The following is a 109,198-nucleotide window of genomic DNA, read 5'->3' on the forward strand; positions in this document are numbered from 1 at the left end:
CCATCATCAAGAGTAATAAAATCAAAAAACTCCATTACACGGGCATCACTAAGCGAACGGAGTTCGGTATTAGGAAAACCACCTCCCATACTCACCTTTGCATCAGGAAATATTTTTTTGATGTACTGCGCACTCCTGAAAGCCGAGTACAAATTACCCGGGAAAGGCACCGAAAAACCAACCAACATAGGGTTAGTTTCCCGCATACGCTCGTGCAGTAAATCTATAAGCAGTTCGTCAATGTAGGTGTAAGGCTGTTGCAGGCTCTCGTAAAGTTCATCAAACGAATTAGCCGAACGCCCCAGTCGTTCTGCATAACGGCTAAACCCAAAATGAGGATCTACACAATCTACAATCAGGTCAGATATATCTTCAAGATAAAGCGTTGCAAGGTGCTTAGCCTTATCCTGAGTCCCCATACTACCAAAAGCCCAATCAAGCTCCTCAAGCTGTGCAAAGCGCGATGCCTCGGGCAGAAAATCTTCCTGACATATAAGATGGGAAAGTGTAGGGTTTTTACCCTGCAAAAAAAGCATTACGGCATCAATGGTTTTAAGGTATTCATCCTTAAGCGCAATAATACGTTCTGAATTGGCCGATGGTTGCAGGCTTCCTGCTTCCAACCCCTCCTCTATACGGGTAAAAAGATTTGCCAGTCCCTGTTTTGAGAAAAGTTTTAATATCACTTCAATACCTAAATCGGCCTGAACACAGCTAATACCTTTAGTATTAAGGAATCCCTTAAGGTATGCCGTAGCCGGATAAGGCGTATTAAGCTGGGTAAAAGGCGGTGTTATTAATAATACTTTAGTACTCAAAACAGTAATGGTTTAGCCTGCAAAAGTAGGAGATATTTTTGGTTTTTTATTTTTATTACACTCTCTAATTTAAGTATATTTACTCAAACCAACCGCAAATCAAAACCATGTTATTACAATCCAGACTCAAAATACAGTCGTTGCTTATCCTTTTGGCATTAAGCCTGTCGTTTATCTCCTGTAAAGTTCAGCTCATTGCTCCTTATGATGACGGAATGGTACAGCAAATTGAAACCACCGCAAAAGAGATAGACCGCTTTTACCTGATTATGCTTGAAGTTACACCGGAAGAAGAAAACGGAAGGGCTTACGCAACATTCCAGGAACAGTACATTAACTTTGAAGTTGAGCTGAATTCATTACTCACCAAAAACAAAGTGAAGCCCGTTAACGAACATTCTACCAGGATATGCGAAATCACTTTGCAGCTTTGGAGGAAATACAAAGCCGAACACAAGGAGCAGGACTATTTAAGTGATGGCGAAATTAAACTGAACCGTAAAACTTTTGACGACTTGTTCTTCGCCATGCTCTCGGCAGAAAAAGGAAAACAAATAGCAAACAATCCACCCGAATAAAAATGACAAACTTACAAACCAACGACCCTATATTTGACATCAACGAAGTATTGGCTCAAATGCTGGGCACCGTGAAAGATACGGTAACAGACAACTGGGAAGAAGTAAAATCAGTAGCTAATGAGTTTTTAAACCGACGCAAGGAAAGGTTGGAGCTTTTAGCAGAACTTACCCTTACAGGCGACCTTCCTATAGAAAAGCTTAAATCAAGACTGGAAGATGAAAAGCTTGTTTTTGAAGCCGAACTGCATGCTATAGCCATAATATCTAAAGCCATAGCACAAAAAGCGGCTAATGCTGCACTTGATGTTCTTTTTAATGCCATTAAAAAAATATTTGAGATTAAATTGTAATTACTATATTAATTAGCTTAATTGAATATTCAGTATTAACTATAAAAATTTAGTTAGTTACATATTTATTTATAAAATTTTAACATTTAAAGAACAATATTTATTTTTTTCACATAGACCAACTTACCCTTATGAAATTTTTTTTTTACACAGCAGTAGCAATAGTCTGCCTTGCATCATGTAATAACAAAACACAGGACAAAACTTTAGCAAAAGCTGATATCACAACAGAAAAAGACACGCTGATTTTATCTAAAAAATTCAACGATAATATTGTTGTTGGCGATTTTGACGGAGACACACAAAAAGACTCAGCCTTTTTAATGCTTAATACTCAGAATAATCTTCATGCCATAAAAATAAAATACCATAGCGGCAATACAGATATTCTTGGAGGAGGTAATAGTATAGTTGGGAATAAAAAATTTACAGATGCTGGATTAGGAATATTTAAAATAGCGCCTAAAGATCACATATACTTTAATAATGTTGGTGTTGATGGCGATATTTTACGTGAAGAAGACGTAAAAGATGAGGACAAAATCAAACTTCCTAATGACGGAATATTTCTTCACTATAAAGAAAGTTGTGGCGGCGGAATTATATATAATGAAAACGGGACATACAAGTGGATAATCCAGGAGTAGATTTTAATAAGTGAATCTGGGAATTTTGCCATAATTCATAATAAAGTTTGCATTCATTTTTTCCCTAACTTTACAGGAAAATAAATTACTACAATGCCGTCAGACTGTATTAGCTTTCAAAGTTCAGGATATTTTACCCCGCTTATTACCGATTACCTTAACCAAAAAGAAAACCTGAAGCCGTTATACAACCGCTTCCCTACCCTGCAAAACTTTAAGCAGCAAATACAGGAAAAACAGCAAAACTACAGTAGTGATTCTCGCAGTGTTTTGGTCAATGCTTTAGAAAAGCAATATGCAGGCTTCAATGCTACCGAAGCCACAAAACACAACCTTGATTTACTAAAACAGGAAAATACCTTTACAATAACCACAGGGCATCAGCTAAACCTGTTTACGGGTCCGCTTTACTTTCTATACAAAATTGTAAGCACCATAAACCTTAGCAAACAGCTTAGCGAAACCTACCCTGAGTACAACTTTGTACCGGTATACTGGATGGCTACCGAGGATCATGACTTTGACGAAATAAACTACTTTAACTTTAAAGACAAAAAAATAAGCTGGAACAGGGAAAGCACAGGTCCGGTAGGGAGATTATCTACCTTGGGACTTGAAGCTGTTTTAGAGGTTTTTGAAAAAGAACTTGGTCCGGGCAACAATGCTGCATGGCTAAAAGAACTTTTTAGGGAGGCCTATATAAAACACAGCAACCTTGCCGATGCTACCCGATACCTGGCAAATGAAATATTCGGTAAAAACGGACTCGTAATCATTGACGGTGACAACACTAACCTGAAAAAGCTGTTTGTTCCTCATGTTAAGGAAGAGCTTTTAAACCAAACATCGCACACTAAAGTAGCCGAAACAGCCGATAACCTTAAAGATTATAACATACAGGTAAACCCAAGGGAAATAAACCTGTTTTATATAGAAGATAATATAAGAGAACGCATCATTTTACAGGATGGCGTTTACTATGTAAACAATACCGAGATTCAATTTAGCGAAGCACAAATACTGGCTTTACTGGAAACTAACCCCGAAAAGTTTAGCCCTAATGTAATTATGCGTCCGCTTTATGAAGAGGTAATACTTCCTAACCTTTGCTACATAGGCGGAGGCGGCGAACTGGCTTACTGGCTGGAACTTAAATCCTACTTTGAATCGGCTGGAGTTACTTTCCCTATACTGTTATTGCGTAACTCGGTACTGATTGCTACCGAAAAGCAAGCCGAAAAACTGGACAAGCTTAACCTTAACTGGACCGATGTGTTTATGAAACAGGACAAGCTTGTGAATAAAAAAACGGTTGAGTTTTCAGAACTAAGTCTTGACTTTAGTGAGCAAAGAGAATTTTTACAACAGCAGTTTGCCAAACTGCACGCTATGGCTACCAAAACAGATACTACTTTTGGCGGAGCTGTAAAAGCACAGGAAACAAAACAGCTAAAAGGACTGGATAATTTAGAGAAAAAACTACGCAGGGCAGAGAAACACAATCATGCCGATAAACTGGAGCGTATAACCGAAATACAAAATGAGTTGTTCCCCGGCAGGAGCCTGCAGGAACGAAAAGCCAACTTCTCTCAGTTTTACCTGGAGTACGACGGTAAACTTATTGACAAACTGTTTAGTAGCCTTAAACCATTGGAACACGACTTTAATATCGTTGTGCTGTAAAAAAGTAAAAAACATTAATAATTTATTAAAGTTATTAATGTAAAAACTACTACTTTTGCACAAAATTTAAAAAGACTATGGCAACTAACAGGACATTTACAATGATTAAGCCGGATGCTGTTGAAAACGGACACATCGGTGGTATTTTATCTATGATAACTGAAGCTGGTTTCAGAATCGTTTCTCTGAAATTAACTCAACTTACTTTAGCTGATGCTCAGGCATTTTATGCAGTACACAAAGAAAGACCTTTCTTTGGTGAACTTGTTGAGTTCATGACAAGAGGACCAATCGTAGCTGCTATCCTTGAGAAAGATAATGCTGTTGAAGATTTCAGAGCATTAATTGGTGCTACAAACCCTGCTGACGCTGCAGAAGGTACAATCCGTAAAAAATATGCTACTTCTGTAGGTGAAAACGCAGTTCACGGTTCAGACAGCGATGAGAATGCTGCTATCGAGAGCAACTTCCACTTTGCAGGAAGAGAGCAGTTCTAATAAATATCCTGAACTGACAACATATAAAAAAAGCCGCTTATAAAGCGGCTTTTTTATTTATCTCAATATAACTTCTTTAATTACTTCCCTTCCCATTTCCTCATTAATCATCTTAACGATTTTCTCCTTACCATAGCTAAGCTCTTCCCTCAACACTGCCGATGTAAGCTCTACATAAAGTGTAGTACCCTTTAGCATTATCTCACGGGTATAGTTATTCACACCATTACCCATAAGGTTTTTCCATGCATCCCTAACATCTATTTTATCGATACCTTTTTGCAGGTTGTTAGACTCTACAAACTGTTTGAGCACATCGCTTACCGAACTGTAATCGTTTAATCGTTTTGCCATTATTTCTTATTACTAAAAGGTTCTTCTCTTTTATAATGATATTCTATATCCTGCTCATTTTTAACAACAAGCTTCTCCTCGTTTACCTCAAGTATCTGCTCCTTCCATTCAGCATGGTCGGTTTTGTAACTAATATAAGTTTTATTTTCTTCTTTTGTAATAGTCATTTTTTCGCGCAGTCCATTAGTTCTGTACCCTCCCTCAAGTAATGGCATTACTTTTTGACGAAAACCTTCCTCGCCGCTTAACATAAAAAAGTCAATAGTTGAATTTACTTTATACTCCTTCTTCTCCCCGTCGGGCATTACAACTTCTTCAATCTCCCAATAACCGTTTAATTTTTTTAAATCGGCCTTATCAATTTTTTGCGAACATGATACAGCAGCAATCGCTACAAACAAAAAAAGGTATAATTTTTTCATGATTAGTTTTTAGTTATGAACAAGCAAATTTAAGCATTTAAAAATCTCTGCAAATTTAAAACTTGAGTTTAACGATAACAAGTATTTAATATCTTTAACATCAGTTACTATAACCGTATGAAAAAATTACCACTTATAGCATTAAGTTCCTTTTTGGTTTTCGCCTGTAGCTCATCAGACGACAATACAACCGAATCGGGAGGAACAACCAACCCTACTGCAGAGGAAGCCATGTACTTCCCTGATAACGGAACTGACACCTGGGAAACCAAGTTACCCGCCACACTGGAGTGGAACGAAAGTAATATTCCGTCACTACTGGAATACTTAGAAACCAAAAACACCAAATCCTTTATGATACTGGTTAACGGGCGTATTGTAATGGAAAACTATTTTAACGGACACACAGCAACTACTCCGTGGTACTGGGCCAGTGCGGGTAAAACCCTTACAGCAACACTAACAGGTATTGCCGAACAGGAAGGTTTTATCAATACCAACAATAAAGTTTCTGATTACTTAGCTACAGGATGGACCAGTGAACCGTTAGAAAAAGAAAACCTTATTACCTGCAAACATTTACTAACCATGACATCAGGATTAGATGACTCTTTAGGTGATGATGTTTCTCCCGCCAATCTTCAATACATTGCAGATGCCGATAGCCGCTGGGCATACCATAATGTATATGTAAAACTACAGGATGTTGTAGCACAGGCTACCGGACAATCGTGGAGCACTTACTTTAACAGCAAACTTAGAGATCCAATAGGAATGACAGGTGCATGGCTGGAAAGCGGAGAAGACCTTAGTGTATATTGGAGTACTACACGCAGTATGGCACGCTTTGGCCTACTGGCACTTAATAATGGTAAATGGAAAGAAACCCAAATTATAAACAGCAGCTATTTTAACAACGCCATAAACACTTCTCAGGACATCAACAAAGCCTACGGATATCTATGGTGGTTAAACGGAAAGGAAAACTATCACCTGCCACAAACTCAGTTTGAGTTTAACGGATCGGTTATACCATCGGGGTCTGCCGATATGTATATGGCACTTGGAAAAAATGACCAGAAAATATATGTAATCCCGTCCAAAAAAATGGTAGTTATACGAATGGGTAATGCTGCCGATAGCGAAAACTTTGCACTATCGGGATTTGATAACGAGCTTTGGCAAAAAATAAACGATGTCATTGAATAAAAAAAGAGCCGCTTACTGAGCGGCTCTTTTTTATAAAAATGTATATTTAAAATTCATTCCTAATTTACTAAACTTGTAGTTACTATTATAATCTACAACCTCTCTAGGAGTATCGTATCTTACTTCTACCCCCATTTTATCTGAAAGAGCATAACCAAATCCAACACTTAGGTAAAAATTATGCGCCAGGTCATACGTTTTAGTTGATCCTACATAATATTCTCCTGTTCCATACTGAGTGGTAACTAACTCACCGGAAGCAAAACCCATCCCAAAACCTGCATCAAGATAAAAGCCTTTTTTATTTAAGCCTTCATTAAAATAATAGCGCGGTCCAACAAGAACACTAAAACAACTAACATCCAACTTTGACTCTTCTTCAAGCCTACTGGTCTTAGCATCAGGGGTTATTGTTTTCAACTCAGATGACTTTGTATAATCAAGCCTTAAAAAACCTCCTAAATTACTTGATTGCATTACAATGGCAGCCTCGGCACCTATAGTAAAACCTAAAGCATTATCATTAGCACTCCCTCCTACTGTTTTTGTAGCTAACATATTTAATGTAGCCCCGGCATAAGCACTCAAAGAAAATTCAATTTTTGTAGCCCCCTTATTTTCATATACTGCATAATCACTACCCTTACATTTATTATAAGCCACAAATACTTTTTTAAGAGCATTTTCTGTATAACTAAGAGAACCGAAGTTAATGCCAGAATCGTCACATTTAATATTATTAGACAAATCCTGTTTGTATGTATTATTTTCTTTAATATCACTATTATTAAAAACATACTTTTTAAACACTAATTGATTTAATTTTATTTGTTTTGAATCTACCTGATAAAAGAATTTATTTTCTCCGTTATAAACACATGAGTATAAAGAAGCGTCACCATCTACCACTACATTAAGAAACAGTGTTTCTTTTTCCCAATCAGGATCTTTAAAATTAGAATAATATTTCACTGATGAAGATTTTGATTTATCAACCAGAACTTTTTTCTTAATCATTCTATATTGATTATCAACTCCATATTCCTTTATTGCTTGTAGCTCTAATTTTTCAAAAGTGTCCGAATTATCTTTTTTAAATTCAAGATCAGTTGGATTAGAAAAATTATCAGACTTAAAGTAGCCGTTAATTCTCACATCGCCATTAGTAACATAATAGCCTTTGTTTTCTTGAGCATAAGAAGTTATGGTAGCAAAGAAAAATGCCACCAAAAGAACGTAAAATTTCATTTGTTTGTAAGGTGCTTAATTAATTATTGATTGATTTATTTAAAGAAAGAATCTACAAATTCATATTTATTAAATACCTGTAAATCCTCTATCCCTTCACCAACACCAATATATTTTACAGGTATTTGGAACTGGTCTGATATACCAATTACCACACCTCCCTTAGCAGTACCGTCAAGTTTAGTAACCGCAAGCGAAGTAACCTCTGTAGCAGCCGTAAACTGCTTAGCCTGTTCAAAGGCATTTTGTCCGGTAGAACCATCCAGTACAAGCAACACATCATGCGGAGCATCGCCCACTACCTTTTGCATTACTCTTTTCACTTTAGAAAGTTCGTTCATCAGGTTTACTTTATTATGTAACCTTCCGGCAGTATCTATAATCACAACATCGGCATTTTGAGTAACAGCCGACTGTAACGTATCAAAAGCAACAGAAGCAGGATCACTACCCATTTGTTGTTTTACAATAGGAACACCTACCCTGTCTGCCCAAACCTGTAACTGATCAATAGCAGCAGCTCTAAAGGTATCGGCAGCACCAAGTACTACATTGTGTCCGGCTTTTTTAAACTGATATGCCAGCTTACCTATTGTTGTGGTTTTACCCACACCGTTTACTCCTACCACCATAAGCACATAAGGCTTTTTATTAGCAGGAATTTCAAAATCGGTACCTTCGCCAGTATTGGTTTCAGATAATAATCCGGCAATCTCCTCTCTTAATATCTGGTTAAGCTCATCTGTACCCAGGTACTTATCTTTGGACACACGCTCTTCAATACGCTCTATTATTTTTAGGGTAGTATTTACACCAACGTCAGACGATACAAGTATTTCCTCAAGATTATCAAGTACCTCATCATCAACTTTAGATTTACCTGCAACAGCTTTTGACAGCTTAGAGAAGAAAGAAGTTTTTGTTTTCTCAAGCCCTTTATCTAAAGTCTCCTTCTTTTCAGAAGAAAATATTTTTTTAAAGAAGTTCATATGCTTTTAAGTCTCGTTTTTCCGATGGTAAATATAGAAAATAAAAAAGCTACTCCCGTTACTGAAAGTAGCTTTTCTATATATGTATTGGATAATTATTTCTTCTTTAGAAATTCATCCACAAGTTCTGGTGCCATAACAGCCTCAACAAATGTATAAGCTCCTGATTTTGGAGACTTTACCATTTTTATAGCTTTAGTAAGCCTTTTTGAAGATGTTTGTAACGTTGCTACGGTTTTCTTTGCCATGACGTATAATTATTTGATTTCTTTATGTACAGTTACTCTCTTAAGGACAGGGTTGAATTTTTTAATCTCTAGTCTGTCTGGAGTATTCTTTTTATTTTTAGTAGTAATATACCTAGAAGTTCCCGGTACACCTGAAGCTTTATGCTCAGTACACTCTAAAATTACCTGTATTCTGTTACCTTTCTTTGCCATCTTGCTATATATTTATTAGGTAAGGATATTATTTAATAAATCCATTAGCTTTAGCATCTTTAAGAACTGCAGCTAAACCTTTTTTATTAATCGTCTTGATAGTAGAAGCAGCCACCCTAAGAGTAATCCATCTGTCCTCTTCAGGAAGATAAAAACGCTTCTTCACTAAGTTTACACTAAACTTTCTTTTAGTCTTGTTCATCGCGTGGGAAACGTTATTTCCTACCATCGCTTTTTTACCAGTAAGGGCACAAACTCTTGACATTATTTATCGCTTTTATATCGTTATTCAAAATCAGGGTGCAAAGTAACAAAAAATAAAACTATTACACAAACATAATTAATCAGTTTTTTAAAATTTCCTGATAAATAATTTCTAAAGCTTTGTTTGCCGCACGTTCAATGACCTTTTCACGTGGTTGACCAAAGTCAAACTTCTCACTATAAACTCCTTTTGGAGTAGCTACACCTATAAAAACAGTACCTACTTCGGCATCAGAGTCACCTTTTGTCGGGCCGGCATTTCCGGTAGTGGCAACAGCATAATCAGTACCGAAAATTTTCTTTGCCTGAGACGCCATAGCTTCGGCTACCTTAGCGCTAACCACACTAAATATATCTATGAGTTGCTGATCTATCTTCAGCATATTCACTTTGGCTTCGGTTGCATAAGCCACCGCACTACCCTTAAAATAAGCCGACGACCCCGGCTGTGCTGTTAGCATTTGCGCTATCCTTCCGCCGGTACAGCTTTCGGCTGCCGATATGGTAAACTTCTTTTCGGTTAAAAGTTTGGCTAAAACCACCTCAAGGGTCTCATCTTCATCATAACCAACAATAATATCATCTATAATTGCTTTCAGCTTTTCGGCTTCCTCTAAAATACTTTTGCGTAAAAAATCTTCATCTATACCTCTTGCCGTTAGGCGCAGCCTTACCCTCCCCGGACTTGGCAAATAAGCCAACTTAATAAACTCCGGAAGATTGTCTTCCCACTCCTCTATACGCTCGGCAATAAGACTTTCCCCCTGCCCGTATGTAAGTATGGTTTTATGAACTATAAAAGGACGTTTGAATTTTGAAATAAGCCTCAGGATAACTTCATTATCCATTAGGTATTTCATTTCATAAGGCACTCCCGGAAGCGATACAAAAACCGTATTTTGGTTTTCCATCCATATACCCGGTGCGGTACCTACTCTGTTAAACAGCACCGTACCTCTTGAAGGTACCAGCGCCTGATCTTTATTCATTTGTGAAGCCGGGCGTTTCATTACCTTTTCAATAAGCTCTGTTACATGTTCCAGCACATCCTCATTTACCACCAGCTCGTCATTAAAATACTCGCAAAGTGTTTTTTTGGTAATATCATCTTTTGTAGGCCCAAGTCCCCCTGTCATAATAACGAGATCAACTCGATTTTGGAGTGAAGCAAGTGTTTCCAGTATATGCTCGCGGTCATCACTTATAGAAAGCATCTCTATTACTCCTATCCCTATTTTATCTAACGATTTTGCTATAAAGGCCGAGTTAGTATCTACTATCTGCCCTATTAAAATCTCATCGCCTACGGTAACAACTGCTGCTTTCATACTTTATTAAAGGCTGTAATCTTTTTTTATCTCTTTAAGCGCGTGTTCTATTTTATCTTTAAGGCTTTTATAAACCTCTTTAATTTCTTTTTTTCGGCCCTCGCTCCTACTCCATGTCTCAATAGAGAGCACATCTTCATAAGCCAGGTCCATACCCAGCATATCAAGCGTTGGCTTTATTTTATGAGCCGCATGGTATACCATTTCATAATCTTTCTCTTTTAGTCCGCGCCTTATGTTTTTCACCTCCGGCGGAACCTCTTCCGTAAAAAGTACCATTATTTGTTTTGCAAATTCCACATCGTTATCAGAAATCGCATAAACCTTAGATAAATTATAGTGTAATGCCATTATTTTACCTGTATCCTGAATATTTTTTTTCCTTCAATCGAACCTTCCAGCACATCGTCCGGGTTTACTTTACCTACTCCTTCGGGCGTACCTGTAAAAATAATATCTCCTTTTTTAAGCGTAAAGTATTGTGAAACATAAGCAATAAGCTCATCTATTTTCCATAGCATGTTTTGCGTATTGCCTTTTTGCACTACTTCACCGTTTTTAACAAGCTCAAAGTTAATATCATCTACCGAGGCAAACTCCGACTTATTAATAAACTCTTCCCCTATTACTGCCGAGCCGTCAAACCCTTTAGCCTTTTCCCAAGGCAATCCCTTTTCCTTTAGTTTGGACTGCAAATCGCGGGCGGTAAAATCTATACCAAGCCCTATCTCGCTGTAATACTTGTGGGCAAATTTAGCATCTATATACTTACCTACCTTATTAATTTTTACAAGTATTTCCACCTCATAATGCACATCATTGCTAAACTCTGGGATAACAAAAGGAAACTTTCTTAAAACAGGAGCTGTATCCGGCTTTAAAAAAATAACCGGCTCTTCCGGCCTTTCGTTTGCAAGCTCCTCTATATGGCGGGCATAATTCCTGCCAATGCAGATTATTTTCATTCTTGTAACGTTATATAAACGGGGATTATTTTATACTAATTTATTGTTTAATTTTCTCAATTTAATAGCCGTAAGCACTTTTTTTGTGTACAACGGGAAATCGGCATTTTGTATCCACCCGAAATAACCCGGTTCTTTTTCCAGTATCTCGTCTACTTTTGCCCCCTTGTGCTTACCAAAGGTAAATATTTCGTTTCCGTCGTCATCCAGCGCTATAAAACCGGCAAAATCGACCGCTTTTTTGCGTGTGGTAAATTCCGAAAGCAATTTCATATCATTCTCTAAATCGTCATACCTGTCCAGTTGTGATTTAAGTATCTCGTACGTAGCATTCACATCGGCTTCGGCACTATGGGCATTTTCAAGTATCTGTCCGCAATAAAATTTAAATGCCGCGCTAAGAGTACGTTCCTCTTTTTTATGAAAAATGGTTTGTACATCTACCGTTACCCTGTTTTTCATATCAAAGTCTACATCGGCTCTAAGCAATTCTTCTGCCAGTAACGGAATATCAAATCGGTCTGAATTGTATCCTGCCAAATCAGAATCCTTAATCATATTATATACCTGATGCGATAAATCTTTAAACGTAGGCTCATTTGCCACCTTTGCATCATCAATACCATGAAAAGCGGTAGACTGTGGCGGAATGGGTCTTTCCGGGTTTACCAGCCAGGTTTTACTTTCTTTGTTCCCGTTTGGGAATACCTTTAATATTGATATTTCAACTATTCTGTCTTTGGTTATATCTGTCCCTGTTGTTTCCAGATCAAAAAAACAGATAGGCCTGTTCAGTTTTAGTTCCATTTCTTTTATTTATTGTTGTGTTTTGTCGTCGCATTCCCACCTAAAGTCGGAAGTCTCATATCGTTTCTTTCTGTAATCAAAATGCCACCATTCATTATCATAGGGAGTAAACCCCGCTTCCTTCATAATATCGCGCAGCTGTTTGCGGTTATTTTGGGCTTTCGCCGATATCTTATCGGAAATATAATGAGAAAGACTCGAAAAATCATCAAACTCATTCCCCATATCCAGTAAATTCCCCTCATTATCTGCCAGAGACAAATCTACGGCAGCACCCCTGTTATGGTTTGAACCTTTACCCGGAGGCGCCACATATTTTGGATTGTTTACAATTTCAAACATTTTTTGCTGATACCCGTAAGGACGGTAGCAGTCAAAAATAACCAATTTAAGATTTTTTTGGTTAGCCAGTGTGTTAGCTTTTTCTAAAGCTTCGGCTACTTCCGGCCTAAGGAAACATTTGGCACAGGGATAAATTTTCTGCCCCATAAAGTTAGCCGTATCGGCATAAGCCATTTTATTGACCATACCTTTAGCATCCATATTTATTTCCTGCCAGTCGCTGCTGTCTTTCATAACCAATTCCTGATGAAAACTATTTGTACGCTTTTGATCTGTAACCGTACTTGTACCAAGCACCAACAGCACCAAAACACCTAATATAGTCAAAATAGTTTTCACCGGTTTTTTGTTTTATATCACAAAGATAGGGAATTGAATTAATGACCAAAGACAAATAAAAAAGGGAGACAGAAAAAAACTGTCTCCCTTTGCACCACATTGTTTAATCTTCCCGACTTCCGTCGTCGGCCATTCGTACCATTTTCGGGGTAAACTTAGCCACAACATCCACCAGGTCTTTTTGAGAGGCCATCACTGTATTGATGTCTTTATAAGCCATAGGCGCTTCATCTTTTCCGGCCCCAATAAGGGTCACACCATGATCTTTAAGCACCTGCCTCATATCATCTCTTGTAACATTCTTAATAGCCTGTGTTCGGCTCATTAACCTTCCGGCACCGTGTGAGGCCGAATTAATCGCGTTTTCCTCACCTTTACCTCTAACAAGGAATCCGGGCGCGGTCATACTCCCCGGTATAATACCCATAACACCTTTCCCCGCCGGAGTTGCTCCTTTACGGTGTACAATTACCTCTTCACCGTTTAAAATTTCCTTCCAGGCAAAATTATGACGGTTCTCTACCTTAGCCAGTACTTTACCTCCCACAGCCCTCGTCATTTTATCGTGTATAACCTGATGACAGGCCGACGCATAATCTCCGGCAAGGTTCATGGCTATCCAATATTCCATACCTTCCTGCGAGTTCATATCAAGGTAAGCAAGGTTCTCTGCCTCTCTTGGCAGTTTACAAATACTTTTTGCCAACTTGGTATAATATCCTGCAACAATACCTCCCAATCCTCGCGAACCCGAATGGGTTAACAGGGCGAGGTATCTACCCTTATCAATATTAAGCACCTCATCCCTTTGTTCAAATTCTATAATACCGAACTCCACAAAGTGGTTACCTCCACCCGATGTACCTAGTTGCGACCAGGCTTTATCCTTTAAGTTTTTTAATAACGGATTTATATTGAACTCATCTCGGTCAAGCACATCGTGGTTTGCTTTTTCCTTTCCCTTAAATCCCTGTCCGGCACCAAATTTAGACTGGGCAATTAACTCCCTTTTAAATTTTGCCTGATTTTCCATAAAGAAACTTTCAGGGATATCATATATGGACAAAGCCATTCTACACCCAATATCTACACCTACTCCATAAGGGATAATGGCATTTTTTGCAGCCAGCACACCACCAATCGGCAGTCCGTAACCCTGATGAGCATCGGGCATTAATGAACCTGCTACTGTTACCGGAAGCTTCATAGCCACCTTCATCTGGTCTTTTGCTCCTTCTTCAATATTCTGCTCTCCGTATATGGTATATCCGTTAGCGTTTTCAACCAGCGGAATCACTTCATCTTTCGGCTTGTTAGCTTCATCAATTATAGCCTGAGCCAAGTTCCCTAACGCTTCATCTTCAAGAAAACTTTCGGGAGCATCATTCAGGTTTTTCAGTAAAACCAATACTTCTTCTTTATCCTGCGAAGCGTATTTTCTGTTCACAAGATCAAGTGTCATCCCTAAAACTGCATTTTCTTTAAAACCGATGTTTAACAAATCGGTTCCCGTAATTAATCGTTCCATAATTTTATTATGTGTGCAAATACATGCGTTTAAACTAAAATTTATTTTTTATATAAAAAGAGGCAATAAGCGTAAAGTGACTGAATTTTTGGAGAAACAAAGTAACACTTAACAACGGCACTCTTTTATTACCGGGGCTAAATCGTGAAGTGATTGGCAGGGTTTGACCGCGCCTTAATCAGTTGGACGAAGTAACACTTCACTACGGCACCCGACAGATTTTAAAAGAACAAAGAAGCAAAAAACGGCAAGAGAACGAGGCATGTCCTGCCGGAGTCGAACCGGATAACCTTGCCATATTAAAATGACTACGCTATTCCTCCCCAAAGTTGAGACGAAGTATCCCTTACCTACGGCATCCTTTTTTCTTAAAACAGGGTTATAAACGAAAAGAGACTATTTTTCTTGCTCTACCGGACTGAGCTACATTTTACAATGACAGGATTCGAACCTGTGACACAGAACTGGACGAAGTAACTCTTATCAACGACACCTGTTATATTATCAATATTTTATGAACTTTTATTAAGCTCCCGCAGCATCCCCGGCTGCGGGAGCAGTCTACAATTTGATTTGGCTTATCTTTTCCATAGCAATCGCTGTATCATCTACAGCATTAAGAACATCAAAGATCTTGTCAGACCAGCCTGCAATCAAATACACATCATTTCTTTTTATATCCAGAGGCATGCTACCATGTCCTGCAAGGTCAAATATATACAGCTTAGCTTTTGGCGCCAGTCGCTTGTACATTTTCCATGAATTTTCAAACGAATTGAATCCATGATTACTATACATCTGTACATCGGTAAACAGCATCACCTTATCTACAAGCTGTTTTCTTTTTATAAGGTCGTCTATAACAAGATAACCGTATGTAGAATAACCTACTTCACCCTCTCTCCTGTAATACTCCTGTACATTTGCCAGTACATTTCTACGTGGCATGTTTATTATTTTCCACCTGTCGCCAAACATACCGCTAACCACGTTTTTACATTGCGACTGCAGCAACATACCCAGCATAAGCCCCACATCATAAAGCATTACACTACTTCTTGCCGAAACAGGTTGCCGCATGGAACCCGAAACATCGCAGGCAATAACTACCGAAGTATCTGCATCAAAACCCTTTATATTACGCGCGCTGTGCATCACAGCATCTTCAAGAGCTTCCAGTACTACAGAGGTATATTTAGAGTCATGCTTTTTAACCTCCCTGTATGCTGCAAGAAACCTGAAAGGCAATTGTTTTGAATTTGCCACAGCCTGCTCGTTTGCTATATAATCGCAAACCATATATAAATGATTTGCCGAAACATTAGCATCAAGTATATTCCTTAGGTTACGCATAATTGCCATATAACCTACTTTTTTACTCTCTATAAGCTCTTCCCATTTTTGGGCTATCGCTAACTGCTTAACATGTTCGTTTTCAAATTTGGCTTTACCCAGTTCAGATAGCTCTGTTTCCCATGTATAAGGAGTAGCCAGAGTATCGGCAGCAATTTTATTGAATACTGCCTGTTGGCTCTCATCTTTTGCTTTTGGGTGTACCAGAAACAGGGCATCTTTTAGTTTTACTTCTGTTTTCCTGTTGTACTTCGCAAACTGATACTCATCAAACCTGTTAAATGATGTTGCAAGTCCTTTTTGCACCTGCTTAGAAAGCCTGTTCAGCTTTTTTACACCATTACGCTGGTTTGCTATTTGATAGTAAGCCAAAAGCTCGGCTATCTCATCTGCACGCTGTACTACACCGTTTACAGCCTGACTCACTATTGATGTGCCCGATGCCTGTTTTGCAAGCTCTACCGAAAGCACCAGTGGTATACTCCTTAAGTACATTTGTGTTCTCACATAAACGGCTAACTTTGTAACAAACTCAGCATCACATTGAGTTATCAGGCTTTTAATCCTTTTAAGTCTGTCATCCCCCGATTCGTAAAATGTATTACTCAGCCCGGTTGTAACCACCGCTGTATACAGTTCTATTTCGGGAGTAACCTTATAAGCTTTTACCCCTTGGTAATTCACAGTCGTGTTTTTGGTTTTGGCTAAAAAATTGAATTTCATAATACAAATCTTTATGGTTAAACTTAAAATTAGTAAGGTGTGGTTTTAATGTCTCATCCTGACATTGCAAAGATGGCCACCTATATGCGCAATGAATATGCGCAGTAAAATATTTTTTGAAAATTTTTATTTAAACACATGATTTTAAACAAACTAAATCTTAAAATAATTTTTAAAAATTATCAAAAAATAAAATGTACGCAATTATACTGCGTAGTAAAATGAATTTTACCTACATTTGAAGTATCAATTTTTACCCAAAACCGACAAAACCATCAATATGGCTACAAATAAGCTTGCCCTTTTGCGATACAAAACCATTGATCAATGTCTTAAAAACAGGTTTAGAAAATGGACACTGGAAGATCTTATTGAAAAAGTATCAGATGCTTTGTACGAATATGAAGGCATCACCACGGGGGTAAGCAAACGTACTATTCAGTCAGACATACAAACCATGCGTAGTGACAAGCTGGGTTATAATGCCCCCATAATAGTTACCGATAAACGATTTTACACGTATGAGGATGCTGATTACAGCATTACCAATTCCCCTATCAATACTGCCGATATGGACAAGATGAAGGAGATTGTAAGTGTACTCAAACAGCTTAACGGGTTTAACTATTTTGACGAGATGAGTGACCTGATTGCAAAACTGGAGAACAACGTAAACAAATCGGCCGACAGTAATAAGAACTTCATACAGTTTGAAGATAATAAGGAGTTAAAAGGAAGGGAACACATAACTCCTTTGTATCAGGCTATATTTAATAAAACGCCATTGTTTTTAGAATACAAATCGTTCAAGGCATTAAAGCCAAGTAAGGAAATATATTATCCGTACCTTTTAAAGGAATACAGAAACCGTTGGTTTTTGGTTTGCCGACCTAAATCTAACCCAAACCTGCTAACACTGGCGCTCGACAGGATTATTGAGTTTCACCCGTTACCTAAAGAACTGTATGTAGAATATGAAGGGGTTAACTTTGACCGTTATTTTGACGATTTACTTGGTGTAACCAAATCACACAGGGACAGACCCAACAAAATAATACTACACGTAAACAAGTACAACGCACCTTATGTTATTACCAAGCCCATACATGCTTCCCAAAAACTTTTAAGTGAAAATGAAACAGGTATAACAATACGTATAGATGTAGTACATAATTTTGAATTGGAAAGAGAAATATTAGGATTTGGAGAAACTATAGAAGTACTATCTCCAAAAAAACTCAGGGATATAATTGCACGCCGTTTACATAAGGCTTCAAATAAATACAGGGACGACCAGTAAGCCTATTTTCTACTATTTATAGTATTGTCAACACTATTGTCAACACGATATTTATCACCATAAACAGCTGTAAAATAATTTTGTATGGCTTTGCCAGATAAAATGACAGGTATAACACTTTAAAGTACAATTTTTATCATTGATTCTATTGTAACTTTACACTACTTAATAATCATCATCAATCATCATCTAAAAACCAACAATTATGAAAAAAGTGTTCGTTTTTAAAACCTCTGTCCGTACCAGTAAACAAATACGTTTTGCCAGCAGTATACTTGCTGCTATCGATTCGGTTTTAAGAGTCGATTTTGACCCCGAAGACTGCGACCGCATTGTGAGAATTGAAAGCAATAAGGAAATCGCAACGAAGGTTATCAACCTCTTTAAGGCAAACGGACTAAACTGCGAGGAATTAGTTTAACCATTCAACAATCAATCAAAAAACAAACAGTATGATTACCAAACCCGAAACAAACGAGTATCCGCCAAGATTAGAAATGTATATAGGCCTAACTAAAGAAAACGGACTTATACAGCTTATGAGACAGGATCGTAAACAGACGTACAACTTTTTTAAAAACATTAGCCCCGATATGGCAAACTACAGCTATGCCGAAGGCAAATGGACTATTAAGCAGGTATTAATGCATATAAATTATGTAGAAAGAATAATGCAGTACCGTGCCCTGGCAGCTTCCAGAGGAGATAACCAAACTCCGTTTGGATTCACTAACCATGAAGCTTACATAAAAAACGCTGAAGTAGAACGCCATGATATTGACGAGCTACTGGAAGAGTTTAATGTAATTCGTAACTACAGTATAGAGTTCTTTTCGGGACTTACCGAAAAGCAACTGCAATTATGCTTAGGAAGCGGAGAAGATGCTGTTTCTGCAAGAGCTGTGGGTTATGCGCTTATTGGGCATGTACGCCACCACATGAATATTATTAACGAACGTTACCTTAACACTGTAGCAGAATACAAAGCAGTATAAAGAAGCATTGCTATGAATAAGAAACAAAAAAGCCTCCTTAATAAGGAGGCTTTTTTTATGAGTTTAGAGATTATATATCTCTGTTTGGATCAAATGCTTCAAGGTATTCAGCAACTCGCTTAACGAATGAACCTCCCAGTGCTCCGTCTACCACACGGTGGTCATAACTGTGTGAAAGGAACATTTTCTGACGGATACCGATAAAGTCACCATCAGGAGTTTCGATAACTGCAGGTACTTTCCTTATCGCTCCAAGAGCAAGGATACCTACCTGAGGCTGGTTGATGATTGGTGTACCAAACACACTACCAAATGTACCTACGTTAGTTACTGTATAAGTACCTCCCTGAGTATCGTCCGGCTTAAGTTTACCAGCCTTAGCACGGTTACCTAAATCGTTAACCGCTTTTGCCATACCTACAAGGTTAAGCTGATCTGCATTTTTAATTACCGGAACGATAAGGTTACCGTTTGGTAATGCAGCCGCCATACCAAGGTTAATATTTTTCTTCTTGATGATGTATTCACCATCAACAGATATATTCATTAATGGGAAATCTTTAAGTGCTTTTGCCACAGCCTCCATAAATATAGGAGTAAATGTAAGCTTCTCACCTTCTCTCTTCTCAAACGCACCTTTTACCTTATCTCTCCATTTTACAATGTTGGTAACGTCTACTTCGATGAACGACTGTACGTGTGCCGAAGTTTGTACCGACTGTACCATGTAACCTGAGATAAGTTTTCTCATCCTGTCCATCTCCACGATCTCATCCTGACCGTTTACAGATACAGGAGCAGCTTTAGCAGCCTGAGCCGGTTGTGCTGCAGGAGCAGCCTTAGCAACAGGAGCAGCAGTTTGAGCCGGTTGTGCAGCTGGCTGAGAACCTCTGTTCTTAATATAATCTAAGATATCATTTTTGGTTACCCTTCCGTCTTTACCTGTACCGTTAATGGCTTCAAGTTCAGCTAGAGATACACCTTCTTCTTTTGCAATGTTTTTTACTAACGGAGAGAAAAACTTGTCAGACTCAGAGAAGTCTACCTGAGCAGTAGCTGCAGTTTCCTGAGCCACCTCAACCGTTTTGGTTACAGCCTCTGCAGCAGCAGGAGCGGCTTCGGTTGCTTTTGGAGCTTCGGTTGCAGCACCGCCTTCAGTTTCGATATAAGCGATAGTTTGCCCCACCTGAACCACATCATCCACCTGGAATAAAATCTCGGTAAGTACTCCCGAAACTTCCGAAGGAACTTCTGAGTCCACTTTATCTGTGGCAATTTCTAAAACCGCTTCATCAGCTTCAATGCGGTCTCCCACATTTTTTAACCAATTTGTAATCGTTGCCTCAGCAACACTTTCACCCATTTTGGGTAATGTTAATTCAAATTTTGCCATATCGTTAACCTAAAGGTAAAATTAATCTTTCCGCTTGCGAAATTACTAAAAAAAATCAGTTTTTGCCCGTTTTACAATAGGTTTGTGAGCACTTTTACAATTATTTAAGCTTTAATTGTAATTACCTGCCCCCTGTCGTTACTATCGTTACTACCAATAATAAAACGGCTGCCTTCCGGCCTGATCTTAAAGGTAAGCCCTGATTGACTGAATTTTTCCATAAATTTAATTATCTCAAAAAAATCAACCGAATTATTATCAAAAATTACCTCAACCTGTCCGTATCCGGAAAACGATTGCGAATTTAATAATTTTTCATCAGGTTTAGCATAACGCGTTACTTTTTTTTCAAGACTGTCTTCCAATGCAATACGCAAAGTCTCATCACCTGAGAAAAGCACATACTCTTGAGGAACAACAACCTCTCCTTTCCTACTGCGCTTTACTACAGCAAAAAACAAAGTACCCGCACGCATAAACAAATCAAAAACAGGAGAACTCCTAAAGTGTTTTTTATAAAAAAACTGCATCGCTTCCCTAAAGCGTTTCATATAAGTACCGTCTTTAACCGTACTCTCACCTTTATAATGTATAACCGTAGTTTCGTGAAAGTAATAGTTAACCTTACCCATTTGCTGTATGGTATACGACAAATCGATATCATCACTATACATAAAACACCCTTCATCAAAACCACCTGCCTGCAAGTACAGTTCACGTTTCATAACCATAAAGGCACCCACCAGTATATCTACCACACCCGTTTCATTTTGAGTAATGTGCTGGGCATAATATTTATTAAACCCTGATGATTTAGGGAAAAACTTATACAGTCCGGCTATTTTGGTAAAAGCCACCCAGGGAGTAGGCACCCCCCTTTTACTTTCAGGCAAAAAATTACCGCGACCGTCTACCAGCTTAACTCCGGCAATCCCCATATTAGGTTTCCCTTCGGCAAACTGTAATACTTTTTTAAAAGTATCTTCTGCCACCACGGTATCCGGGTTCAGTATACATACATACTCACCTTTAGCCGCAGCTACACCTATATTATTACCTTTTGGAAACCCCGAATTCTCTTTACTTTCAATAAGGGTAATATCAGGAAAGCGCTGTTTCATCATTGCACAGCTATCATCCGGAGAATTATTATCTACCACAATTATCTCTCCGTCAATATCTTTAAGAGCCTTTTGTACACTTAGCACGCATTGCTCCAAAAAATAGCGGACATTGTAATTGAGAATAATAACCGATAACTGCATAGCGCAAATATAATTATTATGTTGAATTGGTTATTTACCTAATGTACTAAAATAAAAAAGCGTCCTTAATCAGGACGCTTTTCAAACCAACTAACTCAAATCATTATGAAATACTAATCACTCTTTTTTCTTTTGGAAGTGCTTCCTCTTTTTTCGGAAGCATTATTTTTAAGATTCCGCCTTCATATTGAGCATCAATCCCTTCCTGATTTACTGTTTCAGGTAAAGTGAACGATCTTTTGAAAGATGAGTAACTAAACTCCTTACGGGTAAACTTACCTTCTTCCCCTTCTGTCTTTTCCGTTTTCACTTCATTAGAAATAGTAAGAATATCGCTATCTAACTCAATATTGAAATCTTCTTTTTTGAATCCCGGAGCCATAAGCTCTACTAGGAAATTACTTTCTGTCTCTTTTATATTAACAGGCGCTGTTTTGTTTACATACTGTGTACCACCCATTAAATCTTTAAATAATTCGTCCATTACAAATGGAAAGCTGTTTGTGTTGTTACGTTTTACTAAGTTCATATCTTTTAATTTTTTAGTTTCAAACATTTGCTTAGTAATAGTCAACTTCTGTTCCAATACAAAAAACAGTGTCATTTCGTCAGTTTACATGACTTTTTGTCTGTTTTGCGTACAAAAAAAGCGTTCACATTTGAACGCTTCTGCCAAAACACCAGCAATACTACTGGATTAAGCTTTACTATTACACCCTTTTAAAACATTAATAACCCTTTTTTGCGCTTCTTCTATGGAAATACCATTATAATACTCCTCAACAAAAGGGTGAGAATAATCTCCATGCGGTATAACCTCAGGCCTATTACTTCCACCTTTATACATCACATCTACAGGAATACTTAAAGTATCACTACCCCCTTCTAAATCATTAGATATCCATCCAAAATAGCATGCCTCATAATCTTCAACATCATAATGAGCCTTATAATCTAAAAAACTCTTTTCACTAAGTGAAACCCATAATCCGTAATGTAAATCTTCACAGCTAGCAACCACCTTTTGAAATAGTACTACACGAATAAACCTATCAATTTGATCAGAATGTTCAATAACACAAAAATCACGATCCAAAGAAGCTATCCTTTCCTTATCTTCAGCAGACAATTGCGAATAATAAACAGGAGCATTATAAACCAATGCAGGCCAGTTATCATGATATTCACCACATTCTGCACATTTATATCCAGTATTCTTCCCTTTATTAAAGAACATATTTTTTAACCTGTTAAGCATATCATATAAATTTAGACACGTAAAATGTAAAGATAGTAGTGAAAACAAGTTTAAAAGCAAAACATGACACAAAAAGACTATTTTTGCACAAAATCATACAGCAGTGAACTATCTTTCAGTAGAAAACATATCTAAATCGTTTGGCGAACGCACCCTTTTTGATAATTTATCTTTCGGAATCAACAAAGACCAGAAAATTGCCTTTGTTGCCAAAAACGGAACCGGAAAAACAAGCATACTTAAAATAATTACCGGAGAAGATACTCCCGACAGCGGACAGGTAGTAATACGCAAGGAAATAAAAATGGCTTTCCTTTCACAGGAACCTAACCTTGACCCCGAGCTTACTATTGAAGAAAGCATATTTGCATCAGACAACGATACACTGAAAGTAATTGAGCAGTACGAAAAAGCACTGGAAAACCCCGAAGATGAAGAGGCTTACCAAAAGGCTTTTGAGCGCATGGACGCTAATAATGCATGGGATTTTGAAACACAGTACAAACAGATTCTCTTCAAGCTAAAGCTGGAAGACCTGAAACTGAAGGTTAAAAACCTTTCGGGAGGACAAAAAAAGCGTTTGGCACTGGCTATCATCCTTATTAACAAGCCCGACCTGCTAATACTGGACGAACCTACCAACCACCTTGACCTTGAAATGATTGAGTGGCTGGAAAATTATTTCGCCAAAGAAAACATGACGCTGTTTATGGTTACTCACGACCGTTTTTTCCTGGAACGTGTATGTAACGAAATAATAGAACTTGAAAACGGAAACCTATACCAATACAAAGGCAACTACTCTTACTACCTTAATAAGAAGGAAGAACGTATAGCTGCCGAAAACGCAAGCATAGACAAAGCAAAAAACCTTTATGTAAAAGAATTGGACTGGATGCGCCGTCAGCCAAAGGCACGTACCACCAAGTCAAAGTCCCGTCAGGATGACTTTTATGTAATTAAAGAAAAGGCACACAGTCGCCGCAAGGAACACCAAGTTGAGCTCGAAATAAACATGGAGCGCATGGGTAGTAAAGTAGTTGAACTACACAATGTGTCTAAAAAATTTAAAGATAAAACCATACTGGATAACTTCAGTTACAACTTTAAGCGTGGTGAACGTATAGGTATTATAGGTAAAAACGGAACCGGAAAATCTACCTTCCTTAATATACTTACCCAAAGTATGCAGCCCGATAATGGTAAGGTTGTTATTGGCGAAACCATAAAACTGGGCTACTATACCCAGTCGGGCATTAACCCGAAACCCGAACAAAAGGTTATTGATATTATTAAGGAGTTTGGCGAATACATTCCGCTTACAAAAGGCAGAACCATCTCGGCAGCACAACTGTTGGAGCGTTTTTTATTCGACCGTAAAAAGCAGTACGACTTTGTTGAAAAACTAAGCGGTGGCGAATTAAAACGTCTTTACCTGTGTACTGTACTGATACAAAACCCTAACTTCCTTATACTGGATGAACCTACAAACGATCTTGATATTGTTACATTAAATGTACTGGAGGCTTTCCTATTGGATTACCCGGGATGTTTGCTTGTAGTATCGCACGACCGTTACTTTATGGATAAAATTGTAGACCACCTGTTTGTTTTCCGTGGTGAGGGTATTATTGAAGACTTCCCAGGCAACTACAGTGATTTCCGTGTTTATGAAGACAGCGCCGAACCGGTTAAGGAAGAAACCAAACCTGCTGCCGATAAGAAGGCATGGAAACAAAATCAGGTAAAAGCCGGACTTACCTTTAACGAACAGAAGGAATACCAGAAAATAGAAAAGGAAATTAAAGATCTGGAAAAAAAGAAGGAAGACATCGAACAGCTTTTCTCTGACGGTAAGGTGGCCGACGATGCCATTGCTGCTAAAGCCGACGAACTACAACAGATACTGGATAAAATAGACGAAAAAACAGAGCGCTGGTTTGAGTTAAGCGCTAAAATGGAAGAATAACCCTAACACACTTTTGAGACTATGTCATACCTAACGTTTCTTTTAAAATCAAGCAATGCACACGGCATACATTCGCCTTTTGTATATGAGTTGGTAACCGAAGGATTTTATTCCGGAAAGAAAATATCAGGCAATGGTAAAAACGGTCTCAGCAGCAAGGTACTTACCATTTTATTTAAAACCATTAACCACTGCAAGTCGTTCAAACTGGTAGTATATGGAGAAAACTCAAACGAGGTTACCGAAACCATTCGTGAAGTAGGCGAAAGAACCAAAACCAAACTATGGTTCTTTTCCCCTATGGCACCCGTACCGGGCGGACTGGACCTTGGTTTTATTTGCGGAAGCAATACCCAAAGCATCATGAAAGCCTTTGAACAGCTTCATAAAGATGTAACCGACCAAAACCTGTTTGTACTCCCTAACATCCACAAAACCCCAGAGATGGAAAAAGCTTGGGAAACCATAAAAAAAGACCCAAATGTTACCGTCACTATAGACACGTATCATTTAGGCCTTATTTTTTTCCGTAAAGGGCAGGCAAAACAAGATTTTATTATCCGACCTTACCGCTCCTTTTTGCTAGATGCTGTTTTAGGCATCCGTAACCTGTGGGGATTACTCGCTTAATTATGTCGCAAAGCATAAGCCAGTTGCGCTTTGGTCATTTTGCTTCGCCCTTCAATACCCACTTTTTTAGCTTCATCATACAGGCTTTGTTTGGTGCGGTCTTCATACTTTTTAGCCTTACCACCTCTATACCCTGCACCTTCACTATTAGCGATACGTGCCGATTTTTCTTTACTGTAACCCTTGTCTCTTAGCGCCTCATACTGCTCTTCATTTTTTATTTGAGGTCTTGTATCTTTTCCTTTAGGCATAACATATTTTTTAATTGGTTTTACCACATAAAGTTACCAAACCAGTAAGTAACAACACGTTAACCACTGGTTAAAACAAACCCAATAAAATTAAAAAAGCCGGCATATAGCCGACTTTTTTTCCACAAACACAAATTTATATAAAACCTTATACTTACTCTGTCGCTTCTTCTTTAGCTTCCTGGTTTTCTTCACCTTTAGCTGTCATACGCTCCCATTTAAATTTAGGGGCAAACTCTAATTTAAGAGCCGCAATTTTACGGTTATCTTCTGATGACAAACCTTCTTTCTCTACTGTGTTTTTTCTGGCATCAAGTGCCTCATACCAAGCTTTGATTTTATCAAAATCCTGTCTTGAATAGCTATCTTTATTTTTATTAAAGGTATCTACAAAGTTTTGGTACACACTAAGAATGTTATCCTTGTTTACCCAGTTAAAGTTTAGGTCATCACCAACCATGTTATCCGGACCAAAGTATGAAACCACAAGTGCATCAGCAGCTGTTTCTTTAGCTTCCTTCTCTGTTTCAGTTTTTACGTTCTCATACTTGGTTTTCGTATCGTTAATACGAGTTTCTGCATTTTGGCTTTCTTTAGCCTCACTTAGTGCTGCTTCAGCTTCTGCAAGTCTTGCCTGATATTCAGCCTCAATCTGAGCCCAGTTAGCCGACCTTTCGGTAGCATCAAGGTTTCCAATTGAGTCTACATACGACTCATAACGATCAATATTCTGTTCTGCCATTTGCTCGGTATCAGTCTTACAAGACGTTACACCCGCTGCTACTAACACTGCTCCTAATAATAAATTTAATCTTTTCATAGTCATTTAATTATTTGATTTGTTACTTGTAATTATTTCGTTACTTGATAGATCAAAGGTAACATCACAATCACGACATTTCAAAGTTTTGGTTAAATTATTAAGAATAGTTTAATACATTTAAAGAATATATTAAGATTTTTAAGAAATACTTAACGGATTTAAAAACAGATATTGAAGGCTAGAAAGTCATAAAGCACAAAAATCCTATTACCCATAAGGACCTGAGTACTTTAAAACTTAAGAAAGATTATTTACCTGCTTAGGTACATGGTTTCAGCAAGATCATTGTGTGTTTTTACATCCCTGCCGTAAAAGTCAATTTGAGAAACATTAGTCCCAAGGGCATTACAGTGTAAAAACATACGTTCCAGTTCCATTTCCTTACCGTTAATGTTTACGGTAACCACAGGCTTGCCCGATTGCATGGCAAGAGTAAGTGTTTTTTCAGGATAGGCAGCAAGGGTAAACTCAAACTTGTTTTCCCCTACTTTATTAAAGGTAACCCCGTAAGCCATTTTACGCTGTAATCCGGTAAGTTCTTCACGGGTTCCGTCCTTTTTATAGTCTATTTGGTACACATCAATAGGATCAGTATCCTTTATATTGGTATTGCTAATAATATTAGCATCATAAACATAGGTGTTGTGATTTTTACTGTGCTGAATATAAAAAAGGCGTTTGTGGCTATCGGGAGGTTCAGGATAACCATGTTGTGCCAGGCATGCAGGCATGCTGATAATAAAAAGTATGAGTAGGAAATGATTTTTCATATACTGACTATCAACATTATAAATATAGTAAAAAAAATGTTCGAAAGCAGTTTTATGTAAAGAAATTGTAAAGCTTTAATATTCTTATAGCAATTTATCTTTAAGGTTTTTCATTAAATCTTCATATATCTTTTTAAACTCATTAATATCCTCCAAACTTAATTTACCGCAAATACTCTCTATAAAATTAATACTATTAAGAAATATAAGTTCATTTGAATTAGTTTCATAATTTACCAGTTCATCAAGACTATCTAAAGGACGAAAAATACTATTCAAGGAATCCATTTTATGACAACCTCTAAAATCTCCTCTTATACATAAATTTTCAATATTAAAATCCGTAAAACCACAGGCTCGAAAATCAATCTCTAGCATACTTTTATTTCCTCTAAACAAACAATTTTTAAAACTCGAACCGAAAAAACTAACTTTAAGTAAATCAACTTCAATAAAATTCATCTCCTCAAAATAAGACAACAAAAATTCTGTCTTATATATCTCCATACAACTTAGACTAGAATTAGATAACTTACAATGAATCAAATGCGAGGAGTTAAGATCGGCATTTTTAAAATTAGAATCAGATATTTCAACAAACATAAAATTAGAGTTATAGAATTTTGAACTTTCAAAATTAACCCCTTTAATTACTGAACTTTGAAAAACAGTATAACTTAAATCCGCTTCTGATAAATCAACATTTTGAATTTCCATAGGAAATATACAATGTTTAAGATTGAATTTACTCAAATCAATACCATTAATATCGATATATTTAAAATTTGTATAGCTTAAATTACCAAACAACCCCTCATAAGGAGATTTATCCTTGTCCTTAAACACATAATTAATAATTGTCTGTATAATGGTAATATTTCTGTCTTCCGAATTTAATTTTACTGTTGCAATAGACCTTACATAGCTCAATAAAATATTTAATACAACTTCACTATAATCCTTTGAATTTTCCTTTGCTATTTGATGTAGTTCTGCGACACCCCCTAATATAATCGGCTCTTTTTCAGAACCTAGATGTTCAATGGCATTTTTAAATCTTTCATCAATCTGAGATTTCCTCGACAATTCCAATTGCTCACTTTGCTTATTTATAGCTTTCCCTTGCAAGTCAATACCTTTCTCTGTAGTAACAGCTCTTCTATATGACAAATGTAAGCTATACAACACCCCTAACCCTCCAATTACAGTTAGTATAATTTTAAATAACTCAGCATTTCTATCTTTATTTAAGGGATATAGCCATAAAGCAAAATTTTCAAATTTTTGAAGGAAAAATTCTGAAGAAGAAGCTAAATAAAATAGAATGAGCAAACAAATTAGAATTAATAAAAGTTTAAAAACTGTCCTCATTTCGAAATCTTTAATTTTGTTAAAGATAAAAAATAGAATCTCTAATTTACAACTAGTAGTTTTAATACTTTCCAACAAAAATTCCTTACTTTTAAGCCTCAAAATAAAAGTATGGCACAACCAATTATCGATATAAAAGGCATAACCAGAAACTTTCCGCTGGGCAATGAGGTGGTAAAAGTTTTAAAAGGCATAGACCTAACCATAAACAAAGGCGAATATGTGGCATTAATGGGCCCGTCGGGATCCGGCAAATCCACTCTTATGAACCTGTTAGGCTGCCTGGATACCCCTACCGGAGGTACTTACATTCTTAACGGAAAGGACGTGAGCAAAATGAGCGATAATGAGTTGGCCGAAATACGTAACAAAGAAATAGGTTTCGTTTTCCAAACCTTTAACCTACTACCGCGCACCACCGCACTGGATAATGTAGCATTGCCTATGGTATATGCAGGCCACAAAAAACCCGAGCGTAACGAGCGTGCCTCACAGGTACTAACACAGGTAGGACTGGAAGACCGCATGGACCACAAACCCAACCAGCTTTCGGGAGGACAGCGCCAAAGGGTTGCCGTAGCCCGCGCATTGGTTAACCACCCTTCTATCATCCTTGCCGATGAGCCTACAGGTAACCTGGACAGTAAAACATCGGTAGAAATTATGAACCTTTTCAATGAGATACACGCAAACGGTAATACCGTTATACTGGTAACCCACGAGGAAGACATTGCCGCTTATGCCCATAGGGTTATCCGCCTTAGGGACGGTGTTATAGAAAGCGACAACATTAACCCTAATCCGCACAGGTAGTAATTAGTAAAAACACTGCCATTCTGAACGAAATGCAAATGGAGTGAAGAGTCTAAATCAGTAAAAGAGATCCTTCCTGCGTCAGGATGACAACCTTCTATATTTTTAATCATTAAATTTTAAATCTTTCAATAGCATAACAAAATGAAAGTATATACTAAAACAGGAGACAAAGGTACTACTGCCCTTTTTGGCGGAACACGTGTACCAAAACACCATATACGCATAGAAAGCTACGGTACAGTAGACGAACTTAACTCACACATTGGTCTTATCCGTGATCAGGATATGAACCCGCATTACAAAAAAGTACTGGAGCATATTCAGGACCGCCTGTTTACTTTAGGTGCCATATTGGCAACCGATCCCGAAAAACTAATCCTGAAAAACGGAAAAGAAAGACTTAACATCCCTAAAATTTCTGATGAAAATATTCAATATCTTGAAAATGAGATTGACGCTATGGATTCTGAATTACCCCCAATGACACATTTTGTGCTTCCGGGAGGTCATACAACCGTGTCATATTGTCACATAGCACGTTGTGTTTGCCGTCGTGCAGAGCGTTTATCGGTACATTTACACGAGCTTGAACCTACAGATGAGAGGGTTTTGACATACTTAAACCGACTTTCTGACTACCTTTTTGTGTTGGCACGAAAGTTGTCCCATGATTTGAACGCTGACGAAGTGAAGTGGATACCTGAAAAGTATTAGTTAGCAAACCCTTACGGTTATCAGTAAAATTGGGGAATCTAAGCAGTTTTAAACTGCCCGTGAATACCGCAAATGGGACACCGAAAAAACGTTCTTAACTTTTTATTGAAAATAAACAAAAATTTACTTGACTATTTCAGTATAAAATTTATTTTTGCATAAAATTAAATCGTTTATAAGATGTATTGGACATTAGAACTAGCATCCTATTTGAGTGATGCCCCATGGCCGGCTACAAAAGATGAGCTGATTGACTATGCCATCAGAACAGGAGCACCACTTGAGGTAGTAGAAAACCTACAATCTATTGAGGATGAAGGAGAAATCTACGAATCAATGGAAGAAATATGGCCTGACTATCCTACAGACGAAGACTATCTTTGGAACGAGGATGAATATTAGGAAAAATAAAATCAACTGAAAAGTCTCTTCAATGAGGCTTTTTTTTTGGTTAAATTTGTACCTAACAGAGAAAAACAAACAAAAGTAATTATATAATAATGAGTTTAATAAACAGCATTCTAAAAGCTTTTGTAGGTGATAAATCGCAAAAGGATATAAAGGCAATCCAGCCTTTAATCAATAAGGTTAAAACCTATGAGGAAGCTTTAGCGCAACTTTCTAACGATGAGCTTAGAGCTAAAACTATCTACTTTAAGGAGAAGATACGTGATGCCCGTGCTGATAAAGATGCTAAAATCGCGTCTTACCAGCAGGAAGTTGAACAAACAGAAGACATTGATGCAAGAGAAGATATTTATGCATCTATCGATGCTCTTGAAAAAGAAGCATATGAGATAAGTGAGAAAGTATTAATGGATATACTACCGGAAGCATTTGCCGTAGTGAAGGAAACAGCCCGCCGATTTAAAGAGAACAGCTCTGTCACGGTTAAGGCTACTCCAAAAGACATCGAACTTTCTGCAACTAAACCATACATTACCATTGAGGGCGATAACGCCTCGTGGGCTAACACGTGGAATGCCGCAGGTAAGGAAATTACCTGGGACATGATTCACTATGATGTTCAGCTTATTGGTGGTATAGTACTTCACCAGGGTAAAATTGCCGAGATGCAAACGGGTGAAGGTAAAACCCTTGTGGCTACCCTTCCGCTTTACCTTAACGCGCTTACAGGAAACGGTGTTCACCTTGTAACGGTGAACGACTACCTTGCACGAAGGGATAGCACATGGAAAGCTCCTTTATTTGAGTTCCACGGTATGACGGTTGACTGTATTGATAACCACCAACCTAACTCTGACGCCAGAAGAAAAGCGTATGCTGCAGATATTACTTATGGTACAAACAACGAATTTGGTTTTGATTACCTAAGGGATAACATGGCTCACGCTCCTAGCGACCTTGTACAGAAAAAGCACAATTATGCTATTGTCGATGAGGTTGACTCGGTATTGATTGACGACGCCCGTACGCCGCTTATCATATCAGGTCCTATTCCGCAGGGAGACCGTCATGAGTTCAACGAACTTAAGCCAAAAGTAGACAACCTTTACAACATGCAGAGAACACTTATCAATGGTGTACTTGCAGAGGCTAAAAAACTTATCAAAGAAGGTAATACTAAAGAAGGTGGTTTCCTTTTATTAAGAGCACACCGTGGTTTACCTAAAAATAAAGCACTTATCAAATTTTTAAGTGAAGAAGGTGTGAAGCAACTGCTTCAAAAAACCGAAAATCACTACATGCAGGACAACAACCGTGAAATGCATAAAATTGATGAGGCTCTTTACTTTGTAATCGAAGAAAAAAACAATCAGGTAGAACTTACTGATAACGGTATTCAGTTCCTTTCTCAGGATACCGACAATGACTTCTTTGTACTTCCGGACATTGGTACTGAGATTGCCAACATTGAAAAGAAAAACTTAAACAAAGAAGAAGAGGCAGAACAGAAAGAAGTTTTATTTAAAGACTTCTCTATTAAGAGTGAGCGTATCCATACCCTTACTCAGCTTTTAAAAGCCTATACCCTGTTTGAAAAAGACGTTGAGTATGTAATCATGGACAACAAGATCATGATTGTAGACGAGCAAACCGGTCGTATTATGGACGGTAGACGTTATTCAGACGGTTTACACCAGGCGATTGAGGCAAAAGAGAACGTTAAGATTGAAGCTGCTACCCAAACTTTTGCTACCATTACCCTGCAAAACTACTTCAGGATGTACAACAAACTGGGTGGTATGACAGGTACAGCTGTTACAGAAGCTGGTGAGTTTTGGGAAATTTATAAATTGGATGTTGTTGAAATTCCAACTAACAGACCAATTGCACGTAAAGACAAACACGATCTTATATACCGCACAATGCGTGAGAAATTCAACGCTGTTATTGAAGATGTAACAGAACTTTCTCAGGCAGGAAGACCAGTGCTTATTGGTACAACATCGGTAGATATTTCTGAGTTATTAAGCCGTATGCTTAAAATGAGAAATGTACCGCACAACGTACTGAATGCGAAACTTCACAAAAAAGAGGCAGAAATTGTTGCCGAAGCAGGTAAACCGGGTATTGTGACCATTGCTACAAACATGGCAGGTCGTGGTACCGATATTAAGCTTACTCCGGAAGTTAAAGCCGCAGGAGGTTTAGCAATTATTGGTACAGAACGTCACGATTCAAGACGTGTGGACAGACAGCTTCGTGGTCGTGCCGGTCGTCAGGGAGACCCGGGAAGTTCTCAGTTCTATGTATCTCTTGAAGATAACCTGATGCGTTTATTCGGTTCTGAAAGAGTTGCTAAGATAATGGACAGAATGGGACTTAAAGAGGGTGAGGTTATCCAGCACTCTATGATGACTAAGTCTATTGAGCGTGCACAGAAAAAAGTGGAAGAAAACAACTTTGGTGTACGTAAGCGTCTTCTTGAATATGATGACGTAATGAACGCACAGCGTGAGGTAGTATACAAACGTAGAAAGCACGCATTATTCGGGGAGCGTCTTAAAGTAGATATCGCTAACATGATGTATGATACTGCTGAGGTTATTGCCGAAAACAACAAAGCCACAAACGACTTTAAAAACTTTGAGTTTGAGCTTATCCGTAACTTTGCTATAAGTTCTCCTATTAGCGAAGCCGAATTTGGTAAACTAAACCCTATAGAAATTGCAGGTAAAGTTTACAAAGTTGTAAGCCAGGCTTATCATGATAAAACAGAGCGCACTGCTGCCGAAGCGTTTATCGTAATCAAAAACGTTTACGAAAACAATCAGGGACAGTATGAGCGTATTGTAGTACCGTTTACCGATGGTGTGAAATCACTTAATGTGGTTACTAACCTTGAAAAAGCTTACCAAAGTGAAGGTAAATCACTTATCACTGATTTTGAGAAGAACATCACCCTTGCTATTGTTGATGAAGCATGGAAGAAACACCTTCGCAAAATGGATGAGCTAAAACAATCGGTACAGCTTGCAGTACACGAACAAAAAGATCCGCTGCTTATCTATAAGTTTGAAGCATTCGAACTGTTTAAAAAGACAGTAGACAGTATTAATAAAGATGTAATCTCATTCCTGTTTAAAGGAGAGCTTCCGGCTCAAAATGCTCAGCAAATTCAGGATGCAGAACAGCAGGTTCAGCAAAAAGAAGAGTACACTGAAAGCAAGGAAGAAGTTTTAAACACTGAGGAAATGGCCGAAAAAGCACGTCAGGTGTCACAACAAAGCCAAAGCCGCCCTCAGGTTACTGAAACCATTGTAAGGGATGCTCCAAAAATTAACCGTAATGACAACGTTACTATTAAACATGTTATGAGCGGTAAAACCGAAACCATGAAATTCAAAAAGGCAGAAAGCCTTATTTCAACCGGTGAATGGGTTGTAGTAAACGAGTAATTATATTAGCTCTATAAATAAAAATCCCGCCCGTTAAGGCGGGATTTTTTATACCTACTATTTAAAACAAACCTTTTATCTTTATGAAAAACCAAACAACTATGAAAAAATATCTTATCGCCTTTGTTTTATTATTCACAGCTATTTCAGGATTTTCTCAGGATGTAAAAGCACTAAAAACTACAGCCGAAGAAATGTATAAACACAGTGTAAACAAAGATTTTGAAGCTGTAACCGAATTTATTTACCCTAAGTTTTTTGAAATACTTCCAAAAGAACAAATGGTTGAAGGGATGAAGCAAATGCTTGAAGGTAATGATGATTTTAAAATGGAAATAACCAACACCCCTTTAGACATAGAGGTTGGAGACATCAAAACAATAAACAACGGACATTACACTACACTTAAACAAAACTACGCCCTTAAAATGATCTTTAAAGATGTAATACCTAAAGATAATTCAGAAATGTTTATTGATATGTATAAAAAGATGTTGAATACCGAAGATGTCACCTTTAATGCAAAAGACAACTCCTTAAATATTATCAAGCGAATAGATTATATAGCCATTGCTAACAATCTAACCAATAACAAATGGAGGTTTATTGGCGCAGCACAACCCGAGCTTATGAATCAGATTCTGGATCCCGAAGTAATAAAAGAACTGGGGTTATAAAACCTATTAAAAGTTTAACACAAAAGCCCTTTAATTAAAGGGCTTTTGTGCTTTAAAAGAATAGGTAAATCCTTTGGTTTTCTGTATTTTTGGGAAACCCGCATTTATTACTCATATACCTTTAAACACCTATGGAATTATACTATTCTCTCTCTGTACTGATAGTATTAGCATCTTTTTTTGCCTATTTTAATGTACGTTTCCTTAAACTACCCTCCACTATTGGGATCATGGTTATTGCAATGGCTGTGTCTATATTTCTGGTAGTGTTCGGCCATGTAGTTCCCGATACGTTACACAGAATATCAACACTTATCTCCCAGTTTGATTTTACCGAACTCCTAATGGGTGCCATGCTTAACTTCATGCTTTTTGCAGGAGCTATTCATATTAATTTAAAAGACCTTAGGGAACAGCGACTCCCTATAATTATATTCTCTACCGTTAGTGTTGTAATCTCAACGTTTGCCGTAGGAACATTCCTGTATTACCTCACGCCCTTTTTACATCTTGAAATACCTTATATGTACTGCCTGCTTTTTGGTGCGCTTATATCCCCTACAGACCCTGTAGCAGTACTTAGTATATTAAAAGAGGTAAAAGTGCGTAAATCACTGGAAACAAAAATTGCAGGAGAATCCCTTTTTAACGACGGTATGGCAATTGTTGCCTTTGCCGTTATACTAAATATCGCTCAGGATAACGAATATACCCCTACCGTTTTTAATGTGGTTTGGCTGTTTTTAAGAGAAGCAGGTGGTGGTTTTTTACTGGGTGTACTACTAGGAGCCGGTGCAGCAGCAGCCATCCGTAAAATTGACGATTACAAAGTAACCGTACTAATAACACTAGCTGTTGTTATGGGCGGATACTTAATTGCTTCGGCAATGCATATATCAGGTCCGCTTACCATGGTATTTGCCGGTTTGATTATAGGTAACTTTAAAAAGAAGTCGGCCATGTCGGCAGAAACAAAAGACTACCTTGAAAAGTTTTGGGAACTTAACGACGAAATACTAAATGCCGTGCTATTCCTTTTTATCGGTTTCAACCTGCTTATGGTAAACAACATCAATAGCTACTGGTTACCGGGACTTACCTGTGTTGTAGTAGTATTACTGGCACGCTATGTGTCTATATGGTTGCCAACCCTTATTGTACCCTTTAAAAAGAAATTCAGCTCCAGCACCATAAAAATACTGGTATGGGGCGGACTAAGAGGTGGTGTATCCATAGCGCTTGCCTTATCAATAGATGATGTACCCTATAAAAATGATATAATTGCCATTACTTACTTTGTAGTGGTATTCTCCATTTTAGTACAGGGACTATCTATCGCTAAAATTGCCGGAAAACTGATGGCTAAAAAGTAATTAGCCTAAATTATCAGGAAGTACCTTACCCGGATTCAGTACGTTATTCGGGTCAAATATCTTTTTAATGCTTTTCATTAACTGAAGCTGGGTATCGTTAAAAGCGATATCCATATAATTTTTTTGTACATAGCCAATACCATGCTCACCCGAAAGCGTTCCCTTTAACGATACTGTTAGTTCAAAAATTTCACGTATCCCTTTAGGTACTTCGGTTTTCCAGTTCTCATCGGTCATATCACCTTTTATGATATTTACGTGCAGGTTACCGTCTCCGGCATGACCGTAGCATACCGAATGAAAACCATACTTTTTGCCTATTGTTTTTATTCCTTCTAAAAGTGTAGGAAGTTCATATCTGGGCACCACTGTATCTTCCTCTTTATAAACCGAGTTTGACTTTACAGCTTCACCTACAGCCCTGCGGAGTTTCCATAACGCGTTTTTCTGATCTTCGTTATCGGCAAATAAAATCTCGTCAATATCAAACTGTTCCAGCACTTGGGTTATCTTTTCGGCTTCGGCAAAAAGCATATCAGGATAATTACCGTCTACCTCAATAAGCAAATGTGCTTCAACCTCATCTTTTATATCAAGGCTCACACCCTCTACATATTTAAGCGTCCAGTCTATCGCATCACGTTCCATAAACTCCAGTGCACTGGGTACTACTCCAGCCCTGAATATTTGTGCCACAGCTTCACAGGCTTGTCCTGCCTTAAAGAAAGGCACTAACATTAATATATTATGAGAATTATCAGGCAGCAGCTTCATTACAATTTTAGTAATGATACCAAGTGTACCTTCACTACCCACCATAAGTTGGGTTAAATTATATCCGGTAGAGTTTTTAAGTGTATTGGCACCTGTCCATATAATTTCGCCATTAGGCAGTACCACTTCAAGGTTAAGCACATAGTCTTTAGTAACACCATATTTAACGGCACGGGCACCTCCTGCATTCTCGGCTACATTCCCCCCTATGGTACAACTACCCTGGCTACTTGGATCTGGCGGATAAAAAAGCCCTTTCTCCTTAGCTGCTTCCCTAAAAACCTGAGTGATTACAGCAGGCTCTACAATTGCCTGAAGATTTTTTTCATCAATCTCAATCTTATTAAAGCGTTCCATGGAAAGACCGATACCCTCATAAATACTAAGCGCACCGCCACTAAGCCCTGTACGCCCGCCAATAGGCACTACAGGAATACCATACTCGTTTGCCAGTTTCATAATAGCAGCCACCTCTTCGGTACTACCCGGCTTAAGTACAACCGAGGGCGGAAAAACATAATCCTCGGTTTCATCATGTCCGTAATGGTTTCTGGTATCTGTATCTAAAAAAAGAAATGACTGCCCTACTATAGTTTCAAGTGAGGCAATCATTTCTTGTGTTAGCGGCTTAGTCATCATAGTATTAATGTAAGTTTACATCAAAAGTACTACAAAAAACCAGCCTGAAAAATATAAAAGTACTAATAAAACATCTTCCTTTTCTTCCTGCATATCAAATGGTCTAACGAATATTTCCCGCTACCCGTAATAAGCAACAGTACGTAAACCATTAAATATATGCTTCCCAGCTCCTGTCGTTCAAAACCATCAGAACCATGAATCATAAACACTGCCACTACCATTGTTATTATTAGCGGTAGTACTGCCAGCCTGGTAGCCAAACCAACAATTAACAGTGCAGAACACACCACCTCTGCAAATACCGTTAGCATAAGAGAAGCTGTTGCTCCTATACCAAAGGGATCGGCAAACTGTACGGGTTCATCACTAAGCAGTAAGTCTATTTTTTTAAGCCCGTGCGTAAGCATAAAAAGGGCTATTGTAATCCTGATTAAAAAAAGAACGAAATTGTATAATCTTTTATCTCTTGTAGTATCAAAAATCCACATAATGAAAAATTCCTTTAAATGTTAAGTGGGGAGTTACTTTATACATTGTGGGGGAAACTTTTTATGCGCTACAGGTATAGGCACCATAGCAGGTGTTTTTTTGGGGAGATACTTACTGCCGATAATTTCAAAAATTACCAGCCTTGCAGCCCTTAATACCTTAAGTACAGGGCCTGCTGTTAACTTTAATGCAGACATATTATTTTGAGTTTAGATGGATTTCATAAACTTAGTTAAAATACTACAAAAAAGAACAAAAAGCCGATAATAAAACAATATTACCGGCTCCTGTTAAAATTATAACTGATTTTATTTATTTCTTTTTCAGATTTGGAAGGAAATAAGCGATAACACCTATTAATGGCAAAAAGGCACAAATGTTATACACATGTTCAATACTTGTTTTATCGGCCAGATAACCCAGTAAGGCAGAACCCAGTCCGCCCATACCAAAGGCAAAACCATAGAAAAGCCCCGATACCATTCCCAGTTTTTTAGGAAGCAGTTCCTGTGCATATACTAATATTGCCGGGAAAGCCGATGATATTATAACACCTATAATCACGATAAGTATGGCTGTCCAAAACAAATTAGCAAATGGCAACATCAATGTAAACGGTGCCGCCCCCAGTACCGAGAACCATATTACATATTTACGTCCAAACTTATCTCCCAATGGTCCACCAAGTAATGTACCCGCAGCTACCGAGATAAGGAACATAAACAGGTAAAACTGTGCATCCTGTACCGAAAGGTAAAACTTATCCATTAGGAAAAAGGTAAAGTAACTGGAAATACTCGCCACATAAAAGTACTTAGAAAATATAAGTACCAACAATATAACTACCGAAACCACCACCTGAGTTTTTGTTAAATCAGGCAGTTGTTCTATTTTTTTCTTACGGGCAGTAAGGTTTAAATGTTCCTGGTACCACCTTCCAATATGGCTTAATACCATAATAGCCAGTATAGCTACAATGGCAAACCAAACGATGTAACGCTGTCCGTTTGGCACCACTACCCATGCTATTAATAACGGACCAATTGCCGTACCTGTATTACCCCCTATCTGGAAAATGGATTGTGCCAGTCCCCTTTTACCTCCTGATGCCAGATAAGCCACCCTCGATGCTTCAGGATGGAATATAGACGAACCAATACCAACCATTATTACCGAAAGCAATATAACCGGGAAAGACCCTGCATAAGAAAGCGTAATGATACCCGAAAGGGTAAACAGCATACCTATAACCTTAGAGAACGGCTTCGGGTTTTTATCGGTAAAGAAACCTACAAAAGGCTGTAGTATAGATGCGGCTACCTGATAGGAAAAGGTAATAAGCCCTACCTGAGTAAAGTTAAGATTGTAATTTTCTTTAAGTATAGGATAAGATGCCGGAATAACCGATTGTAGTAAATCGTTTAACAAATGGGCAAAACTTATGGAAAAGAGAATCGAATAAACGGTTTTAGAAGCAATTTCTTTTTGCTTCTCTGTAAGAACATTATCCATAAAAAAACAACGGACTAGAAAATTAGTAATTCAGTATTAACCAATACCAAAAGTCCAGTGTTATAAAAGAAACTGGGATTCCTACCCCTATCATCATACCGGCAAGTTTAGGCTTTAAACCATATGCCGATGCTAACACTGCCGCGGTTACCATGGGGCCCATGGAAGCCTCTATTAAAGAGACATTGGTTTCAAGGCCTTTACCCCCAAGTATTACCTTGTAAAGGGTAAATATTATAGCCGGCATCAAAATTAGTTTAAAAAACAATCCGATGTATAGTGAATTCCAATATTTGCTTTTTCTGTCAATTTTTAACTGCATTCCTACAGCAACCAATGCTACCGGTGCCGTAGTACGGCATATATTCATAATAACTTCCTGAATATCTTCCGTAAAATCAAATCCGCTAACATTCATTGTGGCAGCAATAAGGAAGGCGATAAACGGCGGAAATGTAAATACCCGTTTTAAAATCACGCTTGCTCCGCTGTCTTTCAAACTGGCAGAGTGTGTGGTTGCAACTAATATCCCCAGTGTAGCCATTACCACAAAGGTTCCTGCCTGATCCAGTACTATAGCCGTTTTAAGCCCCTGTTTACCAAAAAGTGCCTCCACCACAGGAAAACCGATAAATGCCGTATTACCCAGACCTCCCGTAAGGATAAGACAGCCTATTAGTTTTTTAGACCAGCCCAGCCATCTGCCTAATAAGGTAAAAAATACATAAGCAAGAATAAACCCTATCCACGAAGTACATAAGGGAAACAGCAGTTCACTACGCATTACTACCTTAGGTATAAAATAAAGTGATAATGCCGGCAGTGAGATATAAATTACAAACTGATTTAATGTTACATGTCCGTTTTTAGGGAATACTTTAATTTTTTGCAATACCACTCCCAACATCAGGCATATAAAAATCAATATAACATTACCCATTATAAACCTGTATTACTTAAATGAGAAATATTTATTTTTTGGGGAGGTATATTCCCGAAACACAATGTAGAAAGCAGTACAACCAAAAAGGAATATGTAAATCCTGACGACTGAAAAAACACATAATCTCCCGAGAAACTTACAGCCATGTAAAAACTAATAATTAAAATAATCTGTAAGGTGATATCCGGAAAACCAAAACGTAATCCAGACACAAAAAACGGGGCGATTCCTTGTATTCCTTTCATTCTTATAGGTGGTAGTGTTTTTAGAATATGCTAAAAGCAAATATAAACTTTAATTTTTTTTCACCTAATTTTTAAATAAAAACATTCAATTATGTTTATTTCAAATAATATCGTACATTTGTAACATATTTTATTACAGTATGATTTCAGGTAAGTTTGCCATAACATTACATATACTCACACTCCTTTCTAAATTTCCGGACGAATACCTTTCGTCAGAATTTTTGGCAGGCAGTATGAATATTAATCCCGTTTTGGTACGCAAGGAAATTGCTAACCTGAAAAAACATAATATGGTAGAAAGCCGTGAAGGAAAAAATGGCGGTACCCGTTTGGCAAAATCAGTTAAGAACATTACCCTTGACGATATTTTTAAAATGACCTTTCAAAAGGTAAGTCTTGGTTATGCCAAAAACGACCCTAACCCTGCCTGCCCCGTAGGAAAAAAAATAAATCAAAATCTGGATGCATTATATGATGATATAAACAATAAAATCAGCGCTCAGTTAAAAGACATCAGCCTTATGGAATTCACTGATAAGTTCTGATTTTTTTTACCCAAAACTGTAACAATTTTAATTACATATAAAATTATGAAAATAGCAATTATCGGAGCCACAGGATTTTTAGGCTCTAATCTGGTAAAAGAGTTCACTTCAAGAAATCACGAAGTAACTGCCATTGTACGTAACCCAAAAGAAGACATTGCCGGTGTTACCTGGAAAAAAACAGACATTTTTGATACTGAAGCTCTTGCCGAAGCATTAAAAGGAAGCGATGCTGTTGTAAATGCCTACAACCCGGGATGGACTAACCCAAACATTTATGACGATTTTATTAAAGGATCACAGTCTATACAGGAAGCCGTTAAGAAATCGGGTGTGAAAAGATTTATCACTATTGGTGGTGCAGGAAGCCTTTACATTGCTCCTAACCTACAACTTGTTGATACTCCTGAATTCCCTGAAGATTACAAAGCAGGTGCTACTGCTGCAAGAGACTACCTTAATATACTTAGAGATGAAAAAGAGCTTGACTGGGCTTTCTTTAGTCCTGCCATAGAAATGCATCAGGGTATTGATACAGGTCGTACAGGTAACTACCGCTTAGGATTGGAAAACCCTGTGTTTAATGATGATAAAAGAAGTATCCTTTCGGGAGAAGATGTTGCCGTTGTTATTGCCGATGAGGCCGAAAACCCAAAACATCACCAGCAACGTTTTACCGCAGCTTACTAATCCCCATATATCTACTATATATTAAAAAGGAATGCATGTGCATTCCTTTTTATGTTTAACCCAACAGCTATGGCGTTTTGCACAAAAAAACGTAATTTTACCCTACTAAGAAATTACACGTGAATAACCCGAAAGCCCATAAAACTGCCCTGCACGAAAAAGAAGGTGTTAACCAGCCGGAAAGCATCAGTAAATCTTCCATTGAGCATATTACCAATCTTAGGAGAAAACAGCCTTCTGCCAAAGAACTGTCTGACGGTATACTTAACGGAGATAAAATTGCGCTTAGCCGTGCCATTACACTTATAGAAAGTACTAACCCATCGCATCTTGAAAAAGCTAACGAGGTTATTGCTACCTGCCTTCCGCATGCAAATAAGTCGGTTAGAATAGGGATTACCGGTGTACCGGGTGTAGGGAAAAGTACATTTATTGAGGCTTTTGGTAAACACCTAACTTCACAGGGGCACAAGGTTGCCGTACTGGCTGTAGACCCCAGCAGTTCGTTATCACACGGTAGTATACTGGGCGATAAAACCCGTATGGAAGAACTGGTAAAAGACGAAAATGCCTATATACGTCCGTCAGCATCGGGTGATACACTGGGTGGTGTAGCCCGCAAAACCCGTGAAGCCATTATACTTTGTGAGGCATGTGGTTTTGATACTATTATAATAGAAACCGTAGGAGTTGGACAAAGTGAAACTGCCGTACACAGTATGGTTGATTTTTTCCTGCTGCTTAAAATTGCCGGAGCCGGAGACGAACTTCAGGGGATTAAACGCGGCATCATGGAAATGGCCGACCTGATTGTAATCAATAAAGCCGATGGTGATAATATTAAAAAGGCAAAACTTGCCAAAACCGAATTCAACAGGGCTTTACACCTGTTTCCTGCAAAAACATCAGGATGGCAACCCAAGGTAAGTACCTGTAGCGCCGTTACCCACGATGGCATAGATGATGTTTGGCAGATAATGAACGAATATTTTTCCCTTACGAAAGAGAACAGCTACTTTGAAAGCAGACGCAGCGAGCAGAACAGCCACTGGCTTACCGAAACTATAAACGAACAGCTTAAAAACCGTTTTTACAACAGACCCGATATTGCCGAACTGCTTAGCCAAAACAAAAAAGCGGTGCAAAACAATGAAATGTCACCGTTTGCAGCCGCTCATATATTGTTGGAAAAATATTTCGGTAAATAGGTTACCTACTCATTTTCGTAACGTTCCATTTCCCTGTCGTAAAAATTGTTAGCCATTTCAATAAGACCTTCCATTTCACTGTTCAGTTCGTTTTCGTCCAGATCTTCCGGTTCTTCCAGGAACTCTACTTCATCATCTTTCAAATTGATAATAAATCGAGGATAGTCAAGGTGAATAATGTAAATATCTTCCGGATGATCGGTATTATCTCCCAATAAAAATTTAGGTAGTTCCATAGTATAGTTTATAAAATATAAGTCTTACAATAAATCGTTTACGCTACTTTGGCTTTGCTAACGGGATTAGCAATAAGCCTTTTGGTAAGTACGTGAAAGCGAATATACAAAAATATTGCGGCAGCTGTTAATCCTGCCAGCAGTCCTATCCATATTCCGGTCGCTTTTAAAGGCGTATGTAACCCTAAATAATAAGATACAGGGAAACCAATAACCCAATAGGCTACAAAGGTAATATAGGTAGGTATCTTTACATCCTGCAGTCCGCGGAGTGCTCCAAGCACCACAACCTGAATACCATCGGTAATCTGGAAAACAGCAGCCACCAGTAATAAGGTAGAAGCAATATTTATAACCTCACTGTTTTCAAGCGCCAGTTCTGGGTTCTTCATATTAAGGAAGAACATTGGCAGATAGTCATGAAACAGTACAAAGAATAATGCAAACACTATTTCAAGTATAATAGCCAATAGGAATATGGAACGCGCCACCAGTTGCAGCTTTTTATAATCCTGAAGTCCTTTTTGGTTCCCTACCCTAATCATAGCCGTAACACTAAGCCCCATGGCAAACATAAATGTCATGGAAGCAAGGCTCAGCGCAATTTGGTTTGCTGCCTGACTGTTTGCCCCAATAGAGCCCGAAAGCCATACCGCACCCGTAAACAAGGCTACCTCAAACAACATTTGCATTGACGACGGCACGCCCAATGAAGTAATCTTTTTTAGTATAGGCTTTGTAATTTCCTTAAAAGTAAAACCTTTAAAATAGGTTTGCAGTTTAGAGTTTCTGTACAGACTTATATGCATATAAATAAGCATAAATATCCTTGAAACCACTGTACCCAGTGCCGCACCTATAATACCCATTTTAGGGAATATCCAAATACCATATATAAGCAGGTAGTTTACTACTACATTAATAACATTTGAGGCTATAACAGCATACATGGCATATTTGGTAAGCGAAAGTCCGTCGGCAAACTGTTTATATCCCTGAAATATAACCATAGGCAGTAACGAAAAAGCTACCCAGTCCACATAAGGCGCTGCAAGACTAACCACCTCATCAGGCTGTCCCATTAAGTGCATAAGCGGTTTGGCAAACCACACCACAGCAAACAGCATTATACCCAGCATGGTACATAAAAACAGTCCGTGATGGAAAACCGTCCTTACTTTAGCAGTATCTTTTTCGGCATCACCTTCAGCAATAATAGGTGTAATTGCTGTAGAGAAACCAATCCCTACAGACATAGCTACAAACACCATACTGTTACCCAGTGAGGCAGCAGCGAGTTCGGCAGCACCCAGCTGCCCTACCATTATGTTGTCTATAATACCCGTAATGGTATGACCCAACATACCCAGTATTACCGGATAGGCCAGCCTAATGTTATAAGAGAATTCTTTTGTGTATTGCGCTAAGTTCACCGCTTAAAATTTTCTGCAAAAATAAGAAGAACACCTAATACACTAAAAATCAACATAAAACCAATTTAACGTTAAAAAACTAAAAATAATAACAGTTTTTAACCTTATATTAAAAATATTTTTATATTTGAAAAGTTAATTTTACTTCATAATCATAACAAATTGATCTATGAAGTTGAAGAAACATTTTTTAATGGCTGTTATTCTGCTAATTACGGGAGCCAGCCATGCACAACAGGTAAGTGAGAACACAAATTACGACCAGGGATTCCGTTTAGGGTTTGGTCTTAACGCCGGGGCAGTAACCGGAGATTATTTCAATTTTGCCTTGGGAGGCGATGCAAGGTTACAGTATGACCTTTCTCAAAAAACCTCTCTAACCCTTACAACGGGTTACACACATCTTTTTGGAAAGGATGAAGTAAAAGATCTTGGATTTATTCCTGCTAAAGCCGGTTTTAAAGCCTTTGTTTGGGGTGACCGATTTTACGTACTGGGCGAAGCAGGTGCCGGATTTGCTGTAACAAACAATTACAATGAAACCACCTTTTTATGGTCGCCGGGTATAGGGTATGCCAACAGCTTTATTGACCTGAGCCTGCGATATGAAGGGATGAATAATTTTAATGCCGACCAGATTGCCTTTAGGGTAGCCTACGGGTTTAAACTGTGAAACACCAAAACAATTAAATAAATAACCTAAGTAGACCAAATTAAAGCCTGTAATGTAAAAGTTACAGGCTTTAATGTTTTTTTAAGGCTTTTCATTAAGTAACTGCACTCTGTATAAGGCAATATTATCCAGTACATCATCACTTACTTCGGGTTCCTTAAAGTCATATTTTTTAAGTTCGTTAAGTATTGTTTTAGCTACAAGCAGCCTCGCTGTTTCTTTATCATCCGCAGGAATGGCAAACCAAGGTGCATGAGGCTTACTGGTTTTACTTATTGCTTCCTCATAATAGGTTTGATAGGTATCCCACAATCCTCTTTCATTAAGATCTCCGGCAGAAAATTTCCACAGGTGGTCTTCCTTTTCCAGTCTGCGTAACAACCTTTGCCTTTGCTCCTCTTTCCCTAAGTGCAGGAAAAATTTAAGCACAATCGTTCCGTTTTCGGCTAAATGCTGTTCAAAGTTATTAATCTGTTCAAAACGGCTTTCCCAAAAAGCATCGGTTATATCTTCCTCTTTATCCACTCCGGGAAGGTTTTCGTTTAAAATATAGTTGGGATGCACACGGGTTACCAGTACGTTCTCATAATGCGAACGGTTAAAAACGGCAAACTTTCCCCTTTGTGGCAGGGCAATATAGTGCCTCCATAAATAATCATGCTTCAACTCGTTTGATGTTGGCGTTTTAAAGCTATGCACCACCACCCCTCTGGCATTAAAGTTTTTAAACACCTCGCGAATAAGACTGTCCTTCCCCGCTGTATCCATACCCTGCAGGCATATCAAAACACTATAGCGGTTATTGGCATACATCTTGTCCTGAAGCTTGCCCAGCTTTTTACTGGTTTTCTCAATTTTCTTTATTTTCTTTTTAGCTGTGAGTTCCAGTTCTATCTTTGTAGGCGCTTTGCTTATGGAAAAAGCTTCGGTTACTTTAAAATCGTCGGTATTGATATTCATGCGAAGAAATATTTATCTTTATAAATGTAAGAAATTAAACAACAACACGTTTACAACAAAAACACAAGTTTATGCAAAAATTTAAGCTGGAACTGCTGTTACACATCATGGGAATAGGCTCTGCATCAGGGTTGCTTTTTAACGACAATTCACTATTCCTTATTTCAGACAACAGCAATATGCTGTATGAATACAACATGACCGACAAGACCACCAGCAAGGTATCGCTTGCCGACAGTACTTATACGGGTCCGCTTGAAAACATCCCTAAAAAAGACAAGCAGGACTTTGAGGCTATCACTAAACTTGACAACAACTTATATATATTTGGTTCGGGGTCTGGACTAAAGGAAAACCGAAATAGCCTTGCTCATTACAACTTTAAAACCAAAACCACACAGGCACCTACCGATTTGACCGATCTTTATCTTGGTATGCAAAGCTTTGGAGAGATAAGCCCCGAAGACTTTAATATAGAAGCTGCGGTTAACGACGGAACATTATGGTACCTGTTTCAGCGTGGTAACGGACCTGCACAGCAAAACGGTCTGTTTACCTTAGATGGTGATATTAACGAAATTTATTTCCAGATTATATACAACCCTATTACTCTACCTAAAATAAACGGTGCTCAGGCCAGTTTTACCGATGCCGTTAAAGTAGGTGATAAACTGTACTTTATTGCTGCTGCCGAGAAATCAGACTCTACTTATCTTGATGGTGAAGTGGCAGGTTCTCTTATAGGCTGTATAGATATCGAGACTGTAGAGGTTGAGTTTACCCAAATAATATCTAACAAAAATAAGTTTGAGGGTATTACTCTATACAGGGACAATGGCAAATCACTGGAATTCCTTTTGTGTGAAGATACCGATAGTGATGCAACCGAATCTGACATATATAAACTTACTATTGATAAATAGTTTTGCGTTACGGGTTATTAGTTACGTGTTTAACTACAACATGAAACCTGAAACCTTAAACAAAAAATTACTCCCTCTCCCAACCTTTAACTGTTTTTTCTGCTCTATATAAACAAAGAGACATATTGTGATAGACGAAAAACTCATAACAGCATGCAGGAACATGCACCGAAATGCCCAAAGGCAGGTGTATGAACTTATGGCGCCCAAGCTATACCACACCTGCAAAAGGTATTTAAAGAGCGAAGAGGAAATAGAAGAGGCAGTGGCCGATGCCTTTTATACCATTTTCACAAAACTCAATCAGTTAAAAGAAGTCAAGGCTTTTGAGGCCTGGGCTAGGCGTATAGCCATAAACCAGTGTCTTTTAACTTTAAAAAGGAAGGTAAACTTTAATATTTATATTGAAGACATGAGCACATCGGCAGAGCCTTCGCAAAACGAACCGGCCAGTCTCGAAGAGGAAGACCTGCTTAAACTGCTTGACTACATTCCTGAAGGTTGCCGTACGGTATTTAACCTTTTTGCCATAGAAGGTTACTCTCACAAAGAAATAGCTGCAATGCTGAATATTACAGAAGGGACTTCGAAATCACAATTAAATGTCTCCCGCAGTAAATTAAAAGATTTAATAAACAGTGTTTATTATCAAAATGAAAACAGCTATGGAAAATCAAAATAAATTAGATAATCAGTTTAAAAACGCTGCCGGAAAAGTCGAGAACAAAGGCTTTGACCGAATGGAAGCGATATGGGACAGAGTTGAAGAAAAACTGGACCACAAAAAGAAACGAAGAGGCCTTATTTTTTGGAGGTATGGCGGTGTTGCTGCTCTGTTGCTAATATTATTAGCAATAGGTGGTCAGTTCTTTAAAAAGCACGCTAACCCTACAGAACCCGAAACACAGGTTACCACTATAGACCACAATAAAGTAGAGGAAACATTTAACCCAACAACAGTAAGGGATACTCAAAAAATTGAAGTGGTTGTAGGGGAAGAAGAAACTATAATTCGTAAAAATGATTCTGTCGTTAATATAAAGAACAGTGCTTTTATAAAAAGCAAAGAAACTCCTATTGACAGCAGTAAATATGTATTAATGGGGAATAAAAAAATATACCTGCAAGACATTTTTAAACATGCTCCCGGAGATACTATATATTTTAAAGACGAAGGAAAAATTGTTGTTTTAAATGATTCAAAATTAAAAGTATGGGATACCAGAACCGACAAAGGAGAATTTCGGGTAAAAGGAGAAATAACACCTAAAAAAGATGATAGTTCTTCTTCTGCCGTTACTTATAGTAACGTAGCTATTCAGGATACTGAAAACGAAAACCTGAATGAATTTATAGTTCCTTCAAAAGACAAGTACACTCATCTTAACAGCCTTTATTTTGGTAAAGACAGCTTACAGAACAAAGAAGCCATAACAGCAACTGTTACTGTAAATAATAATATGGTTACTGGCGTAGTAAGTGACTTTTCAGGAGCTTTACCCGGAGCTTATGTAACCATTAAAGGAACAAACAAAAGCGTTTCGACAGATATAGAAGGTAAATTCTCTATCGAAGCCAAAAAGGGGGATATTCTGGAAATTTCGTATATAGGCTATAATGAAAACAGTGTCGCTATTAATAATCCTAACATCCCCCACAATATACTACTGGAAGAAAGCACAAATAAACTGGAAGAAGTTGTTGTGGTTGCATACGGAACACAAAAAAGAAAAAAAGAAGAAAAACGTAGAAAGCAAATAAAACAAAAACAACAGGCTACTATCGCTTTTGCCAAACGTAATTACAGGGATGGCGACAAGCAGACTACTAGTTATGTAAGCGCGCCAAAAGGTGAACTTGATAAAGGTTTTCAAAACAATCAGGACTATTATCGTAAAAACATGTATAAAGAAGGTGCTACAGTAGTAACCTCCAGCGATATACAATATGACACCTTATCTAACGGAAGAATTCAGTTTCGTGAGATACCTGGACAAATTTCTGAGACAGATGAGCCTACATATATAGCCATTTTAAACACAGCTTATATAACCAACACAGCTCCACTGTATGTAGTAGACGGTGTAGCTGTTAACGAAGACACCTTCAGGAATTTAAACCAAAATGATATTGCTACAGTTAAAGTTCTTAAAGATCAGGATGCAATATCGGCTTACGGAGACAAAGGTGTTAACGGTGTAATTGTTATAACTACAGTAAAAGGCACAACTATAGAGATGAACACAGCCGCTTTAGACAATCAGTCGGATTCAGAGAAAAGGGCGTTATTACAGGGTGTTGTTACTACCCGCGGGAACAGTACTCCTCTTTACATTCTTGACGGCATGCCTGTAGATGAGGAAACCGTAAAGAATATGAATGTAAACGATGTGGCCAACATCAGGGTTTTAAAAGATGCCGGTGCTACATCGTTATACGGTATGAGAGGTAGTAACGGTGTTGTGGTTATCAAAACAAAACAGGGAGAATATGCCCGCGAAATTATTGAAGAAGACGAAGAGGAAAACGAACCTATAGATCCGTCTAAAATACAGGTAGACCGTGAAAGCTATAATATGTTTGAGGAAAATCAGTTTGAAAACCCAACCTCAAATCCGCTTTCCACTTTCTCTATTGATGTTGATAATGCTTCTTATACCAATATAAGACGCTTTTTAAACAACGGGCAAAAAGTACCTAAAGATGCGGTTCGTGTTGAAGAAATGATAAACTTCTTTAAGTATAATTACCCTCAGCCTAAAGGCAAAGAGCCATTCTCTATCAATACAGAGTATAGTGATGCCCCTTGGAATCCTGACCACAAACTCCTTAAAATAGGACTAAAAGGTAAAGAGATACCAATGGACAAATTGCCTGCTTCTAACTTTGTATTCCTGATAGATGTAAGCGGTTCTATGAGTGATGACAACAAACTACCGTTACTTAAACAGTCAATGAAGCTATTGGTTAACCAAATGCGCCCTGAAGATAAAATTGCAATTGTGGTATATGCAGGTGCTGCCGGACTGGTATTGCCTTCAACCAACGGAAGTGAAAAAACAAAAATAATTGATGCCCTTGATGAGCTATCGGCAGGTGGCAGTACTGCCGGTGGAGAGGGTATTGAACTGGCTTACAAAACGGCACAGGAAAACTTTATTAAAGGCGGAAACAACCGTGTAATACTGGCTACCGATGGTGACTTTAATGTAGGTGACTCTTCTGACAGGGATATGCAGACTCTAATTGAAGAAAAAAGGCAAAGTGGTGTGTTCCTTACCTGCCTTGGTTACGGAATGGGTAACTACAAGGATTCTAAAATGGAAATACTGGCAGACAAGGGCAACGGAAACTATGCCTATATAGACAACATGCAGGAAGCCGACCGTTTTCTTCAAAAAGAATTTAAAGGCTCTATGTATGCCATAGCCAAAGATGTTAAAATACAAATTGAATTTAACCCTAACCATGTACAGTCGTACAGGCTTATAGGTTATGAAAACCGTAAGTTAAGGGATGAAGATTTTGAAAACGACGCTATAGATGCAGGCGAACTGGGTAGCGGGCATACTGTAACGGCTTTATATGAAATAATCCCGGTTGGTGTGGAAAGTGATTACTTTACCCCAGATACAAAACTGAAGTATACCCAACAGGCAAAAGAGAAAAACAAATATAAAGACGAACTGGCAACAGTTAAGCTAAGACACAAAAAGCCGGATGGTAATAAGAGTACCGAAACAGAACTGGTTATAGAAAACAAACCAGTTGAACTTGATGAAGCTTCGTCCGACTTTAAGTTTGCTGCATCAGTAGCATGGTTTGGGCTTAAACTAAGGGACTCAAAACTTATACCAAGTAAATCGTCTAAAAAGATTAAGAAACTCGGCAAAGAAGGTATTAAAAACGATACCGATGGCTATAAAGCCGAGTTTATACGACTGGTAGACATGGTACAATAACAAAAAAGGCAGGATTTAATCCTGCCTTTTTTGTTTATCTTCCATGATACTTCATATCCGGTAATGGCTCGTTATTTTTAAGAAAACGGTCAAACCAGTTTAGTACCATTTTATTTACTTCATTTTTGTTTTCATTGATACCATGATCACTCCCTTCAAAAACTACAAGCCTGTAGGGTATTCTGTATTTTCCAAATTCAATAGCCAATTTCAGGCTCTGCTCACATTTTACACGCCAGTCGGCATTACCGTGAAGCATTAATAAAGGAACATTTGTTGGTAATTTATCTACCCATTCAATAGCCGATCTTTTTGTAAGTTCCGCTTCTTTATTATTTGCATAATTAGGAATAAGTTCGCTGTATACCTTTTCCATTTCAGGTCTTTCAAGTCCGGCTCTCATGTCAGAAAGTGCTCCTCCCACAACAGCCGCCTTTATCTTATTGGTTTCTGTAAGCGCCCTTAAAGTCATCATTCCGCCCCTACTCCAGCCATACATACCTATACGTGTTGTATCTGCCTCTTTAATTTCGGCAAGCACATCAATTAAGTTAACCACATCATCAACGTCACTGCCGCCAAATTCCTCGACTCCTTCGCTGCCACCGTTGCCACGATACTGGCTGGCTATTACCACATAACCTTCTTTTGCCAGTTGGCCCAAAAAGCGATATGCATAAGGAAGAATCAATTCTCCAAAATCCCTGTTGCCTCCCCTGTTAAATATAATTACTGGGTGTGGCCCCTGGGTTTTAGGCTGTACAAGATATCCGTTAACTTTTAAACTGTCACTGGTATAAGTTATACCATACACTTCAATACTGTCTTTATATGATATTTTTGCGGGAGTAGTTTGCAGCTCTTTTTTCAAAAGTAGCTTTTGCTGATTTTGGGCAAAGACAACAATCCCTAAAAACAATAATATTACAGTACTGAATGTTTTAACCATGGTTTACTTTTCTATTTCTCTCAGGTTTTCCATCTTTTTAAGTTCAAGGAAACCTTTAATATCTTCAAAGTGTTCTTTAACACGTTTGTTACCAAACTCAAATACTTTAGTCACCAGTCCGTCAAGGAAATCCCTGTCGTGCGATACTAATATCAATGTACCGTCAAAAGCTTTAAGAGCATCCTTTATAATATCCTTAGTACGCATATCAAGGTGGTTGGTAGGCTCATCGAGAATAAGTACATTAACCGGCTCAAGCAACAGCTTTATCATAGCCAAACGTGTTTTCTCTCCACCCGAAAGTACTTTTACTTTCTTAGTAGTATCATCCCCGCTAAACATAAATGCACCTAGCAGGTTTTTTATTTGTGTACGAATATCACCTTCGGCAATACGATCAATCGTTTCAAAAACAGTAAGGTTCTCATCTAAAAGCGATGCCTGGTTTTGTGCAAAGTATCCTATTTGTACGTTGTGTCCTACCTCAAGGCTACCTTCAAACTCAAGTTCTCCCATAATAGCTTTAATCATGGTCGATTTACCTTCACCGTTCTTACCTACAAACGCCAGTTTTTGTCCGCGTTCAATAACCATCGAAGCATCTTTAAACACTACGTGATCACCGTATGATTTTGAAAGCTCGTTAACCACCACAGGATACTGACCCGAGCGTGGTGATGGCGGAAACTTAAGCCTAAGTGCCGATGTATCTACTTCATCAACTTCTACAAGCTCCAGTTTTTCCAGCATTTTTACACGCGACTGTACCTGTAGGGTTTTAGAATAAGTACCTTTAAAACGCTCAATGAACTCCATGTTTTCGGCAATCATTTTCTGCTGCTCATCATACGCCTTTTGCTGTTGTGCACGGCGGTCTTTTCTAAGCTCAAGGTAATGTGAATATTTCGCTTTATAATCGTATATCCTTCCCATAGTAACCTCTATGGTACGGTTAGTAATATTATCAACAAAAGCCCTGTCGTGAGAAATTACGATAACTGCTTTAGCACTGTTTAAAAGAAAATCCTCCAGCCACTGTATACTCTCAATATCCATGTGGTTAGTAGGCTCATCCAGCAGGATAAGATCAGGTTTTTGAAGTAATATCTTGGCAAGCTCAATACGCATTCTCCATCCACCACTAAACTCTGATGTAGGTCTTGTAAAATCGGTACGGCTAAAACCCATACCAACAAGCACCTTCTCTACTTCTGCCTCATAATTCACCTCTTCTATGGAGTAGAATTTCTCACTAAGTTCAGATACCCTTTCGATAATCTTGTAGTACTCATCAGACTCATAATCGGTACGAACAGTAAGCTCCTCATTTAAGGCATCAATCTCTTCCTTCATCTTAAAGATAGTAGCAAAAGCCTTAGACGTCTCTTCAAAAACCGTAGCATTATCTTCGGTAAGTAAATGCTGAGGAAGATAAGCTATAACAGTCCCTTTTGGTGCCGATATAGCTCCGGTTGAAGGCTTGTTAACTCCTGCTATTATTTTTAGCAATGTCGATTTTCCTGCCCCGTTTTTACCCATAAGGGCAATCTTATCAGTCTCATTTATAGAAAAAGAAACATCACTGAATAATGTGGTACCGCCAAATTGTACCGAAAGCGCATCTACAGTTATCATAGAGGTATTTTTTTGAAGCCGCAAAGATAGGATAATTAGGCAATTACACAATCAACACGCATTTTGTTTAGATTAAGAAGTTTGTATATATTTGGGTTTTACTACAAATACACTTTACAATGAATAAAAAACTTATAGCAGGACTTATATTTTTTGTCTTTATGTTCTCAATATCCACATTTCTTTTCCCGATTATTGGCATAGGCGATGAAGTGCCATTACAAACCAGAGTTATTGTAGGTATACCGGTATGGATAGCTGCCAGCTTTTTTTGGGTAAAGTATTCGTTAAAAAAACAAAACACTAAAACTCCAAACCAATAACTTATGAAAAACTGGATAGTACAGGGCTTTACATGGGCATCAATAATGTGTCTTTTATTAGATGTAGTCTTCCCGTTAATGAGTGAAGAAACCCTTAAGCCTTTAAGAATTATAATAGGCTTTGTTATATGGTGTATTGTTGGCTTAGGTTTTAGCTATTACAACCACAGAAAAAATAAAGGCCCTCAAAAACAGATAGACGGATAAGCATGAAAAGCTGGATGAAATTTGGGATAGGCTGGGGGATATTTATGTTCTTTTTAATGAACATAGGTTTTCCGCTATATGACGGTGTAGAAATTGACATTAAAAAATGCATTTTCATGTTTCCCTTATGGATAATATTCGGGTTAGTGTTTGGTTATTTTTCAAGAAAAAAAGGACCTAAAAAACAAATAGATGAATAAATTAAAAAACTGGTTAACAGGAGTATTATGTCTGTTCGTTTGGATGGGGTTATGGAAATTTATTCTGTTGCCGTTTTTAGTAAAAGTATTTGAGCTTAATGACTCCCTTCCATTATATAATTTAACCGATTTGTTAGGATACCTTATAGGAGGATTTCTTTTTGCATTTATTTCGATAAGAGCCAAAAAGACTTCAGTAAACAAAAAAACTACCCTGTAAATTTACATTTAACTATTTCTTTTCCAGCCCATCATTGCTTAGTTGCAGGAATAATCGTATCTTACTTAGTAAATTAATCCTGCAAAATTAAGAAGTCATGAAAAGATGGTTAAGATCCGGACTTGTTTGGGGCGGAGTGCTTTATATTATCGCCATGATTATTTTCCCTATAATAGATGGCGAAACACTCTCCTATCACAAAATACTATTTGGTATTCCCTTTTGGATAGTAGTAGGCCTAATTATAGGCTACCTGTTTGAAAAAAGAAAAAAGCATCAAAAAACAAAACATTAGTTTGACAATATCTCGGCAAGCTTTGCTGTAAAAACTTTGTTATTGCCATTAATCAAATGGTCAGTTCCCTGTAATGTAGTTAGTTCTATTTTATCAGGAAAGGCTTCCTTAAGCTTTTCTGAATTGGAATAAGGTATAACCCTGTCCTTAGTACCGTGAAAAGTATATACAGGGCATTTAACATTCTCCAGAAACTTATAGGTTTCAAACTTATACTTCCTTAAAAAATCAGGCATAAAAGGCACCCTGCCATCTATTACATTATTAAGGCTGTAATAAGGTGCTTTTAATATAAGTAGCTTTGGGTTGTTAAGTGATGCCAGCATCGCGGCCGACCCTGTACCAATACTATAACCCATAATAATCACATTGTCCTCATCATACCTTTTAAGTAGTTCGGCATACGATTTTTTTACATCGCTAAAAAACTGATCTTCACTTTCAATGTAACCTTCACTTTTACCATACCCTCTGTAGTCCAGTATAAAAATATCGTAGCCCAAATTGGTATAGGTAGATGCAATATCACCCCATGAGTCAAGCGCACCTCCATTTCCATGCAAATAGAAAATAAGCCCTTTAGAATTTTCGGCTTTAAACAGTAACCCGTTAAGCTTTATATTGTCATTCATTGAAATATAAAGCTCCTCAAATTTACCATCAAATTTAAATTCATACTCCTGCAACAACCTCTCTGCAGGAAATATAATTTTCTCCTGATTAAAATACAGCAGTGTTACAGCCAGTAAATAAAGTAGAGTTAAAAAAGAAAATAGTGTAATCATTATCAGTTTAAGACTTTTCAGCATATGTATTTGGGTTTAGCATTTCATACCATACCTCTTCAACACCATCCAGATCAAAAGTTTCTATATGTTGTAAGCCCGCCTTTTCCAGCACCTTGCGCGAAGCAGTGTGTACAGCATCGGCGTAGGCATTTATTTTTTCCAGTTTCATAACAGTAAAACCATGCTCCACAAAGGCTTTAGCCGATTCGCTCGCATAACCTTTACCCCAGTGCTTTTTAAGAAAACGATAACCTAAATCGCAAAATATGCCACGGTCTTTTAAATTACGTTCTCTTTTAAATCCTGCCCAGCCTACAAACTCATTGGTTTCTTTAAGCACAACAGCCATGCGCCCCATACCAAAGGTTTTGTATTGCCATTGCAGGTTCTCTATAACGAATTTTACCTCATCAATATTTTTAACCGGATTGTTCCCTAAATACAAATGGACATCAGGATCAGAGTCCATTTCAAACATGGCTTCCGCATCTGTAAGTTCAAGTTCTCTAAATAATAAGCGTTGGGTTTCTTTTACCGGAAGCATTAAAAATTTTATTTAGTATAGTTTGTTATAAGTGTTTTGGCTTTATCGGCTTCATAAGCCTCTACATACAGTTCTATAGCCTGACCAAAAGTACCGAACCCTGCAAGGGTAGCCGACTGCACATTGTTTTTAACCACAGGGTTAATACCTGCCTCCTCTAATACTGCTTTTACCGGAGTTACCTCTATCTCACTACCGGAATATACTTTTACTAATGCCATAGCGTTACGTTTTTACTTAAAGATACGGTATTTTAAGCAATAAGCTTTTCTTCCTTCATTATTTTAACGGCATCCTCTACAGCTTCCTGCCCTCCCGAAATAGACCCCGGCAACATAACTATTCTTTTTTTCAGTTTACCTTTCTCATCTTCAAAATCAATCAAAAAACAGGCTCTAGTTAAAGCTGTTGCTTTTTTAAACGTAACTGCTTTTATTTTATTTCTTGGTATTACAGGAGTAGCCGAATTGTTAATGCTTTTAAGCAACACAAAAAACAATAATGCCGCAACAGCCAAATGAAGTATAGCCCTTACCATATCGCCAATAGCGTATAGCGTTACTACTTTATAAATAAGGTAAACTAAAAAAAGGGAATATATAATCATACTCCTTTTTATTGTATTACCAACAGCAATTTTTGATATTTCACCTAAAACTCCATCTCTTGTAAGCACTATATTGTCTGGAAGAATATGACAGTAACCTGTTTTGGTTTTAAACTTCTTTTCCATTTTTAAGTTAAATTATTATCTGTAAGGCTCCTTTTAAAATTAAGTACTGCATTATAATCTTCAAGCCCTAAAACCAGGGTAAGATTATCAAAATCAAACTTCCCTGCTTTATGATAAGCAATAAGCTGTTCTTTTATACTTCGTATTTCATAACGCTCACTCAAAGCAAAGTAATATGTCTCTTTATTTCCGTTTGCCAACAGCAACTCTACTACATTGTTATCACCCTTCGTAATATTACCTTTATCATTTCTACCATAATAATCATGAAATACAGGAATACGTATTTGTTGCAAATCGGCAAGAAGAATATCCCTGCCGGCTACTACTATTTTATCATTATGAAAAACGATTTCCCCAAGCAGACTCTTGTACTCTTTCCGCCTTAAAAAACCGAAAAGGCCCGAAGCCTTTTCTGTATATTCATAAATCTTAAATGTGTTCATCTTTACTGGTTCTCGTCAGCTTCCTCTTCCTGCTCATCATCAAATTCAAAGAAATAAGGCTCAATCATAATCCTGTCAGCAAGTATCTCTACCCTTTCGGTAATTACATCGGTAAAAAAGATACGTTGTACCTTAGCTATACTGTTAGAAATCCTGCTAATTTTCGGCTCCAGCCTGTTTTTAAGCAATATCTCAGTATCATCTACTATAAACATTTTAAGCTGGTTTACATCAAAGCCGGCACCGCCAAACATATCATTCAGTTTGTTTGGTGTACCAATAAGCACATCAATACCTACAGATATCTGGTTTTTATCCTCGTCTATATCACTCTTGTCATACACACCATAAACCCTTAAATTGGTATACTTGCCCAGCACCTCAAACATCTCCTGCATTTCCTGAACCTTTTCCTTATCCTGAACCACAATAAGGGCACGCGGAGACTGCTCAAATGCTTTTTGAAGCTTTTGAATTACATTAATAACAATAGTTGTGGTTTTACTTCCGCCATCAGGCATGGCAAGCACACAGTCAGCACCACTTTTAATAGTACCAAAGCTTTCTTTTTGCAGTTCGGTAGGCTCGGTAAAACCAGCCAGCTCCACTCCCTGCGCGAGTTTGTCGTATATCTTCTTTAAAAACATAATATCGTTGACCAACAGTTATGGTCCGTCATTTTTATTTACTTGCAAAAAGTTTTACATCATTTTCAGAGATCTCTCCTCCGCCTAAAATAATAAGGCGTTCTACCACATTACGCAGCTCACGGATGTTACCCGTCCAGTCGTACTCCTGTAACAACTTCACTGCTGAATCTGAGAACGATTTTGGAGCCGTACCCTGCTCTGCAGCAATTTTACCGGCAAAATGGTTTATAAGCTCAGGAATATCATCCCTCCTGTCGTTAAGCGCCGGAACCTTAATTAAAATTACAGCTAAACGGTGGTATAAATCCTCACGGAAACGACCTTCTTCAATCTCCTTTTTAAGATCTTTATTAGTAGCTGCTACTACACGTACATTTACTTTAATATCCTTTTCGGCACCTACCCTCTGTATCATATTTTCCTGAAGCGCACGCAGTACTTTTGCCTGCGCAGGAAGGCTCATATCCCCTATCTCATCCAGGAAGATAGTTCCTTTATCGGCAGCTTCAAACTTACCTGCTCTGTCTTTCACAGCACTGGTAAATGCTCCCTTAACATGACCGAAAAGTTCGCTTTCAATAAGTTCGCTTGGTATAGCTGCACAGTTTACCTCAATAAACGGAGAAGCACTACGCTCACTCTTTTCATGCAGCCAGTGTGCCACAAGCTCCTTACCGGTACCGTTTGGTCCTGTAATGAGTACTCGGGCATCTGTTGGAGCAACCTTCTCTATAATATCCTTAATAAGATTTATAGGCTCGCTGCTCCCTATCATTTCATAATTCTTACTTACTTTCTTTTTAAGCCTTTTGTTCTCTACTACCAGCGTTTTTCTGTCGAGCGCATTACGCACGGTATTAAGCAAACGGTTTAAATCGGGCGGTTTTGAAATGTAATCAAACGCTCCCAAACGCATGGTTTGAACAGCTGTTTCTAAATCACCGTGACCGGATATCATTACAAACGGAATTTCAGGCTTAATTTTTTTCACCTCTTCCAATACTTCAACCCCGTCCATTTTAGGCATTTTTATATCACAAAGCACCAGGTCAAAATCGTTTTCTTTAATTTTTTCTATTCCCTGTTGCCCGTCTTCGGCTTCTTCAATTTTATACGAATCGTTCTCCTCTGCCAGTATTTTTGACAATACCCTACGGATTGCTGCTTCGTCTTCTATTATAAGTATTTTAGACATACTCTTGTTGATTGTTTGATTTTAAAATTAATATTTAAGCCACTTAAATATTTCTTTATAGCTTGGTTTCTTACCATACATAAGTATACCGATGCGGTATATTTTTGAGGCGAACCATACCACTGCAAAAAAGGTTCCAAAAAGAATAAGCAGTGAAACTATTATTTGCCACATAGGTACTCCAAAAGGTATACGCATAAGCATCACAATAGGCGATGTTAACGGTATCATGGAGAATACGGTTGCCACAGTACCATGCGGATCGCTTATAACCGTAAATATACCCACATAAACCCCAAGCATTAACGGCATTATTATAGGCAGTAAAAACTGCTGTGAATCGGTTTCACTATCAACCGCTGCTCCAATTGCAGCATAAAAACTACTGTACAGGAAGTACCCCCCTATAAAATACAGTAAAAATGAAATAAATATGGTAGCCAGAGGGAGTTTTGCAAACTCCGAAAGATAAATTTGTATACTACTCATTGCCTCCTGTGTTGCTGCGGCAGCTTCAGGCTGAGATGATGCTGCTCCCATTTGCACTCCAAATACCATGTTAAGCACAAAAAACAGGGTAAGCCCAAGTATTGCCCATATTAAAAATTGTAATATCCCTGCAAGTGATGTACCTATAATTTTCCCCATCATTAGCTGGAACGGCTTAACCGATGATATTATGATTTCTATAATACGATTGGTTTTTTCTTCAATAACACTTCGCATTACCATGTTACCATATATAATTACGAACATCATGATAAGGTAGCCAGATAAACCTCCCAAAGCTATTTTAAGTATACTCCCTTCCTTAAATGTCTCCTCACCGCTAAACTTACTCAGGTGGATATTTGACTTGGTTTTAGCCTTGTCTATTTTATCTGAATCAAAACCAAGCTGCTCCAAATTGTATTTGGTAAGCTTACTGTTTACCACGCCTTCAATCTCAGAAACATACTCAAGGTTTGGTGTTTCGTTAGTAATATACTCCACCTTATTGACAAGTTGTGGCAGGCTGTCTACCTGAGGAACATAAATAAGTCCCAAATAACCTTCAGACGCTTTTTCTTTTGCTTTCTCCAGCGACATACCAGACAGGTCAGTATATACCGTATAATCTGTATTTTCAAAATCCGACTTCAGTAAACCGGCTTTATCATAAACAACAACCTTATTAACCTCGTCACCATTTACACTCGCCAGATAACCTACCAGGCACCCCATTACCACAACAAGCAACGGACTTAAAAAAGTCATTACTATAAACGACTTATTACGCACCTTGGCATTAAACTCTCTTTTTATAATAAGGGATAGGCTCATATTATTTCTGACTTACGGTTTGAATAAAAATATCGTTAACACTAGGTATCTTCTCTACAAAATAAGTTACCTCTCCATGCTGCATAAGGTACTGCATCAAATCGCGCGGAGAACCTCCCTGTGGCAGGGTAACAGCCAGTTTAAGTTCGTCGTCAAGCGTTTTAAAGTCGGCTTTCTCAGTTTTAAATTTCGTATTGATATCAGCCAGTAACTGCTGGAAGTTATAAGGAGCGATACCTACATCAAAAGTATTGGTTCTGTACTGCTTTTTAACATCGTGCAGTTTACCCTCAATAAGTTTGTTGGATTTATGGATAAGCGCAATATGATCACACATCTCCTCTACGCTTTCCATTCTGTGGGTAGAAAATATAACTGTTGCCCCCTTATCACGAAGCTCCAAAATCTCGTCTTTAATAAGATTGGCGTTAACAGGGTCAAATCCGCTAAACGGCTCATCAAATATTAACAGTTTCGGTTGGTGCAGTACCGTAACCACAAACTGAATTTTTTGTGCCATACCTTTAGAAAGCTCCTGTATTTTTTTATTCCACCAGCCTTTTATTTCCAGCTTTTCAAACCAGTAGTCCAGTTGTTTTTTTGCCTCCTGCTTGGAAATCCCTTTAAGCTGTGCCAGGTATAGCGCCTGCTCACCCACTTTCATGCTTTTATAAAGCCCTCTTTCTTCGGGCATATAACCTATATGAGCAACATGTTCGGGTTTAAGTTTTTCTCCGTCGAGTAAAACCTCACCGCTATCGGGCATGGTAATTTGGTTTATAATCCTTATAAGTGAAGTTTTCCCCGCACCGTTAGGACCTAAAAGTCCGTAAATACTGCCTTTGGGAACATCAAGAGAAACGCTGTTTAAAGCCGTATAATCACCATACTGCTTAACAACATTATTTACCTTTAAAATTGAATCCATCTGCTTTGATTGTGATGATGTAAAAGTAAAAATTATATAGCGGATACCGAAAAAAATAAAACAGATACCGAAAAAGCCTATTATTTAGCCTGTAAAAAGCATCAATAACACAGTAGTTATTATAAAAAAAAGCACTACAATAAGCGACATTTTCAAGTAACTATACTCAATTTTACTACGGTTTGCAATTCCGTTTTATATAAAATACCTTTGCAGCCAATTAGCTAATCTCTTGGAAAAAGACACCTACAAAACACTCGCAGCCCCATCGGAAGAAACACTTTTCAAAGAAAAGAACAGTAAGTTCTTCGGTTATGCATTTCCCGTAACCAGTGAAGACGAGGTTAAATCCATACTGGAAAACATTAAAAAGCAGCACCATTCGGCACGTCACTGGTGTTATGCCTTCCAACTGGGCACCGACGAGAAAAAGCTATACTACCGTGCTAACGACGACGGCGAACCAAACAATAGTGCCGGCATGCCTATATACGGACAAATACAATCGTTTGATGTTACTAATGTACTGGTTATATCGGTTAGGTATTTTGGCGGAGTAAAACTTGGAGTGGGCGGACTCATAACAGCTTATCGTACTTCGGCACAAATGGCTCTGGAAGCATCAGAGATAATAGAGAAAACAATTGATGTTCATTACCAAATTAAGTTTGGTTACCATAATATGAACAAGGTTATGCGCGTTATTAAAGAAAAGAACCTTGACATAGTCGCTCAAAAAATGGAGATGGACTGTGAAGTAACAATAAGTACCCGAATGAAAAATGCCCCAATGGTATTTGAGGCATTTAACAGTTTATACGAGATAGAAATCAAAGAAGTATAACTTCCGTTTTGTAGTTTTTATGTAATTTAACAATCTGTTAAATTTAGTTAATTTTTAACTAATTCCATTTTCGCTGCAACATAATCAGGAGGAGTAACAGGACGCCCTGTTTTCATATCTACAAACACCAAAACTGAGTTGCCGGTTGTTAATAACTCACCTGCCTCATTTAGGATTTCGTAGTCAAATTCTATCTTGACAGACTCCTGTTTTTTGAAGATGGTACGAACTGTTAATAAATCATCATATCGGGCTGGTTTTTTGTAATTCATTAACAAGGAGACAACTGGTAACATAACACCGTTTTGCTCCATAAACTTATACGTAAGACCCAGATTTCTAAGCCATTCCACTCTACCCATTTCAAAGTATTGGGCGTAGTTACCGTGATAAACAACGGCCATCTGGTCTGTTTCAGCATATCTGACTCTTACACTAAATTCATGAATTTTCATATTTTTTTACTGTTAATTTTGTTTTAATTTTTATTTAAATTCGCTTACAATATTTTTTTAGAAAAATCAATATGCAAACCATTTTTTTTTAAAAAAAAATGTTCACATATTTGTTCTCCCGTAGAGGAGTAAAATTCTCTGTTTTTTCTTTTGCAAAACAACCAATATTAAACATTTAATTTTCAGATATATGACTAAAACTGCGCAATCGGTATGGGAGAACTGTCTGGCATTCATAAAAGACAATATTCAGGAGCAGGCTTACAAAACCTGGTTTGAGCCGATTAGAGCAGTAGAACTGGCTGATAATTCTCTATACATACAGGTACCCAGTAAATTCTTTTACGAATGGCTGGAAGAACACTATGTAAAACTGCTTAAGGTTGCCCTTACAAAAGAACTTGGAAACGGTGCAAAGTTACTCTATAAAATTAAAATGGAGAACACTTATGGCAACAAACAACCGTTCACAGAACAGTTACCAAGTGCTAACCGTATTCCTGTAAAACCACAGGAAGTAGATGTACCGTTACAAAACAAAAACCCCGAACTTAAAAACCCATTTGTTATACCGGGAATACGAAATGTAAAAATCGAATCCCAGCTTAACTCTAACTACAGCTTTGACAACTTCCTTGAAGGTGACTCAAACAGGTTAGCGCGTTCTGCAGGTATGGCTGTGGCAAACAAACCGGGAGGAACTTCATTCAATCCGCTACTTATATTTGGTGGTGTAGGTTTAGGTAAAACCCACCTTGCACATGCTATTGGTGTGGAGATAAAAGAGAAATTCCCGGAGAAAACGGTTTTATACATTTCTGCAGAGATTTTCACTCAACAGTATATAGACTCTGTTAAACGAAATACAAGAAACGACTTTATCCACTTTTACCAGTTAATAGATGTACTTATTATAGATGACGTACAGTTCTTATCGGGTAAAACAGGAACACAGGATGTTTTCTTCCACATATTTAACCACCTGCACCAAAACGGAAAACAGGTTATCCTTACTTCAGATAAGGCTCCTGTAGACATGCAGGATATCGAGCAAAGGCTTTTATCCCGTTTCAAATGGGGACTATCTGCCGAGCTTCACCAACCGGATTATGAAACAAGGATCTCTATCCTTAAAAACATATTATACCGTGACGGTGTGGAGATGCCGGAAGAAATTGTGGAATATGTTGCTAAAAACATCAAATCAAACGTTCGTGAACTTGAAGGCGCTATTATATCATTAATAGCACAATCATCTTTCAATAAGCGCGAAGTAACCATCGACCTTGCAAAACAGGTAGTGGAAAAGTTTGTGAAGAATGTAAAACGAGAAATATCTATAGACTACATTCAAAAAGTAGTTTCAGATTATTTCCAGTTGGACATAGACACACTACAGTCAAAAACCAGAAAACGCCACGTAGTACAGGCACGTCAGTTAGCTATGTTCTTTGCTAAAAAGTTCACTAAGGCATCACTGGCAAACATCGGCTCTCAAATTGGAGACCGTGACCACGCCACAGTATTACACGCATGTAAAACGGTAGACAACCTGGTTTCTACAGACAAGCAATTCCGTAAATTTGTTGACGATATCAACAAAAAATTATCGATATAATGCCCGTTAAAGTTTTAATGGTGTGCTTGGGAAACATTTGCCGTTCTCCCCTGGCTGAAGGTATTTTACAATCTAAGCTGCCATCAGACAAATTTATGGTAGATTCTGCCGGAACTGGCGGATGGCATGCAGGCGAATTACCGGACAAGCGCTCTATAGCAACTGCCAGAGATCGCGGACTGGATATTACCCACCAAAGGGCACGTCAGTTTAAAGTAAACGACTTTACCGAGTTTGACCATATTTTTGTTATGGACACCTCTAACCTTAAAGACGTTTTAAAACTTGCCCCAAACGATAAGGCTAAAACCAAAGTAAGCCTTATGATGGATGCATTACATCCGGGAGAAAGTATTAATGTACCCGACCCATATTACGGAGGTCCTGAAGGTTTTGATAATGTATATGATATGCTGGACGAAGCCTGCCAGATTGTAGCCAACAAACTTATTAACGATAACGCCCGATGAAAACAATAGGAAAACTATACCTGTTACCCGTACCTCTTGGCCCAGACGCCAACCCAAAAGAAGTGCTTCCGGAAACGGTAGAGCGATCTGTTGAATTTATCGACCATTATATTGTGGAAAACGAAAAAACGGCACGCCGTTTTATCAAAGCCATACTACCTATTAAAAAACAACCCGAACTAAAGCTTTCACTACTCAACAAGCGCACCGAAGCTCATGAATATGACGACTTCCTAAAGCCTTGCTTTGAAGGTTTTAACGTAGGCTTAATGAGTGAAGCCGGATGCCCCGGTGTAGCCGATCCAGGCGCTGTTGTTGTTAAACTGGCACACGAAAAAGGAATACAGGTAGTACCGCTTGTTGGTCCGTCATCCATACTGCTTGCCATGATGGCATCGGGCATGAACGGGCAAAGCTTTGCTTTTAACGGTTACCTTCCTATTGATAAAGGGGAAAAGAAAAATGCTCTTAAAAACTACGAAAGACTTTCTAACGAGAAAAGTCAGTCTCAGCTTTTTATAGAAACACCTTACAGAAACAACAAACTTATTGAAGATATACTGCAAACCCTGCAACCATCTACTCATTTATGTATTGCCTGTGATATTACCCTACCTACAGAGTATATAAAAACCAAAACGGTAGCACAATGGAAAAAAGAAAAGCCAGACCTGCATAACAGACCGAGCATTTTTATAATCCATAAGTTTTAGACTAATAATCGTTTTCTTCCCTTCGTTTTTGTTCGGCAAGGATTAAATCCTCATCAACATCAAAAACATATTTATTTAGAACCGCAACTACATCTTCAAACGAGAAACAGATGCTTATTTCCTTTTGGATAATATCAGCGCCCTCATATTGGGTTATTATACCTTCATCATAATCTATACATCTTAAAACCTCTTCTTTAAGATCTTCAATATGATATTCACCCACATATTCCCAAACCGGCTCCACTTCAAAATCAGGATTGTATAAGGTATGCGCCACTACCCTGTTTACCAGTGTATCTTCAAAAAACTCTGACTTCAGGAAATAGCGCCACTTTTTACCATCCTTATCATACAATAGGGAATGATTATCCTTTATAAGAAGTTCTGTAGCCGGAGCTTTTTTTAAATTCTCCTCTTCAGGAATCAGGTCTACATGATTAGAGTCGTATATATCAACTAGCGGAAATTCGGGTTTCTCCATAAATAAGGTACTTTATCATAAAAATAAACTTATTTATCTAACGCAGAAACTCCAAAATATTTTTTCTTTATCCAAAAAGCCAAGTTAACTAATGCTATAAGAGCAGGTACTTCTACCAACGGACCTATAACACCCGCAAAAGCCTGACCGCTGTTTATTCCAAATACCCCAATCGCTACCGCTATAGCCAACTCAAAGTTATTACCCGCAGCAGTAAACGAAATAGCCGCCGACTGACTATAGTCTGCCCCTGTTTTTTTGGCCACAAAAAAACTAACCACAAACATTATCACAAAGTATATAGATAATGGTATTGCTATTCGCAGTACATCCATTGGTATTTCAACAATAAGTTTACCTTTAAGACTAAACATTACTACTATGGTAAACAATAAAGCTATAAGAGTAAACGGAGATATAAAAGGAATATACTTCTTGTTAAACCACTCTTCGCCCTTCAGCTTAATTAATATATAGCGTGATGCTATACCTGCCACAAACGGAATACCTAAATATATAGCCACACTTTCGGCTATATCACTCATCGTTACTGCAACCTCAAGCCCCGTTACACCAAACAACGGAGGCAGAAGCGTAATGAATACATAAGCATAAACACTATACAACAATACCTGAAAAATACTGTTTAAAGCTACAAGCCCGGCAGCATATTCCCTATTCCCCTCGGCAAGTTCGTTCCAAACCATTACCATAGCAATACAACGGGCAATACCTATTAAAATAAGTCCCGACATATATTCAGGATAGCCTTTTAAAAATAAAATTGCCAGCACAAACATCACTACAGGCCCAATTACCCAGTTAAGTAAAAGTGATGCACCAAGCACTTTGGTATTCCTGAAAACCTTACCTATATTTTCATATTTTACTTTAGCCAGCGGAGGATACATCATAACAATTAACCCCACCGCAAGCGGAATATTTGTTGTACCACTTGAAAACGAATTTATAAAACTCTCGGCATTAGGAGAAAAGTAACCTATAGCCACACCAAGAGCCATTGCAGTAAAAATCCAAAGTGTAAGGTAACGGTCTAAAAAGCCCAGCTTTTTCCTTTCGGCAGCCGGAGCACAATTATTAACACTCATATATAAAATATTACAGAGCAATATTTCCTGCCTCTACCTAATGCAAACCCTAAACGACACATAAAAAGTTTACCAGCAAAGGACAGAAAATATTACCCTTTATATTGCCATCATATTTATAAAATCTTCGCAGTAAGTTTTAATCATACCACGCACTCTCCTGAATTCGGCAGCTATTTCTTCCTCCGTTCCCTCATATTTTGACGGATCGGGGAAATTATAATGAAAACGCTGCGCTTTAGACGGGAAAAACGGACAGTTCTCCTTAGCATTATCACAAACCGTGATTATAAAATCAAAATCTACATCACTATATTCATTCACATTATTAGAAGTATGCCCTGAAATATCAATACCATCCTCCATCATAAAAGCAATAGCCTTTGGGTTTACACCGTGAGTTTCAACACCGGCACTGTAAACCTCAGCCCTACCCTCTGCAAAATATTTTAAATAACCATGAGCCATCTGGCTACGGCAGCTATTACCCGTACACAATACTAAAATTTTTGTCATCTTATTTTAATTAACAGCAACCTCCTCCCGGTGTACAGCAGGACTGCTCATTTTTAACTTCTGTCTCTTTTTTCATTTCGGTAATACCACAAGCGTCTTCAGCAAGGCATGCCGTATTTTTAATAGTAAGTACAAAGTCCTTTCCATCAAAATCAAGTCCGTACTTATTAATAGTCACTCCCTGATACTCCACCTCAATCACACTATCTTCCATACCCAGCACACGTTCAGACAATGCTATGATATTACGCAACTTTTTTGGTTTCAATCTATGTTCAAAATCGTTAGCATTCCATAGCTGGAAATTAGCCACAACCTCTTTCCTTACTGTTCCGCCACAGTCTATAAAATTGCGGGTTACTACACCCACTTCAGTTACATGAAAATGTTCAGGCACATAGCTCCCGTCCGGCAAACGGAAATTCACCGTTTCAACCGTTTCCAGTATTGTTTTGATTTCAGACAACTTCATATCCATTCCTTTTAATTAACAACAATCAAATTTCTTTTTGGAAAGCGACACTGTAACATGATCAAAAAATGATTTTATTTTCTCAAATCCTTCCTCATCTATACAGTAACAAATCGCTGTCCCTTCTATATTACCTTTTATAAGTCCGGCATTTTTAAGCTCTTTTAAATGCTGAGACACCGTAGGCTGTGCCAGTGGCAACACCCCTACTATATCCCCACATATACACGAATCAACCTTTAAAAGGTACTCTATAATAGCAATACGTGCCGGATGCCCTAAAGCTTTTGCCAAAGATGCCAGGTCATTTTGCTCCTTTGTAAACTGATCTGATTTAGTAGCTCCCATGTTATTTATTTATATATTGCAATATTACGATAAAAGAAATTACAAAACCAATTTCAACGTTAATTTTTGATTAAGAAAATCATCATTACTACCCCATAAAAAGGGTTTACAAAAAAAGCCCTATTTTTGCGCCTTTTAAAACCGCAGCCTGCGCTAATCTATTAAAATACAACACTTTTAAAATGAACAAAGTTTTTAACCTGTTTGATTTTTCCCAAAAAGTAAATTATAAAAACGAAATCCTTGCCGGGTTTACCGTTGCCATGACCATGATACCCGAATCGCTCATGTTTGCTATGCTGGCTGGCTTCCCCCCTCTTGTAGGTCTGTATGCCGCCTTTATAATGGGGTTGATCACAGCAATATTTGGCGGACGCCCCGGATTAATATCAGGTGGTGCAGGTGCAACAGTAGTAGTACTTACGGCGCTTATGCAGTTACACGGAATTGAATATGTTTTTGGAGCTGTTGCCCTTGCAGGCGTACTACAAATAACAGTTGGACTTTTTAAATTAGGGAAATTTATACGACTGGTTCCACAACCTGTTATGTATGGTTTTGTAAACGGACTTGCCGTAATTATATTTACCGCTCAATTAGACCGATTTAAAGAAACAACCGGCGACTGGTTTACAGGAACAGCACTATATATAATGCTGGGATTAGTAGCCTTAACCATAGCCATAGTAATCATATTCCCTAAAATAACAAAAGCGATACCAGCTTCTCTTGTAGCCATAATTATAGTATTTGCGCTAGTTTATTTCTTTAACATCCCAACCAAAACAGTTGAAGACATCGCATCAATTGAAGGAGGTTTCCCTCCTTTCCATATACCCAATATTCCCTTAAACCTAAAAACTCTTGAAATTATATTTCCCTACTCACTTATTATGGCTGCCGTAGGACTTACCGAAGGCTTACTTACCCTTAATCTGGTAGATGAGATTACTAAAACAAGAGGAAACAGCAACAGGGAATGTTTAGCTCAGGGAGCTGCCAATATAGCTAACGGATTCTTTTTCGGAATGGGAGGCTGCCCTATGATTGCACAAACACTGGTTAACCTTTCGGCAGGATCAAGAGCGCGACTATCGGGAATTATAGCTTCCTTAACCATATTAATCATTATAATGGTAGGAGCACCTGTTGTAGGAAAACTACCTATAGCCGCACTTACCGGAGTAATGATTATGGTAGCAATAGGCACTTTTGAATGGGCCAGCTTCAAAATTATAAACAAAATGCCTAAATCAGATATTATAACAGGTATACTGGTAGCTATTATAACTATCATAACCCACAACCTAGCCGAAGCCGTACTTATAGGGGTTATTATATCGGCATTGGTATTTGCATGGGAAAGTGCCAAGCGCATACGCGCAAGGCACTATATAGATGAAAATGGCATTAAACATTATGAAATTTACGGACCGCTTTTCTTTGGCTCAACAACCGTATTTGCCGAAAAGTTCGATATAGATACCGATCCGCAGGAAGTTATTATCGACTTTAAAGAAAGTCGTGTATCAGACATGTCGGCTATAGAAGCTCTTAACGGCATCACTAAAAAATATCATGAAGCAGGAAAAACCGTTCATTTAAGACACCTTAGCGAAGACTGTAAAAGACTATTAAAAAATGCCGAAGCTGTTATTGATGTTAATATTATAGAAGACCCTACTTATAAAGTAGTGACCGATAAACATAATTAAACAATACGTTTTTCAATATACTTAGAGTTCATTATGCGTACTATACCCATGTAGTCCATAGTGAACTCTACTAAATCTCCTACTTTATACCCTTTAGGGTTATCTCCTAAATCAAGCACTACCATATCAGATGTTGCACCGGCATATTTAATATCGGTATCAGTAGTATCAAGGTGCTTCATATCTATATCCAGAAGCCCTATATCAATAATAGCACGTATTGAGGTCTTACCCTGATTATTTTCGTCAAAATCAAAAGTATCTCCTTCAAGGTTGGTCCCCATTTCTCCACTTGGAATCATCGGTTTTTCATACAGCTCAATAACTTCGGCATAAAGCTTAAAGATATCATTCTCCATATTATCAAGCTTCTCGCCGTTGTACACATCTGTACCCATAAATAAGGTTTCCCCTACCCTAAAGTGATTTATACCTACCGGGATAAGCCCCTGCTTAACCAATGGTATTGTAACCGAAGATCCTCCCGAAATAAACGGAATGTTCACATTAAACTTAATATCTACCAATTGCTTGTAAAGACTTAACTGAATAAGTTTATCATTATTAGGAAGAACCCCATACAGGCAGGACAGGTTTGTACCAAGCCCTATGATCTCAATATTTTTCATTTGGAAAACCTGCGAATAGAAATCTACAAAATCTTCTCGCATTACTCCCTCACGCAGCTCTCCCAAATCAATCATTATAATAATTTTATGGGTAACGCCTTGCTTTTGAGCTTCTTTAGAGAGCATTTCAATAGTCCTAAAATCAGTATTCATACTGATATCGGCATACTTTATTACATCTTTAATCGCTCCTTTTGCAGGAGGCTTGATGTAAATAGTCTCTACATTCTTATCAATCGCCTTGATTGTTTTAAGATTGCTTATCCTGGAATCAGAATACTGACTGATTCCCATTTTAAGCAGTTCGGTAAGATAGTCTTTGTTACCACATAGTATTTTTGTAACAACAGACCAGTATATGTTGTTTTCTTTAAAAAACGAGTTTAAGTAGTTAAAGTTCTTTTTTAATTTTTTTGTATCGAGTGTTATAAAAGCCATTAGATTGTTTTTTTGTACCTCATTTCAAGATACTTATTTGTAAATCCAAGATTCTCATAAAGTCTTTTCGCAGGATTATCGGGTTCAACATGCAGTGCTACATCCCCTTTACTGGATTCAAGAGCCTCCTGCATTAGTTTCTTACCAATACCTTTACCTCTCTGGTTTGGATCTGTTGCGATGTATACCAAAATATTTTCGGGTATATAACCGCCCATTCCTGTTTCATTAATCACCACAGCACCTACTACAGCGTTGTTTTCTTCAAGCCTGGCTGTAAGCACAAGTCCACCTGTGGTTTTATCCTTCTCATTATTCTTATTTAAAGCATAATTAACTGCTTTATTAATATCATCCTCAGGGTCTCCATACTGTTCTAGGCTTTTGTACAAAAAGTTAACAACTTCTTTCTGCAATTCATTATTCATAGATTCATTTGGATGATATTTTTGAATTTTTATCATTCTTTTTTGTTTAAAATTAGAAAAAACGCAAGATAACCCTTTAAAAACCCAATTAAAAACTATTCCTGTTAAAATATGTTAATGTTGGTTTTTATAGTATAGAAATTATCTGCCAAAATTCAACGATTTTGTATTTTTGCAATATGGCAAAACTCATTAACCTAAAGACATTTAAAGAATTTTTTAATTCTTCATCAGGAGGAGGTATTATCCTCCTTATTTGTGTAGTAGTATCACTGGCAATCGCAAACAGTCCATTAGCATGGGGCTTTGAAAAATTCCTGCACGCAGTAGTAGGGTTTAAAACCGAAAGTATAGATTTAGAGTTCTCGGTTATCCATTGGATAAACGACGGACTTATGGCTATATTCTTCCTTTTGGTAGGACTTGAAATCAAAAGGGAAATTATAGAAGGAGAACTTTCTTCTATTCGCCATGCCTCGTTACCTGTTCTGGCTGCCATTGGCGGTGTAGTTGTACCAGCAACCATATATTCTTTATTTAACGGAGGTACTCCTGCCGTACACGGATGGGGTATCCCTATGGCTACCGATATTGCTTTTGCTTTAGGTATTGTTTCGTTACTTGGAGACAAAGTACCAAGCGGACTAAAAGTTTTCCTTGCTGCACTGGCTATTGTAGACGACCTTATGGCTATCCTGGTTATTGCTATTTTCTATACCTCTAACCTACATTTAGACTACCTTATATATGCTGCCGGTGTTTATGCTATTATGATAGGCTTTAACCGCATGCGACTAAACAATATATTTTTCTATATAATACCGGGTATGGTAATGTGGTATTTAATACACCATTCGGGCATCCATGCCACTATTGCAGGTGTTCTTACAGCGTTAACTCTACCTACTACTCCCGATGATAAGGAATCTCCACTTGAAAAACTGGAGCATGCACTAACTAAACCGGTAAACTTTTTAATCATGCCTATATTTGCCATCGCTAATACCAACATTACTTTTGTTGACGGAATGGTAGAGGGACTTACAGGGAATGTAGGTCTTGGTATTGTATTAGGACTGTTTTTAGGTAAGCCAATAGGTATTTTCCTTATGTCATTCCTATCGGTTAAGGCTAAGATTGCCGAACTCCCTGAAAAAACAACATGGACACATGTACTGGGACTTGGAATGCTGGGAGGTATTGGCTTCACCATGTCTATATTCATTGCCCTACTATCGTTTAAAGACAGTATACCATTACAAACCGAAGCTAAGTTTGCCGTACTGGTAGCATCTGTATGCTCTGGTATAATTGGATTTACATTACTTAACTTCTACAGTAAAAAGAAAAAGAAAGAGGCTATTCCTCAACAGGCATAAATAAAAAAAAGGAGAGTTTAAAACTCTCCTTTTTTATTTCTTTATTTTTTATTTCTTCCTGAATATCTCAACATTCTTAACCGATAATCGTTCGTTTAACCAGTTTCTGAGTTTTACTTTCTCCTCATCACTCAAATCTTCTTCAGGTGTTTCATACAATACAGCTGTAATCCCTACAACACTGTCTTTTGCAGTAGCCATATCATGATGCGAAACCGAGAACGACTTAATATTAGGAAACAGCGATTTAGCCTCTCTTAAAAATCTTTTGTTATCAAAGGTATTGGCCGCGAGTTGTTTCTCTAACTGAACAATTTTTAAATCCTTTTGGCTCACCTCATTCTCATTACTCTTAATCTGTTTAAGAATATCTCCTTTAATATCATTAAACCTATCGGTACTGTCCTGCCTTATAATAAGTTGTGTACCTTTTATATATTTATTATTATCTATTCTCTCCTGTAAGCCAGTTATTTCTTTCTTTTCAAATCTTTTATCTAAAAATGCTAATTCCAGTTTTTTTGGTGTCGTGCTAAATCGGGTTTTTTTATACACAACAGTATACCCTCTATCGGTAAATTCGTTTTCAATAAAATTATCGATACTCTTTTTAAACTGCTGCTCCATATATAAAGAGTAAGCCAGATAACTTGCCGGAAGAAGCATCACAAAAGTTAGTACAGATATAATCACCTTTACCCTTTTTTGCTGTTTTTCGTCAACCTGTTTCTTAGGCTGATACTTTAGGTATTTGATAATGGAAAAAGTAGCAATACCAATAAACACACAGTTAATACAATACAAATAGAAAGCCCCCAGAAAAAATGACCATTGAAAGGTAGCTATACCATAGCCCGCCGTACACAATGGCGGCATTAACGCTGTTGCAATTGCCACACCCGGTATCGGGTTACCTTTCTCTACCCTTGTTACCGCAATTACCCCTACCAAACCACCAAAAAAGGCAATTATAATATCGTAAATGGTAGGCGCTGTTCTTGCTAAAAGTTCCGACTGTCCGTCTTTAAAAGGAGTTATTAAAAAATATATAGCCGAGAATACCAAACCTACAGCAGTAGCATTTAATAAATTTCGTAGTGATTTTTTTAAAAGCGTAAAATCATAAACCCCCAGTGCAAAACCGGCACCTACTATAGGTCCCATTAGCGGAGATATTAACATCGCTCCGATTACCACAGCTGTAGAGTTTACATTTAATCCTACCGAAGCTATAATAATAGCACAGGCTAAAATCCAGAGATTTGCTCCCTTAAATTCGATATTCTTTTTAACGCTTTCAAGGATTTTATCCCTGTTATCTTCTCCCTCGTGGAGATTTAAAATAGCTGCTATTCTTCTCATTAATTATAGTTCATTTTTGCTAAAAGTAAAATAACCATTACTTATAGCATAGATAAATAATGGTTATTGCAATTTATTACTTTTATAGAACAAAAGCAGGCTATTTATGAAAAAAGGAGTCCTTTCGCCTTTTGCTTTATAGTTTTCATTATATCTACCGGATAGGATCTTTTACCCATAAAAACATCAGCCATTGACTCAAAGTAATGATATCCGTACTTTTTCATGAACAGGTTCCTTATAGTAGGCTGACTATATAAAAACTTAGCAAGAAGTAAACCTGTTTTCAGTTCGGGCACAAGTTTTTCATCAAGCTTCTCGTTATATATAGTACCTGCCAGTTCAACATCCATGTTACTTTCTATAATAGCATCGGCAGCCAGTAAACCACTGTATATAGAATTAGAAATCCCCTCGGCAGTAATAGGGTCTGCAAAACCTGCTGCATCTCCTACAAGGAAAACATTGTTCTTTACAAACCCATCTGTTCTTGGTGCTATAGGCACCTGAAAACCATGTTGCTGCTCACTGATTATAGTTTTTATACCTAAAGTTTCCAAATACTCCAGATAATACTTTTTAAGATTAATCTTACCTCTTTTTACTGCAGCCACACCTATAGATAAATGGTTCTTTTTAGGAAAATTCCAGGCATACCCACCTGGTATAGCATCAATATCAAACCGTACCGTTTTTGACAGCCTTTCAAAATCCTCTTCAGGAACTTCAATCTCATATTCAAGTGCCGGAACCAAATAACGTGTATCCTTATCCCATCCCGCCATTTTTGCTGTAGGACTAAGTGCACCATCGGCAGCAATAACAAATCGGGCAGTAATTTCTCCTCCTGTTGTAGAGAGTATGACTTTACCATCTTCATTTCGCAATCCGGTAAGTTTGCAATCATCTATTATTACCCCACCCTTTTCTTTTACTTTTTTCACTATTAGTTCATCAAAAGTATCACGCATTACCATACTTATAATAGGCTCTTCCCTACGTGTTATAAAATGATATCCCTCTCCAACTAAGGTATCAACCTGAAAAAATTCTCTTTCAATTACTTCACTAATATCAAAAGGTAATATTGTGCGTCCCCTATATACCAGTCCGCCACCGCAGGTTTTATATCGTGGTAATTTTTCCTTTTCAATAATAGCTACCGACAATCCACTTTCTGCAAGCTTAAATGCTGCTCCACCCCCTGAAGGCCCACTACCTATTACTACAACATCAAAATATTTCATCTATAAGAAGTTTATGTAAGTTTAATCTTAATTTTAGCGCAAAAATAATTACTTTTATTTTTTTCCAAAAATACCGACTATATTATAGAATAATGACATTATTTTAAAGAGTTATTTAGCTTTTTAAAAAAATATTTGAAATTTAAATATTAATTTTTTCTTAAAAAAAAATGTTTTACTATATTAGCCGTTGCTAACCAGTAAGTTATATGAACACCCCACTTGAAATAGTAGCAGGAGCTCTGCTCCTAATGATTTTCCTTATATACATCATAAATAAAATACCGATGTATAGAGAGGAAAGGCTTGAACTGCTCAATAAATACAGGAAAACCCAAAACACTTTTCTTAAAGTACAGGATTCCTTAAGCGATTACATACTTACGCATGACGCTATTGAAGAGCCAATACTTCCCGGCATTAGCTGTGGTGAGTACCTGCACCAAATGAAAAAAGAATATTCCCAAAATCTTTCAAAACCCTTATTACTTAAAATAAGAAGATGCAACAACAGGAGAGTGATAAACAAAATCAACTCCATGCTAAACGAACAGAGTAATAAGATTAAAAGAACTAACGATTTAATAAGTGAGTTGCAAAAAAAAAGCCCTGATAACTCAGAGCTTTGTGTGGTGTAATTTTACTTTTTAATCCAGTTTTACTTTAGGACTTGGATTTGCAATAATGTTTGAGGTATCATAACCTCCAAACTTTTTCATGTAGCTTCTTAACGAAGTTCCAAAACCATCTTTAAAACCTTGTGTACCGTTACTTCTAAGGTATTTTTTAACCGATCCTGCCCCTCCTAAGTGAGCTGCGGCAAGTAATCCTGATTCGGTAATTTTAACCCCGTTGATTACTTTTCCTTCGTAACGTTTAATCTCTTTTCTCAACTCCCATTTATTTTTAGAAAGCAATGCTTTAAAAGCTCGTTCCTGTAGTTGGGGGCTGTTCAAGAACTTTTTAGCGTCTTTTATTCCTACAGCTCTAAGGGCACTTTTACCAAACTGGTATTTTCCCATATAGCCGTAAGGATTTACTAATTTATAAAGCCCTTGCGACTCTTTAATGGCTATCGCCTGTTTAAAGCCAATGTACGACTTCCCTGTGAACGGAAAGTTATAACTTATTTTGGCCGTCTCATCAACCGTTGGCACGGTATAGTTAGTAATTTCATCTTCGGCAAGGTGAAAACCTTCTATTCTGCCAAATTGTTTTGCATCGTTAGTTTTGAATCCAGAACTTACTACTGCAATAAAAAGGGATAACCCTAAAAAATAACTCCATTTTTTTATCATAAATGTTGATTTCTCACAGCCTGTCACCCCGTGAAATTTCTCGCCGGCAAAGATAACAAAAATTATTAGATTGATTTACAATAATTTAACTCTTCGCTTTAAATTTAACACTAGATTAGCAGGTTTGATTAAGACAGAATTTTCTGTAACACCTGCAAACACTGGTGTTGCGGAAAAACCACACCAAACTGCTCTTAAGAGAATATTTTTTTGATTTTTTAATAATAATTAACCCCGAAAACGTTTTATTGCTTTCGGGGTTTTATGTTTTAAAATCGGTAAATGTATCGTTATTTAATACCCATTTTGTTTACCCATGCTACATATTTTTGTCGGTTTTTAGCATGTTGAGCCCCTGTAACGGCAAACTCATGATAACCAAAATTAGTTACGCTGGCGCAAAAATAAATGTAATTATGCTGCTCTGGGTTAAGTACCGCATCTATGGCAGATATATCGGGCATAGCAATAGGTCCCGGTGGTATACCGGCATACATATAGGTATTGTATGGTGAGTCGGTTTCAAGATGTTTAAAATATACACGCTTAATAACCTGCTCATAATCGCCTGATTCCCTTTTCACAGCATAGATAACCGTAGGATCAGCCTCAAGTTTCATTCCTTTTTTCAGTCTGTTAAGGTAAACTCCCGCCACTCTTGGTCTTTCATCTGCCTTTACAGTTTCCTTGTGTACTATGGAAGCCAGCGCCGAAACTTCCAGCGGTGTAAGCCCTAAAGCTTCTGCTTTTGCAAGCCTGTCCTTATTCCAAAACTTCCTGTATTCTTTTGCCATTCTTTCGCGAAACTTATCTGGACTAACATCCCAAAAGAATTCATAAGTATTAGGAATAAACATACTTAACGCATTGTCTTCATTAAAACCGTTATCTGCTAAAAACTGCTTGTCGGTAAAAGCAGTGTATAAAGAAAGACTGTCTGGCTCTATTTGTTGTGCTATTCTCCCTACTACATCGGGTAATGTTTCCTGGTTGTTAAACGATAGCTTTACAGGTACCGGCTGGCGCAATGAGTTTATTATCTCATTACTGTTCATTCCTCTTCTAAAGAAAAACTTACCTGCCCTAACATTCCTTACATACGATTTCTTTTCGGCCACCATCCTAAAGCGCTCCATATCTTCAATATAAGGCTTTACAAGCGCTTCGACTTCTTCGTAGGTAGAATTGGTTGGCACATATACCGCTACGCTGTTTTCGGAAAAAGCAGTATTAGGCGAAAAAATATCCTTGTAAATAGAATAGGCATATATACTGGCTGCAGTAACAGCCACCAGGGAGAATATCCCTATTATTTTTCTTAGTTTCAATGTAAATAGCTTATTATTGTTTGTTTATTAACTGATACAGGGCTTCGTCTTTGTACTGGTTATTTATTTTATTCCAGTCTTTTTTAACCCCTATCTGTTTGAAGCCAAAATTAGTAAAAAGAGAAATACTTGCTGTATTATCTGTATCAATATTTGCATACAACTGGTGCAATTGCAATTTACTGAATGCATAGTTAATAAGTAAGCCTAATGCTTCCTTACCTACCCCTTTGTTTCGGTTTTCGGCATCGCGTATTATAATACCTATACCCGCCCTTTGGTTTACCGGATCAAAATCAAACAAATCGATAAGTCCTAAAGCCGTAAAGCCGTCTTTCTCACAAATGGCAAGCCTTAACTGTTTTGCCTCATAAATGTCCTGATGGGCGTTTTCAAGATACTGGCGTATTAAAAAACGACTGTATGGGGTTTGGGTATTACTTACTTCCCAAATTTCTTCATTATTCTCAATACTGTATATAAACTCAAGATCCTCTGGTTCAAGAGCCCTTAAAAATACCGTATCTCCCTGAAGTGTTACCATTCTATCTCTCCTTTAAATACAAATGTTGCAGGCCCTGTAAGGAATACATCGCTAAAATGATCTCCCTCGTGCTTAAACGAAACCTTAAGCTCACCACCTTCGGTATTAAGAGTTACTTCGTTTGCACTGGTTTTCCCTGTCACATTCATAGCTATTGCTACTGCTGTTACTCCGGTTCCGCACGAAAGTGTTTCGTCTTCCACTCCTCTTTCGTAAGTACGAACATCAAAAGTATTTTCTCCGGCAGGGCTAACAAAGTTTACGTTAGACCCCTTATCGCCATAAAGTCCGCTGTAACGAATAGACGAACCTACTTTTTTCACATCAAAAGCATCCAGCCCTTCCACAATTTCCACATGGTGTGGCGATCCTGTATCCATAAATACATAATGCTCGTATACTGATACCGAATTAACGTCTTTCATTTGCAGTGAAACAATACCTTTATCATTTACCGTTGCATAGTGCGGACCATCGGTAGCTATAAAGTTAGTTTCATCATCAATTACACCCAGCATTTTTGCAAATGCTACCAGGCACCTCCCGCCATTACCACACATAGAGCTTTCGTTTCCGTCGGAGTTATAGTACACCATACGAAAATCAACATCTTTATCGTTCTCTAATAAAATGAGACCATCGGCTCCAATGCCAAATTTGCGATCGCACAGTCTGGCAACGAGTTTGGTATCATTTTTGGGAAATAAATTATTGCGATTATCAATCATCACAAAGTCGTTACCGGTCCCTTGATATTTGTAAAAGGTGTATTGCATTTTTTACAGGTATTTTGACAAAAATACAAATATTAACGACAACAGGAAAGGCTGATTCTCGCTTATGTAACACAATAAATTTTTACCACAAAAATTAAAAAAACTGTTAAGGATTATGAAAAGAATTTCAGGTTTATTCCTTGTGGCACTTTTAAGTGGTGCCATAACCTTAGGAGCTTACAAACTGGTATTTGACAAAAATGCACCAGTTGGTTCTGAATTATCTGTAGCTCCTTCGCAAACAAATTTTGCTAAAAATGTTAATTACCTGCCGGAAACAGGCGACTTTACCGCTGCGGCAGAAAAAGCTGTACACACCGTTGTTCACGTTAAGAACGTTTCTTACAGCGAAGCTCCCTCTAACCCCTATAGTTATTTCTTTGGCTACGGGCAAAGAGAAGCACAACCACAGGTAGGTACCGGATCGGGCGTTATTATTACCGAAGACGGCTATATTGTTACCAATAACCACGTGGTTCAAAACGCGAGCGAACTGGAGGTAACTCTAAACAACAACAAATCGTACAAAGCCAAACTGGTAGGAACCGACTCTAATATGGATATTGCCCTGCTTAAAATTGATTCCGAAGAAAAACTGCCGTTTGCTACTTTCGGTAATTCAGATGATATTAAGGTGGGCGAATGGGTATTGGCTGTAGGTAATCCTTACAACCTTACCTCTACCGTTACTGCCGGTATTGTTTCGGCTAAGGCACGTAACCTTAGTAACGATGGCATACAGTCGTTTATCCAAACCGATGCTGCCGTAAACCCAGGTAACAGTGGCGGTGCACTGGTAAATACCAGAGGAGAGCTTGTAGGTATCAACACCATGATCTCGTCAATGACAGGATCGTATGTAGGGTATTCTTTCGCTGTACCTTCAAACATTACCCGTAAAATTATTGAAGATATTATGGAGTACGGTAACGTACAACGTGGTGTGCTGGGTGTAAAAGGCGGCGAACTGAACAGCTATGCTTCAAAAGAGCTTGGCGTTAGGGAAACACAGGGCTTTTACATTAATGATGTTATTAAAGATTCGGGCGCTGAAAAAGCCGGACTTAAAAAAGGTGATATTATTGTAGAGGTAGATAACCGTACTATTAACAGCTTTGCTGATTTAAATAACGCCATAGGAACTAAACGTCCTAATGACGTGGTTAATGTAGGCATTCACCGTGACGGGGAGTTACTTACTCTTCCGGTTAAGCTTTCTAAAAACGACATTAACACCTTTAAATACAATGGCCTTGAACTGGAAGATATAAGCAGTAGCGAAAAACAACAGTACAAAATAAACTATGGCGTTAAGGTTAAGGAAATTAATGACGAAAGCCTTATGCCATACTACAACGAACTTAAAGACGGAATCATTTTAAGCATTGGTAACTACAAAGCAAAAGACATTGAAACCGTTTCTAAAATTCTTTCTTCTAAAAAAGCTAACGAAAGAGTTCGTGTAGAAATGATTACCAAGAGTGGTGAACTGGTTAGGTTCTTAATTTAACTACCATCTAATTGAATAAACAAAAGCCTCTGTTTTTACAGGGGCTTTTTTATTTACTTAAATACAACCCTCACATAACACTAATCAAACACCACCTGAGTTAATTTTGGACAAACCAAAAACATGAAGAAAAAAGTACTCAGGAAAACAGAAACATTCCTTCACTTTCTAACAGCTTCCATAATACTTATTAAAGGATATGATGAGCTAACGAAACACATTTTCTTCCCTGCTTTTATACTCCTTAGTTTCGGTCTTCTGGTTTTGGTAATAATGTTATTATGGCGTCCGCTTCGAATAAAACCAAAAGAAGCACGAAGATCCTGCTACTTTATAGAAGCTCCGGCACTATTGGTAATATCTTATGTTGTTTACCTTGAAGGAAGACACACTGTTCCCTATATTTTTTTAATTGCTGCGTTTCTCTATCCGGCTATGGGTTTTATATCTTCTAAAAAATGGAAGAAAATCAACAAACAACACTTTTAGATTTTCATCATAAAAACCTAACATTTCATCATAAAAATTCACTTTTACAATAAAAGTTTAACATCATAGTTTATTTTTGCTTTAACTATTTAAAAATTACTAAACTATGATAAAAAAATATGCTGCTGCTTTATGCTGTTTTGCTGCGCTTGCTATTTGCCATAATGTAAATGCCCAAGACAAAAAAAACAGACAAAAAGCATATTTTAGAAAAACCCTACCAGCAGATGCTAACGGACACATACCGTGTGTTACAGACGAGTATGAGAACTACTTAAAGAAAAACCACCCTACCCTGCAATCGCGTGAGGAGTTTGAAATTAATATGGCTGCTAAAATTGAGGCTTCCAAAAATAATTTTCAGCTAAAAAACACCAATACAGTAATCACACTACCTGTTGTTGTACATGTTATTCATAACGGAGATGCTATTGGGACCGATGAAAACATAACTGATGATCAGGTAATTTCACAAATACAGGTACTTAACGAGGACTTCAGGAAAATGCTCGATACACCCGGTTATAACGACCATCCAGATGGTGCCGACATGGAAATTGAGTTTTGCCTGGCACAAAGAGATCCGGGAGGAAGTCCAACCACAGGTATAGAACACATAAACCTTGGCAGGGCAAGCTGGGATAACTTTGAAGATATTGATTTAGTGCTTAAAGCCGAAACCCAATGGGACCCTGAACGCTACCTTAATATATGGGTTTGTAAAATGGGAGGTGAAATGAGTGGCATTGGCGGTTATGCTTTCTATCCGGAATTATCAGGACTTGAAGGGCTTGAGGGAGCCGAAGGTTATGCCGAAATAGACGGAGTTATCCTTTCTTATCAGTGTATGGGAAGCGAAGACCTTTATCCCGAAGGTGATTATATTTATGGGCGAGATAAAGGCAGAAGTGCCACTCACGAGGTAGGACACTTTTTCGGTCTTATACATATATGGGGAAATGAAGACAGTTGTGATGCAACTGATTTTTGTGAAGATACTCCTCCGGTGATAGGACTTCACTTCTCTTGCGCAGAGGTAGACACCTGCACAGAAGACGCAAAGAATGACATGATTGAAAACCATATGGACTATACACTGGATCAGTGTAAAAATATTTTTACTAACGACCAGAAAACACGTGTATGGACCGTACTGGAAAATTCACCAAGACGTATGTCACTTGCAACCTCAAACAGCTGCGTTTATCCTGAAGATGTTGAATTTGACGGCTCTCTTAATATAGACAATATAGAAATGGCATGTTCGGGTCCGTTTAGTATTGAGCTAACATTAACCAATATAGGCAGCGCTACAATGACCGAAGCTACCATAAGCTATACTATTGACAACGGAGCAGCACAAACCTATACCTGGACAGGCGAATTAGCAACAAATGAATCTGAACAGGTCACAATAACAGGATTAAACCCAACTGCCGGTTCTCACACCCTGTTTGCCGATGTAGCTACAGTTAATGACAATGCCGATGTTTATGAATTTAACGACACCAAAGACAAAGACTTTGTTGTTACAGTTAACCAAAGCTATGAGACCGAAACCGTAACCCTTACACTGCAAAATGATATTTGGGGAAGTGAAGTAAGCTGGGAGCTTAAAAACGGAGAGGGTGATGTACTTTACAGTGGCGGACCATATGACGATACCGATGAAATGCCTGGAGCTATTATGCAGTTATTTAATGTAAACATCAACGAATGTTACCTATTTACTATTAAAGATGTATTGGGTAATGGCATTTGCTGCACATCAGGTGATGGTTACTATACCCTTACCACAGATGACAATACCGAAATTACTTCAAACGGAGATTATGGCTTCGGTGAATCTGTTGGTTTCACAATTACAGAAGAGCTTAACACAAATGATTTTACTTTACAGGTAATAGGCATATACCCTAATCCTACAAGTAACAAACTTTACATCACATCAAAGCAATCACTTGATGCTGAATATACCATATACAATAACCTTGGGCAGGCAGTTAGCAATGACAGTATTTACATAAACAGACAAACCGAAATTAACACAGGCAGCTTGAGTATGGGGATATATTTTATTAAAATAACATGGGGCGAGCAGGCCAAAACATTTAAACTAATAAAGCAATAAATACGAAAGGGACGCATTAGCACCCCTTTCTCCTTAAACATTAATCAACTATATTTATTGCTTCACCACTTTAATGGTAGATGAAGCGTCTACAGTGATCACTTTAACCATATAAGTACCGGCTGTTAATTGAGACATATCTAACTGTACCTCGTTTTGAGTGTACGATTTCTCAATTACCCTTTGCCCTACCAAATTATATACCTCTACACCTGTAATAACATTAGTGTAAGACATGTTAAGCATATTGCTTACCGGGTTAGGATAGTACTTAAATGTTCCAAAAGCAAAACTTTCATTTCCTAAAGTTACGCCTACTACAAACGGAGCACTTTCACAACCGCCTATAGTTTGTGTTATGTAATATGTTGCATCAACATCTATAACCGTATCTCCCGCAAGAGCATTTTCACCCGCAAGAGCATCTTCTTCAGAGGCATACCAGTTAACCACAGCACCTTCTTCTACTGTAACTTCAATTTCAGATAAGGTTGGATAATCTGAAGTTTCAGGATCTGTATCAAAAGACTGTTCAGCTACGCCTGTAGGTGCAGAAACCGTAGTAACTGTAACCATAACTGCACTTCTCATTTCACTTTCACAACCACCATCTGGCACTTGTGCAGCATAATAAGTAGCACCATCAACAAGAACATCTGTATCAGCAAGCATATCACCATCTTCAGCAGCATTATACCATACCACAGTATCACCTTCAGCTACTAAATCAGCCACTACTCCAGAAGAGCAGAAATTCTGTTCTGCATCAGCAACAGGCGCTTCGGTACCACAAGTAATATTTAGCAGGTAATCTTCAACTTGTCCATATCCCACTGCATCTTCACTTGAGCAAGGATCTGATGTATAAACACCATACGATTTAAACACTCTCATAAAAGTAATTCCGGTCATAGCATCAGCAGGAATAGCAATAGTACCTGTTACCTGCTGTCCGTCTTCACCTGTAGATGAATCCAAAAACCCAATCTCAAAACTTTCACCTTCATCACTAAAGTCGCCGTTATGATTAAAATCAATAAACACGGTTAAGTAATTTTCATAAGACCCATTTGTATTCCCCTCTACAACAACAGTATATTCTTCTCCTAAAGAAACTTCTCCGGGAGCCATACCTGTAAAGCTTTCCATCCCGGGGCTACTTGTATTTACTGAGGATGAGTTTTCTATACCCGCAAACTCTACATAAGTTATAGGTTCTGTTCCTCCGTCAAAATCTACATCACAGTAACACGGCATATCACTTTGAACTACCTGTACAGGAGTACTGGTTGCCGACTCATCACTATCAGTACATGTAACCACAGCACGATACCACGTAGTTTCTGTTTGTACAGTACTATAGGTTGCCATGTCACCACCTTCAGCCACATCAGTAAATGTTTCGCCATCGGTAGAATACTGCCACTGATAAGCTAAACCTAAAGCCGAATAAGCCGGAGAAAGTGATAGGTTAATATCTGCTGTATTACAAGCATAAATTGTTGAAGAAACAGCATCAGCAATAGCTGGAGCACCGGTACATGCAGGTAAATCCTGTACTACAGAAAAACTGTCTATAATAATATAGAAGTCGTTTGATGTATCTCCAATCTGAGCAAGAATTTTCACAAAAACCTCTTCCCCTTCTTCAGGAGTAAATGTTACTGTTTGAGTAGCACAATTGGCAGATTCGATATGATTATCTGTATCAATTGTATGTATTAGTGTAAAAGGTCCGGTTTCAGAAGTAGAATAATAAAATTCTATACTCCCCCAGTTGTCTGCGTTTGCTGTAGGAACTGTAGGATCTACAAAACCAGCATAATCCATAATTTTATATTCGAAAGACAGAGTTGTTTCATAACCATTTGAAACTCCCAGAGATGGTGAAACAATTTCAGCTTCTGTAAAATCAGTGTAAAGGTTTGTTACAAAAGAAACCTCTCCTTCACAGGGAACAAGACTATAATAGTCAAAATCATAACTATCCCAGTCATAAAGATAGTCTTCAAAATTGTCATTATAATCTATTTGAGCATGCGCCTTACCGGAGTAAGAGAGCATTGCAAAAAAAGAAAGAACGTAAAAAAATAGGCGTAGGTGTGTTTTCATATTAATTATTTTAATGTTAGCATTTAAATATACTACAAAAATTAATTAAAAAGTTACGAAAACCATATTATTAGCTAGTTATCGTTTATTTTTCACGATTTAACAATAATTTCTTACTAACATAAAATTATTTTTTAACTATTACTTAACACAAATCAGTAAAATACATCGTTTTCGTAACAATAGTTACAGTATAATATTTATAATTTCAATAATTGTTATGGTTTTAACTCAATTATTGATTTTTTAAAAATAAATGAAAAACATTGAAAAAAATTTTTACGAAAACGTTTGAAATATATATTTTTGCAATCAAATAACACACTAAACTATTTCTATCTTCATGAACAATAATGTTTTATACGAGAAAGAATTATCCTTCCAGGCAGACAGACGCAGGGCAGGTGTAGAATTTATTAAAATTGTTAGCGACCTTTGGTATGACAAGTCAATTGAACTGGTACTTTTTAGAAACCAACTTATTGACCGTAACGTTAGCGACATTATTAATCTTCATGAATATGCCGGAGAGTTTGTACAGAAACCAATAAATATTTTTGATTCTGTTGAGATAGCAAGAGCTATCCAGTCGTTAGACCTTCCTCCATCACGTATAGACATTGGTAAACTTACTTACGAGTACCACATTGAAGACAACAAGTATAACGATGCAAAAGCATTTGTTATAGACAAACTAAAAGACGCTAAGCAAAGTAAAAACATCCAGCCTAAAGATGTGGTTCTTTATGGTTTTGGCCGTATTGGTCGTCTTTTAGCAAGAGAAATGATGTCTAAAATAGGTAAAGGAAATCAACTTCGCCTTAGAGCCATTGTTACCAGAGATAAAAACGATGCAGTACTTTTAGAAAAGAGAGCTTCTCTTTTACGTTGTGACTCTATCCATGGTGATTTCCAGGGATCAGTTATTGCAGATCACGAAAACAACGCCCTTATCATTAACGGAACTACTGTTCACATGATTACGGCAAATGCTCCTGAAGATATTGATTATACAGAATATGGTATTGAAAATGCATTAGTGATTGATAACACAGGTGCATTTACAACCGAAGAGGCTCTAAAACGCCACTTAACATCTAAAGGAACAGATAAAGTATTATTAACTGCTCCTGGTAAAGGTGTTCCAAACATTGTATATGGTGTTAACCAAAACGAATACAACCCAGAAGAAGTAGATATTTACTCTGCCGCTTCATGTACCACTAACGCCATTACTCCTATCCTTAAAGCTGTAGAAGACACTTTAGGTGTAGTAAAAGGTCACCTTGAAACGATTCACGCTTATACTAACGACCAAAATCTTGTAGACAATATGCACAAGAAATACCGTCGTGGTAGAGCTGCTGCCCTTAACATGGTAATTACAGAAACAGGTGCAGGTAGCGCTGTTGCAAAAGCATTACCATCACTTGCAGGAAAGCTTACATCAAACGCTATTCGTGTACCGGTTCCAAACGGATCGCTTGTAGTACTTAACCTTGAGGTTGAAAAACCAACATCGGTTGAAGAAATTAACAACACTATGAAACATTATGCTCTTGAAGGACAACTTGTAGAGCAAATTAAATATTCTTTAAACAATGAACTTGTTTCGTCTGACATTGTTGGAACTTCTGCTCCTTCAATTTACGACAGCAATGCAACAATTGTATCTGCAGACGGCAAGAACGTTGTATTATATGTATGGTATGATAACGAATACGGTTACAGCCACCAGGTAATTCGCCTGGCTAAATACATAGCTCAAGTAAGGAGGTACACTTATTATTAATAGATGCGGACAGCTGCGGAAACGCAACTGGAAAAGCCGACCCAAAAGGTCGGTTTTTTTTATGCTTATACTTTTTAAAACAACCAAAAAAGGGTATAAAAAAACTCCCGTGCATAGCACGGGAGTTTTGTATTTATATCGAACCTATTGATTAAGCGTTTGAAGCCGCAGCAATAAGGTTAAGAGCAGAACCAGCTACAAACCAGCCAATTTGACCTTCGTTATAAGAGTGGTTAGCCATGATTACATCTTTAGATCCATCCTTGTGAACAACCTCAAGAGTAAGTTGCTTGTTAGGAGCAAACTCTTTAAGATCTGTAAAGTTGAAAGTATCACCTTCCTGGATTTTATCATAATCTGCCTCGTTAGCAAAAGTTAACGCAAGCATACCTTGTTTTTTAAGGTTAGTTTCGTGGATACGAGCAAATGATTTTACAAGTACCGCTCTAACACCAAGGTGTCTTGGCTCCATTGCAGCGTGCTCACGCGAAGAACCTTCACCATAGTTATGATCACCCACTACTACTGTAGGAACATCTGCCGCCTTGTAAGCACGTTGTACTGCAGGTACAGCATCATACTCACCGGTTAATTCGTTTTTAACTGAGTTTGTTTTCATATTAAAAGCATTCACAGCACCAATTAACATGTTGTTAGAAATGTTATCAAGGTGACCACGGAAACGTAACCAAGGACCAGCCATAGAAATGTGGTCTGTAGTACATTTACCAAATGCTTTAATAAGAAGTTTTGCACCGGTGATATTCTCACCATTCCATGGTTTGAACGGAGCAAGAAGCTCTAAACGCTCTGAAGTAGGGCTTACAATAACCTCTACACCACTACCGTCTTCAGAAGGAGCCTGATAACCAGGATCTTCAGCATCAAATCCTTTTGGAGGAAGCTCGTTACCTGTTGGCTCATCAAGCATTACTTCTTCACCATCTTCGTTGATTAACTTATCAGTTAACGGGTTAAATCCAAGGTCACCTGCAATAGCAAGAGCAGTTACAAGCTCTGGAGAACCAACAAATGCTAATGTGTTAGGGTTACCATCGGCACGCTTAGAGAAGTTTCTGTTAAACGAGTGAACAATAGTATTTCTTTCTTCTTTCTCAGCACCTTCACGATCCCACATACCAATACATGGTCCGCAGGCATTAGCGAATACAGTAGCACCAATTTTATCGAAAGTATCAATAAATCCGTCACGCTCTATAGTGTAGCGAACTACCTCAGAACCCGGAGTAATTGTAAACTTAGCTTTAGTTTTAAGTTTCTTTTCAGCAACCTGCTTAGCAAGAGAAGCCGAACGTGAAATATCTTCGTAAGAAGAGTTAGTACAAGAACCTATAAGTCCTACCTGCACCTGTAAAGGCCAGTCGTTTTTCTCTGCCTCTTCTCTCATTTTAGAGATAGGTGTAGCTAAATCCGGAGTAAAAGGACCGTTTAAGTGTGGTTCAAGTTCAGAAAGGTTAATTTCAATTACCTCATCAAAGTACTGCTCTGGGTTAGCATAAACCTCTGCATCAGCAGTAAGGTAATCTGCAACTGCAGCAGCTGCATCAGCAACATCAGCTCTGTTTGTAGCTCTCAGGTAACGGTCCATAGACTCATCATAACCAAATGTAGAAGTAGTGGCACCTACCTCTGCACCCATGTTACAGATAGTACCTTTACCAGTACAAGACATAGCTTTAGCACCTTCACCAAAATATTCTATAACAGCACCTGTACCACCTTTTACAGTAAGAATACCGGCAACTTTTAAGATAACGTCTTTAGGCGCAGTCCAACCAGATAATTTACCAGTTAACTTAACACCAATTAATTTAGGGAATTTAAGCTCCCATGCCATACCAGACATAACGTCTACAGCATCAGCACCACCTACACCAATAGCAAGCATACCTAAACCACCTGCATTTACAGTGTGAGAATCGGTACCAATCATCATACCTCCAGGGAATGCATAGTTTTCTAAAACAACCTGGTGAATAATACCGGCTCCCGGTTTCCAGAAACCAATACCATATTTATCTGATACAGATGATAAAAAGTCAAAAACCTCATTACTTTGCTCTTTAGCACGTTTTAAATCGGTTTTTGCATCAATTTTAGCCTGGATAAGGTGATCACAGTGTACAGTTGTTGGAACTGCCACTTTGTTTTTTCCAGCGTGCATGAACTGAAGCAAAGCCATTTGTGCAGTAGCATCCTGACAGGCAACTCTGTCTGGGGCAAAATCCACATAGTCCTTACCTCTTGCAAAAGCCTGTGAAGGCACACCTTCCCAAAGGTGGGAATATAAAATCTTTTCAGAAAGTGTAAGAGGACGACCTACAAGATCACGTGCTTTATCTACACGCTCTGCCATGTTCTCATACACCTTTTTGATCATTTCAATATCAAAAGCCATAATAAGTATATTAATGTTCGTTTGTAAAAAGTGTGTAAATTTACTGATTATTGCAGCAATTAAAAAATTTTTATTGATTGATTAATTTGCAGCAATTATTATTTATAAACATTCTATTATACTGCATATATCTCAATAAAATTAAGAAGTTAACCCAAATATTTAAGAATTCTTAATTTTTTCACTCTATATTGATAATTCCTAAAAAAACAATCCTAATCCATAAAAAAAAGCCACTCTCTGCACAGGAGAATGGCTTTTTATAAGCTAAATAAAACTTTATTAATAAGTTATAGTCAACTCGTTTTCATTAAATTTTGTTTCTGCTACGGCATATTTATAAACCATCCCTATTGCAGCTATAAATGCTATACCAAATAAAACTGCTCCCTGCGCAAGATGCATTAAAGAACCTGTTTCACGGTAGTTTTCAAAAACATTTACCATCATATACACAGAAAACAAAGTAAGCACATTACCATACACAAGTCCTAATACTTTATGCTTGTAAAAAATTTGCAAAAAGACAAGCCAGGTAATTAAAAGGGCAACATAATTATTATAACTGTTAGCATAATAATCATTAATAATCGTAAAAGCTCCTAATCCTATATAATAGAATTCAGGAAATGTTCCTAATAGTTTTTTCATAATTTATACAGATGCATCGTAAATATAAAACATATAATAAGACTATTACATATAAACTATGAAAAAATACAAACTATTTATTAACAATTCGATAACATTTTAAACTTTTTAGAGATTTTAAAACAAAACCAACTTTAAATAAAAAAGCTGTTTTTAAAACAGCTTTTTTATTATCATTTCTTCGGTAATACCTTCGGCATCTGCCTTGTAATTTTTTATAATTCTATGCCTTAAAATCCCGGTAGCAACAGCCTGCACATCTTCTATATCGGGAGAGTACTTACCGTTTAATGCTGAATGTGTTTTTGCTGCCAGTATAAGGTTTTGTGAAGCCCTTGGCCCGGCTCCCCAGTCAAGGTAATTATTTACATAATCATTTGCCATGCTACTACCCGGTCTTGTTTTACCTACCAGTCGAACGGCATACTCAATAACATTATCTGCCACAGGTATCCTCCTGATAAGGTGTTGGAAATCTAAAATTTCCTGAGCGGTAAATAATGCATTTATTTGTTGTGTAGTATCTGTTGTAGTACTCTTTACCACCTGAACCTCTTCTTCAAAAGTAGGATAGTCCAGTTTTATGGCAAACATAAAACGATCCAACTGCGCTTCAGGCAACGGATAGGTTCCCTCCTGCTCAATTGGGTTTTGGGTTGCCAGTACAAAATAAGGCAGTGACAGTTTGTAATGCTGTCCTGCAACAGTAACCGCTTTCTCCTGCATTGCTTCTAACAGGGCTGCCTGAGTTTTAGGCGGTGTACGGTTTATCTCATCGGCTAATATAATATTAGAGAAAATAGGACCTTTTATAAATTTAAACTGCCTGTTTTCATCTAGTATTTCACTTCCTAAAATGTCTGACGGCATTAAATCGGGCGTAAACTGTATACGTTTAAACTCTAACCCTAAAGCTTGGGAAATTGTATTAACCATAAGGGTTTTTGCCAACCCCGGCACCCCTACTAAAAGAGCATGACCTCCGGCAAAAACACTAAGTACAATTTGGTTAACTACCTCTTCCTGGCCTACAATTATTTTTGCAATTTCTTTTTTTAGTTCAGCTTGTTTCTGAACTAAATTTTGTATCGCTGCTACGTCTGACATAATTGGTTAATGGTTTCTAATTAAAAACAGGAACTCCCTTACTCCAAACTTAAAAATATTTTTAAAGCAAACCTAAAATTCCCACAGAATAAGACTACTTATTTTTTAACCCAGTTATTTGTAAAATTACAGCTTTGATACTCTTTAGCTATTTTTATGTAGGTTTCCTTAATTTTTTCTTCAGACCACTCTCCAATTATCTTAATTTGTTTTTCCTTAAGGGCAAGCTCCTTAATTTTAAGATAATCCTGAGCAAAATCGGCTCTGTGGTCCGGGTAACGTGTAGCAACAGTCATTATTTTGAACACCTTACCCGTTCTCGGATCATCTTCAAGTAGTGGCTGAGTTATTTCACCTTCTTTTAAATCGTATACTGCACTGTAAAGCTCTGACGGAAGTTTAGTAAGTTCAAAACGTGTTTCAAGCGTTCTTGGATTCATTAAAAGTCCGCCACTGTTTCTTGTTTCTTTTTCGTCTGACTCCGACTTTGCTGCATCAGCAAACGTAATTTCGCCGCTTAAAATTCTTTCTCTTATATTCTCAATTTTCTTTTTTGCAGCCGCTTCAGATTCCTTAGAAACCTTAGGCTTCATAAGAATATGTCTTACATCAATTTCCTGACCTCTAATTTTCTCAACATAGATAAGGTGGTAGCCAAATTCAGTTTCTACCGGATCTGATATTTCTCCTTCATCTAAACTAAAAGCAGCATCTTTAAACTCTTTTACAAAAGCTGTTTTTCTGGTCATTTTATAAAAACCTCCCGATGATCTTGATCCCGGGTCTTCAGAGTAAAGTACAGCCTTACTGTAAAAACTTGAGCCAGCTTCAACCTCGCTCTTTATTTCTTTTAAGCGATTTATTACCTTTTGTTTTTCCTCCTGAGATATTTCGGGCTTTACAACGATTTGAGCAATTTCAACTTCGGCACCAAACTGAGGTATTTCATCACCTTTAAACTTAGAGAAAAATATTTTAACTTCTTCCGGAGTAACCTCTACCTCATCAATAATTTTTTTCTGCATTTGCTCTGTAAGCTTCTGATTTTTAATCATTTCAAAAAGCTCTTCCTTAAACGATGTTAAGTCTCTCTTTTTAAAATATTCAACCATACGCTGCTCAGAACCTAACTGATCAACAAAATAATCTATTTGTTGCTGCATTCTTTCATTAACCTCAATATCGCTCACAATAATACTATCCTGTATAGCATGGTGAGCATATAACTTATCTTCCATAAGTTTACCCAGTAATTCACAACGGGTAATATCTTTAACCGGTACCTCCTGTGCCTGAAGCTCCTTATACATCATGTCGATATCAGAATCCAGTACTACAAAATCACCAACAACAGCTACAATACCATCTACCTTTAACTTACCTGTTGGGGCTTTTGGTTTTACTGTATCCTGCACCGGCTCGTCATTAATTATTTCCTGAGCACTCACACTCCCAAAAACCATACAGCTGGTTACAAGAAATAAAGCCAGTTTGCTATTTATAAATTTCATAGTCTTTATTTTTAATCGCATCATCCGTTATATCTTTTTCGAATTTCTTTATTAACTCAAACTTCCTACCGTTTATTATAAGCTGTTCTAATGTTGGCTTAATATATTCGTAGGGAGAAATTTCATTTTTGCCTAACACCTTAGACACTTTCACCAAATACACATCTGTAGAATCAGGATACTGATACGATATATTACTACTTATATAGGTATCCCTGTTCTCCGGATTGATAAAAGGCAGCTTTCTGTACACCTGATTCATATCCACCCAGGTTGTATCATTAAAAGCATAACTCTTAAACTGTATAGCTATATCACTTAACGCTTTTACATCTGTTTTCTTATCACTGGAAAACTTTTCCTTTATCGATGCAAATTTAGGATGATCTTTTAATAAGTGTATATATTTAAGTTTAACAAGTGTACCTGTAGTTCTGAAATTTTCCTTATTAACATCATAATAAGCCTTAAGCTCAGTATCACCCACTACAGTATCTACACTTCGTTTTACCAGTTCTTCAATATAAGCCTTGGTGTATAAATCTATTTTGTACTGCCTTACCAGTTCGTTAAATTCTTCCTGTTTTTCTGCACTAAGGTTAAGTTCTGCCGCATTATAAAGTAGTTTTTGGGTAGCCCACCTGTCAATATAACTTTTAACTATTGCTAAACTGTCTTCTTTTGAAGTTCCGGCAGGCACCAGTTTACTTATTTCTTCTTCAAACAAATAAGAATCGTTAACCCTTGCAACAGCATGTGGCTTTACCTCTTTTTTAAAATAGTTACAGGATACGGCTAACCCTGCCAGTAAAAACAGTACTACTTTTTTAATCATTACCGGTTAAGCTGTTTTTTAACTTTTTCAAAAACATCATTATTTACCTTAACAGTAAATTCTTTTTTAAGAGTATCTATCCATGTACTTTCAAGATATTGCTGATAATCGTTTACCACACGTCCTCTACACTCATCAAGCGATTTAGTTGCTGCCGGTAAAACTTTATTCACATTAATAACATAATAGTAATCTCCTTTGTTAACAACATCACTTATCCCTGTTTCCCATTTATCAAGAACAGGCAACATTTCATCATCCTGAGCAAACACGCCCGATCTTTCTATGACATTTATTTTACCATTGGTATTAAGTTCTTCTTTTACAGAAGCAATATCTTTACCTTTTTTAAGAAGCTTCCTTGCTTTTTCGATTATCTTTTTATCTGTAGAAGAGATAACCTCTGCATCAACTCTTTTACCCCATCTATACTCATTAAGGTGGGCGTTATAATAGTTTTTAAGACCTATAGTATCTTGTTTTGCCTTATCCCATATCTCTTTCTCCATTAAATCAAACAGCAACAACCCATCTTTATATTCCTGCATTACGCCTGCAAATTCCGGAAATTCATTTTCCAGGTTTTTATCATAATACTCGTTTAACTTTTCATTACAGAATTTCTCATATAAAATAGGTACAAGTCTGTTAAGCGGTTTGGCTTTTACCCCTCCCTTTTGTTCTTTATTAATATACTCAAGGAAGTCCCATGCTTTTATCTCTTCATCATTATTTATTGTTAATAATGTTTTATTAAAGCTATCAGCACTTTCCGGTAGTTTCCATGAAGCAGTATAATAAGAGTCGTTTACTGCTGTAAGTACCTTAGAATACATTTTCTTATCGGTATCCATAGGATATTTTTTCTTAAGTTTTTCTGTCATAGCTTCAGCAATAACAGATGAACGATCATCTTTAGCTACCCTTCCTTCTAAATCTTCTTTAACCTCTTCAAAAGACTGTAACTGATGTTTTTTAACCAGCTTTACAATATGCCATCCATACTCCGTTTCAAAAGGCTCAGTATAATCACCTGATTTCTTTAAAGCAAATGCTCTGTTCTCAAACTCTTCAGAGCTTAATGACCCCGAACTGAATTTTTCAAGTAAACCTCCTTTTGATGCACTGTAACCATCTTGAGAAAACTGTTTAGCTAACTCACCAAAGTCTTCACCTTGTTTTAGCTTTTGATATATTTCCTCAATACGGTTTTTTAATTTTGCGTTATCTTCATCAGATGTATCTTTTGACTTAATAAGCATAATGTGGGCTACAGTAATATCTCCTCTGTTTTCCCTTACATCTTCTACTTTTATAATATGGTAACCAAAACGGCTTCTAACCGGTTTAGACACCTCTCCCTTAGGAGTAGTGAAAGCTCCTGTTTCAAACGGATAAACCATCCTGAAAGCTGAGAAATAACCTAATTCTCCATTATTTTCTTTAGCCGATTTATCTTCAGAATACTGTTGAGCCAGTTTACCAAAATCTTCACCAGCAAGAGCCTTTGCCCTTACCTCAATTGCTTTATTGTATACCCTTAAAGTATCTGCCGGCGATGCATTTTCATCCAGCAAAAATAAAATATGCGCTGCTTTTACTTCTTTTTGAAGCCTGTTATAAGCCTCCTCTACCAGCTCATCTGTCACTTCCTTATCTAGATGATAATTTTTAGAAAGCTGCTGACGGTAGTTTTTTAGCTCCAACTGATACTTTTTATTATCCTGAAGTCCCAGTTCATAAGCCCTGTTTACTTTAAGCTTATAGCCAATAAAAAGATTAAGGTAGTTGTCTAAGTCTTTTTGCGAGTCGTCTTTTACTAAATCAAGGTTTTTATTATAAACCCTCACAAACTCGTCTGTATAATAAGGATTTTCATTAACGGTAAATAACACCTCTTTTTTTGTTTGTTGGGCAAACGAAAGTGCCGATACACACAATGAAATCCCCAGAAGAACCTTTTTTAATTTCATTATTAAATAGTTTGTAACACTGTAATACGGTTAAGTAAACGTAACAGAGATAAAAAAATTATACCTCGTTGCTTTTTTGCAACCAACAAAAATAACAATTCGCGAACATTTAACAACATTATTTGTGTTAATCCGCTAAAAACAAACAAGGGCACCCCACATAAGGGTGCCCTGCCATCAAAATCAACTTAAACAACTTAAGCTAAAATCACTTCTTCACTATAATAAAATCTGACCTTCTGTTTATTGCGTGTTCCTCTTCAGAACACTTCACTCCATTACTGCATTTATTTCTAAGCTGCGACTCACCATATCCTTTCACACTCTCAATTCTTGACGGATCGATACCATGCTGAGTAATATATTTGTAAGTAGACTGCGCCCTGTTTTCAGACAGCGTCATGTTATAAGAGTCCTTACCTCTTGAATCTGTATGCGACTCAATCTTAATAATAATTGCAGGGAAGTTTTTCATAATGTAAACCACTTTATCAAGCTCTTCAGCCGCCTGTGGGGTAATATCCCATTTGTCATAGTCAAAGTAAATAGGATTAATATCTACCTTCTCAACGTCGTCTTCTTTCTTAACAAGATCTTCATAATTGTTAAGCTCAAAGTTTACATCTTTTGTTTCATGGTTAGGCGTTTTATCTGTTTCCAGTTCTTTTTCAGCCTTAGTATGGTTAAGCTTTGAGGCTTCTACCTTGATTTTTGAACCACACGGAACCTCAACACTATACGTGCCGTCTTCTTTGGTTTTAGCCGATGCTATTTCATCACCAAACTCATCATACACCTTAATATCTGCCTGATTGATTGGTACTTTATATTTAGCATTAGTCACAATACCCGATACCGTTTGTATACAAACCGGTTCCTGTCTTGTAAAATAATAAATATCGTCATCCCCCATACCGCCTTTACGGCTGGAAGAAAAATATCCGTATTTTTTATCCTTATCAATAATAAAGGCAAAGTCATCCACATTACTGTTTACCTGATTTCCCAGATTTTTAGGTGCTTCAAATTCGGCCCGGCCTGTCATTTTACTTTCAAACACATCCAGACCTCCAAGTCCGTAATGTCCGTCTGAAGAGAAATATAAAATACTATCGTTAATAAATGGGAACATTTCCCTTCCACTGGTATTTATTTTATCTCCAAGGTTTTTAGGCTCCCCCAGTTTCCCATCGTCAAAAATCTGGGCTACATAAATATCGGCATCACCATAACCGCCCGGCATATCTGACACGAAAAACAACCATTTACCATCGGCACTTACCGCAGGATGACCTACCGAGTACTTTTTATCATCAAAAGGAAGTTTTTCGGTTGCAGAGAGCTTCTCACCCTCTATAGTTCCTTTAATTATCTCAAAGTTACCTGTACCCTCATCATCTGTGATTAGTTTATCATTAGGTTTAACAATATTTGCCGAATAGTAAACTGTTTTCAAATCGGGCATAAACGATATGGTAGCGTTGTGATACTGTGTTTGCTCTTTAGGCAGGAACTTCTGGATATTAAACAGAGAACCGTCTTCGGCATTCCTGTCGGCTACATAAAGTTCAAGGTAAGGCTGTTCATTCCACGAATAGGTTTTCCCTCCTACTTTTGTGGTATCTCTACTGGATGAAAACACAATTTGGCTACCGTAAAATGCCGTACCAAAATCAGCTTTATCACTATTAGAACTCAAATTACTTACCGTATAATTAGACGGCTGACCGTTAATGCTGTCAAGGTATTTTCTTTGACTGATAAACCTATCAATCATAGCCTGATTACCTTTTTGCTCCAGTCTTTTCTTTAACAGTTCATCTGCTTTTTTATAATCTTCGGTAGCTCTTAGGGTTTGTATATACCTGTTAAAGTGGGTATCATCCATATTATCATCTAAAACAGTATAAAGTTTGGTGTACCACCTTAAGGCACTACCGTTATTACCTGTATAGTAATAGGCATCAGCAACATTCATTATGGTTTGGGTACCGGGAGCAGATTCTTCCTTAAGATATTTCTCATAAGCTTTCGCTGCTTCCACATAAGCCAGATCTTCAAAAAGCCTGTCGGCCTTTTTAAGCTCTCTCTGTTGTGCAAATCCTGATGCTATGCAAAATAGTAAACTGTATAAAAATAGTTTTCTCATCATAATCTTTATCTTTTAGAAAAATCTTGGAGATTTAACACGTTTGTTTTTAGGTAATACATCAAATCGTAGTATTACTTCGTGAGATCCGTCGTTGTACTTATTAAAATCGGTTACGGTATAATCATACGAATATCCTGCAAAAATCCCTCTTGTAATCTGGAAGCCCACAAGTGCACTTACCGAGTCGTCCCATCTGTATGAAGCTCCTAAAGTCAGTTTTTCATACAGTAAGAAGTTAGCCGAAACATCTACCGTTAGAGGTGCTCCTGAAACCACCTTACCTAAAACAGCCGGTTTGAATTTTAAATTCTCTGAAAGGTCAAACACATAACCACCCATTACATAATAGTGGAGCCTGTCTGACACGGTTGACTCCTGAACATCATCATAATAATCAGACCTAATAAAACTTGGTACAGAAAGCCCTGCATAAAACTTCTCGGTATAATAATAAACCCCTGCACCAATGGTAGGCGTTGCTTTATTATTAATATTACTATTAAGTAACGGGTCGTTATCCTGATAGTAAATACCCTTAGACCAGTCAATATCCATTAGCCTTACACCTGCTTTTAACCCGAATGAAAGGTTAGCATCATACCCCACAGGGATAATGTAGGCAAAATTAGCATTGGCAAAAAACTCCTGAGAAGGCCCCAGTTTATCATTCACAACGCTTAAACCCAAGCCCATCCTTTCGTTAAAAACCGGAGAATGTAATGTAAACGCCTGTGTTGTAGGAGCACCATCCAACCCTACCCACTGTGAGCGGTGCTGTAATACTCCCTGAAAATGCCCTACTGTACCCGTATAAGCCGGATTAACAGTTAGCGTATTATACATGTACTGGGTATATTGAGCTTCCTGTTGTGCGTTTACAGCAAACGCCGTGAAGAGCAGCCCGAACAGGAAATGTCTTTTTATAAATTTTGGTGTGATTTTCATACTTAAATATATTTTGTTAATTGATAATTGAGAGTGGCAGCGGCGCTGCCACTCTTTTTATCTAAACCATTATTTATCTCATTATATACAACCAGCCTGTTTTAACTGCATCGTCTACTTCAAGAACATAGTAGTAAGTACCTACCGGTAGCTTTTCCCCTCTTCTTACAGTACCATCCTGGTTTGCTGTACCATCCCAGTCGTTTTGATAACCCGATGTTTTGTATACCGGTGAACCATACCTATTGTACACCGAAAGCGTATTATTTGGATAGTACTCTATACAATCTATCCTGAAGGTATCGTTAGCACCGTCTCCGTTTGGTGTAAACTCGTTATATACTGTTAAGCACGACGGTTCTACCCAGGCTATAGCTTCATTATTATCTATTTGGCTGTCAATAGGGTTGGATCCAACTATAAAGGCAACATTGTTATAATCTCCTCCAAACAATACCTGAGTAACTACCTGTAATACTGCCGATTCTCCCGGTCCAAGTGACGGTATAACCCATATACCGCTAACCTCATTATAAGTACCCTGTGTTACTGTAGAATCAACATAATCATAACCGCTTGGTAACTGCTCACTTACCTCAAGATCAATAAAGGTACTGTTCCCCTCATTTGTCACTGTAATGGTAAAAATAACATTTTCACCGATAAGCGGATTAAAATTGTTAACAGATTTAGATATCGTTAAATCAGAACAGCTTACCACATCTACATCAAGTAATCCTTCGGTAGTTCCGGCACACCCGTTAGCATCTGTATAAGAAACACTTATACTTCCTTCTCCAAGAGACAACCATACTACAGTAGCAGTATTATCTGTAGCAGTACCTCCGCCAACTATTATACCTCCATCAACTGTCCATACATAGTCGGTCATTCCGTCTTCGGTAGTATAAACCGTATCAGTACCATAACATGTCCTTGGATCGGGTGTCGATATTGTTGCTGTAGTATCACCATTAATATTAACTGTAACTGCAAGTCTTACTAAACTTTCACAGCCTCCGTTTATGATCGAAGCATAATATACTCCTCCATCAACAAGTTCAGTATCATCCGGTAGTGGCGCTCCTCCTGTTGGAGATGAGTACCAAATCACTCCGGTTTGGTTCACCTGAATATCGGCTACTGTTGGCATATCACCTGCACAGAAATCCTGAGTAGTATCTGTAGTTGTTGGTGTTATACCATCGTTTACATTAACTGTTATTGCAAGCCTGTCAATACTTTCACAACCTGCTGCATTCACATAAGCAGCATAGTAAGTCATACCGTCTATCAATGCTGTTGAAGCATCCAGAGGACTTCCGCCTGTCATAGAAGTGTAGAATATAGTTCCTACAGGTGATACCTGAATATCAGCAATTGTTGGCATATCTGCTCCACAGAAATCCTGAGTTGTATTTGTAGTTGTTGGTGTAACACCTTCATCTACCGTTACTGTTACAGCTAATCGTATTAAGCTCTCACAACCTGCTATTGACTGTACCGATGCATAGTATGTAGCTCCCGAAACCAGAGCCGTTGCAGCATCTACCACGTTACCACCTGTTGCAGCATCATACCATGTAACTCCGGTTTCGTTCACCTGAATATCGGCTACTGTTGGCATATCAACCGCACAGAAGTTTTGAGTAACATCATCTGTTGTAGGTGTTTCACCACTATCTACTGTTACTGTTACCGCTAACCTTACCGAGCTTTCACATCCACTGGCATCGGTTATACCGGCGTAGTAAGTCATACCGTTTACAAGCGCTGCCGTATCCAGTATTTGTGTACCTCCTGTAGCTGCCGTGTACCAAATTACTCCGGTTTCATTCACCTGAATATCGGCCACTGTAGGCATATCTACAGCACAGAATGTTTGCGCATCACTGTTGGTCGTTGGCGTAGTACCATTGCTCAGGGTAACAGTAATTACTAACCTTACAGCACTTGCACAACCGCTAACAGGGTCAATCATACTTGCATAATAAGTCATTCCGTCTACCAGTTCGGTTCCTGCTGCAATTGCAGTACCTCCCGTTGCTGTATTGTAGAATGTAATACCTGTTTGGTTTACCTGTATATCATCTATAGTAGGGTTATCCACACTACAAAATGTCTGATTAGCTTCTGTAGTTGTTGGCGTCATACCATCGTTTACATTTACTGTAACCGCTAGTCGTACCGAACTTTCACAACCGTTTGCATCGGTTAAGCTACCGTAGTACGTCATACTGTCTGTAAGAGCAGTTGTATCCGGCAACAGATTACCATCTGTTGCAGCATCATACCAAACCACTCCGGTTTCGTTCACCTGAATATCGGCTACCGTTGGCATATCCACAGTACAGAAATCCTGAGTTGTATTTGTGGTAGTTGGTGTAGGTGCATCGGTTACATTTACTGTTACCGCTAACCTTACCGAACTTTCACAACCAGAAACAGGGTCGGTTAGGCTCGCGTAGTACACCATTCCATCTATGAGCGATGCCGTGTTCGCGACCACAGTGCCTCCGGTTGGGGAATCATACCAAACAACTCCAGTCTCATTCACCTGTATATCGGCTACTGTAGGTGCATCCACCACACAGAAGCTTTGGTTTATATTATTTGTAGTTGGTGTAGCAGCATCATTCACATTTACTGTTACTTCCAATCGTACTGAACTTTCACATCCGTTTACCTCATCGGTTAAACTTGCATAGTACATACCGCTTACTAAGGCTTCGGTATTTGCTATTACGTTACCGCCTGTTGCAGCATCATACCACACTACTCCTGCCTCGTTCACCTGAATATCGGCTACTGTTGGCATATCTGCCTCACAGAAGTTTTGGGTAGCATTTGCTGTAGTTGGTGTAGGTGCATCGTTTACATTTACTGTAACGGCTAATCGTACCGAGCTTTCACAACCACTTACCGCATCGTTTAAGCTGGCATAATAAACGCTTCCGTCAGTAAGAGCTGTTGTAGCAGCAAGCATGTTACCTCCTGTTGCAGCATCATACCAGGTTACTCCTGCCTCGTTCACCTGAATATCAGCAATTGTTGGCATATCTGCCTGACAGAAATCCTGAGTAGCGTTTGTGGTAGTTGGCGTAGCAGCATCATTTACATTTACTGTAACGGCTAACCTAACTGAGCTTTCACAACCTGAAATAGGGTCTGTTAAACTTGCATAGTACATACCACTCACTAAGGCTTCGGTATTCGCTATTACATTACCACCTGTTGCAGCATCATACCAAGTTACTCCTGCTTCGTTCACCTGAATGTCGGCAACTGTTGGCATATCTGCCTGACAGAAGTTTTGAGTAGCATTTGTTGTTGTAGGTGTAGCAGCATCGTTTACACTTACTGTAACGGCTAATCGTACCGAACTTTCACAACCACTCACCGCATCAGTTAAGCTTGCGTAGTACATACCACTCACTAAGGCTTCGGTATTCGCTATTATATTACCACCTGTTGCAGCATCATACCAAACCACTCCGGCTTCGTTCACCTGAATATCAGCAACTGTTGGCATATCAACCTGACAGAAATCCTGAGCAGCATTTGTGGTAGTTGGCGTAGGTGCATCGTTTACATTTACTGTTACCGCTAGTCGTACCGAACTTTCACATCCGCTTACCACATCGGTTAAGCTGGCATAGTATACACTACCATCTGTTAGAGCTGTAGCAGCAGCAAGCATGTTACCGCCTGTTGCGGCATCATACCAAACTACTCCGGCTTCGTTCACCTGAATATCGGCCACTGTTGGCATATCAACCTGACAGAAGTTTTGGGTAGCATTTGTAGTAGTTGGCGTTGGCGCGTCGTTTACATTTACTGTAACGGCTAATCGTACCGAACTCTCACAGCCTGAAACAGGGTCTGTTAAGCTGGCATAGTATACACTACCATCTGTTAGGGCTGTTGTATTAGCAACCACACTTCCGCCTGTTGCAGCATCATACCAAATTACTCCTGCCTCGTTCACCTGAATATCGGCTACTGTTGGCATATCTACCTGACAGAAGTTTTGAGTAGTATTATTTGTAGTTGGTGTTGGCGCATCGTTTACATTTACTGTAACAGCTAATCGTACTGAACTCTCACATCCGCTTACCACATCGGTTAAGCTGGCGTAGTACACCATACCATCTGTAAGAGCTGTTGTATTAGCAACTACACTTCCGCCTGTTGCAGCATCATACCAAACTACTCCGGCTTCGTTCACCTGAATATCGGCTACTGTTGGCATATCAACCTGACAGAAATCCTGAGTAGCATTTGTAGTAGTTGGTGTTGGCGCATCGTTTACATTTACTGTAACGGCTAATCTAACCGAGCTTTCACAACCTGTTACTACATCTACCAGTGCTGCATAGTAAACAGATCCGTCTACCAATAAATCAGTATCTCCAAATGCAGTACCTCCCGTTGCAGCATCATACCAAACTACTCCGGTTTCGTTTACCTGAATATCGGCAACTGTTGGGGCATCGACCACACAGAAGTTCTGAGTGGCATTTATTGTAGTTGGTGTAGCAGCATCGTTTACATTTACGGTAATTTCCAGCCTATCTGCGCTTTCACAGTTGTTAACTGTTTCAAACTGGGCTGCATAATATACTCCTCCGTCTACAAGAGGGGTAGTATCTGCAAGTAGTACACCTCCTGTTGCAGCATCATACCATCTGATATTTACTTCATTAACCTGAATATCGGCAAGAGTTGGTGCATCCACCACACAGAAATCCTGAGTTGCATTATATGTAGTAGGTGTAGCTACCGGATTTATTAAACAAGGATCACATATTGTACCTGTGTTATCATAATTATCATTGTAGTAATCGTCTAATATGAAAACATCTGCAAAGTAGTTATTAAAGTCACCGCTTGCCATACCCGGATCGGTTGACTGCGGGTCGGTATCGTTATTAAATAACCTTATACCATCGGCACAACAAGTACTGTTTGGCAGTACGAATGTGAACAGCAACAGTTCATCTCCGGCTACAAAGTCGAAAGCCGAACCATCTGTAGCGATAGCGTGATAATCGTTTGCAGAATCTGCCGCCGGGGCATACACCTGAGAAGCATCCAGCCATACACCGCCATTAACCGAAGTTATGACTAAAACCTCATCATCTACAGAAGCCGGTAAAACAACCGCTATCTGGCTACCTGCTGCCACAAAGAAATCACTTGCCGAGAAGTTAGGCATAGCATACACTTCGTAAGTACAGGTTGAAGGGTCAAACCTTACTGTAAAATCTATTGAAGGGTCTACCGTACAAGCCGGACTTGTGGGGTTAGGATCACAAGGATTTAGAGGATTACTGCCTCCTGTAATCTCATCACCGTCATTAATACCATCACCGTCACTATCCGGATTTGTAGGGCTTGTTCCTATTGAAGCTTCCTGAGAATTTGTTAATCCGTCACTATCGCGGTCACAAGGCCCCGCAGCCATACTAGGATCACAAGGGTTTAACGGATCGGTTCCGTCTGTTACCTCATCACCGTCTGTAATACCATCTCCATCGGTATCTGCCAGAGTAGGGTTAGTTCCTAAAAGGGCTTCCTCTGCATTGGTAAGACCATCACCATCCCTGTCACATAACGGACTGTTAAGATTAGGGCTACATGGATCCAGCGGATCTGTACCGTTTGTTATCTCGCTACCATCATTTATACCATCTCCATCTGTATCCGGATTTGTTGGATCTGTTCCATATACTGTTTCCTGAGTATTATTAAGATTATCGCCGTCCTGATCACAGGCTCCGGCAGATGAATCGGGTACACAAGGGTTTGTATCATCGGGATCAGTTCCGAAAGGAGAACCGTCACCATCGGCATCTGTTGGACAACCTCCTGTTGGTACAGGGCTACAAGGATCTAAGGGGTTACTACCTCCTGTTACCTCATCACCGTCGTTTATACCATCACCATCGGTGTCGGGAAGAGTTGGATCTGTACCTATAAGTGCCTCTTCAGAATTGTTAAGTCCGTCACCATCCTGATCACAGGTAGCAAAATTGGCATTAGGTACACAAGGATCATTATCATCGGGGTCGGTTCCTTCCGCTACCCCGTCACCATCATTATCTACTATTCCACACGATGTACCTGAATTATTATAATTTACACCATAGTAGTCCTGAAGGTCAAAAACATTACCTACATAGTTGCCGAAATCGGCACCATTCATTCCGGTATCAGACGGACCCGGATCTAACGAATTGTTATACAGCCTAACATCGTTTACACAGCCCATAGCTAATGTAAACCTGAAAAGCAGCAATTCGTCATTAGCCACAAGATCTACGGTAGAACCGTTTGTGGCTACACCATGGTAATCACTGGCAGAGTCTGCTCCGGGAGCATACACCTGCGAGTTGTCTGACCACGGCCCTCCGTCTACAGTTGTGATTGAAAGTGCACCATCATTAACTACAGCAGGAACTACTACCGTTATTTGGCTACCACCCGCGAGGAAAAAATTGGCCTGAGTAAAATCAGGGCGGGCATACACTTCATACATGTTCGTTGCCGAAACATATTTAAGGGTAAGATCTATTTGCTGCGAATGCAAATATTGTGTGGAAAACAATATTCCTCCGAGCAATAATATTTTAAGTAGAAAACTTCTCATATGCAATTGGTATATAATTAGAAATAATTTGTGCGTAAAGTGGAATTCCTCTCCCGGTATTCCACTTTATTGGGGGATCTGCTCTATCATGTTATTATAGTTGTTTAAATTTCCTGTATTTAGCGGGTATGTTATTACTGAATTTTGCATTACCTGTCTTTCATTTCCGGAACCATCATACTTAATCGTACCGTCCATGTTTATATCTCCCGATAGGTAACCTTCTGCATTGAAGTTCAATACCTGTCCTGTATTATTGGAGTCTGAAAGCACCTGGCTTCCCATGGTTTGCCTGTCGTTATTTACTCCGTCATACTTAATCTTGTTATCGTAGTTTGCATTTCCTGCAAATAGTGCCTTACCTGTATAGCCTGTCATATCTACATCATACATTGCCACATTATCAGGGCTGGTTGATAAATGATAGGTATTGGCATCACTAAGAGAGGTAAAATCTATCGCAGCCAGTCCCATAGAAGCTGTTATAGGGTTTGCTGTCATGGCTCCAAAATGATTGCGGTGTTTTACTGCTACATAAAATGTTTGTGGTAATGAAGTAATTCTTAAAGCTCCGCCTGTGGCAGCATCTACCACATCACCGTCTCTTTGTACCAGTGCCGACATTGTTTTAATTACCTCTGTATCATCTAATGGGTTTCTTATTTCAATAAATACCCAGTCTACCACTGCGTCGCCTGTTCCGTCATTCGCATTAAGAACTGTAGAGTTTGTAGTTTCATCTCCGGTATTGTTCACGTGGGTAAACCTTGCGTTAAGAGTACTGCTGTAAGGCTGTTCTTCCGGAATATGCCCTCCTGTTCTTAAATCGTCGCGCATAAGTCCGTCTGAAGTACCCGATAATGCTCCGTGAAGCATCATTTTTATATTAAGTGTAATATCACAGTTTGTGGTTAAGGTTACCGCTACAGCAAAACGCGATGTACTCACACAGCCATTTTCGGTTATTTCACCATAATAGGTAGTGCTGGTTACAAGTGCATCTGTACTTGCGTAGGCCGTACCACCACTAGCCTGATTGTACCAGGTAACATTACTTTCGTTAGCCGATAAACTGGCTACTGTAGGGGAGTCATATCCACAGAAAGATTGTGATACACTACCTGTTGGAGCTGCCGTACTGTATACATTTACTGCAACAGCAAGCCTTGACGTACTCACACAACCGTTTGCAGTTATTTCTCCGTAATATGTAGTACCGTTGCTAAGAGCATCTGTACCGGCATAAGCTGTACCGCCAGTTGCCTGATTATACCAGGTTGTGCTACCTTCAACCGTAACAAGATCACCCACTGTAGGGCTGTCCTGTGAACAGAAGTTTTGAGTAGCATCTCCCGTTGGTGCTGCTGTAGTGTATACATTAGCTGTAACCTCAAGTCTTGACGTACTCACACAACCGTTTACTGTTATCTCTCCATAATAAGCCGTTCCGTCACTAAGGGCAACAGTACCGGCATAAGCTGTACCACCAGTTGCCTGATTGTACCAGGTAACGTTACTTTCGTTAGTCGATAAATCGGCTATAGTAGGACTGTCCTGTGAACAGAAATCCTGAGAGGCACTACCAGTTGGAGCTGCTGTAGTATATACATTAACCGCCACGGCCAACCTTGTGGTACTAGGACAGCCGTTTAGGGTAATTTCTCCGTAATATGTAGTGCTGTTAGTTAAAGCATCAGTACCGTTATAAGCTGTACCGCCACTTGCCTGATTGTACCAGGTAACGTTACTTTCGTTAGTCGATAAATCGGCTATTGTAGGGGTATCCTGAGAACAAAAATCCTGAGTAGTGTTTGATGTTGTAGGCGAAGCCGTTGTGTTTAAAGTTACCGTAACTTCCAGTCGGCTTGTACTAACACATGTACCTGATTCGATAGAACCATAATAGGTTTCACCGCTAACCAATGCATCAGTGCCCGCATAAGCCGTACCGCCACTAGCCTGATCATACCATACAACACCTGCTTCATCTACTACAATATCTGCAACCGTAGGGCTATCTATAGTACAAAATGCCTGAGCTGCATCTCCAGTTGGGGCAGGTATATTACCTACATTAGCTGTTACTGCCAGCCTTGAAGTACTCACACAACCGTTTGCGGTTATTTCTCCGTAATAAATTATTCCGTCGCTAAGGGCGTCATTACCAGCATAAGCGGTACCGCCACTTGCCTGATTGTACCAGGTAACATTACTTTCGTTTGTAGCTAAATCAGCTACTGTAGGGTTATCCTGAGTACAGAATTCCTGAGTTGCAAAACCGCTTGGTGCCGGTGTTGAATATACGTTTACGGTTACCGCAAATCGTGAAGTACTCACACAACCGTTAACAGTTATTTCTCCATAGTAAACCGTTGTATTAGTAAGGGCATCGCTACTTGCGTAAGCAGTACCGCCACTTGCCTGATTGTACCAGGTTGTACTGCCTTCAACCGTTACAAGATCACCCACTGTAGGGCTGTCCTGTGAACAGAAGTTTTGAATAGCATCTCCCGTTGGCGCTGCTGTAGTATGCACATTTGCCGTTACTGCAAATCTCGAAGTACTTACACATCCGTTTGCGGTTATCTCTCCGTAATAAATTGTTCCATCGTTAAGGGGATCAGTACCAGCATAAGCAGTACCGCCACTTGCCTGATTATACCAGGTTGTACTACCTTCAACCGTTACAAGATCAGCTACCGTAGGGCTGTCCTGTG

The 109,198-nt window shown here is 38.2% G+C and carries 108 protein-coding genes (1 of these 108 running past the window's edge); 40 read left to right on the plus strand and 68 right to left on the minus strand.

Annotation, left to right across the window (positions count from 1 at the left end):
- A protein-coding gene (locus GN157_RS10225; RefSeq protein ID WP_157483313.1) for a B12-binding domain-containing radical SAM protein crosses the window boundary here: on the minus strand, nucleotides 1–818 show its beginning. It extends 1,396 nt beyond the left edge of the window; the window shows 818 of its 2,214 coding nt (coding positions 1–818); the start codon lies at nucleotides 816–818; its stop codon lies beyond the left edge, outside the window.
- 107 nt (nucleotides 819–925) lie between these two features.
- Here GN157_RS10225 and GN157_RS10230 point away from each other — a divergent pair, with 107 nt between their 5' ends.
- The 5 genes from GN157_RS10230 to GN157_RS10250 all read left to right on the plus strand — a co-directional run bounded on the left by GN157_RS10230 (nucleotide 926) and on the right by GN157_RS10250 (nucleotide 4,576).
- Nucleotides 926–1,396 (plus strand): hypothetical protein, encoded by a 471-nt coding sequence (locus GN157_RS10230; RefSeq protein WP_157483314.1) that lies wholly within the window; start codon nucleotides 926–928, stop codon nucleotides 1,394–1,396.
- Between the two features lie 2 nt (nucleotides 1,397–1,398).
- Nucleotides 1,399–1,749 (plus strand): hypothetical protein, encoded by a 351-nt coding sequence (locus GN157_RS10235; protein ID WP_157483315.1) that lies wholly within the window; start codon nucleotides 1,399–1,401, stop codon nucleotides 1,747–1,749.
- 131 nt (nucleotides 1,750–1,880) lie between these two features.
- Complete coding sequence (locus tag GN157_RS10240) at nucleotides 1,881–2,396, plus strand: hypothetical protein (protein ID WP_157483316.1); 516 nt, start codon at nucleotides 1,881–1,883, stop codon at nucleotides 2,394–2,396.
- A 93-nt stretch (nucleotides 2,397–2,489) separates the two neighbouring features.
- Nucleotides 2,490–4,079 (plus strand): bacillithiol biosynthesis cysteine-adding enzyme BshC, encoded by a 1,590-nt coding sequence (gene bshC / locus GN157_RS10245; RefSeq protein WP_157483317.1) that lies wholly within the window; start codon nucleotides 2,490–2,492, stop codon nucleotides 4,077–4,079.
- 77 nt (nucleotides 4,080–4,156) lie between these two features.
- Nucleotides 4,157–4,576: a nucleoside-diphosphate kinase gene (locus GN157_RS10250; protein ID WP_035132464.1), complete on the plus strand. Its 420-nt coding sequence runs from the start codon at nucleotides 4,157–4,159 to the stop codon at nucleotides 4,574–4,576.
- A gap of 57 nt (nucleotides 4,577–4,633) precedes the next feature.
- Here the strand turns inward: GN157_RS10250 and GN157_RS10255 are convergent, their stop codons facing one another.
- Both GN157_RS10255 and GN157_RS10260 read right to left on the minus strand, forming a co-directional pair.
- Entirely contained in the window at nucleotides 4,634–4,930 is a 297-nt protein-coding gene (locus GN157_RS10255; protein ID WP_035132462.1) for a DUF721 domain-containing protein, read from the minus strand.
- The gene (locus GN157_RS10260) at nucleotides 4,930–5,352 is read right to left on the minus strand and encodes a hypothetical protein (RefSeq protein ID WP_157483318.1); all 423 of its coding nucleotides are present in this window, start codon (nucleotides 5,350–5,352) and stop codon (nucleotides 4,930–4,932) included. The genes GN157_RS10255 and GN157_RS10260 overlap by 1 nt, the downstream gene beginning before the upstream one ends.
- Nucleotides 5,353–5,469: 117 nt before the next feature.
- Here GN157_RS10260 and GN157_RS10265 point away from each other — a divergent pair, with 117 nt between their 5' ends.
- Nucleotides 5,470–6,561, plus strand: coding sequence for a serine hydrolase domain-containing protein (locus GN157_RS10265; RefSeq protein ID WP_157483319.1), 1,092 nt, complete (start codon nucleotides 5,470–5,472; stop codon nucleotides 6,559–6,561).
- Between the two features lie 30 nt (nucleotides 6,562–6,591).
- On the opposite strand, the gene GN157_RS10270 is transcribed toward GN157_RS10265, so the two are convergent.
- The 12 genes from GN157_RS10270 to GN157_RS10325 all read right to left on the minus strand — a co-directional run bounded on the left by GN157_RS10270 (nucleotide 6,592) and on the right by GN157_RS10325 (nucleotide 16,887).
- Complete coding sequence (locus GN157_RS10270) at nucleotides 6,592–7,809, minus strand: outer membrane beta-barrel protein (protein ID WP_157483320.1); 1,218 nt, start codon at nucleotides 7,807–7,809, stop codon at nucleotides 6,592–6,594.
- 35 nt (nucleotides 7,810–7,844) lie between these two features.
- The gene (gene ftsY / locus GN157_RS10275; RefSeq protein ID WP_157483321.1) at nucleotides 7,845–8,798 is read right to left on the minus strand and encodes a signal recognition particle-docking protein FtsY; all 954 of its coding nucleotides are present in this window, start codon (nucleotides 8,796–8,798) and stop codon (nucleotides 7,845–7,847) included.
- 95 nt (nucleotides 8,799–8,893) lie between these two features.
- Nucleotides 8,894–9,046, minus strand: a complete 153-nt coding sequence (locus tag GN157_RS10280) for a DUF4295 domain-containing protein (RefSeq protein WP_084596023.1) — start codon at nucleotides 9,044–9,046, stop codon at nucleotides 8,894–8,896.
- Nucleotides 9,047–9,055: 9 nt separating this feature from the next.
- The gene (gene rpmG, locus GN157_RS10285; protein WP_035132451.1) at nucleotides 9,056–9,238 is read right to left on the minus strand and encodes a 50S ribosomal protein L33; all 183 of its coding nucleotides are present in this window, start codon (nucleotides 9,236–9,238) and stop codon (nucleotides 9,056–9,058) included.
- A 28-nt stretch (nucleotides 9,239–9,266) separates the two neighbouring features.
- Nucleotides 9,267–9,503 carry a 50S ribosomal protein L28 gene (gene rpmB, locus GN157_RS10290; protein ID WP_035132449.1) on the minus strand — a complete coding sequence of 79 codons (237 nt, stop codon included), beginning with the start codon at nucleotides 9,501–9,503 and terminating at the stop codon, nucleotides 9,267–9,269.
- 79 nt (nucleotides 9,504–9,582) lie between these two features.
- Nucleotides 9,583–10,830, minus strand: a complete 1,248-nt coding sequence (locus tag GN157_RS10295) for a competence/damage-inducible protein A (protein WP_157483322.1) — start codon at nucleotides 10,828–10,830, stop codon at nucleotides 9,583–9,585.
- Nucleotides 10,831–10,836: 6 nt separating this feature from the next.
- Entirely contained in the window at nucleotides 10,837–11,181 is a 345-nt protein-coding gene (locus GN157_RS10300) for an Hpt domain-containing protein (protein WP_157483323.1), read from the minus strand.
- Complete coding sequence (locus tag GN157_RS10305) at nucleotides 11,181–11,795, minus strand: fumarylacetoacetate hydrolase family protein (protein ID WP_157483324.1); 615 nt, start codon at nucleotides 11,793–11,795, stop codon at nucleotides 11,181–11,183. Before GN157_RS10305 ends, GN157_RS10300 begins: the two co-directional genes overlap by 1 nt.
- A gap of 30 nt (nucleotides 11,796–11,825) precedes the next feature.
- Complete coding sequence (locus tag GN157_RS10310; protein ID WP_157483325.1) at nucleotides 11,826–12,602, minus strand: 3'-5' exonuclease; 777 nt, start codon at nucleotides 12,600–12,602, stop codon at nucleotides 11,826–11,828.
- Nucleotides 12,603–12,611: 9 nt separating this feature from the next.
- Entirely contained in the window at nucleotides 12,612–13,283 is a 672-nt protein-coding gene (locus tag GN157_RS10315; protein ID WP_157483326.1) for a M15 family metallopeptidase, read from the minus strand.
- 103 nt (nucleotides 13,284–13,386) lie between these two features.
- Nucleotides 13,387–14,811: an RtcB family protein gene (locus tag GN157_RS10320; RefSeq protein WP_157483327.1), complete on the minus strand. Its 1,425-nt coding sequence runs from the start codon at nucleotides 14,809–14,811 to the stop codon at nucleotides 13,387–13,389.
- A gap of 561 nt (nucleotides 14,812–15,372) precedes the next feature.
- Nucleotides 15,373–16,887 carry a TROVE domain-containing protein gene (locus GN157_RS10325; protein WP_157483328.1) on the minus strand — a complete coding sequence of 505 codons (1,515 nt, stop codon included), beginning with the start codon at nucleotides 16,885–16,887 and terminating at the stop codon, nucleotides 15,373–15,375.
- 280 nt (nucleotides 16,888–17,167) lie between these two features.
- Here GN157_RS10325 and GN157_RS10330 point away from each other — a divergent pair, with 280 nt between their 5' ends.
- From GN157_RS10330 to GN157_RS10340, 3 genes are all read left to right on the plus strand, one after another.
- Nucleotides 17,168–18,187 carry a helix-turn-helix transcriptional regulator gene (locus GN157_RS10330; protein ID WP_157483329.1) on the plus strand — a complete coding sequence of 340 codons (1,020 nt, stop codon included), beginning with the start codon at nucleotides 17,168–17,170 and terminating at the stop codon, nucleotides 18,185–18,187.
- Between the two features lie 205 nt (nucleotides 18,188–18,392).
- Nucleotides 18,393–18,608 (plus strand): hypothetical protein, encoded by a 216-nt coding sequence (locus GN157_RS10335; RefSeq protein WP_035132433.1) that lies wholly within the window; start codon nucleotides 18,393–18,395, stop codon nucleotides 18,606–18,608.
- A gap of 31 nt (nucleotides 18,609–18,639) precedes the next feature.
- Nucleotides 18,640–19,182, plus strand: a complete 543-nt coding sequence (locus GN157_RS10340; protein ID WP_157483330.1) for a DinB family protein — start codon at nucleotides 18,640–18,642, stop codon at nucleotides 19,180–19,182.
- Nucleotides 19,183–19,252: 70 nt separating this feature from the next.
- Here the strand turns inward: GN157_RS10340 and GN157_RS10345 are convergent, their stop codons facing one another.
- The 4 genes from GN157_RS10345 to GN157_RS10360 all read right to left on the minus strand — a co-directional run bounded on the left by GN157_RS10345 (nucleotide 19,253) and on the right by GN157_RS10360 (nucleotide 23,098).
- Nucleotides 19,253–20,575, minus strand: a complete 1,323-nt coding sequence (locus GN157_RS10345; protein ID WP_157483331.1) for a dihydrolipoamide acetyltransferase family protein — start codon at nucleotides 20,573–20,575, stop codon at nucleotides 19,253–19,255.
- 104 nt (nucleotides 20,576–20,679) lie between these two features.
- Nucleotides 20,680–21,840, minus strand: coding sequence for a glycosyltransferase family 2 protein (locus GN157_RS10350; protein WP_157483332.1), 1,161 nt, complete (start codon nucleotides 21,838–21,840; stop codon nucleotides 20,680–20,682).
- A 103-nt stretch (nucleotides 21,841–21,943) separates the two neighbouring features.
- On the minus strand, nucleotides 21,944–22,369 hold the full coding sequence (locus tag GN157_RS10355) for an Hsp20/alpha crystallin family protein (protein WP_157483333.1): 426 nt from the start codon (nucleotides 22,367–22,369) through the stop codon (nucleotides 21,944–21,946).
- 168 nt (nucleotides 22,370–22,537) lie between these two features.
- Complete coding sequence (locus tag GN157_RS10360; protein ID WP_231749115.1) at nucleotides 22,538–23,098, minus strand: DUF2199 domain-containing protein; 561 nt, start codon at nucleotides 23,096–23,098, stop codon at nucleotides 22,538–22,540.
- 103 nt (nucleotides 23,099–23,201) lie between these two features.
- Here GN157_RS10360 and GN157_RS10365 point away from each other — a divergent pair, with 103 nt between their 5' ends.
- Both GN157_RS10365 and GN157_RS17840 read left to right on the plus strand, forming a co-directional pair.
- Nucleotides 23,202–25,067 (plus strand): ABC-F family ATP-binding cassette domain-containing protein, encoded by a 1,866-nt coding sequence (locus GN157_RS10365; RefSeq protein ID WP_317163537.1) that lies wholly within the window; start codon nucleotides 23,202–23,204, stop codon nucleotides 25,065–25,067.
- Nucleotides 25,068–25,088: 21 nt separating this feature from the next.
- Entirely contained in the window at nucleotides 25,089–25,697 is a 609-nt protein-coding gene (locus GN157_RS17840; protein ID WP_197429432.1) for a hypothetical protein, read from the plus strand.
- Here GN157_RS17840 and GN157_RS10375 read toward each other — a convergent pair.
- From GN157_RS10375 to GN157_RS10390, 4 genes are all read right to left on the minus strand, one after another.
- Nucleotides 25,694–25,948, minus strand: a complete 255-nt coding sequence (locus tag GN157_RS10375) for a DUF7218 family protein (RefSeq protein ID WP_157483334.1) — start codon at nucleotides 25,946–25,948, stop codon at nucleotides 25,694–25,696. The genes GN157_RS17840 and GN157_RS10375 overlap by 4 nt on opposite strands.
- Before the next feature lie 154 nt (nucleotides 25,949–26,102).
- Nucleotides 26,103–26,768, minus strand: a complete 666-nt coding sequence (locus GN157_RS10380; RefSeq protein ID WP_157483335.1) for a hypothetical protein — start codon at nucleotides 26,766–26,768, stop codon at nucleotides 26,103–26,105.
- Between the two features lie 254 nt (nucleotides 26,769–27,022).
- Nucleotides 27,023–27,541 carry a DUF4833 domain-containing protein gene (locus GN157_RS10385; protein ID WP_157483336.1) on the minus strand — a complete coding sequence of 173 codons (519 nt, stop codon included), beginning with the start codon at nucleotides 27,539–27,541 and terminating at the stop codon, nucleotides 27,023–27,025.
- A gap of 84 nt (nucleotides 27,542–27,625) precedes the next feature.
- On the minus strand, nucleotides 27,626–28,912 hold the full coding sequence (locus GN157_RS10390; protein WP_157483337.1) for a pentapeptide repeat-containing protein: 1,287 nt from the start codon (nucleotides 28,910–28,912) through the stop codon (nucleotides 27,626–27,628).
- Nucleotides 28,913–29,023: 111 nt separating this feature from the next.
- On the opposite strand from GN157_RS10390, the gene GN157_RS10395 reads away from it, so the two are divergent.
- From GN157_RS10395 to GN157_RS10420, 6 genes are all read left to right on the plus strand, one after another.
- Nucleotides 29,024–29,725: an ABC transporter ATP-binding protein gene (locus tag GN157_RS10395; protein WP_157483338.1), complete on the plus strand. Its 702-nt coding sequence runs from the start codon at nucleotides 29,024–29,026 to the stop codon at nucleotides 29,723–29,725.
- Between the two features lie 144 nt (nucleotides 29,726–29,869).
- Entirely contained in the window at nucleotides 29,870–30,442 is a 573-nt protein-coding gene (locus tag GN157_RS10400) for a cob(I)yrinic acid a,c-diamide adenosyltransferase (RefSeq protein WP_157483339.1), read from the plus strand.
- A 180-nt stretch (nucleotides 30,443–30,622) separates the two neighbouring features.
- Entirely contained in the window at nucleotides 30,623–30,844 is a 222-nt protein-coding gene (locus GN157_RS10405) for a DUF2795 domain-containing protein (RefSeq protein ID WP_002986941.1), read from the plus strand.
- Between the two features lie 98 nt (nucleotides 30,845–30,942).
- A complete protein-coding gene (gene secA / locus GN157_RS10410; protein ID WP_157483340.1) occupies nucleotides 30,943–34,305 on the plus strand; it encodes a preprotein translocase subunit SecA in 3,363 nt (1,120 codons plus the stop codon).
- 101 nt (nucleotides 34,306–34,406) lie between these two features.
- On the plus strand, nucleotides 34,407–34,982 hold the full coding sequence (locus GN157_RS10415; protein ID WP_157483341.1) for a hypothetical protein: 576 nt from the start codon (nucleotides 34,407–34,409) through the stop codon (nucleotides 34,980–34,982).
- 131 nt (nucleotides 34,983–35,113) lie between these two features.
- The gene (locus GN157_RS10420) at nucleotides 35,114–36,355 is read left to right on the plus strand and encodes a cation:proton antiporter (protein ID WP_157483342.1); all 1,242 of its coding nucleotides are present in this window, start codon (nucleotides 35,114–35,116) and stop codon (nucleotides 36,353–36,355) included.
- Here GN157_RS10420 and GN157_RS10425 read toward each other — a convergent pair whose 3' ends face one another.
- The 6 genes from GN157_RS10425 to GN157_RS10450 form a co-directional block, all read right to left on the minus strand.
- A complete protein-coding gene (locus tag GN157_RS10425; protein WP_157483401.1) occupies nucleotides 36,356–37,765 on the minus strand; it encodes an FAD-binding oxidoreductase in 1,410 nt (469 codons plus the stop codon).
- Nucleotides 37,766–37,830: 65 nt separating this feature from the next.
- Nucleotides 37,831–38,259, minus strand: a complete 429-nt coding sequence (locus GN157_RS10430; RefSeq protein WP_157483343.1) for a DoxX family protein — start codon at nucleotides 38,257–38,259, stop codon at nucleotides 37,831–37,833.
- 33 nt (nucleotides 38,260–38,292) lie between these two features.
- The gene (locus tag GN157_RS10435; RefSeq protein ID WP_157483344.1) at nucleotides 38,293–38,457 is read right to left on the minus strand and encodes a hypothetical protein; all 165 of its coding nucleotides are present in this window, start codon (nucleotides 38,455–38,457) and stop codon (nucleotides 38,293–38,295) included.
- A 115-nt stretch (nucleotides 38,458–38,572) separates the two neighbouring features.
- Nucleotides 38,573–39,772, minus strand: coding sequence for an MFS transporter (locus GN157_RS10440; RefSeq protein ID WP_157483345.1), 1,200 nt, complete (start codon nucleotides 39,770–39,772; stop codon nucleotides 38,573–38,575).
- A 22-nt stretch (nucleotides 39,773–39,794) separates the two neighbouring features.
- Nucleotides 39,795–40,712 carry an AEC family transporter gene (locus tag GN157_RS10445; RefSeq protein ID WP_157483346.1) on the minus strand — a complete coding sequence of 306 codons (918 nt, stop codon included), beginning with the start codon at nucleotides 40,710–40,712 and terminating at the stop codon, nucleotides 39,795–39,797.
- Nucleotides 40,712–40,960: a hypothetical protein gene (locus tag GN157_RS10450; RefSeq protein ID WP_157483347.1), complete on the minus strand. Its 249-nt coding sequence runs from the start codon at nucleotides 40,958–40,960 to the stop codon at nucleotides 40,712–40,714. The genes GN157_RS10445 and GN157_RS10450 overlap by 1 nt, the downstream gene beginning before the upstream one ends.
- A 140-nt stretch (nucleotides 40,961–41,100) precedes the next feature.
- Here GN157_RS10450 and GN157_RS10455 point away from each other — a divergent pair, with 140 nt between their 5' ends.
- The 3 genes from GN157_RS10455 to meaB all read left to right on the plus strand — a co-directional run bounded on the left by GN157_RS10455 (nucleotide 41,101) and on the right by meaB (nucleotide 43,406).
- Complete coding sequence (locus GN157_RS10455) at nucleotides 41,101–41,508, plus strand: RrF2 family transcriptional regulator (protein WP_157483348.1); 408 nt, start codon at nucleotides 41,101–41,103, stop codon at nucleotides 41,506–41,508.
- 45 nt (nucleotides 41,509–41,553) lie between these two features.
- A complete protein-coding gene (locus GN157_RS10460) occupies nucleotides 41,554–42,198 on the plus strand; it encodes an NAD(P)-dependent oxidoreductase (protein ID WP_157483349.1) in 645 nt (214 codons plus the stop codon).
- Nucleotides 42,199–42,317: 119 nt separating this feature from the next.
- Nucleotides 42,318–43,406: a methylmalonyl Co-A mutase-associated GTPase MeaB gene (meaB, locus tag GN157_RS10465; protein ID WP_317163538.1), complete on the plus strand. Its 1,089-nt coding sequence runs from the start codon at nucleotides 42,318–42,320 to the stop codon at nucleotides 43,404–43,406.
- A gap of 5 nt (nucleotides 43,407–43,411) precedes the next feature.
- Here meaB and GN157_RS10470 read toward each other — a convergent pair whose 3' ends face one another.
- Entirely contained in the window at nucleotides 43,412–43,642 is a 231-nt protein-coding gene (locus GN157_RS10470) for a hypothetical protein (RefSeq protein WP_035132380.1), read from the minus strand.
- A gap of 38 nt (nucleotides 43,643–43,680) precedes the next feature.
- Nucleotides 43,681–45,075 (minus strand): MATE family efflux transporter, encoded by a 1,395-nt coding sequence (locus tag GN157_RS10475; protein WP_317163539.1) that lies wholly within the window; start codon nucleotides 45,073–45,075, stop codon nucleotides 43,681–43,683.
- 169 nt (nucleotides 45,076–45,244) lie between these two features.
- Between GN157_RS10475 and GN157_RS10480 the strand changes: the two genes are divergently transcribed.
- The gene (locus GN157_RS10480; RefSeq protein ID WP_157483350.1) at nucleotides 45,245–45,748 is read left to right on the plus strand and encodes a hypothetical protein; all 504 of its coding nucleotides are present in this window, start codon (nucleotides 45,245–45,247) and stop codon (nucleotides 45,746–45,748) included.
- Nucleotides 45,749–45,829: 81 nt separating this feature from the next.
- On the opposite strand, the gene GN157_RS10485 is transcribed toward GN157_RS10480, so the two are convergent.
- A complete protein-coding gene (locus tag GN157_RS10485) occupies nucleotides 45,830–46,708 on the minus strand; it encodes a PPK2 family polyphosphate kinase (protein WP_035132374.1) in 879 nt (292 codons plus the stop codon).
- Nucleotides 46,709–46,779: 71 nt separating this feature from the next.
- Between GN157_RS10485 and GN157_RS10490 the strand changes: the two genes are divergently transcribed.
- The 3 genes from GN157_RS10490 (at nucleotide 46,780) to GN157_RS18025 (ending at nucleotide 51,593) form a co-directional block, all read left to right on the plus strand.
- Complete coding sequence (locus tag GN157_RS10490) at nucleotides 46,780–47,631, plus strand: DUF6929 family protein (RefSeq protein ID WP_157483351.1); 852 nt, start codon at nucleotides 46,780–46,782, stop codon at nucleotides 47,629–47,631.
- 163 nt (nucleotides 47,632–47,794) lie between these two features.
- Nucleotides 47,795–48,313, plus strand: coding sequence for an RNA polymerase sigma factor (locus GN157_RS10495; RefSeq protein WP_035132371.1), 519 nt, complete (start codon nucleotides 47,795–47,797; stop codon nucleotides 48,311–48,313).
- Nucleotides 48,297–51,593, plus strand: a complete 3,297-nt coding sequence (locus tag GN157_RS18025) for a YfbK domain-containing protein (RefSeq protein WP_197429433.1) — start codon at nucleotides 48,297–48,299, stop codon at nucleotides 51,591–51,593. The genes GN157_RS10495 and GN157_RS18025 overlap by 17 nt, the downstream gene beginning before the upstream one ends.
- A 34-nt stretch (nucleotides 51,594–51,627) precedes the next feature.
- Here the strand turns inward: GN157_RS18025 and GN157_RS10505 are convergent, their stop codons facing one another.
- Together GN157_RS10505 and GN157_RS10510 are read right to left on the minus strand one after the other, a co-directional pair.
- A complete protein-coding gene (locus GN157_RS10505) occupies nucleotides 51,628–52,542 on the minus strand; it encodes an alpha/beta hydrolase family protein (protein WP_157483353.1) in 915 nt (304 codons plus the stop codon).
- 3 nt (nucleotides 52,543–52,545) lie between these two features.
- A complete protein-coding gene (locus GN157_RS10510) occupies nucleotides 52,546–54,177 on the minus strand; it encodes an ABC-F family ATP-binding cassette domain-containing protein (RefSeq protein WP_035132370.1) in 1,632 nt (543 codons plus the stop codon).
- Between the two features lie 119 nt (nucleotides 54,178–54,296).
- Between GN157_RS10510 and GN157_RS10515 the strand changes: the two genes are divergently transcribed.
- From GN157_RS10515 to GN157_RS10535, 5 genes are all read left to right on the plus strand, one after another.
- A complete protein-coding gene (locus GN157_RS10515) occupies nucleotides 54,297–54,500 on the plus strand; it encodes a hypothetical protein (RefSeq protein WP_157483354.1) in 204 nt (67 codons plus the stop codon).
- Nucleotides 54,501–54,503: 3 nt separating this feature from the next.
- Complete coding sequence (locus tag GN157_RS10520; protein ID WP_157483355.1) at nucleotides 54,504–54,707, plus strand: hypothetical protein; 204 nt, start codon at nucleotides 54,504–54,506, stop codon at nucleotides 54,705–54,707.
- Between the two features lie 2 nt (nucleotides 54,708–54,709).
- Nucleotides 54,710–54,907 carry a hypothetical protein gene (locus GN157_RS10525; RefSeq protein ID WP_157483356.1) on the plus strand — a complete coding sequence of 66 codons (198 nt, stop codon included), beginning with the start codon at nucleotides 54,710–54,712 and terminating at the stop codon, nucleotides 54,905–54,907.
- The gene (locus tag GN157_RS10530; protein ID WP_157483357.1) at nucleotides 54,900–55,127 is read left to right on the plus strand and encodes a hypothetical protein; all 228 of its coding nucleotides are present in this window, start codon (nucleotides 54,900–54,902) and stop codon (nucleotides 55,125–55,127) included. Before GN157_RS10525 ends, GN157_RS10530 begins: the two co-directional genes overlap by 8 nt.
- Nucleotides 55,128–55,224: 97 nt before the next feature.
- Entirely contained in the window at nucleotides 55,225–55,422 is a 198-nt protein-coding gene (locus GN157_RS10535; RefSeq protein ID WP_157483358.1) for a hypothetical protein, read from the plus strand.
- Here GN157_RS10535 and GN157_RS10540 read toward each other — a convergent pair.
- The 9 genes from GN157_RS10540 to GN157_RS10580 are packed head-to-tail and all read right to left on the minus strand — an operon-like array spanning nucleotide 55,419 to nucleotide 62,029.
- Nucleotides 55,419–56,231 carry an alpha/beta hydrolase gene (locus GN157_RS10540; RefSeq protein WP_157483359.1) on the minus strand — a complete coding sequence of 271 codons (813 nt, stop codon included), beginning with the start codon at nucleotides 56,229–56,231 and terminating at the stop codon, nucleotides 55,419–55,421. The genes GN157_RS10535 and GN157_RS10540 overlap by 4 nt on opposite strands.
- Nucleotides 56,215–56,754, minus strand: a complete 540-nt coding sequence (locus tag GN157_RS10545; protein WP_157483360.1) for a GNAT family N-acetyltransferase — start codon at nucleotides 56,752–56,754, stop codon at nucleotides 56,215–56,217. Before GN157_RS10545 ends, GN157_RS10540 begins: the two co-directional genes overlap by 17 nt.
- 8 nt (nucleotides 56,755–56,762) lie before the next feature.
- A complete protein-coding gene (locus GN157_RS10550) occupies nucleotides 56,763–56,975 on the minus strand; it encodes a putative signal transducing protein (RefSeq protein WP_157483361.1) in 213 nt (70 codons plus the stop codon).
- A gap of 32 nt (nucleotides 56,976–57,007) precedes the next feature.
- A complete protein-coding gene (locus GN157_RS10555) occupies nucleotides 57,008–57,487 on the minus strand; it encodes a phosphoribosylaminoimidazolesuccinocarboxamide synthase (protein ID WP_157483362.1) in 480 nt (159 codons plus the stop codon).
- A 2-nt stretch (nucleotides 57,488–57,489) separates the two neighbouring features.
- Nucleotides 57,490–57,933, minus strand: coding sequence for a hypothetical protein (locus tag GN157_RS10560; protein ID WP_157483363.1), 444 nt, complete (start codon nucleotides 57,931–57,933; stop codon nucleotides 57,490–57,492).
- Nucleotides 57,934–57,935: 2 nt separating this feature from the next.
- Nucleotides 57,936–58,580 carry a DEAD/DEAH box helicase gene (locus tag GN157_RS10565; protein WP_157483364.1) on the minus strand — a complete coding sequence of 215 codons (645 nt, stop codon included), beginning with the start codon at nucleotides 58,578–58,580 and terminating at the stop codon, nucleotides 57,936–57,938.
- Nucleotides 58,581–58,614: 34 nt separating this feature from the next.
- Nucleotides 58,615–59,778 (minus strand): sigma-54-dependent transcriptional regulator, encoded by a 1,164-nt coding sequence (locus GN157_RS10570; RefSeq protein WP_157483365.1) that lies wholly within the window; start codon nucleotides 59,776–59,778, stop codon nucleotides 58,615–58,617.
- Between the two features lie 27 nt (nucleotides 59,779–59,805).
- The gene (locus GN157_RS10575) at nucleotides 59,806–61,101 is read right to left on the minus strand and encodes an ABC transporter permease (protein WP_157483366.1); all 1,296 of its coding nucleotides are present in this window, start codon (nucleotides 61,099–61,101) and stop codon (nucleotides 59,806–59,808) included.
- Nucleotide 61,102: 1 nt separating this feature from the next.
- On the minus strand, nucleotides 61,103–62,029 hold the full coding sequence (locus GN157_RS10580) for an ABC transporter ATP-binding protein (protein WP_035132350.1): 927 nt from the start codon (nucleotides 62,027–62,029) through the stop codon (nucleotides 61,103–61,105).
- 232 nt (nucleotides 62,030–62,261) lie between these two features.
- On the opposite strand from GN157_RS10580, the gene GN157_RS10585 reads away from it, so the two are divergent.
- Complete coding sequence (locus tag GN157_RS10585) at nucleotides 62,262–62,873, plus strand: IMPACT family protein (RefSeq protein ID WP_157483367.1); 612 nt, start codon at nucleotides 62,262–62,264, stop codon at nucleotides 62,871–62,873.
- A 47-nt stretch (nucleotides 62,874–62,920) separates the two neighbouring features.
- Here GN157_RS10585 and GN157_RS10590 read toward each other — a convergent pair whose 3' ends face one another.
- Nucleotides 62,921–63,328: an acyl-CoA thioesterase gene (locus GN157_RS10590; protein ID WP_157483368.1), complete on the minus strand. Its 408-nt coding sequence runs from the start codon at nucleotides 63,326–63,328 to the stop codon at nucleotides 62,921–62,923.
- Between the two features lie 190 nt (nucleotides 63,329–63,518).
- Between GN157_RS10590 and dnaA the strand changes: the two genes are divergently transcribed.
- From dnaA to GN157_RS10605, 3 genes are read left to right on the plus strand one after another with little or no spacing between them, the layout of a single operon-like run.
- Nucleotides 63,519–64,946, plus strand: coding sequence for a chromosomal replication initiator protein DnaA (gene dnaA, locus GN157_RS10595; RefSeq protein WP_035132339.1), 1,428 nt, complete (start codon nucleotides 63,519–63,521; stop codon nucleotides 64,944–64,946).
- Nucleotides 64,946–65,416 (plus strand): low molecular weight protein-tyrosine-phosphatase, encoded by a 471-nt coding sequence (locus GN157_RS10600; RefSeq protein WP_157483369.1) that lies wholly within the window; start codon nucleotides 64,946–64,948, stop codon nucleotides 65,414–65,416. Before dnaA ends, GN157_RS10600 begins: the two co-directional genes overlap by 1 nt.
- Nucleotides 65,413–66,129 (plus strand): SAM-dependent methyltransferase, encoded by a 717-nt coding sequence (locus GN157_RS10605; protein WP_157483370.1) that lies wholly within the window; start codon nucleotides 65,413–65,415, stop codon nucleotides 66,127–66,129. Before GN157_RS10600 ends, GN157_RS10605 begins: the two co-directional genes overlap by 4 nt.
- A 1-nt stretch (nucleotide 66,130) precedes the next feature.
- Here GN157_RS10605 and GN157_RS10610 read toward each other — a convergent pair whose 3' ends face one another.
- From GN157_RS10610 to GN157_RS10630, 5 genes are all read right to left on the minus strand, one after another.
- Entirely contained in the window at nucleotides 66,131–66,613 is a 483-nt protein-coding gene (locus tag GN157_RS10610; protein ID WP_157483371.1) for a hypothetical protein, read from the minus strand.
- 29 nt (nucleotides 66,614–66,642) lie between these two features.
- A complete protein-coding gene (gene arsB, locus GN157_RS10615) occupies nucleotides 66,643–67,722 on the minus strand; it encodes an ACR3 family arsenite efflux transporter (RefSeq protein ID WP_157483372.1) in 1,080 nt (359 codons plus the stop codon).
- A gap of 99 nt (nucleotides 67,723–67,821) precedes the next feature.
- Nucleotides 67,822–68,238, minus strand: a complete 417-nt coding sequence (locus tag GN157_RS10620) for an arsenate reductase ArsC (protein WP_157483373.1) — start codon at nucleotides 68,236–68,238, stop codon at nucleotides 67,822–67,824.
- Between the two features lie 10 nt (nucleotides 68,239–68,248).
- A complete protein-coding gene (locus tag GN157_RS10625) occupies nucleotides 68,249–68,710 on the minus strand; it encodes a DUF6428 family protein (RefSeq protein WP_157483404.1) in 462 nt (153 codons plus the stop codon).
- A 15-nt stretch (nucleotides 68,711–68,725) separates the two neighbouring features.
- On the minus strand, nucleotides 68,726–69,058 hold the full coding sequence (locus tag GN157_RS10630; protein ID WP_157483374.1) for an ArsR/SmtB family transcription factor: 333 nt from the start codon (nucleotides 69,056–69,058) through the stop codon (nucleotides 68,726–68,728).
- Between the two features lie 182 nt (nucleotides 69,059–69,240).
- On the opposite strand from GN157_RS10630, the gene GN157_RS10635 reads away from it, so the two are divergent.
- Nucleotides 69,241–70,773 carry a SulP family inorganic anion transporter gene (locus GN157_RS10635; protein WP_157483375.1) on the plus strand — a complete coding sequence of 511 codons (1,533 nt, stop codon included), beginning with the start codon at nucleotides 69,241–69,243 and terminating at the stop codon, nucleotides 70,771–70,773.
- Here GN157_RS10635 and GN157_RS10640 read toward each other — a convergent pair.
- Both GN157_RS10640 and GN157_RS10645 read right to left on the minus strand, forming a co-directional pair.
- Entirely contained in the window at nucleotides 70,770–71,840 is a 1,071-nt protein-coding gene (locus GN157_RS10640; protein ID WP_035132321.1) for an alanine racemase, read from the minus strand. The genes GN157_RS10635 and GN157_RS10640 overlap by 4 nt on opposite strands.
- Nucleotides 71,840–72,268, minus strand: coding sequence for a GNAT family N-acetyltransferase (locus GN157_RS10645; protein ID WP_231749117.1), 429 nt, complete (start codon nucleotides 72,266–72,268; stop codon nucleotides 71,840–71,842). Before GN157_RS10645 ends, GN157_RS10640 begins: the two co-directional genes overlap by 1 nt.
- A gap of 179 nt (nucleotides 72,269–72,447) precedes the next feature.
- Here GN157_RS10645 and nhaA point away from each other — a divergent pair, with 179 nt between their 5' ends.
- Nucleotides 72,448–73,647 carry a Na+/H+ antiporter NhaA gene (nhaA, locus tag GN157_RS10650; RefSeq protein ID WP_157483377.1) on the plus strand — a complete coding sequence of 400 codons (1,200 nt, stop codon included), beginning with the start codon at nucleotides 72,448–72,450 and terminating at the stop codon, nucleotides 73,645–73,647.
- A gap of 48 nt (nucleotides 73,648–73,695) precedes the next feature.
- Here the strand turns inward: nhaA and GN157_RS10655 are convergent, their stop codons facing one another.
- Both GN157_RS10655 and GN157_RS10660 read right to left on the minus strand, forming a co-directional pair.
- A complete protein-coding gene (locus GN157_RS10655) occupies nucleotides 73,696–75,009 on the minus strand; it encodes a TIGR00341 family protein (RefSeq protein ID WP_157483378.1) in 1,314 nt (437 codons plus the stop codon).
- Between the two features lie 104 nt (nucleotides 75,010–75,113).
- Nucleotides 75,114–76,256, minus strand: a complete 1,143-nt coding sequence (locus GN157_RS10660; RefSeq protein ID WP_157483379.1) for an NAD(P)/FAD-dependent oxidoreductase — start codon at nucleotides 76,254–76,256, stop codon at nucleotides 75,114–75,116.
- Nucleotides 76,257–76,465: 209 nt separating this feature from the next.
- On the opposite strand from GN157_RS10660, the gene GN157_RS10665 reads away from it, so the two are divergent.
- Nucleotides 76,466–76,894: a hypothetical protein gene (locus GN157_RS10665; protein WP_157483380.1), complete on the plus strand. Its 429-nt coding sequence runs from the start codon at nucleotides 76,466–76,468 to the stop codon at nucleotides 76,892–76,894.
- A 9-nt stretch (nucleotides 76,895–76,903) separates the two neighbouring features.
- Here the strand turns inward: GN157_RS10665 and GN157_RS10670 are convergent, their stop codons facing one another.
- The 4 genes from GN157_RS10670 to dapF all read right to left on the minus strand — a co-directional run bounded on the left by GN157_RS10670 (nucleotide 76,904) and on the right by dapF (nucleotide 80,202).
- Nucleotides 76,904–77,554 carry a peptidoglycan-binding protein LysM gene (locus tag GN157_RS10670; protein WP_157483381.1) on the minus strand — a complete coding sequence of 217 codons (651 nt, stop codon included), beginning with the start codon at nucleotides 77,552–77,554 and terminating at the stop codon, nucleotides 76,904–76,906.
- 290 nt (nucleotides 77,555–77,844) lie between these two features.
- Nucleotides 77,845–78,882: an endolytic transglycosylase MltG gene (mltG, locus tag GN157_RS10675; protein WP_157483382.1), complete on the minus strand. Its 1,038-nt coding sequence runs from the start codon at nucleotides 78,880–78,882 to the stop codon at nucleotides 77,845–77,847.
- 13 nt (nucleotides 78,883–78,895) lie between these two features.
- Complete coding sequence (locus GN157_RS10680; RefSeq protein WP_157483383.1) at nucleotides 78,896–79,426, minus strand: GNAT family N-acetyltransferase; 531 nt, start codon at nucleotides 79,424–79,426, stop codon at nucleotides 78,896–78,898.
- On the minus strand, nucleotides 79,420–80,202 hold the full coding sequence (gene dapF, locus GN157_RS10685; RefSeq protein ID WP_157483384.1) for a diaminopimelate epimerase: 783 nt from the start codon (nucleotides 80,200–80,202) through the stop codon (nucleotides 79,420–79,422). The genes GN157_RS10680 and dapF overlap by 7 nt, the downstream gene beginning before the upstream one ends.
- 115 nt (nucleotides 80,203–80,317) lie before the next feature.
- Between dapF and GN157_RS10690 the strand changes: the two genes are divergently transcribed.
- The 3 genes from GN157_RS10690 (at nucleotide 80,318) to GN157_RS10700 (ending at nucleotide 84,332) form a co-directional block, all read left to right on the plus strand.
- The gene (locus GN157_RS10690) at nucleotides 80,318–81,712 is read left to right on the plus strand and encodes a Do family serine endopeptidase (protein WP_157483385.1); all 1,395 of its coding nucleotides are present in this window, start codon (nucleotides 80,318–80,320) and stop codon (nucleotides 81,710–81,712) included.
- 123 nt (nucleotides 81,713–81,835) lie between these two features.
- Nucleotides 81,836–82,201 (plus strand): hypothetical protein, encoded by a 366-nt coding sequence (locus tag GN157_RS10695; RefSeq protein WP_157483386.1) that lies wholly within the window; start codon nucleotides 81,836–81,838, stop codon nucleotides 82,199–82,201.
- 106 nt (nucleotides 82,202–82,307) lie between these two features.
- Entirely contained in the window at nucleotides 82,308–84,332 is a 2,025-nt protein-coding gene (locus tag GN157_RS10700) for a M43 family zinc metalloprotease (protein ID WP_157483387.1), read from the plus strand.
- Between the two features lie 54 nt (nucleotides 84,333–84,386).
- Here the strand turns inward: GN157_RS10700 and GN157_RS10705 are convergent, their stop codons facing one another.
- A complete protein-coding gene (locus GN157_RS10705) occupies nucleotides 84,387–86,444 on the minus strand; it encodes a GEVED domain-containing protein (protein WP_157483388.1) in 2,058 nt (685 codons plus the stop codon).
- Nucleotides 86,445–86,787: 343 nt separating this feature from the next.
- On the opposite strand from GN157_RS10705, the gene GN157_RS10710 reads away from it, so the two are divergent.
- Nucleotides 86,788–88,236: a glyceraldehyde-3-phosphate dehydrogenase gene (locus GN157_RS10710; protein ID WP_157483389.1), complete on the plus strand. Its 1,449-nt coding sequence runs from the start codon at nucleotides 86,788–86,790 to the stop codon at nucleotides 88,234–88,236.
- Between the two features lie 151 nt (nucleotides 88,237–88,387).
- Here the strand turns inward: GN157_RS10710 and GN157_RS10715 are convergent, their stop codons facing one another.
- From GN157_RS10715 to GN157_RS17845, 10 genes are all read right to left on the minus strand, one after another.
- Nucleotides 88,388–90,655: an aconitate hydratase gene (locus GN157_RS10715; protein WP_157483390.1), complete on the minus strand. Its 2,268-nt coding sequence runs from the start codon at nucleotides 90,653–90,655 to the stop codon at nucleotides 88,388–88,390.
- A 282-nt stretch (nucleotides 90,656–90,937) separates the two neighbouring features.
- Nucleotides 90,938–91,306: a hypothetical protein gene (locus GN157_RS10720; protein WP_157483391.1), complete on the minus strand. Its 369-nt coding sequence runs from the start codon at nucleotides 91,304–91,306 to the stop codon at nucleotides 90,938–90,940.
- Nucleotides 91,307–91,459: 153 nt separating this feature from the next.
- The gene (locus GN157_RS10725; RefSeq protein WP_157483392.1) at nucleotides 91,460–92,413 is read right to left on the minus strand and encodes an AAA family ATPase; all 954 of its coding nucleotides are present in this window, start codon (nucleotides 92,411–92,413) and stop codon (nucleotides 91,460–91,462) included.
- 98 nt (nucleotides 92,414–92,511) lie between these two features.
- A complete protein-coding gene (locus GN157_RS10730) occupies nucleotides 92,512–93,924 on the minus strand; it encodes a peptidylprolyl isomerase (RefSeq protein WP_157483393.1) in 1,413 nt (470 codons plus the stop codon).
- The gene (locus tag GN157_RS10735; protein ID WP_157483394.1) at nucleotides 93,908–94,759 is read right to left on the minus strand and encodes a hypothetical protein; all 852 of its coding nucleotides are present in this window, start codon (nucleotides 94,757–94,759) and stop codon (nucleotides 93,908–93,910) included. Before GN157_RS10735 ends, GN157_RS10730 begins: the two co-directional genes overlap by 17 nt.
- Complete coding sequence (locus GN157_RS10740) at nucleotides 94,759–96,732, minus strand: peptidylprolyl isomerase (RefSeq protein WP_157483395.1); 1,974 nt, start codon at nucleotides 96,730–96,732, stop codon at nucleotides 94,759–94,761. The genes GN157_RS10735 and GN157_RS10740 overlap by 1 nt, the downstream gene beginning before the upstream one ends.
- A 208-nt stretch (nucleotides 96,733–96,940) precedes the next feature.
- Nucleotides 96,941–98,884 carry an OmpA family protein gene (locus GN157_RS10745; RefSeq protein WP_231749118.1) on the minus strand — a complete coding sequence of 648 codons (1,944 nt, stop codon included), beginning with the start codon at nucleotides 98,882–98,884 and terminating at the stop codon, nucleotides 96,941–96,943.
- A gap of 12 nt (nucleotides 98,885–98,896) precedes the next feature.
- Nucleotides 98,897–99,829 (minus strand): PorP/SprF family type IX secretion system membrane protein, encoded by a 933-nt coding sequence (locus GN157_RS10750; RefSeq protein WP_157483396.1) that lies wholly within the window; start codon nucleotides 99,827–99,829, stop codon nucleotides 98,897–98,899.
- 73 nt (nucleotides 99,830–99,902) lie between these two features.
- Nucleotides 99,903–106,481: an Ig-like domain-containing protein gene (locus GN157_RS10755; protein WP_157483397.1), complete on the minus strand. Its 6,579-nt coding sequence runs from the start codon at nucleotides 106,479–106,481 to the stop codon at nucleotides 99,903–99,905.
- 66 nt (nucleotides 106,482–106,547) lie between these two features.
- A partial coding sequence (locus GN157_RS17845; RefSeq protein ID WP_449404249.1) for an Ig-like domain-containing protein occupies nucleotides 106,548–109,198 on the minus strand: 2,651 nt, incomplete at its 5' end.

The sequence above is a fragment of the Flavobacterium rakeshii genome (assembly GCF_009741375.1).
In the GTDB taxonomy this organism is placed as follows: Bacteria; Bacteroidota; Bacteroidia; order Flavobacteriales; family Flavobacteriaceae; genus Flavobacterium; species Flavobacterium rakeshii.

What these genes read in the sequence shown, in the direction of transcription:
- rpmB (WP_035132449.1), bottom strand. Translation starts at nt 9,503, where the DNA reads ATGTCAAGAGTTTGTGCCCTTACTGGTAAAAAAGCGATGGTAGGAAAT.
- dnaA (WP_035132339.1), top strand. Translation starts at nt 63,519, where the DNA reads ATGACTAAAACTGCGCAATCGGTATGGGAGAACTGTCTGGCATTCATA.
- GN157_RS10385 (WP_157483336.1), bottom strand. Translation starts at nt 27,541, where the DNA reads ATGAAAAATCATTTCCTACTCATACTTTTTATTATCAGCATGCCTGCA.
- GN157_RS10375 (WP_157483334.1), bottom strand. Translation starts at nt 25,948, where the DNA reads ATGCCTAAAGGAAAAGATACAAGACCTCAAATAAAAAATGAAGAGCAG.
- GN157_RS10620 (WP_157483373.1), bottom strand. Translation starts at nt 68,238, where the DNA reads ATGACAAAAATTTTAGTATTGTGTACGGGTAATAGCTGCCGTAGCCAG.
- GN157_RS10535 (WP_157483358.1), top strand. Translation starts at nt 55,225, where the DNA reads ATGAAAAGATGGTTAAGATCCGGACTTGTTTGGGGCGGAGTGCTTTAT.
- GN157_RS10340 (WP_157483330.1), top strand. Translation starts at nt 18,640, where the DNA reads ATGATTACCAAACCCGAAACAAACGAGTATCCGCCAAGATTAGAAATG.
- GN157_RS10725 (WP_157483392.1), bottom strand. Translation starts at nt 92,413, where the DNA reads ATGTCAGACGTAGCAGCGATACAAAATTTAGTTCAGAAACAAGCTGAA.
- GN157_RS10350 (WP_157483332.1), bottom strand. Translation starts at nt 21,840, where the DNA reads ATGCAGTTATCGGTTATTATTCTCAATTACAATGTCCGCTATTTTTTG.
- GN157_RS10440 (WP_157483345.1), bottom strand. Translation starts at nt 39,772, where the DNA reads ATGGATAATGTTCTTACAGAGAAGCAAAAAGAAATTGCTTCTAAAACC.
- GN157_RS10495 (WP_035132371.1), top strand. Translation starts at nt 47,795, where the DNA reads ATGCACCGAAATGCCCAAAGGCAGGTGTATGAACTTATGGCGCCCAAG.
- GN157_RS10525 (WP_157483356.1), top strand. Translation starts at nt 54,710, where the DNA reads ATGAAAAGCTGGATGAAATTTGGGATAGGCTGGGGGATATTTATGTTC.
- GN157_RS10380 (WP_157483335.1), bottom strand. Translation starts at nt 26,768, where the DNA reads ATGAAAAGATTAAATTTATTATTAGGAGCAGTGTTAGTAGCAGCGGGT.
- GN157_RS10720 (WP_157483391.1), bottom strand. Translation starts at nt 91,306, where the DNA reads ATGAAAAAACTATTAGGAACATTTCCTGAATTCTATTATATAGGATTA.
- GN157_RS10430 (WP_157483343.1), bottom strand. Translation starts at nt 38,259, where the DNA reads ATGTGGATTTTTGATACTACAAGAGATAAAAGATTATACAATTTCGTT.
- GN157_RS10605 (WP_157483370.1), top strand. Translation starts at nt 65,413, where the DNA reads ATGAAAACAATAGGAAAACTATACCTGTTACCCGTACCTCTTGGCCCA.
- GN157_RS10235 (WP_157483315.1), top strand. Translation starts at nt 1,399, where the DNA reads ATGACAAACTTACAAACCAACGACCCTATATTTGACATCAACGAAGTA.
- GN157_RS10325 (WP_157483328.1), bottom strand. Translation starts at nt 16,887, where the DNA reads ATGAAATTCAATTTTTTAGCCAAAACCAAAAACACGACTGTGAATTAC.
- GN157_RS10300 (WP_157483323.1), bottom strand. Translation starts at nt 11,181, where the DNA reads ATGGCATTACACTATAATTTATCTAAGGTTTATGCGATTTCTGATAAC.
- GN157_RS10540 (WP_157483359.1), bottom strand. Translation starts at nt 56,231, where the DNA reads ATGCTGAAAAGTCTTAAACTGATAATGATTACACTATTTTCTTTTTTA.
- GN157_RS10405 (WP_002986941.1), top strand. Translation starts at nt 30,623, where the DNA reads ATGTATTGGACATTAGAACTAGCATCCTATTTGAGTGATGCCCCATGG.
- GN157_RS10705 (WP_157483388.1), bottom strand. Translation starts at nt 86,444, where the DNA reads ATGAAAACACACCTACGCCTATTTTTTTACGTTCTTTCTTTTTTTGCA.
- GN157_RS10655 (WP_157483378.1), bottom strand. Translation starts at nt 75,009, where the DNA reads ATGAGAAGAATAGCAGCTATTTTAAATCTCCACGAGGGAGAAGATAAC.
- GN157_RS10455 (WP_157483348.1), top strand. Translation starts at nt 41,101, where the DNA reads ATGATTTCAGGTAAGTTTGCCATAACATTACATATACTCACACTCCTT.
- GN157_RS10450 (WP_157483347.1), bottom strand. Translation starts at nt 40,960, where the DNA reads ATGAAAGGAATACAAGGAATCGCCCCGTTTTTTGTGTCTGGATTACGT.
- GN157_RS10645 (WP_231749117.1), bottom strand. Translation starts at nt 72,268, where the DNA reads ATGAATAATGAATTGCAGAAAGAAGTTGTTAACTTTTTGTACAAAAGC.
- ftsY (WP_157483321.1), bottom strand. Translation starts at nt 8,798, where the DNA reads ATGAACTTCTTTAAAAAAATATTTTCTTCTGAAAAGAAGGAGACTTTA.
- GN157_RS10730 (WP_157483393.1), bottom strand. Translation starts at nt 93,924, where the DNA reads ATGAAATTTATAAATAGCAAACTGGCTTTATTTCTTGTAACCAGCTGT.
- GN157_RS10230 (WP_157483314.1), top strand. Translation starts at nt 926, where the DNA reads ATGTTATTACAATCCAGACTCAAAATACAGTCGTTGCTTATCCTTTTG.
- GN157_RS10735 (WP_157483394.1), bottom strand. Translation starts at nt 94,759, where the DNA reads ATGATTAAAAAAGTAGTACTGTTTTTACTGGCAGGGTTAGCCGTATCC.
- GN157_RS10550 (WP_157483361.1), bottom strand. Translation starts at nt 56,975, where the DNA reads ATGGCATTAGTAAAAGTATATTCCGGTAGTGAGATAGAGGTAACTCCG.
- GN157_RS10750 (WP_157483396.1), bottom strand. Translation starts at nt 99,829, where the DNA reads ATGAAAATCACACCAAAATTTATAAAAAGACATTTCCTGTTCGGGCTG.
- GN157_RS10700 (WP_157483387.1), top strand. Translation starts at nt 82,308, where the DNA reads ATGATAAAAAAATATGCTGCTGCTTTATGCTGTTTTGCTGCGCTTGCT.
- GN157_RS10590 (WP_157483368.1), bottom strand. Translation starts at nt 63,328, where the DNA reads ATGAAAATTCATGAATTTAGTGTAAGAGTCAGATATGCTGAAACAGAC.
- GN157_RS10345 (WP_157483331.1), bottom strand. Translation starts at nt 20,575, where the DNA reads ATGGCAAAATTTGAATTAACATTACCCAAAATGGGTGAAAGTGTTGCT.
- GN157_RS10680 (WP_157483383.1), bottom strand. Translation starts at nt 79,426, where the DNA reads ATGGTAACACTTCAGGGAGATACGGTATTTTTAAGGGCTCTTGAACCA.
- GN157_RS10745 (WP_231749118.1), bottom strand. Translation starts at nt 98,884, where the DNA reads ATGATGAGAAAACTATTTTTATACAGTTTACTATTTTGCATAGCATCA.
- dapF (WP_157483384.1), bottom strand. Translation starts at nt 80,202, where the DNA reads ATGCAATACACCTTTTACAAATATCAAGGGACCGGTAACGACTTTGTG.
- GN157_RS10420 (WP_157483342.1), top strand. Translation starts at nt 35,114, where the DNA reads ATGGAATTATACTATTCTCTCTCTGTACTGATAGTATTAGCATCTTTT.
- GN157_RS10560 (WP_157483363.1), bottom strand. Translation starts at nt 57,933, where the DNA reads ATGAACACATTTAAGATTTATGAATATACAGAAAAGGCTTCGGGCCTT.
- GN157_RS10310 (WP_157483325.1), bottom strand. Translation starts at nt 12,602, where the DNA reads ATGGAACTAAAACTGAACAGGCCTATCTGTTTTTTTGATCTGGAAACA.
- GN157_RS10695 (WP_157483386.1), top strand. Translation starts at nt 81,836, where the DNA reads ATGAAGAAAAAAGTACTCAGGAAAACAGAAACATTCCTTCACTTTCTA.
- GN157_RS10635 (WP_157483375.1), top strand. Translation starts at nt 69,241, where the DNA reads ATGAACAAAGTTTTTAACCTGTTTGATTTTTCCCAAAAAGTAAATTAT.
- GN157_RS10490 (WP_157483351.1), top strand. Translation starts at nt 46,780, where the DNA reads ATGCAAAAATTTAAGCTGGAACTGCTGTTACACATCATGGGAATAGGC.
- GN157_RS18025 (WP_197429433.1), top strand. Translation starts at nt 48,297, where the DNA reads ATGGAAAATCAAAATAAATTAGATAATCAGTTTAAAAACGCTGCCGGA.
- GN157_RS10555 (WP_157483362.1), bottom strand. Translation starts at nt 57,487, where the DNA reads ATGGAAAAGAAGTTTAAAACCAAAACAGGTTACTGTCATATTCTTCCA.
- bshC (WP_157483317.1), top strand. Translation starts at nt 2,490, where the DNA reads ATGCCGTCAGACTGTATTAGCTTTCAAAGTTCAGGATATTTTACCCCG.
- GN157_RS10570 (WP_157483365.1), bottom strand. Translation starts at nt 59,778, where the DNA reads ATGTCTAAAATACTTATAATAGAAGACGAAGCAGCAATCCGTAGGGTA.
- GN157_RS10610 (WP_157483371.1), bottom strand. Translation starts at nt 66,613, where the DNA reads ATGGAGAAACCCGAATTTCCGCTAGTTGATATATACGACTCTAATCAT.
- GN157_RS10520 (WP_157483355.1), top strand. Translation starts at nt 54,504, where the DNA reads ATGAAAAACTGGATAGTACAGGGCTTTACATGGGCATCAATAATGTGT.
- GN157_RS10335 (WP_035132433.1), top strand. Translation starts at nt 18,393, where the DNA reads ATGAAAAAAGTGTTCGTTTTTAAAACCTCTGTCCGTACCAGTAAACAA.
- GN157_RS10280 (WP_084596023.1), bottom strand. Translation starts at nt 9,046, where the DNA reads ATGGCAAAGAAAACCGTAGCAACGTTACAAACATCTTCAAAAAGGCTT.
- GN157_RS10665 (WP_157483380.1), top strand. Translation starts at nt 76,466, where the DNA reads ATGAACACCCCACTTGAAATAGTAGCAGGAGCTCTGCTCCTAATGATT.
- GN157_RS10630 (WP_157483374.1), bottom strand. Translation starts at nt 69,058, where the DNA reads ATGGGAGCTACTAAATCAGATCAGTTTACAAAGGAGCAAAATGACCTG.
- GN157_RS10755 (WP_157483397.1), bottom strand. Translation starts at nt 106,481, where the DNA reads ATGAGAAGTTTTCTACTTAAAATATTATTGCTCGGAGGAATATTGTTT.
- GN157_RS10670 (WP_157483381.1), bottom strand. Translation starts at nt 77,554, where the DNA reads ATGATAAAAAAATGGAGTTATTTTTTAGGGTTATCCCTTTTTATTGCA.
- GN157_RS10250 (WP_035132464.1), top strand. Translation starts at nt 4,157, where the DNA reads ATGGCAACTAACAGGACATTTACAATGATTAAGCCGGATGCTGTTGAA.
- GN157_RS10740 (WP_157483395.1), bottom strand. Translation starts at nt 96,732, where the DNA reads ATGAAATTAAAAAAGGTTCTTCTGGGGATTTCATTGTGTGTATCGGCA.
- GN157_RS10305 (WP_157483324.1), bottom strand. Translation starts at nt 11,795, where the DNA reads ATGAAAATAATCTGCATTGGCAGGAATTATGCCCGCCATATAGAGGAG.
- GN157_RS10395 (WP_157483338.1), top strand. Translation starts at nt 29,024, where the DNA reads ATGGCACAACCAATTATCGATATAAAAGGCATAACCAGAAACTTTCCG.
- GN157_RS10390 (WP_157483337.1), bottom strand. Translation starts at nt 28,912, where the DNA reads ATGAGGACAGTTTTTAAACTTTTATTAATTCTAATTTGTTTGCTCATT.
- secA (WP_157483340.1), top strand. Translation starts at nt 30,943, where the DNA reads ATGAGTTTAATAAACAGCATTCTAAAAGCTTTTGTAGGTGATAAATCG.
- GN157_RS10260 (WP_157483318.1), bottom strand. Translation starts at nt 5,352, where the DNA reads ATGAAAAAATTATACCTTTTTTTGTTTGTAGCGATTGCTGCTGTATCA.
- GN157_RS10565 (WP_157483364.1), bottom strand. Translation starts at nt 58,580, where the DNA reads ATGTTTTTAAAGAAGATATACGACAAACTCGCGCAGGGAGTGGAGCTG.
- GN157_RS10460 (WP_157483349.1), top strand. Translation starts at nt 41,554, where the DNA reads ATGAAAATAGCAATTATCGGAGCCACAGGATTTTTAGGCTCTAATCTG.
- GN157_RS10640 (WP_035132321.1), bottom strand. Translation starts at nt 71,840, where the DNA reads ATGGCTTTTATAACACTCGATACAAAAAAATTAAAAAAGAACTTTAAC.
- GN157_RS10265 (WP_157483319.1), top strand. Translation starts at nt 5,470, where the DNA reads ATGAAAAAATTACCACTTATAGCATTAAGTTCCTTTTTGGTTTTCGCC.
- GN157_RS10580 (WP_035132350.1), bottom strand. Translation starts at nt 62,029, where the DNA reads ATGGATTCAATTTTAAAGGTAAATAATGTTGTTAAGCAGTATGGTGAT.
- GN157_RS17840 (WP_197429432.1), top strand. Translation starts at nt 25,089, where the DNA reads ATGTCATACCTAACGTTTCTTTTAAAATCAAGCAATGCACACGGCATA.
- GN157_RS10295 (WP_157483322.1), bottom strand. Translation starts at nt 10,830, where the DNA reads ATGAAAGCAGCAGTTGTTACCGTAGGCGATGAGATTTTAATAGGGCAG.
- GN157_RS10360 (WP_231749115.1), bottom strand. Translation starts at nt 23,098, where the DNA reads ATGCTTAACAGGTTAAAAAATATGTTCTTTAATAAAGGGAAGAATACT.
- GN157_RS10485 (WP_035132374.1), bottom strand. Translation starts at nt 46,708, where the DNA reads ATGAATATCAATACCGACGATTTTAAAGTAACCGAAGCTTTTTCCATA.
- GN157_RS10530 (WP_157483357.1), top strand. Translation starts at nt 54,900, where the DNA reads ATGAATAAATTAAAAAACTGGTTAACAGGAGTATTATGTCTGTTCGTT.
- GN157_RS10355 (WP_157483333.1), bottom strand. Translation starts at nt 22,369, where the DNA reads ATGAACTTAGTAAAACGTAACAACACAAACAGCTTTCCATTTGTAATG.
- GN157_RS10575 (WP_157483366.1), bottom strand. Translation starts at nt 61,101, where the DNA reads ATGAGCCTATCCCTTATTATAAAAAGAGAGTTTAATGCCAAGGTGCGT.
- arsB (WP_157483372.1), bottom strand. Translation starts at nt 67,722, where the DNA reads ATGAGTGTTAATAATTGTGCTCCGGCTGCCGAAAGGAAAAAGCTGGGC.
- GN157_RS10320 (WP_157483327.1), bottom strand. Translation starts at nt 14,811, where the DNA reads ATGGAACGATTAATTACGGGAACCGATTTGTTAAACATCGGTTTTAAA.
- GN157_RS10240 (WP_157483316.1), top strand. Translation starts at nt 1,881, where the DNA reads ATGAAATTTTTTTTTTACACAGCAGTAGCAATAGTCTGCCTTGCATCA.
- GN157_RS10415 (WP_157483341.1), top strand. Translation starts at nt 34,407, where the DNA reads ATGAAAAAATATCTTATCGCCTTTGTTTTATTATTCACAGCTATTTCA.
- GN157_RS10505 (WP_157483353.1), bottom strand. Translation starts at nt 52,542, where the DNA reads ATGGTTAAAACATTCAGTACTGTAATATTATTGTTTTTAGGGATTGTT.
- GN157_RS10690 (WP_157483385.1), top strand. Translation starts at nt 80,318, where the DNA reads ATGAAAAGAATTTCAGGTTTATTCCTTGTGGCACTTTTAAGTGGTGCC.
- GN157_RS10625 (WP_157483404.1), bottom strand. Translation starts at nt 68,710, where the DNA reads ATGAAGTTGTCTGAAATCAAAACAATACTGGAAACGGTTGAAACGGTG.
- GN157_RS10445 (WP_157483346.1), bottom strand. Translation starts at nt 40,712, where the DNA reads ATGGGTAATGTTATATTGATTTTTATATGCCTGATGTTGGGAGTGGTA.
- GN157_RS10425 (WP_157483401.1), bottom strand. Translation starts at nt 37,765, where the DNA reads ATGACTAAGCCGCTAACACAAGAAATGATTGCCTCACTTGAAACTATA.
- GN157_RS10435 (WP_157483344.1), bottom strand. Translation starts at nt 38,457, where the DNA reads ATGTCTGCATTAAAGTTAACAGCAGGCCCTGTACTTAAGGTATTAAGG.
- nhaA (WP_157483377.1), top strand. Translation starts at nt 72,448, where the DNA reads ATGGCAAAACTCATTAACCTAAAGACATTTAAAGAATTTTTTAATTCT.
- GN157_RS10715 (WP_157483390.1), bottom strand. Translation starts at nt 90,655, where the DNA reads ATGGCTTTTGATATTGAAATGATCAAAAAGGTGTATGAGAACATGGCA.
- GN157_RS10710 (WP_157483389.1), top strand. Translation starts at nt 86,788, where the DNA reads ATGAACAATAATGTTTTATACGAGAAAGAATTATCCTTCCAGGCAGAC.
- GN157_RS10510 (WP_035132370.1), bottom strand. Translation starts at nt 54,177, where the DNA reads ATGATAACTGTAGATGCGCTTTCGGTACAATTTGGCGGTACCACATTA.
- GN157_RS10400 (WP_157483339.1), top strand. Translation starts at nt 29,870, where the DNA reads ATGAAAGTATATACTAAAACAGGAGACAAAGGTACTACTGCCCTTTTT.
- GN157_RS10600 (WP_157483369.1), top strand. Translation starts at nt 64,946, where the DNA reads ATGCCCGTTAAAGTTTTAATGGTGTGCTTGGGAAACATTTGCCGTTCT.
- GN157_RS10255 (WP_035132462.1), bottom strand. Translation starts at nt 4,930, where the DNA reads ATGGCAAAACGATTAAACGATTACAGTTCGGTAAGCGATGTGCTCAAA.
- GN157_RS10545 (WP_157483360.1), bottom strand. Translation starts at nt 56,754, where the DNA reads ATGCTTCCGGTAAAAGAAACCCAACGCTTATTATTTAGAGAACTTGAA.
- GN157_RS10660 (WP_157483379.1), bottom strand. Translation starts at nt 76,256, where the DNA reads ATGAAATATTTTGATGTTGTAGTAATAGGTAGTGGGCCTTCAGGGGGT.
- GN157_RS10515 (WP_157483354.1), top strand. Translation starts at nt 54,297, where the DNA reads ATGAATAAAAAACTTATAGCAGGACTTATATTTTTTGTCTTTATGTTC.
- GN157_RS10270 (WP_157483320.1), bottom strand. Translation starts at nt 7,809, where the DNA reads ATGAAATTTTACGTTCTTTTGGTGGCATTTTTCTTTGCTACCATAACT.
- GN157_RS10480 (WP_157483350.1), top strand. Translation starts at nt 45,245, where the DNA reads ATGAAGTTGAAGAAACATTTTTTAATGGCTGTTATTCTGCTAATTACG.
- GN157_RS10470 (WP_035132380.1), bottom strand. Translation starts at nt 43,642, where the DNA reads ATGGAACTACCTAAATTTTTATTGGGAGATAATACCGATCATCCGGAA.
- rpmG (WP_035132451.1), bottom strand. Translation starts at nt 9,238, where the DNA reads ATGGCAAAGAAAGGTAACAGAATACAGGTAATTTTAGAGTGTACTGAG.
- GN157_RS10330 (WP_157483329.1), top strand. Translation starts at nt 17,168, where the DNA reads ATGGCTACAAATAAGCTTGCCCTTTTGCGATACAAAACCATTGATCAA.